Origin of the sequence: Crossiella sp. S99.2 (assembly GCF_023094165.1) — a bacterium.
Classification (GTDB): domain Bacteria; phylum Actinomycetota; class Actinomycetes; order Mycobacteriales; family Pseudonocardiaceae; genus Crossiella.
In genome coordinates this window covers 1-113882 of sequence record NZ_JALMDK010000015.1, presented here as the reverse complement: position 1 = coordinate 113882, position 113882 = coordinate 1, and the positions used below count along the sequence as shown (strand labels likewise).

The 113882-nt window shown below is 71.3% G+C and carries 107 protein-coding genes (1 of these 107 running past the window's edge); 45 read left to right on the top strand and 62 right to left on the bottom strand.

What is annotated here, in order from left to right; translation table 11 throughout:
- A protein-coding gene (locus MZC64_RS39625; protein ID WP_247764172.1) for a Tat pathway signal sequence domain protein crosses the window boundary here: on the bottom strand, positions 1-1206 show its 5' portion. It extends 1161 nt beyond the left edge of the window; only the first 1206 of its 2367 coding nucleotides appear in the window; its start codon is at positions 1204-1206; the stop codon falls past the left edge of the window.
- Positions 1207-1439: 233 nt separating this feature from the next.
- On the opposite strand from MZC64_RS39625, the gene MZC64_RS39620 reads away from it, so the two are divergent.
- The 3 genes from MZC64_RS39620 to MZC64_RS39610 all read left to right on the top strand — a co-directional run bounded on the left by MZC64_RS39620 (position 1440) and on the right by MZC64_RS39610 (position 3146).
- A complete protein-coding gene (locus tag MZC64_RS39620; protein WP_247764173.1) occupies positions 1440-2309 on the top strand; it encodes a serine protease in 870 nt (289 codons plus the stop codon).
- Positions 2310-2472: 163 nt separating this feature from the next.
- Complete coding sequence (locus MZC64_RS39615; protein WP_247764174.1) at positions 2473-2832, top strand: DUF202 domain-containing protein; 360 nt, start codon at positions 2473-2475, stop codon at positions 2830-2832.
- Positions 2829-3146, top strand: coding sequence for a DUF202 domain-containing protein (locus MZC64_RS39610; RefSeq protein ID WP_185001815.1), 318 nt, complete (start codon positions 2829-2831; stop codon positions 3144-3146). Before MZC64_RS39615 ends, MZC64_RS39610 begins: the two co-directional genes overlap by 4 nt.
- Here MZC64_RS39610 and MZC64_RS39605 read toward each other — a convergent pair.
- The 3 genes from MZC64_RS39605 to MZC64_RS39595 form a co-directional block, all read right to left on the bottom strand.
- Complete coding sequence (locus tag MZC64_RS39605) at positions 3130-4227, bottom strand: glycosyltransferase (RefSeq protein ID WP_247764175.1); 1098 nt, start codon at positions 4225-4227, stop codon at positions 3130-3132. The genes MZC64_RS39610 and MZC64_RS39605 overlap by 17 nt on opposite strands.
- Positions 4228-4241: 14 nt before the next feature.
- On the bottom strand, positions 4242-5333 hold the full coding sequence (locus MZC64_RS39600; protein ID WP_247764176.1) for a nucleotide disphospho-sugar-binding domain-containing protein: 1092 nt from the start codon (positions 5331-5333) through the stop codon (positions 4242-4244).
- A 74-nt stretch (positions 5334-5407) separates the two neighbouring features.
- Positions 5408-6550, bottom strand: coding sequence for a nucleotide disphospho-sugar-binding domain-containing protein (locus MZC64_RS39595; protein WP_247764177.1), 1143 nt, complete (start codon positions 6548-6550; stop codon positions 5408-5410).
- A gap of 683 nt (positions 6551-7233) precedes the next feature.
- On the opposite strand from MZC64_RS39595, the gene MZC64_RS39590 reads away from it, so the two are divergent.
- From MZC64_RS39590 to MZC64_RS39565, 6 genes are all read left to right on the top strand, one after another.
- Positions 7234-8118, top strand: coding sequence for a hypothetical protein (locus MZC64_RS39590; protein ID WP_247764178.1), 885 nt, complete (start codon positions 7234-7236; stop codon positions 8116-8118).
- 98 nt (positions 8119-8216) lie between these two features.
- Positions 8217-9326 carry an ABC transporter ATP-binding protein gene (locus MZC64_RS39585; protein WP_247764271.1) on the top strand — a complete coding sequence of 370 codons (1110 nt, stop codon included), beginning with the start codon at positions 8217-8219 and terminating at the stop codon, positions 9324-9326.
- Positions 9326-10156: a hypothetical protein gene (locus MZC64_RS39580; RefSeq protein WP_247764179.1), complete on the top strand. Its 831-nt coding sequence runs from the start codon at positions 9326-9328 to the stop codon at positions 10154-10156. The genes MZC64_RS39585 and MZC64_RS39580 overlap by 1 nt, the downstream gene beginning before the upstream one ends.
- A 38-nt stretch (positions 10157-10194) precedes the next feature.
- Complete coding sequence (locus MZC64_RS39575; RefSeq protein WP_247764180.1) at positions 10195-13944, top strand: ABC transporter ATP-binding protein; 3750 nt, start codon at positions 10195-10197, stop codon at positions 13942-13944.
- A gap of 261 nt (positions 13945-14205) precedes the next feature.
- The gene (locus MZC64_RS39570; protein WP_247764181.1) at positions 14206-17886 is read left to right on the top strand and encodes a multifunctional oxoglutarate decarboxylase/oxoglutarate dehydrogenase thiamine pyrophosphate-binding subunit/dihydrolipoyllysine-residue succinyltransferase subunit; all 3681 of its coding nucleotides are present in this window, start codon (positions 14206-14208) and stop codon (positions 17884-17886) included.
- 93 nt (positions 17887-17979) lie between these two features.
- Positions 17980-18162 carry a DUF6104 family protein gene (locus MZC64_RS39565; RefSeq protein WP_185001806.1) on the top strand — a complete coding sequence of 61 codons (183 nt, stop codon included), beginning with the start codon at positions 17980-17982 and terminating at the stop codon, positions 18160-18162.
- Here the strand turns inward: MZC64_RS39565 and MZC64_RS39560 are convergent.
- On the bottom strand, positions 18159-19121 hold the full coding sequence (locus tag MZC64_RS39560) for a YafY family protein (RefSeq protein ID WP_247764182.1): 963 nt from the start codon (positions 19119-19121) through the stop codon (positions 18159-18161). The two genes, MZC64_RS39565 and MZC64_RS39560, sit on opposite strands and share 4 nt — an antisense overlap.
- 62 nt (positions 19122-19183) lie before the next feature.
- Here MZC64_RS39560 and MZC64_RS39555 point away from each other — a divergent pair, with 62 nt between their 5' ends.
- Entirely contained in the window at positions 19184-20455 is a 1272-nt protein-coding gene (locus tag MZC64_RS39555) for an FAD-binding oxidoreductase (RefSeq protein ID WP_247764183.1), read from the top strand.
- Here the strand turns inward: MZC64_RS39555 and MZC64_RS39550 are convergent.
- On the bottom strand, positions 20425-21393 hold the full coding sequence (locus tag MZC64_RS39550; RefSeq protein ID WP_247764184.1) for an aldo/keto reductase: 969 nt from the start codon (positions 21391-21393) through the stop codon (positions 20425-20427). The two genes, MZC64_RS39555 and MZC64_RS39550, sit on opposite strands and share 31 nt — an antisense overlap.
- 69 nt (positions 21394-21462) lie before the next feature.
- Between MZC64_RS39550 and MZC64_RS39545 the strand changes: the two genes are divergently transcribed.
- The 3 genes from MZC64_RS39545 (at position 21463) to MZC64_RS39535 (ending at position 23956) form a co-directional block, all read left to right on the top strand.
- On the top strand, positions 21463-22014 hold the full coding sequence (locus MZC64_RS39545) for an AAA family ATPase (RefSeq protein ID WP_247764185.1): 552 nt from the start codon (positions 21463-21465) through the stop codon (positions 22012-22014).
- A gap of 68 nt (positions 22015-22082) precedes the next feature.
- Positions 22083-22751, top strand: coding sequence for a response regulator transcription factor (locus tag MZC64_RS39540; protein ID WP_247764186.1), 669 nt, complete (start codon positions 22083-22085; stop codon positions 22749-22751).
- Positions 22748-23956 carry a HAMP domain-containing sensor histidine kinase gene (locus MZC64_RS39535; protein ID WP_247764187.1) on the top strand — a complete coding sequence of 403 codons (1209 nt, stop codon included), beginning with the start codon at positions 22748-22750 and terminating at the stop codon, positions 23954-23956. Before MZC64_RS39540 ends, MZC64_RS39535 begins: the two co-directional genes overlap by 4 nt.
- A gap of 22 nt (positions 23957-23978) precedes the next feature.
- Here MZC64_RS39535 and MZC64_RS39530 read toward each other — a convergent pair whose 3' ends face one another.
- Complete coding sequence (locus MZC64_RS39530) at positions 23979-24299, bottom strand: hypothetical protein (protein WP_247764188.1); 321 nt, start codon at positions 24297-24299, stop codon at positions 23979-23981.
- 105 nt (positions 24300-24404) lie between these two features.
- On the opposite strand from MZC64_RS39530, the gene MZC64_RS39525 reads away from it, so the two are divergent.
- Complete coding sequence (locus MZC64_RS39525) at positions 24405-25466, top strand: pentapeptide repeat-containing protein (RefSeq protein WP_247764189.1); 1062 nt, start codon at positions 24405-24407, stop codon at positions 25464-25466.
- Here the strand turns inward: MZC64_RS39525 and hutI are convergent.
- The 6 genes from hutI to hutH are packed head-to-tail and all read right to left on the bottom strand — an operon-like array spanning position 25430 to position 33743.
- A complete protein-coding gene (gene hutI / locus MZC64_RS39520) occupies positions 25430-26587 on the bottom strand; it encodes an imidazolonepropionase (RefSeq protein WP_247764190.1) in 1158 nt (385 codons plus the stop codon). The two genes, MZC64_RS39525 and hutI, sit on opposite strands and share 37 nt — an antisense overlap.
- Positions 26584-27894, bottom strand: a complete 1311-nt coding sequence (locus MZC64_RS39515) for a formimidoylglutamate deiminase (RefSeq protein ID WP_247764191.1) — start codon at positions 27892-27894, stop codon at positions 26584-26586. Before MZC64_RS39515 ends, hutI begins: the two co-directional genes overlap by 4 nt.
- Positions 27891-29093 carry an allantoate amidohydrolase gene (locus MZC64_RS39510; RefSeq protein ID WP_247764192.1) on the bottom strand — a complete coding sequence of 401 codons (1203 nt, stop codon included), beginning with the start codon at positions 29091-29093 and terminating at the stop codon, positions 27891-27893. Before MZC64_RS39510 ends, MZC64_RS39515 begins: the two co-directional genes overlap by 4 nt.
- A 2-nt stretch (positions 29094-29095) precedes the next feature.
- Entirely contained in the window at positions 29096-30499 is a 1404-nt protein-coding gene (tnpB, locus tag MZC64_RS39505) for an IS607 family element RNA-guided endonuclease TnpB (protein WP_247797778.1), read from the bottom strand.
- Positions 30500-30501: 2 nt separating this feature from the next.
- On the bottom strand, positions 30502-32193 hold the full coding sequence (gene hutU / locus MZC64_RS39500) for a urocanate hydratase (protein WP_247764193.1): 1692 nt from the start codon (positions 32191-32193) through the stop codon (positions 30502-30504).
- A complete protein-coding gene (hutH, locus tag MZC64_RS39495) occupies positions 32190-33743 on the bottom strand; it encodes a histidine ammonia-lyase (RefSeq protein ID WP_247764194.1) in 1554 nt (517 codons plus the stop codon). The genes hutU and hutH overlap by 4 nt, the downstream gene beginning before the upstream one ends.
- A gap of 89 nt (positions 33744-33832) precedes the next feature.
- Here hutH and MZC64_RS39490 point away from each other — a divergent pair, with 89 nt between their 5' ends.
- Positions 33833-34615, top strand: coding sequence for an IclR family transcriptional regulator (locus MZC64_RS39490; RefSeq protein ID WP_247764195.1), 783 nt, complete (start codon positions 33833-33835; stop codon positions 34613-34615).
- Between the two features lie 77 nt (positions 34616-34692).
- Here MZC64_RS39490 and MZC64_RS39485 read toward each other — a convergent pair whose 3' ends face one another.
- From MZC64_RS39485 to MZC64_RS39470, 4 genes are read right to left on the bottom strand one after another with little or no spacing between them, the layout of a single operon-like run.
- Positions 34693-35583 carry an ABC transporter substrate-binding protein gene (locus tag MZC64_RS39485; RefSeq protein ID WP_247764196.1) on the bottom strand — a complete coding sequence of 297 codons (891 nt, stop codon included), beginning with the start codon at positions 35581-35583 and terminating at the stop codon, positions 34693-34695.
- Entirely contained in the window at positions 35580-36362 is a 783-nt protein-coding gene (locus MZC64_RS39480) for an ABC transporter permease subunit (protein ID WP_247764197.1), read from the bottom strand. Before MZC64_RS39480 ends, MZC64_RS39485 begins: the two co-directional genes overlap by 4 nt.
- Positions 36359-37036 (bottom strand): ABC transporter permease, encoded by a 678-nt coding sequence (locus MZC64_RS39475; RefSeq protein WP_374205859.1) that lies wholly within the window; start codon positions 37034-37036, stop codon positions 36359-36361. Before MZC64_RS39475 ends, MZC64_RS39480 begins: the two co-directional genes overlap by 4 nt.
- Positions 37033-38127: an ABC transporter ATP-binding protein gene (locus MZC64_RS39470; protein WP_247764198.1), complete on the bottom strand. Its 1095-nt coding sequence runs from the start codon at positions 38125-38127 to the stop codon at positions 37033-37035. Before MZC64_RS39470 ends, MZC64_RS39475 begins: the two co-directional genes overlap by 4 nt.
- Before the next feature lie 123 nt (positions 38128-38250).
- On the opposite strand from MZC64_RS39470, the gene MZC64_RS39465 reads away from it, so the two are divergent.
- A complete protein-coding gene (locus MZC64_RS39465; RefSeq protein ID WP_247764199.1) occupies positions 38251-39804 on the top strand; it encodes a bis-aminopropyl spermidine synthase family protein in 1554 nt (517 codons plus the stop codon).
- A gap of 52 nt (positions 39805-39856) precedes the next feature.
- Positions 39857-40627, top strand: a complete 771-nt coding sequence (locus tag MZC64_RS39460; RefSeq protein WP_247764200.1) for an alpha/beta fold hydrolase — start codon at positions 39857-39859, stop codon at positions 40625-40627.
- On the opposite strand, the gene MZC64_RS39455 is transcribed toward MZC64_RS39460, so the two are convergent.
- Positions 40624-43860, bottom strand: a complete 3237-nt coding sequence (locus MZC64_RS39455; RefSeq protein ID WP_282106643.1) for an EAL domain-containing protein — start codon at positions 43858-43860, stop codon at positions 40624-40626. The two genes, MZC64_RS39460 and MZC64_RS39455, sit on opposite strands and share 4 nt — an antisense overlap.
- Before the next feature lie 308 nt (positions 43861-44168).
- Positions 44169-45350 (bottom strand): NADP-dependent malic enzyme, encoded by a 1182-nt coding sequence (locus MZC64_RS39450; RefSeq protein ID WP_247764202.1) that lies wholly within the window; start codon positions 45348-45350, stop codon positions 44169-44171.
- Positions 45351-45671: 321 nt separating this feature from the next.
- Between MZC64_RS39450 and MZC64_RS39445 the strand changes: the two genes are divergently transcribed.
- On the top strand, positions 45672-46286 hold the full coding sequence (locus tag MZC64_RS39445; RefSeq protein ID WP_247764203.1) for a dTDP-4-dehydrorhamnose 3,5-epimerase family protein: 615 nt from the start codon (positions 45672-45674) through the stop codon (positions 46284-46286).
- Between the two features lie 55 nt (positions 46287-46341).
- Here MZC64_RS39445 and MZC64_RS39440 read toward each other — a convergent pair whose 3' ends face one another.
- On the bottom strand, positions 46342-46662 hold the full coding sequence (locus tag MZC64_RS39440; protein ID WP_282106642.1) for a S26 family signal peptidase: 321 nt from the start codon (positions 46660-46662) through the stop codon (positions 46342-46344).
- 87 nt (positions 46663-46749) lie between these two features.
- Here MZC64_RS39440 and sodN point away from each other — a divergent pair, with 87 nt between their 5' ends.
- Positions 46750-47154: a superoxide dismutase, Ni gene (gene sodN / locus MZC64_RS39435; RefSeq protein WP_308301121.1), complete on the top strand. Its 405-nt coding sequence runs from the start codon at positions 46750-46752 to the stop codon at positions 47152-47154.
- A gap of 60 nt (positions 47155-47214) precedes the next feature.
- Here the strand turns inward: sodN and MZC64_RS39430 are convergent, their stop codons facing one another.
- Together MZC64_RS39430 and MZC64_RS39425 are read right to left on the bottom strand one after the other, a co-directional pair.
- Positions 47215-47466, bottom strand: coding sequence for a hypothetical protein (locus tag MZC64_RS39430; RefSeq protein WP_247764205.1), 252 nt, complete (start codon positions 47464-47466; stop codon positions 47215-47217).
- Between the two features lie 94 nt (positions 47467-47560).
- Positions 47561-48751 (bottom strand): helix-turn-helix transcriptional regulator, encoded by a 1191-nt coding sequence (locus tag MZC64_RS39425; protein WP_247764206.1) that lies wholly within the window; start codon positions 48749-48751, stop codon positions 47561-47563.
- A gap of 150 nt (positions 48752-48901) precedes the next feature.
- Here MZC64_RS39425 and MZC64_RS39420 point away from each other — a divergent pair, with 150 nt between their 5' ends.
- Positions 48902-49498: an acid phosphatase gene (locus MZC64_RS39420; RefSeq protein WP_247764207.1), complete on the top strand. Its 597-nt coding sequence runs from the start codon at positions 48902-48904 to the stop codon at positions 49496-49498.
- An 18-nt stretch (positions 49499-49516) separates the two neighbouring features.
- Complete coding sequence (locus MZC64_RS39415; RefSeq protein ID WP_247764208.1) at positions 49517-50002, top strand: GNAT family N-acetyltransferase; 486 nt, start codon at positions 49517-49519, stop codon at positions 50000-50002.
- Position 50003: 1 nt separating this feature from the next.
- On the opposite strand, the gene MZC64_RS39410 is transcribed toward MZC64_RS39415, so the two are convergent.
- From MZC64_RS39410 to MZC64_RS39400, 3 genes are all read right to left on the bottom strand, one after another.
- A complete protein-coding gene (locus tag MZC64_RS39410; protein ID WP_247764275.1) occupies positions 50004-50519 on the bottom strand; it encodes a DUF664 domain-containing protein in 516 nt (171 codons plus the stop codon).
- Positions 50520-50616: 97 nt separating this feature from the next.
- Positions 50617-51327, bottom strand: a complete 711-nt coding sequence (locus MZC64_RS39405; RefSeq protein ID WP_247764209.1) for a tRNA-dependent cyclodipeptide synthase — start codon at positions 51325-51327, stop codon at positions 50617-50619.
- 53 nt (positions 51328-51380) lie between these two features.
- Positions 51381-52304: a LysR family transcriptional regulator gene (locus MZC64_RS39400; protein ID WP_247764210.1), complete on the bottom strand. Its 924-nt coding sequence runs from the start codon at positions 52302-52304 to the stop codon at positions 51381-51383.
- 72 nt (positions 52305-52376) lie between these two features.
- Here MZC64_RS39400 and MZC64_RS39395 point away from each other — a divergent pair, with 72 nt between their 5' ends.
- On the top strand, positions 52377-53351 hold the full coding sequence (locus tag MZC64_RS39395; protein WP_247764211.1) for an EamA family transporter: 975 nt from the start codon (positions 52377-52379) through the stop codon (positions 53349-53351).
- Here MZC64_RS39395 and MZC64_RS39390 read toward each other — a convergent pair.
- The gene (locus MZC64_RS39390) at positions 53252-53671 is read right to left on the bottom strand and encodes a hypothetical protein (protein ID WP_247764212.1); all 420 of its coding nucleotides are present in this window, start codon (positions 53669-53671) and stop codon (positions 53252-53254) included. The genes MZC64_RS39395 and MZC64_RS39390 overlap by 100 nt on opposite strands.
- A gap of 162 nt (positions 53672-53833) precedes the next feature.
- Here MZC64_RS39390 and MZC64_RS39385 point away from each other — a divergent pair, with 162 nt between their 5' ends.
- Positions 53834-54748 (top strand): diacylglycerol kinase family protein, encoded by a 915-nt coding sequence (locus tag MZC64_RS39385; RefSeq protein ID WP_247764213.1) that lies wholly within the window; start codon positions 53834-53836, stop codon positions 54746-54748.
- 231 nt (positions 54749-54979) lie between these two features.
- Positions 54980-55234 (top strand): WhiB family transcriptional regulator, encoded by a 255-nt coding sequence (locus tag MZC64_RS39380; RefSeq protein WP_185001773.1) that lies wholly within the window; start codon positions 54980-54982, stop codon positions 55232-55234.
- Between the two features lie 140 nt (positions 55235-55374).
- Here the strand turns inward: MZC64_RS39380 and MZC64_RS39375 are convergent, their stop codons facing one another.
- Together MZC64_RS39375 and MZC64_RS39370 are read right to left on the bottom strand one after the other, a co-directional pair.
- On the bottom strand, positions 55375-56877 hold the full coding sequence (locus MZC64_RS39375) for a PAS domain-containing sensor histidine kinase (RefSeq protein ID WP_185001772.1): 1503 nt from the start codon (positions 56875-56877) through the stop codon (positions 55375-55377).
- Positions 56865-57104, bottom strand: coding sequence for a biotin/lipoyl-binding carrier protein (locus MZC64_RS39370; protein ID WP_247764214.1), 240 nt, complete (start codon positions 57102-57104; stop codon positions 56865-56867). The genes MZC64_RS39375 and MZC64_RS39370 overlap by 13 nt, the downstream gene beginning before the upstream one ends.
- A 118-nt stretch (positions 57105-57222) precedes the next feature.
- Here MZC64_RS39370 and MZC64_RS49215 point away from each other — a divergent pair, with 118 nt between their 5' ends.
- Positions 57223-57297 carry a 50S ribosomal protein bL37 gene (locus MZC64_RS49215; protein ID WP_143174383.1) on the top strand — a complete coding sequence of 25 codons (75 nt, stop codon included), beginning with the start codon at positions 57223-57225 and terminating at the stop codon, positions 57295-57297.
- An 83-nt stretch (positions 57298-57380) separates the two neighbouring features.
- Here the strand turns inward: MZC64_RS49215 and rsrA are convergent, their stop codons facing one another.
- Both rsrA and MZC64_RS39360 read right to left on the bottom strand, forming a co-directional pair.
- Positions 57381-57740: a mycothiol system anti-sigma-R factor gene (gene rsrA / locus MZC64_RS39365; RefSeq protein WP_247764215.1), complete on the bottom strand. Its 360-nt coding sequence runs from the start codon at positions 57738-57740 to the stop codon at positions 57381-57383.
- A complete protein-coding gene (locus MZC64_RS39360) occupies positions 57737-58435 on the bottom strand; it encodes a sigma-70 family RNA polymerase sigma factor (RefSeq protein WP_247764216.1) in 699 nt (232 codons plus the stop codon). The genes rsrA and MZC64_RS39360 overlap by 4 nt, the downstream gene beginning before the upstream one ends.
- Positions 58436-58618: 183 nt before the next feature.
- Between MZC64_RS39360 and ybaK the strand changes: the two genes are divergently transcribed.
- Both ybaK and MZC64_RS39350 read left to right on the top strand, forming a co-directional pair.
- Entirely contained in the window at positions 58619-59098 is a 480-nt protein-coding gene (gene ybaK / locus MZC64_RS39355; protein WP_247764217.1) for a Cys-tRNA(Pro) deacylase, read from the top strand.
- Positions 59099-59134: 36 nt separating this feature from the next.
- Positions 59135-59965: a PPK2 family polyphosphate kinase gene (locus tag MZC64_RS39350; protein WP_247764218.1), complete on the top strand. Its 831-nt coding sequence runs from the start codon at positions 59135-59137 to the stop codon at positions 59963-59965.
- Here MZC64_RS39350 and MZC64_RS39345 read toward each other — a convergent pair.
- The 4 genes from MZC64_RS39345 to MZC64_RS39330 are packed head-to-tail and all read right to left on the bottom strand — an operon-like array spanning position 59962 to position 62928.
- Positions 59962-60573 (bottom strand): alpha/beta family hydrolase, encoded by a 612-nt coding sequence (locus MZC64_RS39345; protein ID WP_247764219.1) that lies wholly within the window; start codon positions 60571-60573, stop codon positions 59962-59964. The two genes, MZC64_RS39350 and MZC64_RS39345, sit on opposite strands and share 4 nt — an antisense overlap.
- The gene (locus MZC64_RS39340; protein WP_247764220.1) at positions 60570-61385 is read right to left on the bottom strand and encodes an SOS response-associated peptidase; all 816 of its coding nucleotides are present in this window, start codon (positions 61383-61385) and stop codon (positions 60570-60572) included. The genes MZC64_RS39345 and MZC64_RS39340 overlap by 4 nt, the downstream gene beginning before the upstream one ends.
- A 26-nt stretch (positions 61386-61411) precedes the next feature.
- The gene (locus MZC64_RS39335) at positions 61412-62563 is read right to left on the bottom strand and encodes a hypothetical protein (RefSeq protein WP_247764221.1); all 1152 of its coding nucleotides are present in this window, start codon (positions 62561-62563) and stop codon (positions 61412-61414) included.
- Positions 62564-62589: 26 nt separating this feature from the next.
- Positions 62590-62928 carry a PadR family transcriptional regulator gene (locus MZC64_RS39330; protein ID WP_247764222.1) on the bottom strand — a complete coding sequence of 113 codons (339 nt, stop codon included), beginning with the start codon at positions 62926-62928 and terminating at the stop codon, positions 62590-62592.
- Between the two features lie 94 nt (positions 62929-63022).
- Here MZC64_RS39330 and aroA point away from each other — a divergent pair, with 94 nt between their 5' ends.
- The 5 genes from aroA (at position 63023) to MZC64_RS39305 (ending at position 68225) form a co-directional block, all read left to right on the top strand.
- Positions 63023-64318: a 3-phosphoshikimate 1-carboxyvinyltransferase gene (aroA, locus tag MZC64_RS39325; protein WP_247764223.1), complete on the top strand. Its 1296-nt coding sequence runs from the start codon at positions 63023-63025 to the stop codon at positions 64316-64318.
- 13 nt (positions 64319-64331) lie between these two features.
- Positions 64332-65348 (top strand): ribosome small subunit-dependent GTPase A, encoded by a 1017-nt coding sequence (gene rsgA, locus MZC64_RS39320; RefSeq protein WP_247764224.1) that lies wholly within the window; start codon positions 64332-64334, stop codon positions 65346-65348.
- A 118-nt stretch (positions 65349-65466) separates the two neighbouring features.
- Entirely contained in the window at positions 65467-66312 is an 846-nt protein-coding gene (locus MZC64_RS39315) for a hypothetical protein (protein WP_247764225.1), read from the top strand.
- A 259-nt stretch (positions 66313-66571) separates the two neighbouring features.
- Positions 66572-67360: a hypothetical protein gene (locus MZC64_RS39310; protein ID WP_247764226.1), complete on the top strand. Its 789-nt coding sequence runs from the start codon at positions 66572-66574 to the stop codon at positions 67358-67360.
- A gap of 31 nt (positions 67361-67391) precedes the next feature.
- Positions 67392-68225 (top strand): hypothetical protein, encoded by an 834-nt coding sequence (locus MZC64_RS39305; RefSeq protein WP_247764227.1) that lies wholly within the window; start codon positions 67392-67394, stop codon positions 68223-68225.
- Between the two features lie 66 nt (positions 68226-68291).
- On the opposite strand, the gene pruA is transcribed toward MZC64_RS39305, so the two are convergent.
- From pruA to MZC64_RS39290, 3 genes are all read right to left on the bottom strand, one after another.
- On the bottom strand, positions 68292-69920 hold the full coding sequence (gene pruA / locus MZC64_RS39300) for an L-glutamate gamma-semialdehyde dehydrogenase (protein WP_247764228.1): 1629 nt from the start codon (positions 69918-69920) through the stop codon (positions 68292-68294).
- A gap of 105 nt (positions 69921-70025) precedes the next feature.
- Positions 70026-70529 (bottom strand): hypothetical protein, encoded by a 504-nt coding sequence (locus MZC64_RS39295; RefSeq protein WP_247764229.1) that lies wholly within the window; start codon positions 70527-70529, stop codon positions 70026-70028.
- The gene (locus MZC64_RS39290) at positions 70526-71938 is read right to left on the bottom strand and encodes a wax ester/triacylglycerol synthase family O-acyltransferase (protein WP_247764230.1); all 1413 of its coding nucleotides are present in this window, start codon (positions 71936-71938) and stop codon (positions 70526-70528) included. Before MZC64_RS39290 ends, MZC64_RS39295 begins: the two co-directional genes overlap by 4 nt.
- Positions 71939-72013: 75 nt before the next feature.
- Here MZC64_RS39290 and MZC64_RS39285 point away from each other — a divergent pair, with 75 nt between their 5' ends.
- Positions 72014-72772, top strand: coding sequence for an RNA methyltransferase (locus MZC64_RS39285; RefSeq protein ID WP_247764231.1), 759 nt, complete (start codon positions 72014-72016; stop codon positions 72770-72772).
- A 21-nt stretch (positions 72773-72793) separates the two neighbouring features.
- A complete protein-coding gene (locus MZC64_RS39280; RefSeq protein WP_247764232.1) occupies positions 72794-73426 on the top strand; it encodes a hypothetical protein in 633 nt (210 codons plus the stop codon).
- Here the strand turns inward: MZC64_RS39280 and MZC64_RS39275 are convergent.
- A complete protein-coding gene (locus tag MZC64_RS39275) occupies positions 73415-73834 on the bottom strand; it encodes an HAD-IA family hydrolase (RefSeq protein WP_247764233.1) in 420 nt (139 codons plus the stop codon). The genes MZC64_RS39280 and MZC64_RS39275 overlap by 12 nt on opposite strands.
- A gap of 117 nt (positions 73835-73951) precedes the next feature.
- Between MZC64_RS39275 and MZC64_RS39270 the strand changes: the two genes are divergently transcribed.
- Positions 73952-74332, top strand: a complete 381-nt coding sequence (locus MZC64_RS39270; protein WP_247797777.1) for an Rv3235 family protein — start codon at positions 73952-73954, stop codon at positions 74330-74332.
- A gap of 148 nt (positions 74333-74480) precedes the next feature.
- Here the strand turns inward: MZC64_RS39270 and secA are convergent, their stop codons facing one another.
- From secA to mtrA, 6 genes are all read right to left on the bottom strand, one after another.
- A complete protein-coding gene (gene secA, locus MZC64_RS39265) occupies positions 74481-77291 on the bottom strand; it encodes a preprotein translocase subunit SecA (RefSeq protein WP_247764235.1) in 2811 nt (936 codons plus the stop codon).
- A 241-nt stretch (positions 77292-77532) separates the two neighbouring features.
- Entirely contained in the window at positions 77533-78216 is a 684-nt protein-coding gene (hpf, locus tag MZC64_RS39260; RefSeq protein WP_247764236.1) for a ribosome hibernation-promoting factor, HPF/YfiA family, read from the bottom strand.
- A 299-nt stretch (positions 78217-78515) separates the two neighbouring features.
- Positions 78516-79337: a ComF family protein gene (locus tag MZC64_RS39255; RefSeq protein ID WP_247764237.1), complete on the bottom strand. Its 822-nt coding sequence runs from the start codon at positions 79335-79337 to the stop codon at positions 78516-78518.
- Between the two features lie 107 nt (positions 79338-79444).
- Positions 79445-81172, bottom strand: coding sequence for an LpqB family beta-propeller domain-containing protein (locus MZC64_RS39250; protein ID WP_247764238.1), 1728 nt, complete (start codon positions 81170-81172; stop codon positions 79445-79447).
- Positions 81169-82869: an MtrAB system histidine kinase MtrB gene (gene mtrB, locus MZC64_RS39245; RefSeq protein WP_374205850.1), complete on the bottom strand. Its 1701-nt coding sequence runs from the start codon at positions 82867-82869 to the stop codon at positions 81169-81171. The genes MZC64_RS39250 and mtrB overlap by 4 nt, the downstream gene beginning before the upstream one ends.
- A 34-nt stretch (positions 82870-82903) precedes the next feature.
- Positions 82904-83581 (bottom strand): MtrAB system response regulator MtrA, encoded by a 678-nt coding sequence (mtrA, locus tag MZC64_RS39240; protein ID WP_221489828.1) that lies wholly within the window; start codon positions 83579-83581, stop codon positions 82904-82906.
- Between the two features lie 312 nt (positions 83582-83893).
- On the opposite strand from mtrA, the gene MZC64_RS39235 reads away from it, so the two are divergent.
- On the top strand, positions 83894-84382 hold the full coding sequence (locus tag MZC64_RS39235; protein WP_247764239.1) for a VOC family protein: 489 nt from the start codon (positions 83894-83896) through the stop codon (positions 84380-84382).
- Here the strand turns inward: MZC64_RS39235 and MZC64_RS39230 are convergent.
- From MZC64_RS39230 to MZC64_RS39220, 3 genes are all read right to left on the bottom strand, one after another.
- Positions 84379-85026 carry a dTMP kinase gene (locus MZC64_RS39230; protein WP_247764240.1) on the bottom strand — a complete coding sequence of 216 codons (648 nt, stop codon included), beginning with the start codon at positions 85024-85026 and terminating at the stop codon, positions 84379-84381. The two genes, MZC64_RS39235 and MZC64_RS39230, sit on opposite strands and share 4 nt — an antisense overlap.
- An 85-nt stretch (positions 85027-85111) precedes the next feature.
- Positions 85112-85885, bottom strand: coding sequence for a hypothetical protein (locus tag MZC64_RS39225; RefSeq protein ID WP_247764241.1), 774 nt, complete (start codon positions 85883-85885; stop codon positions 85112-85114).
- Positions 85886-85890: 5 nt separating this feature from the next.
- Positions 85891-86484, bottom strand: a complete 594-nt coding sequence (locus MZC64_RS39220) for a papain-like cysteine protease family protein (protein WP_282106635.1) — start codon at positions 86482-86484, stop codon at positions 85891-85893.
- A gap of 332 nt (positions 86485-86816) precedes the next feature.
- On the opposite strand from MZC64_RS39220, the gene MZC64_RS39215 reads away from it, so the two are divergent.
- Complete coding sequence (locus tag MZC64_RS39215; RefSeq protein WP_247764243.1) at positions 86817-87761, top strand: hypothetical protein; 945 nt, start codon at positions 86817-86819, stop codon at positions 87759-87761.
- A gap of 64 nt (positions 87762-87825) precedes the next feature.
- On the opposite strand, the gene ahcY is transcribed toward MZC64_RS39215, so the two are convergent.
- Entirely contained in the window at positions 87826-89289 is a 1464-nt protein-coding gene (ahcY, locus tag MZC64_RS39210; protein WP_247764244.1) for an adenosylhomocysteinase, read from the bottom strand.
- Positions 89290-89462: 173 nt separating this feature from the next.
- Here ahcY and MZC64_RS39205 point away from each other — a divergent pair, with 173 nt between their 5' ends.
- Positions 89463-91775 carry a hypothetical protein gene (locus MZC64_RS39205; RefSeq protein WP_247764245.1) on the top strand — a complete coding sequence of 771 codons (2313 nt, stop codon included), beginning with the start codon at positions 89463-89465 and terminating at the stop codon, positions 91773-91775.
- Between the two features lie 10 nt (positions 91776-91785).
- Here MZC64_RS39205 and MZC64_RS39200 read toward each other — a convergent pair whose 3' ends face one another.
- Together MZC64_RS39200 and MZC64_RS39195 are read right to left on the bottom strand one after the other, a co-directional pair.
- Positions 91786-93123, bottom strand: a complete 1338-nt coding sequence (locus tag MZC64_RS39200; protein WP_247764246.1) for a glutamate mutase L — start codon at positions 93121-93123, stop codon at positions 91786-91788.
- On the bottom strand, positions 93120-94298 hold the full coding sequence (locus MZC64_RS39195) for a transposase (protein WP_247764247.1): 1179 nt from the start codon (positions 94296-94298) through the stop codon (positions 93120-93122). Before MZC64_RS39195 ends, MZC64_RS39200 begins: the two co-directional genes overlap by 4 nt.
- Before the next feature lie 83 nt (positions 94299-94381).
- Here MZC64_RS39195 and MZC64_RS39190 point away from each other — a divergent pair, with 83 nt between their 5' ends.
- Both MZC64_RS39190 and MZC64_RS39185 read left to right on the top strand, forming a co-directional pair.
- A complete protein-coding gene (locus MZC64_RS39190) occupies positions 94382-94924 on the top strand; it encodes a hypothetical protein (protein WP_247764248.1) in 543 nt (180 codons plus the stop codon).
- Positions 94921-95556: a hypothetical protein gene (locus MZC64_RS39185; protein WP_247764249.1), complete on the top strand. Its 636-nt coding sequence runs from the start codon at positions 94921-94923 to the stop codon at positions 95554-95556. Before MZC64_RS39190 ends, MZC64_RS39185 begins: the two co-directional genes overlap by 4 nt.
- Position 95557: 1 nt before the next feature.
- Here the strand turns inward: MZC64_RS39185 and MZC64_RS39180 are convergent, their stop codons facing one another.
- The 7 genes from MZC64_RS39180 to MZC64_RS39150 form a co-directional block, all read right to left on the bottom strand.
- On the bottom strand, positions 95558-97093 hold the full coding sequence (locus MZC64_RS39180) for an amino acid permease (protein ID WP_247764250.1): 1536 nt from the start codon (positions 97091-97093) through the stop codon (positions 95558-95560).
- 200 nt (positions 97094-97293) lie between these two features.
- Positions 97294-98217 carry a cation diffusion facilitator family transporter gene (locus tag MZC64_RS39175; protein WP_247764251.1) on the bottom strand — a complete coding sequence of 308 codons (924 nt, stop codon included), beginning with the start codon at positions 98215-98217 and terminating at the stop codon, positions 97294-97296.
- A gap of 58 nt (positions 98218-98275) precedes the next feature.
- Positions 98276-99511: a mannose-6-phosphate isomerase, class I gene (gene manA / locus MZC64_RS39170; RefSeq protein WP_247764252.1), complete on the bottom strand. Its 1236-nt coding sequence runs from the start codon at positions 99509-99511 to the stop codon at positions 98276-98278.
- 41 nt (positions 99512-99552) lie between these two features.
- On the bottom strand, positions 99553-100635 hold the full coding sequence (locus tag MZC64_RS39165) for an SIS domain-containing protein (RefSeq protein WP_247764253.1): 1083 nt from the start codon (positions 100633-100635) through the stop codon (positions 99553-99555).
- Positions 100636-100640: 5 nt separating this feature from the next.
- Entirely contained in the window at positions 100641-100859 is a 219-nt protein-coding gene (locus MZC64_RS39160) for a Trm112 family protein (protein WP_247764277.1), read from the bottom strand.
- A 23-nt stretch (positions 100860-100882) separates the two neighbouring features.
- Positions 100883-102232, bottom strand: a complete 1350-nt coding sequence (locus MZC64_RS39155) for a phosphomannomutase/phosphoglucomutase (protein WP_247764254.1) — start codon at positions 102230-102232, stop codon at positions 100883-100885.
- Between the two features lie 72 nt (positions 102233-102304).
- Positions 102305-102664, bottom strand: coding sequence for a DUF3499 domain-containing protein (locus MZC64_RS39150; protein WP_185001733.1), 360 nt, complete (start codon positions 102662-102664; stop codon positions 102305-102307).
- Between the two features lie 81 nt (positions 102665-102745).
- Between MZC64_RS39150 and MZC64_RS39145 the strand changes: the two genes are divergently transcribed.
- Positions 102746-103213 carry a metallopeptidase family protein gene (locus MZC64_RS39145; protein ID WP_185001732.1) on the top strand — a complete coding sequence of 156 codons (468 nt, stop codon included), beginning with the start codon at positions 102746-102748 and terminating at the stop codon, positions 103211-103213.
- A 163-nt stretch (positions 103214-103376) separates the two neighbouring features.
- Here MZC64_RS39145 and MZC64_RS39140 read toward each other — a convergent pair whose 3' ends face one another.
- Both MZC64_RS39140 and MZC64_RS39135 read right to left on the bottom strand, forming a co-directional pair.
- Complete coding sequence (locus tag MZC64_RS39140) at positions 103377-106652, bottom strand: glycosyltransferase family 2 protein (RefSeq protein WP_247764255.1); 3276 nt, start codon at positions 106650-106652, stop codon at positions 103377-103379.
- A gap of 147 nt (positions 106653-106799) precedes the next feature.
- Positions 106800-107066, bottom strand: a complete 267-nt coding sequence (locus MZC64_RS39135; RefSeq protein ID WP_185010429.1) for a WhiB family transcriptional regulator — start codon at positions 107064-107066, stop codon at positions 106800-106802.
- A 226-nt stretch (positions 107067-107292) separates the two neighbouring features.
- Between MZC64_RS39135 and MZC64_RS39130 the strand changes: the two genes are divergently transcribed.
- From MZC64_RS39130 to MZC64_RS39115, 4 genes are all read left to right on the top strand, one after another.
- On the top strand, positions 107293-108051 hold the full coding sequence (locus tag MZC64_RS39130) for a site-2 protease family protein (RefSeq protein ID WP_247764256.1): 759 nt from the start codon (positions 107293-107295) through the stop codon (positions 108049-108051).
- Between the two features lie 70 nt (positions 108052-108121).
- Complete coding sequence (gene cofD, locus MZC64_RS39125) at positions 108122-109108, top strand: 2-phospho-L-lactate transferase (RefSeq protein WP_247764257.1); 987 nt, start codon at positions 108122-108124, stop codon at positions 109106-109108.
- A complete protein-coding gene (locus MZC64_RS39120; protein WP_247764258.1) occupies positions 109101-110441 on the top strand; it encodes a coenzyme F420-0:L-glutamate ligase in 1341 nt (446 codons plus the stop codon). Before cofD ends, MZC64_RS39120 begins: the two co-directional genes overlap by 8 nt.
- Positions 110438-110980 (top strand): NUDIX hydrolase, encoded by a 543-nt coding sequence (locus MZC64_RS39115; protein WP_247764259.1) that lies wholly within the window; start codon positions 110438-110440, stop codon positions 110978-110980. The genes MZC64_RS39120 and MZC64_RS39115 overlap by 4 nt, the downstream gene beginning before the upstream one ends.
- On the opposite strand, the gene MZC64_RS39110 is transcribed toward MZC64_RS39115, so the two are convergent.
- From MZC64_RS39110 to MZC64_RS39100, 3 genes are all read right to left on the bottom strand, one after another.
- On the bottom strand, positions 110965-111888 hold the full coding sequence (locus MZC64_RS39110) for a DNA-3-methyladenine glycosylase (RefSeq protein WP_247764260.1): 924 nt from the start codon (positions 111886-111888) through the stop codon (positions 110965-110967). The genes MZC64_RS39115 and MZC64_RS39110 overlap by 16 nt on opposite strands.
- On the bottom strand, positions 111885-113006 hold the full coding sequence (locus MZC64_RS39105; RefSeq protein ID WP_247764261.1) for a sugar phosphate nucleotidyltransferase: 1122 nt from the start codon (positions 113004-113006) through the stop codon (positions 111885-111887). The genes MZC64_RS39110 and MZC64_RS39105 overlap by 4 nt, the downstream gene beginning before the upstream one ends.
- Positions 113007-113365: 359 nt before the next feature.
- The gene (locus MZC64_RS39100) at positions 113366-113734 is read right to left on the bottom strand and encodes a hypothetical protein (RefSeq protein ID WP_247764279.1); all 369 of its coding nucleotides are present in this window, start codon (positions 113732-113734) and stop codon (positions 113366-113368) included.
- Positions 113735-113882 lie beyond the last annotated feature (148 nt).

Sequence of the window (113882 nt, the reverse complement as noted above, 5' to 3'; positions counted from 1 at the left end):
GCCGTAGCTGCCGTCCCGGTAGGCCGCGTCCACCTGGTCACGCAGCGCGTCCCGGTGCCGGTCCAGGCTGCGGGTGACCGCGTCCAGTTCCAGGTGGTTGGAGCCGTGGATGAGCCAGTACTCCAGCTGCACGTTGAGGTTCCACCAGGTGGCGGGCCACGGGGTGGGTTCGAGCCAGGGCCCGGTGGTGGCCATCACCGGAGCGTCCGCGCGGGCCGCGGCGGCGATCTTGTAGAGCTGGATCCAGTAGAAGCTCTGCAGCCTGCCGTCCGGCACGGACAGGAAGCTCTTCCGGTAGTAGTCGTTCCACCAGCGCCGATGGCCGCGCGCGAAGCCGTCGAAGGACTGGGTGGCGGCGGCCCGGACCGCGTGCAGGGCCTTGGCCCGCGGCGGGGCGCCGGGGTGCGCCCAGGCCACGGTGGCGTACAGGGTGCGGCGGTCGCCGCGGGCGATCTCCCGCCAGGCGGTGACGTGCCCGCCACCGGCCAGCAGTGGCTGGGCCGCGAGCTGGGTGTCCCCGTGCTGCTCCAGTTCCGGGGCCGGGTTGGGCAGGAAACCGGGGGGCGCTGGCTTGTTGAATCGCGGGTCGGTGCGCGGGCTGATCGCGGTGGCCGGGTGGAACTTCCAGGTCAGCCCGCGCTCACCGGTGCTGGGGGTCAGCTCCACCGCGAGCACCGACCGTCCACTGTGGACGATTGCACGCAGGCCGATGGTGCCCGCGGCGGTGGTGATGGTGCCGCGTAGTTCGGCGTTGTGCAGGTCCAGCCGCCAGTCCACGCCGGTGATCGCGCCGACGGGGGTGAGCGCGAGGTGGCCGATCGGGATCCGGGCCAGGCCGAACAGCGCGCCGAACTCGGGGCGGTGATCCTGCACCTCGGAGTGCTGCACGTTGAACCGGATGCTGTTGCCACCGACCGGGGCGTAGATGCCGGAGCCGAGGAACCCGTTGCCCAGGAAGGGACCCTCCGCCCAGGTCGCCGGGAGCTTGCGCCAGATCAGGTCGCTGGAGGCCAGGAAGTCGGTCCAGCCGCGCTCGCCCAGGCCGGCAACCCAGCCGCCCCCTGCCGAGCCGCTGCCCACGGCTTCGGCGGGGACGGCCGGGTCTCCGGCGCCGGCCAGGGCCGCGGGTGCTGCCACCGCACCCGCCACTCCGGCCAGCGCGCCACCCAGTAGTCCGCGTCGGGTCAGTTCGCCCGCACCGTCCATCCCAGCACCCCTCTGTGCGATGGGTAAGCGCATTCATCCGACCTATCCGGTCGAAACTAGGAACGAAAAGGTTACCCAGTCAAGAGCAACCTGCGAATACACCGACCTTTGACCAGGTTTTTGGGTCCATTCACTGAATGCCCCCCGCCGAACGGACCCTGCCTGCCGCCCACGTGCTGCTCCTAGCGTCGGAGTCCTCATGCCCCCTGCACATGAGGTGGAAGGAACACCCGATGAAGCTCACCCGCTTGCTCGCACTCGGCGCCTGCGCCGCCGCCCTGGCCGCGATCCCGGTCGGCGCGGCCACCGCCAGTCCGACTCAGGAGGTGTCCGCGCAGCAGACCGCTGACTACTGGACACCGGAGCGGATCAAGGACGCGGTGAACAACCCGATGCCGATGCCCGGCCCGGACATGAGCAGCACCGGCGGCCTGTCCGCCGCCGCGCCGCAGGCCACCATCCAGCCGGTGCCCGGCCCGTACACCACGGAGAAGATGCGCAGCCAGGGCAGGCTGCTGTTCACCACCGGCGGCCGCAACTCCAGCTGCTCGGCGACCTCGGTGGTGGCGGCCAACAAGAACCTGGTATGGACCGCGGCGCACTGCCTGCAGTACGGCGGCAACACCTCGGCGAACGTGAGCTTCCTGCCCGCGTTCCTGAACAACGCCCGCCCGTACGGCACCTGGCCGGCCACCAAGCTGCACATCCCGGCCCGGTGGACCTCCAGCTCGCAGCGTGACTTCGCCTACGACTACGCGGCCTTCTCGGTGGCCTCGCAGGCAGGCAAGTCGCTGACCGACACCGTCGGCGCGAAGAGCATCGTGTTCAGCGACAAGCGCGCCCAGCAGTCCACCCTCTACGGCTACCCGGCCGAGTCCCCCTACACCGGTCAGCAGAGCTACAACTGCAGTGGTCAGGCCCGCGTGCAGACCTTTGACGCGACGCTGGCCTGCAACGGCATCGGCGGCCAGAGCGGTGGCGCCTGGCTGAACGCCAGCGACCAGATCTGGGCGGTCAACAGCCGCTCCGACCGGCGCACCACCACCTGGGGCACCCTGTTCGACGCCAACGCCAAGACCTTCTACACCCAGGTCCAGGCCTGAGCTGAGCAGTAGCCGGGCGGTGTGCCCGTTGCCCTGGCACACCGCCCGGCTCTTCCCCTCCTCGCGCCCCACCCGGCAATGCCACCCCGCCCCCCGGGCGGCGCGGCGAGCTTCACCATCTCGCATCCCCGCGGGCCCGAACACCTCGTTCTAGGGTGTTGCGGTGACCTCGCGACGCTGGCCCGGTTTCGTCTACGACGCCGGTGACGAGCCTGATCCGCGGTTCACCCTGGCCAATGAGCGCACCTTCCTGGCCTGGATCCGCACCGCGCTCGGCCTGATGGCCGGCGGGGTGGCGGTGGAGGCGCTCGGCTATCCCGGGCACGGCGCGCTGCGCGCCGTGCTGGCGGTGTCGCTGCTGCTCGCGGGCGTGTTGTGCGCGGGCACCGCGTTCTTCCGCTGGGCCGCCGCCGAACGCGCCATGCGGCTGGGTCAACCGTTGCCGGGACCGTTCCTGTTGCCGGTGCTCGGCGCGCTGCTGGTGCTGGCCGGACTGCTCGCGGTGCTCATGGTGCTGGTGTGATCGACCCCGGCCTGCAGCCCGAGCGGACCGTGCTGGCCTGGCGGCGCACCCTGCTGGCCTTCCTCGGCGCGGCCCTGGTGCTGTTGCGGCTGGCCGCGCACCGCAGTCCGTTGCTGGCCGCCGGGATCGTGCTCGTTGCCGGACCGGTGGCGGCGCTGGTGAGCCTGGACCTGCGGCGACGGTACCGCCGCGTCCGCGCCGACCTGCCCGGTTCGGCCAGTCGGTGGGACGGGCGGCTGCCGCTGTGGACCAGCCTGTTCGCCGGGCTGCTCGGGCTCGGCGCGCTGCTGTACGTGCTCAGCGCCCCGCGATGACCTCCAGGTTCGGCACCAGTTCGGCCGGACTCGGCTGGGCGGCGATCTCCGCCCGCACCTCGGCCACCGCGGCCTTCAGCTTCTCCTCGTGCAGCAGCCCGTGGATCTGCTCGGCGGTCACCTGCCCGCCCATCGCGGCGTAGCCGACACCCCGCTGCACCACCAGGTCGGCGTTGATGAACTGGTCCGCGCCGTAGGGCGAGAGCAGCTGCGGGATCCCGGCGACCAGCGCGGTCAGCGTGCTGCCCGAACCGCCGTGGTGGATCGCGGCCTCGCAGTAGGCCAGCAGCGAGTTCAGCGGCAGGTAGCCGATCACCCTGGCGTGCGGCGGCAACGCCAGCCCGGACAGGTCCCACGGACCGGCGGCCAGCACCAGTTCGGCGCCGCTGCCCTCGGCCGCGTCCAGGATCCGCTGCCACGGGCTCAGCTCGGCCGTGCCCTGGTCGATGGTGCCCATGGTGACCAGGATCCGCGGCCGTTCCCTCGGCTGGGCCAGCCAGTCCGGCAGCACCGCGCCGCCGTTGTAGGGCACGTACCGGGTGCTGATCCCCTTCAGTCCGCCGTGCATGCTCGGCGGGGCCAGGTCCAGCGCGGTCTCCGGGGTGGCCAGCGGCTCGGTGACGTACCGGTGGATCTCCTCGATCAGGCCGTGCCCGCCGCTGAACCCGAAACCGTGTGCCACACAGGGAATGCCGAGCCGGGCGGCGATGATCGGGCCGGTGGTGTCGCACAGCTCGTAGACCACCAGATCCGGCCGCCACTGCTCGGCGTGCGCCAGGGCTCCGGCCAGCATCAGCTCGCCCATGGTGGCGAACATCCGGCCGGCCTCGCCCACCAGGTTCGGCGGCTCGGCGCCGGGTTCGGGCTTGGTGTGGGCGTCGAAACGCAGGCCCAGCGCGGCTTTGAGGTCCACGCCGGGCGCGGCGTCGATCACGGTCAGGCCCGCGTTCGCGGCCGCGGTGGCGGCGGAGTCCGCGGTGGCCAGCCGGACCTCGTGGCCGGCCGCCCGCAGCGCCCAGGCGGTGGAGATCATCGGGAACAGGTGGCCGAGGCCGGGGGTGCTGGTGAGCAGAACGCGCATGTCCACCAACCTACTCAAGTTTGAGCAATGGCCGCCAGTGCCGGCACCAGTTCGGCCGGACTCGGCATCGCGGCCAGCTCGGCCAGCACCTCGGTCACCGCGGTCCTGATGTCCGCGTCGTGCAGCAGCCGGTGGATCTGCCCGGCGCTGACGCCTTCGTGCTCGGCGGTCAGCCCGGCGCCGCGGGCCGCGATCCGCTGGCCGTTGTAGAACTGGTCAGCGCCCTGCGGCAGCACCAGCTGCGGCACCCCGCAGGCCAGCGCGGTGAGCGTGCTGCCCGAACCGCCGTGGTGCACCAGCGCGTCGCTGACCGGCAGCAACGCGCTCAGTGGCAGGTACTCGATCACCCGGGTGTGCGGAGGCAGCTCGCCGAGCCCGGACAGGTCGATGGACCCGGCGGCCAGCAGCAGTTCGGCCCCGCTGTCCTTGGCCGCGGTCAGGATGCTCCGCCACGGCTCGTCGTCGAGGTGGGTCAGCACGGTGCCCATGGTGACCACGATCCGCGGCCGTTCCCTCGGCTGCGCCAGCCAGTCCGGCAGCACCGCGCCACCGTTGTAGGGCACGTACCGGGCACGCAGGCCGCCGAAGTCGCCGCCGAGGCTGGGCGGGGAGATGTCGATCGTGGTGGCCGGGCCGGCCAGGTCGGCGACCCCGTGCCGGTCCAGCGCGTCGCCGAGGAAATCGCGGATCCGGTCGAACAGCGGGCCGACCGAAGTGATGCCGAACCCGTGGTGCACGCAGGGAATGCCGAATTTGGCGGCCAGCAGCGGGCCGGTGGCGTCGATCAACTCGTAGATGATCAGGTCCGGCCGCCAGTGCTCGGCCTGGCGCACCGCGCCGTCGCTCATCAGGTCGGCCATCCGGGCGAACCGACGGGCGATCCTGGTCAGCAGGTCCACTTCGCCGGGCGGCGGGGTGAGTTCGGCGTCCCAATCCACCCCGGGCGCGGCCTCGACCACCGGCAGCCCGGCCCTGGCCCCGGCCGCCGCGCCGGCCGCGGTGCTGAGCAACAGCACCTCGTGCCCGGCCGCGCGCAGCGCCCAGAGGGTCGGCACCATCGGGAACAGGTGCCCCAGGCCCATCGAGCTGACCACAAGAACTCGCATGTCCGACTCCCCAGTGCTGGATCCGGGTGGACGGCGGCCCCACCGCTCGCCGTCCACCCGGACCATTCAGGGGGTCAGTGTCCCGCGATGGCTTCCAGGTGCGGGACCAGTTCGGCCGGACTCGGCTGCGCGGCCATCTCCGCCTTGACCTCGGCCACCGCGGTCTTGATGTCCTGGTCGTGCAGCAGGCGGTGGATCTGCTCGGCGGTGACGCCCTCGTGCTCGGCGCTCAGGCCCGCGCCGCGCTTGGCGATCCGCTCGGCGTTGTAGAACTGGTCCGCGCCCTGCGGCACGATCAGCTGGGTCACCCCGGCGTCGACCGCGGTGAGCGTGCTGCCCGAGCCGCCGTGGTGCACCAGCGCGTCGCAGACCCCGAGCAGCGCGCCCAGCGGCAGGTAGCCGATGGTGCGCACGTGCGGGGGCAGCTCACCCAGCTCGGACAGGTCCATCGACCCGGCGGCCAGGATCAGCTCGGCGTCGGCGTCGACGGCCACGTCCAGGATGGCCCGCCACGGGTTGAGGCCGACGTGGGTGGCCATCGCGGTGCCCATGGTGATCACGATCCGCGGGCGTTCCTTCGCCCCGGAGAGCCACTGCGGCAGCACCGCGCCGCCGTTGTAGGGCACGTACCGGGTGCTGATGCCCTTGAGTTCGCCCTCCAGGCTGGGCGGGGCCACGTCGATCGCGTTCGCCTTCTCGGCCAGGCCGTCGACGCCCAGGCGGGTGAAGGTGTCGGTGAGGTGCGGCAGCATCCCGTCGAACAGCTCCCGCGCGTCGGTCAGGCCGAAGCCGTGCTGCACACAGGGGATGCCCAGCTTGGCCGCCACGATCGGGCCTGTCGCGTCGGTCAGGTCGTAGACCACCAGGTCCGGCTGCCACAGCGCGGCCTGGCGGACGGTCTCGTCGGTGGCCATGTCGGCCATCCGCGCGAACATGACACCCGCGGCGGCCATCGAGTCGGGCCGGGGCTCGCCGGGCTTCGGCGAGGCCATGCCCTCGGTGCCGAAGTTCTGCTGGATGATCCGCTGGATCTCGGCTTCCCAGTCGATACCGGGACAGGACTCCACCACGGCGAGGCCGGCGTTGGCCGCCGCGGTGGCCGCGGGACCGGTGGTGGCCACCCGCACTTCGTGCCCGGCGGCTCGTAACGCCCAGGCGGTGGAGATCATCGGGAACAGGTGGCCGAGGCCGGCCGAGCTGGTGAACAGGACGCGCATGACTTCCTCCCAGTGGACGATCACCCTCCCCACCCATCTAACTCGCACACTGAGAATCTTGTCGAGTGAGATAAATAAGGAACACGGAACGAACCGGACGGGTCCGCGTGGGATCACCCTGTTGTGGGATTGCGCAAAGAACGACCAACGCAATGTTGATCAGACAAGAAGGGGCGACCCGCTCAACCGGCCTGGGGGTCACCGGGAGCGAGCCGCCTCCGTCAGTCTACGCGGACCGGCACCCGGCCCACGACCGGCCCTCGAATACTTTTTGCTCTCGAGAAGAGGCCAGGTGCAGGCAATCGAGTGACGGGCCAGGCATGCGAGTGATTTCGCTGGTGAGCACTCCATGACAGCCCGTGCCCGGCCGATTACTCCTCCATGCCCATGCCCAGTGCGCCGAACGCGGTCAACCCGCTGCTCGCGCCGCTGCGGCTGAGGTCAGCCGAGTGCTCCCGGGGCCGGGCCACCGCCCATGGGTGAACCACGCTGGTGGGTGGAATGCGATGACCCCTTCGGACGGGCGCGGTCGGTGACCCTGCTCGCCGAACCAGACTCAGTGTTACTCATCACACCGCCGGGAGAGACGGCCGTCCTGTCCGCCACGCAGACCCGGGCTCTGCACGCGGCACTGGACGACGCGCTGGCGGAGTCCTCCCCCGCGAGACGAGGAGACGACCAGGATGGACGACGTGCTGCGCCAGGCGGTGCTGGACCGGCTCGCCCTGCTTGACCAACTGGCCGAGGAGGGCGACGCCAACTCGCTGCTGCCGCTGGCGCGCACCGAGCTTCAGCGCCTGGCCGAGGGCTGGCGGTTGCTGCTGACCGTGCACCAGCCGGATGAGGACGGCCGCTGCAAGGCCTGCCCCGGCGGGTTCCTCGGCCGCGGCAGACGCTGGCCCTGCCAGATGTGGCTGACCGCGCACAAGCACCTGATCAACGACGGCTCCGGGCACCGGGAGCGCCGGATGGCCAAGCGGAACCCGTTCAGCCGCAAGGCCCCCCGCGCCGTGCCGCCGGTGCCGCCCGCACTGCCGAACCCGCCGCAGGGCAGCACCATCCCGCCGGACGTGCTGGCCGCGCTGGTCACCCAGGCAGGTGGTCCGCCGCAGCAACGCCAGGGCACCATGCCGCCCGGGGTGATCCCGCCGTTCACCGGCACCATCACGCCGGAGACCACGCCCCCGCTGACTGGCACCCTGCCCCCGGGCGCGGTGCTGCCGGTGCGCATCCCGCAGGCGGTGACCGGCACCCTGCCGCCCGGTCAGCTCGCGCCGCCGGTGATCGGCGCGGTCAGCGTGGTCACGGCAGACGCCCGCGTCGCCGCCGAGACGCCGCTGCCGCGGGCCGAGGTCCCGGCCGAGGGCGCGGCCGAGGTGACCACCGAGATCCCCCGGATCCGGCTCACCCTGCCCAGCGAACTCGATCCTGAACTGCTCGAACAGCTCAGCTCCACCCTCGACCCGGAACGGCCTGCCCCGCTGGAGACCACCGACCCCGGCATCCACCGGGCGGCCGTAGTCGAACGCGAGCCCACGCTGCCCCGGATCCGGCAGCGGCCCGTGTAACCCGTCACTCCAGGCGCCACGACGTCGGCAACTGTCCTACACGGAGCCGACCAATGCGGCAGTATTGCGGCCGTACCCCGTGGCACCTGGAGGAACGCGTGCACGACGGCAGCGGCCGGATCGTGGTGGGGAACCTGACGAAGCAGTTCGGGAACATCACCGCGGTGCAGGACCTCAGCTTCATCGTCGAACCCGGCACTGTGACCGGCTTCCTCGGCCCCAACGGGTCAGGCAAGACGACCACCCTGCGCATGGTGCTCGGCCTGGTCCGGCCCACCGGCGGGCAATCGACCATCAACGGGGTGCCCTACGAACGGCTCGGCACGCCGGGCCGGGTGGTCGGCTCGGTGCTGGAGGCGCAGAGCTTCCATCCCGGCCGGTCCGCGCGCAATCACCTCAAGATCTACGCCGCCGCGCTGATGGTGCCGGACGAGCGGGTGGACCAGGTGCTCCAGCTGGTCGGCCTGGCCGCCGCGGCCGACCGGCGGGCCGGCAGCTTCTCCCTCGGCATGCGGCAGCGCCTGGCGCTGGCCACCGCGTTGCTGGGCGATCCGCAGGTGCTGGTGCTGGACGAGCCCGCCAACGGGCTGGACCCGGAGGGCATCGCCTGGCTGCGCACCTTCCTGCAGTCCTTCGCCCGCAGCGGCCGCACCGTGCTGGTCTCCAGCCACCTGCTGGCCGAGGTCGAGCAGACCGTGGACCACGTGGTGATCATCAGCCGCGGCCGGACCGTCTACAACGGCGGCCTGGACACCCTGCGCCAGTCCCAGCAGAGCCGGGTCATCGTGCAGCCCGCCGACCCGCACAAGCTGGTCGAGGCGTTGCAGGCGGCCGGGCACACCATGATTGAGCCGACCCAGGACGGCAGGCTGGCCATCACCGGCGTGCACACCAAGCAGGTCGCCGACGTGGCGCTGGCCGCGGGCGTGGCCATCTACGCCATGCAGGAGGAGCAGGTCGACCTGGAGCGGCTGTTCTTCCAGCTCACCAGCGCCCAGTACACCGGGGCGGCGCCCGGCCAGTACCCACCGCCGACCCCGCCCGGCGGTGGCTGGGGACCGCCCTCCGGCGGCCTGCCCGCCCCGACCTCCTACGAACAGGCCTACCAGCAGGAACAGGCGTACCAACCGGGTTATCAGCAGCCGCAGCAGCCCGGTTATCCGCCACAGCCCGGTCAGCAGGGCAACCAGTACGGAGGTAACGCCTGATGGGCGCCCTGATCAAGAGCGAGCTGCGCAAGATCCTGACCACCAACGTCTGGTGGGCGCTGCTGATCCCGGCGGCGCTGGTCACGCTGCTGGTCACCCTCGGCGGCAGCGCGTTCGGCATGCTGCTCTCCAGCGTGGCCTCGCAGGTCCAGGACACCGAGATCAACGTGCCGCTGGCGCTGCTGGTCTTCCCCACCGGGGTGAACATCGGCACCATCTTCACCGCGATCTTCGGCGGACTGGCGGTGGCCGCGGAGTTCCAGCACCGCACGATCACCACCACCTACCTCACCGCGCCCTCGCGCACCTCGGTGCTGCTGGCCAAGCTGGCCGCCTACGGTGGTTTCGGCGTGCTCTACGGCGTGGTCATCGTACTGTTCGGCTCGATCGGCGCGCTGCTGGCGCTGGACATCGACAACTTCCCGAACCTGGGCTCCTGGCTGGTGCTCTGCCTGGTCTCGGTGCTGGCCAACGTGCTGTGGGCGGTGCTGGGCGTCGGCCTGGGCGCGCTGATGAGCAACCAGATCGCGATCGTGCTGGTGGTGCCGCTGGGCGCGCTGGTGGAACGGCTGCTCCGCGGCCTGCTGGGCGCCCAGGGCGTGGGCGAGGTCGGCAACTTCCTGCCCAACGCGGTGGGCAACGGCCTGGTCAGCGGAGTGGGCCAGGACCTGTTCATGGACAACATCGGCACCAGCATGCGCAGCATGGGTCGCGCCTTCACCGACGCCAGCGAACCGTCCTGGTGGGTCAGCGGCCTGGTGTTCCTCGGCTACCTCGCGTTGTTCCTCGGCCTGGGCAGGCTGGTCGCGCAGCGGCGGGACATCGCCTGATCGGAAAATGTGTCGGCACCCCGGGTTAGCGTGAAGGGGTGCCCGAACCGACCACCACGCAAGAACCCGCAGGCCCCGGCTGGATCCGCAAACTGAGCCGCGCCTGCTGGGCGCACCCGAAGCTCGTGGTGGCCGCGATGCTGGCCGCGGTGGTCGGGGTGGGCCTGCAGGCCGTGGCCCCGCTGCTGCTGGCCAGGGCGGTGGACGACGCGGTGGCCGGCAGCACCGCCTGGCTGGGCTGGATCGTGGCCGGCCTGAGCGCACTGGCGCTGCTGTCCTTCGGCGCCGGGTTCGTACGCCGCTACCTGGGCGGGCGGCTGGCCCTGGACGTGCAGCACGACCTGCGGCGCGCGGTGTTCGCCTCGGTGCAGCGGCTGGACGGCGGCACCCAGGACTCGCTGCGCACCGGGCAGGTGGTCTCCCGGGCGATCACCGACCTGCAGCTGGTCTACTCGCTGCTGTCGATGGTGCCGCTGGCCGCCGGGCAGGTGGTCTTCGCGGTGATCGCGCTGGCCGCGATGCTGTGGTTGTCCCCGCTGCTCACCCTGGTCGCGCTGCTGGTGGTGCCGATGGTCTTCGTGACCGTGCTGCGCAGCCGCGGTGTGCTGTTCCCGGCCACCTGGTCGGCCCAGCAACGGGCCGCGGACGTGGCCCAGCACGTGGAGGAGACGGTCACCGGGGTCCGGGTGGTCAAGGGCTTCGGGCAGGAGGCCAGGGAGACCGGCAGGCTGGAAGCGGCGGCCACCCGGCTCTTCGGCGAACGGCTGCGCGCGGCCCGGCTGACCGCCCGGCCGAACGCGACACTGGCCGCGTTACCCGCGCTCGGCCAGGTCGGCGTGCTCGGGTTCGGCGGGGTGCTCGCGCTCAACGGGCAGGTCACCCTGGGCACCTTCCTGGCCTTCGCCACCTACGTGGCCAACCTGATCGGCCCGGCCCGGATGCTGTCCAGCCTGCTGATCACCAGCCAGCTGGCCAGGGCCAGCGTGGAGCGGGTGTACGACCTGGTCGACTCCCAGCCCGAGGTCACCGACGCCCCGGACGCGGCCGATTTGCCGGACGGGCCGCTGGCGGTCTCCTTCGAGGACGTCCGGTTCGGCTACAGCCGCGGTGAGCCGGTGCTGGACGGGGTGAGCCTGCAGGTGGCGCCGGGCGAGACGCTGGCCCTGGTCGGCACCGCGGGCTCCGGCAAGTCCACCGTGTCGCTGCTGCTGCCCCGGTTCTACGACGTGCACGAGGGCGCGGTGAAGCTGGGCGGGGCGGACATCAGGGGGCTGCGGATCGCCGCGCTGCGCGGGGCGATCGGGGTGGTGTTCGAGGAGGCGTTCCTGTTCTCCGACAGCGTGCGCGCCAACATCGCCTACGGCAGGCCGGCGGCCACCGACGCCGAGGTCGAGGCGGCGGCCAAGGCCGCGGAGGCGCACGAGTTCATCGAGGCGCTGCCGCACGGCTACGACACCGTGGTCGGCGAGCGCGGACTCACTCTTTCCGGTGGCCAACGGCAGCGGGTCGCGCTGGCCCGCGCGCTGCTGTCCGACCCCAGGGTGCTGATCCTGGACGACGCCACCTCCGCGGTGGACCCGGCCACCGAGGCCGCCATCCACGCCACCCTGCACGCGGTCACCGCGAGCCGGACCACCCTGCTCATCGCGCACCGCCGGTCCACCCTGGCGCTGGCCGACCGGATCGCGGTGCTCGACGGCGGCAAGGTGGTCGACGTCGGCACCAGGGCCGAGCTGAACGAGCGCTGCGCGTTGTTCCGGGCCTTGCTGGCCGGTCCGGGCGAAGTGATCGAGGAGGCCCAGGCCGAAGCGCCGCAACGGCTGGAGCCCGGCCCGGACGGGGTCACGCCCGCGCTGTGGCCGGACCCACCGGCGGAGAGCTGGGCGCCGAGCAGCTCGGCCCGGCAGGCCGCGGCAGGCGGACGGTCCGGCCGAGGTGGTAGCCGCGGCGCCGCGCTGGGCGCGCTGGAACCGACCCCCGAACTGCTCGCCCAGGTGGACAAACTGCCGCCGGTGCGGGACGAGCCGGAGCTGCCGGGCATCGACGCCCGCGCGCCCGACCCCGGTTTCCGGTTACGCAGGCTGCTGCACCCGGTGCGGTCGCTGCTGCTGCTCGCGGTGGCCTTCGTGGCGGTGGACGCGGCCGCCTCGATCGCGCTGCCCACCCTGTTCCGGCACGGCGTGGACGCCGGGGTCGGCGGACGCTCCGGCTGGGCGCTGGCCGGACTGGTGCTGCTCGGCGTGCTGGTGGTCGGCGTGGGCTGGGCCGTGGTCAGCGCGCAGACCCTGGTCACCGCGCGGGCCGGGGAGAGCGTGCTCTACCTGCTGCGGGTGCGCAGTTTCAGCCACCTGCAACGGCTCGGCCTTGACTACTACGAGCGGGAGATGGCCGGGCGGATCATGACCAGGATGACCACCGACGTGGACGCGCTGTCCACGTTCCTGCAGACCGGCCTGGCCACCGCGGTGGTCAGTGTGCTGACCGTGGGCGGCATCGCGGTCGCCCTGCTGGTCACCGACCTGGCCCTGGCTCTGGTCGCGCTGGCCGCGCTGCCCATCCTGCTGGGCGCCACGGTGATCTTCCGGCGGTACTCCTCGCAGGCCTACGCCGAGGCGCGGGAACGGGTTTCGGTGGTCAACGCCGACCTGCAGGAGAACGTCTCCGGACTGCGCGTCTCCCAGGCCTTCACCAGGGAGGAGCACTCCGCGGCCGCCTTCGCCGAGCGCAGCGACGCCTACCGGCGGTCCCGGCTGCGCGCCCAGCGCTACATCGCGACCTACTTCCCGTTCGTCACCCTGCTCTCCGACCTGGCCCAGGCCGCGGTGCTGGGCGTGGGCGCCTACCGGGTGGCCACCGGCTCGCTGACCACCGGTGTGCTGCTGGCCTTCCTGCTCTACCTGGGCCTGTTCTTCGCCCCGATCCAGCAGCTGTCCGGGGTCTTCGACGGCTACCAGCAGGCCAAGGTCGGCCTGCGCCGGATCGGCGACCTGCTGCGCACCCCGACCTCGGTGCCGCCGGCCGGCCACCCGCGCGCGGTGCCGGCCCGGCTGCGTGGCTCGGTGGAGCTGCGCGGCGTCGGCTTCACCTATCCGGGCACGGATCGGCCCGCGTTGAGCGATATCTCGCTGACCGTGCGTCCCGGCGAGACCATCGCGCTGGTCGGCGCGACCGGCGCGGGCAAGTCCACCCTGGTCAAGCTGATCGCCCGGTTCTACGACGCCACCCAGGGCGCGGTGCTGGTGGACGGGGTGGACATCCGCGCCTACGACCTGCCCGGTTACCGCGGCAGGCTGGGCGTGGTGCCGCAGGAAGCGCACCTGTTCACCGGCGACGTGGCCGGCAACATCGGTTACGGCAGACCGGAATCCACCCCGGCTGATCTGGAGGCCGCGGCCCGCTCGGTCGGCGCGCTGCCCATGATCGCCGGCCTGCGCGCCGGGTTCCGCCAGCCGGTAGGCGAACGCGGGCAAGGACTTTCCGCCGGTCAGCGCCAGCTGGTCGCACTGGCCAGGGCCCGCCTGGTCGACCCGGACCTGCTGCTGCTGGACGAGGCCACCGCCGCCCTGGACCCGGCCACCGAGGCCGCCGTGCTGGACGCCGGCGACCGCCTCAGCGGCGAACGCACCACCTTCGTGGTCGCCCACCGGCTGGCCACCGCGGCCCGCGCGGACCGCATCGTGGTCCTCTCCGGCGGCCGGATCGAGGAGGAAGGCACCCACACCCAACTGCTCGCGATGGGCGGCGCCTACGCCCGCCTCTGGACCGCGGGCACCCTCGACGCCGCCTAGCAATCCCGAACGTCGAGTTGGCCCAACCGGTACGCCGAGTTGGGCCAAGTTGGCGTGCGAGTTGGCCCAACTCGACGGGTGGAGACCCTGCTTGAGCTGGGCTTGAGGTGCCGATTTCACACTAAAACGATCCAGTAAACGATTCTGTGACCTAGCCCTCCGCGAGCTGCCCCCGCCCTGTACCACGGCGGCGCGCGGTAGGACTAGCCTGAAACAGAGTGTGTCTTACCCCGAGCAGATGGATCGAGGCGAGTGTCGGCCGTGTCCAGCAGCAGCCCTGCGTCACAGTTCGGCCCCAATGAGTGGCTAGTCGAGGAAATGTACGAGAACTTCCTCGCTGATCCCACCTCCGTAGACCCGGCGTGGCACGACTTCTTCGCCGACTACAAGCCGACGCAGAAGTCCGCCGACACCGGCGTGACAGCGGCGCAGTCGGCCGCCGCCAGCACTGTGACAACAACCCAGGCAGCCCCCCCGAAGGCGCCTGACAACACCAACGGTCAGTCCCCGGCAGCCGCCCCCAGGGCGGTCACCCCGGCCAAGGCGAAGCCGACCCCGTCGGCCGCCGCGACCGCGACCCCGGTGAAGCAACCCGCGGGTCCCGGCGAGCGCAAGCCGCTGCGTGGCGCCGCCGCGGCGATCGCCAGGAACATGGAGCAGTCGCTGACCGTGCCGACCGCCACCTCGGTGCGCTCGGTCCCGGCCAAGCTGCTCGCGGACAACCGGATCGTGATCAACAACCACCTCAAGCGGACCCGCGGTGGGAAGGTCTCCTTCACCCACCTCATCGGTTACGCGATCGTTCGGGCGCTGGAGAGCTACCCGAACATGAACCGGTTCTTCGCCGAGACCGACGGCAAGCCGACCATCGGCACGCCCGAGCACGTCAACCTCGGCCTGGCCATCGACCTGCCAGGCAAGGACGGCGCCCGCACCCTGGTGGTTGCCTCCATCAAGAGCTGCGAGTCCATGTCCTTCCTGCAGTTCTGGCAGGCGTATGAGGACCTGATCCGCAAGGCGCGCGGCGGCAAGCTCGGCAACGACGACTTCACCGGCACCACGATCTCGCTGACCAACCCCGGCACCATCGGCACCAACCACTCGGTGCCGCGGCTGACCGCCGGTCAGGGCGCGATCATCGGCGTGGGCGCGATGGAGTACCCGGCCGAGTTCCAGGGCGCCAGCGAGAAGGCCCTGATCAAGATGGGCATCAGCAAGATCATCACGCTGACGTCCACCTACGACCACCGGATCATCCAGGGCGCCGAGTCCGGCGAGTTCCTGCGCCGGATCCACCAGCTGCTGCTGGGCGAGGACGGCTTCTACGACAGCATCTTCGCCTCGCTGCGCATCCCGTACGAGCCGATCCGCTGGGTGGCTGACATCCCGGACGGCGCGGTGGACAAGACCGCCCGCGTGCTGGAGCTGATCGACGCCTTCCGCAGCCGCGGCCACCTGATGGCCGACACCGACCCGCTGAACTACCGCCAGCGCCGCCACCCGGACCTGGACGTGCTCTCGCACGGCCTGACCCTGTGGGACCTGGACCGGGAGTTCGCCGTCGGCGGCTTCGCGGCCCAGGAGCGGATGAAGCTGCGCGACGTCCTCGGCGTGCTGCGCAACTCCTACTGCCGCACCGTGGGCATCGAGTACACCCACATCCTCGGCCCGGACGAGCGCAAGTGGCTGCAGGAGCGGATCGAGGTCCCGCACTCCAAGCCGGACCAGGCCGAGCAGATCTACATCCTGAGCAAGCTCAACGCGGCCGAGGCCTTCGAGACCTTCCTGCAGACCAAGTACGTCGGGCAGAAGCGGTTCTCCCTCGAAGGCGGCGAGACGGTCATCCCGCTGCTGGACGCGGTGCTGGACAAGGCCGCCGAGTACGACCTGGACGAGGTCGTCATCGGCATGCCGCACCGGGGCCGCCTCAACGTGCTGGCCAACATCGTGGGCAAGCCGATCTCGCAGATCTTCCGCGAGTTCGAGGGCAACCTGGACCCGGGCCAGGCACACGGCTCCGGCGACGTGAAGTACCACCTCGGCGCCGAGGGCAAGTACTTCCGGATGTTCGGCGACGGCGAGGTCAAGGTCTCGCTGACCTGTAACCCCTCGCACCTGGAAGCCGTGGACCCGGTGCTGGAAGGCATCGTCCGGGCCAAGCAGGACATCCTGGACAAGGGCGCCGAGGGCTTCACCGTGGTGCCGGTCATGCTGCACGGCGACGCGGCCTTCGCCGGTCAGGGTGTGGTGGCCGAGACGCTGAACCTGGCGCTGCTGCGCGGATACCGCACCGGCGGCACCGTGCACGTGGTGGTCAACAACCAGGTGGGCTTCACCACCGCGCCGGAGTACTCGCGCTCCAGCCAGTACTGCACCGACGTCGCCAAGATGATCGAGGCGCCGGTCTTCCACGTCAACGGCGACGACCCCGAGGCCTGTGTCTGGGTGGCGAAGCTGGCGATGGAGTACCGCCGGGCCTTCGGCAAGGACGTCGTGATCGACATGATCTGCTACCGGCGCCGTGGTCACAACGAGGGCGACGACCCGTCGATGACCCAGCCGGCCATGTACGACCTGATCGACACCAAGCGCTCGGTCCGCAAGACCTACACCGAGGCGCTGATCGGCCGGGGCGACATCTCGGTCGAGGAGGCCGAGAGCGCGCTGAAGGACTTCGGCAGCCAGCTGGAGCACGTCTTCAACGAGGTCCGCGAGCTGGAGAAGCACCCGGCCGTGGTGAGCCCGTCGGTGGAGGCCGAGCAGGTCATCCCGACCAAGCTCAAGACCGCGATCTCGCTGGAAACGCTGACCCACATCGCCGACTCGCACATCAACCTGCCGGAGGGCTTCAGCCCGCACCCGCGGGTCAAGCCGGTGCTGGAACGCCGGGCCAAGATGGCCCGCGAGGGCGGCATCGACTGGGCCTTCGCCGAGCTGCTGGCCTTCGGCTCGCTGGTGATGGAGCAGCGCCGGGTCCGGCTGGCCGGTCAGGACTCCCGCCGCGGCACCTTCGTGCAGCGGCACTCGGTGCTGATCGACCGCAAGACCGGCAAGGAATACACCCCGCTGCAGAACCTGTCCGACGACCAGGCCAAGTTCCTGGTCTACGACTCGGCGCTGTCGGAGTTCGCCGCGCTCGGCTTCGAGTACGGCTACTCGGTGGCCAACCCGGACGCGCTGGTGCTCTGGGAAGCCCAGTTCGGTGACTTCGTCAACGGCGCCCAGCCGATCATCGACGAGTTCATCTCCTCCGGCGAGGCCAAGTGGGGCCAGCGCTCCGACGTCGTGCTGCTGCTGCCGCACGGCCACGAGGGCCAGGGCCCGGACCACACCTCGGGCCGGATCGAGCGGTTCCTGCAGCTGTGCGCCGAGGGCTCGATGACCGTGGCGGTGCCCTCCACCCCGGCCAGCTACTTCCACCTGCTGCGCCGGCACGCCCTGGACGGGATCAACCGTCCGCTGGTGGTGTTCACCCCCAAGTCGATGCTGCGGCTCAAGACCGCGACCAGCCCGGTCGAGGACTTCACCGAGAGCAAGTTCCACTCGGTGCTGGCCGACCCGCTGGTGGCCGACCCGAACAAGGTCGACCGGGTGCTGCTGTGCAGCGGCAAGATCAGCTACGAACTCAACGCCGAGCGGCAGAAGCGCGGCGCGGACAACGTGGCGATCGTACGCATCGAGCAGCTCTACCCGGTGCCGCACAAGAAGCTGGCCCTGGTGCTGGACAAGTACCCCAACGCCAAGGACGTCCGCTGGGTCCAGGAGGAGCCGGCCAACCAGGGCGCCTGGCCGTTCCTGGGGCTGTCCCTGCCGGAACTGCTGCCGGAGCGGCTGGCCGGGCTCAAGCGCGTCTCGCGGCGCGCGATGGCCGCCCCGTCGGCCGGGTCCAGCAAGGTGCACGAGGTCGAGCAGGCGGCGCTGATCGCCAAGGCTTTCGATTGATAGACACAGTCTGAGTTCTGATTGACACCGTCTACACCGAGCCGCCAAGTCCACTGTGGACTTGGCGGCTCGGCCTTATCCCGGAGGAAATCCGTGTACTTCACCGACCGCGGTATCGAGGAGCTGGAGCAGCGGCGCGGCGAGGAGGAGGTCACCCTGGCCTGGGTGGCCGACAAGCTGCGCGCCTTCGTCGACGCCAACCCGGACTTCGAGACCACCATCGAGCGCCTGGCGACCTTCCTGGCCCGTGACGACGCCGACGACCTGGACGACTAGCCGCACTGACCGAGCCGGTCCCGGGCCGCGCCCAGCTCGGCCCGGACCAGCTCGTCCGCCTCGACGATCGCCAGCCCGACCCCCAGCGCGGCCAGGCTGAGCACATCCCTGGCCACCTCGCGCGGCTGATCGGCGCTCAGCAGCACCTCGCTGCCGCCTTCGACCTCGGTGACCCGCGCGGGCAGCAGCCGGAACACCCAGGCGAGCACCTCCCGCGGTGCCGCGGCGATCCGGACCACCGCGCTGTGCCGGTAGGGCGTGGTGGCCAGGACCCGGTCCAGGTAGGCGCCGGTGTCCGCGGCGGGCAGCTCACGCGGGGCGAAGCGGCGGCCGGTGGGCCGCGGGTCGGTGATCCGGTCCACCCGGAAGGTGCGCCAGCCGGCCCGTGCCGGGTCGTAGGCCAGCAGGTACCAGAGCCGGTAGGCAGTGACCAGCCGGTGCGGTTCGGCCCGCCGGTCCCCCGCCGAACCGTCCCGCCGCCGGTAGCCGAAGGTCAGCAGCTCCCCGTCCCGCACCGCCGCGCCCAGCACGGCCAGCACCGCCGGGTCGACCTGCGCGCCGCTGACCGCGGGCACCGCCTCGGTGGCCTGGGCGACCGCGGCCACCCGGTGCCGCAGCCGGGACGGCAGGATCTGGGACAGCTTGGCCAGCGCGCGCACCGCGGTCTCGGCCACCCCGCTGACCCCGCTGCCCGCGGCGGTGAGCAGTCCGGTGGCCACCGCGACCGCCTCCTCCTCGTCCAGGGCCAGCGGCGGCAGGTTCCGGCCGGAGACGAGCCGGTAGCCGCCCGCGGTGCCGGTGCTGGCGTGCACCGGATAGCCCAGTTCGCGCAGCTTCTCCACATCGCGCCGCACGGTCCGGTCGGTGACCGCCAGCCGCTGCGCCAGCTCCGCCCCGGACCACTCCCGGCGGGCCTGCAACAGCGACAGCAACCGCATGACGCGGGCGAGTGGGCTCATGCCGCCAAGACTGCCACCGTTGCGGACAGAAGCTGTCCGGAACGGCTCCTAACGTGGGCCGCATGTTGACCTTCGAACCGCACTCCCCCGGCTACGACACCGAACGCGCCGCCTTCCAGACCAACTCCAGCTACCGCCCGGCCCTGGTCGTCGGCGCCACCTCCGCCGCTGACGTACAGGCCGCGGTCCGGCTGGCCGCCGAGCGGAACCTGCCGGTCGCGGTCCAGTCCACCGGCCACGGCCTGCCGCCCGCGGGCGAGCCCGGCGTGCTGATCACCACCCACCGGATGCGCGAGCTGACCATCGACCCGGTCGCACGCACCGCCAGGGTGGCCGCCGGGGTGCGCTGGGGCGAGGTCCTGGAAGCCGCGGCTCCGCACGGCCTGGTCCCGCTGCTGGGCAGCACCCCGCACGTCGGCGTGCTCGGCTACACCGTGGGCGGCGGCCTGAGCCTGTTCGGCCGCGCCTTCGGCTGGGCCGCTGACCGGGTGCGCGCGCTGGAGGTGGTCACCGCCGACGGCGAACTCCAGCGGGCAGTCCCCGGCTCGGACCTGTTCTGGGGCCTGCTCGGTGGCGGCGCGACCCTGGGCATCGTCACCGAGTTGACCTTCGACCTGGTCCCGATGCCCGAGCTGTGGGCGGGCGGGTTGTTCTTCGACGCCGAGCTGATCCCCGAGGCCCTGCGAGTGTGGACCGAGTGGACCCCGACCCTCCCGGACACCCTGACCAGCTCGATCGCGGTCATCCCGTTCCCGGACTTCCCCGGCGTGCCCGAACTGCTCCGCGGCCGCCGGGTCGCGCACATCCGGATCATCCAGGCGGGCCCCGCCGCCGATGACCTGGTGGCCCCGCTACGCGCCCTCGGCCCATTCCTGGACACCCTCGGCCCGATGAAGCTGACCGAGGTCGGCACGATCTACAACGACCCCACCACCCCGGCCCCGTACCACTCCACCAACCGCCTGCTCCGCGACGCCGACGCCCTCACCACCCGCCGCCTGCTCGCGCACACCCCCGACGGCCCGCACATCGTCGAACTCCGCCACCTGGGCGGTGCGCTGGCCGGCCCGGGCCGCAACGCGGTCAGCGGCCGGGACGCGAAGTACCTGGCCACCATCACCACCCTGCGCCCGGAGCCGGACACGGCCGCCGCGCACGAGACGCTGTTCGCCGCGCTGACCCCGTGGACCAGCGGGGACCGCTTCCGCAACTTCCTCACCGACCCGGCCGAGGCCCGCTACCCACGCCGCCTGCACGAGCTGAAGGCGCGACTGGACCCGGCCGGGCGGTTCGGCGTGCTGCCTCAGAACCCCGACACGGCGTGCGGCGTGTAGGGCGCTTCCAACCGGGCGATCTCCTCATCAGTCAGCTCAAGCCCGACCGCGGCGACCGCGTCGTCCAGGTGCGACATCTTGGTGGCGCCCACGATGGGGGCGGTCACCGCGGGGTTGTGCAGCAGCCAGGCCAGGCCGACCTGGGCCCTGGGCACCCCGCGTTCGGCGGCCACCGCCGCCACCGCGTCCACCACGACCCGGTCGCTGTCCTGGTAGAGCGTTTTGCCGAAGGCGTCGGACTCGGCGCGGGCGGTGGCCTCGTCCCAGTCGCGGGTGAGGCGGCCGCGGGCCAGCGGGCTCCACGGGATGACGCCGATGCCCTCCTCCGCGCAGAAGGGCAGCATCTCGCGCTCTTCCTCGCGGTAGATCAGGTTGTAGTGGTTCTGCATGGAGACGAACCGGGTCCAGCCGTTGAGGTCGGCCAGGTACTGCATTTTCGCGAACTGGTAGGCGTGCATCGAGGAGGCGCCCAGGTAGCGGACCCGGCCCGACTTCACCACGTCGTGCAGGGCTTCCAGGGTCTCCTCGATCGGGGTGTGCCGGTCGAAGCGGTGGATCTGGTACAGGTCGATGTAGTCGGTGCCCAGCCGGCGCAGGCTGTTGTCCACCTCGGCGAAGATCGCCTTGCGGGACAGTCCGCGCCGGTTCGGCCCCTCCCCCATCGGCAGGTGCACCTTGGTGGCCAGCACGATCTCGTCCCGCCGCCCGTACTCGCCGAGCAGCTTGCCGACGATTTCCTCACTGGTGCCGTCGCTGTAGGCGTTCGCGGTGTCGAAGAAGTTGATCCCCAGCTCGACCGCCCGCTTGAGGAACGGCCTGCTCTGCTCCTCGGTCAGCGACCACGGGTGGGTGCCGCGCTCGGGCACGCCGTAGCTCATGCAGCCCAGGCAGATCCGGGAGACATCCAGCCCGGTGGCCCCCAGCTTCACATACTCCATGCGGCCGAACCTACGCCGCTCTCGCGCGCGCGGCAGCGCATTTCCGGTCCCTGGGCCATCATCGACGGCATGAGCGAGCCCGTGTCACCAGGACAGGTCATCGTGCTCACCGGCCCGCCGGGGGCGGGCAAGAGCACGGTGGCGCGGTTGCTGGCCGATGAGCTGTCGCCCAGCGTGCACCTGCGTACCGACGACTTCTACAGCTGCATCCGGCGCGGCCTGATCGCGCCCTACCTGCCCGAGGCCCAGCGGCAGAACGAGATCGTGGTGGACGTGCTGGCCACCGCCGCCTTCGGCTACGCCGCCGGTGGCTACGACGTGGTGGTGGACGGCGTGATCGGCCCGTGGTTCCTGGACGTCTTCCGCAAGGCGGGCGGCGGGTTCGCCGTGCACTACGTGGTGCTGCGGCCCAACGAGGCGATCACCATCGGCCGGGCGGTGGACCGCGGGCCGGGGGCGCTGACCGAGGTGGCGCCGATCCGGTCGCTGTACAAGCAGTTCAGCGGGCTGGGCGAGCTGGAGCGGCATGTGGTCGACTCCGGACCGCTGGACGCCGAGGACACCACCACCGCGGTGCTGGCCGGGATCGCCCGCGGCGCGTACCGGCTGACCGAGGGCTGAGTCCGCGGCCGAAAATCCACCGAAAGCGTGGCCGGACCCGGGTGTGCGGGCGGGATACCGTCGGCGGGGTGCGACTGCTGATCGTGGAGGACGAGGCGGACCTGGCCAGTGCGCTGCGCACCGGCCTGAGCCACGCCGGGTACGCGGTGGACACCGCGGCCACCGGCGCCGAGGCGCTGGCCAAGTTCGGGGTGCACGCCTACGACCTGGTGGTGCTGGACCTGAACCTGCCGGACGGGGACGGGCTGCTGCTGTGCCGCCGGATCCGCTCGGTCAGCGGAGTGCGCATCCTGATGCTCACCGCCCGCGCCAGCCTGGCCGACCGGGTGCGCGGCCTCGACCACGGCGCGGACGACTACCTGGTCAAGCCGTTCGCGCTGGCCGAGTTGCTGGCCCGGCTGCGCGCGCTGCTGCGCCGGGACGGGGACACCGGGGAGCCGGTGCTGCGCGCCTGCGGGCTGGAACTGGATCCGGCCAGTGGCGAGGTGTCCCGGGGCGGGGTGCCGATCACGTTGACCCGCAAGGAATTCGGCGTGCTGCGCTACCTGATGTCCAGGCCCGGCAGGCTGGTCCCGGCCGAGGAACTGCTCGAACACGTGTGGGACGAGTTCGCCAACCCGTTCACCGAGACCGTGCGGGTGACCGTGGGCACGTTGCGGCGCAAGGTGTCCAGCCCCGGTGCGGCGGCGCCGATCGAGACCGTGATCGGCCGCGGCTACCGGCTGGTGGAGCGGTGAGCGCGCGCCGCTGGCTGACCACGATCCGGTTCCGGCTCACCGTGTCCTACTCGGCCTGGGTGTTCGTGCTGGGCGCGCTGGTGATCACCTCGATCTACCTCGGCGTGCTGTACACGCTGGAGACCGCCCCGCCGGTGGAGCAGGAGAGGCTCAAGGTGTTCATCCATGACGTCGGGGGCGGCGCGACCTCCTGGACAGTGGAGAAGCAGAATGCGGTGGAGAGCTTCGAGCGCAAGATCCAGTACCAGGCGATCGCCCTGCTCGGCCGGTACTCCGCGATCGCGCTGTCCGCGCTGTTCCTGCTGAGCCTGCTCATCGGCTGGTGGCAGGCCGGGCGCGCACTGCGCCCGATCCGCCGGATCACCCAGCGCGCCAGGGAGATCGGCGCCACCGACCTGTCCCGCCGGATCGCCCTGGACGGTCCCCCTGACGAACTGCGCGGCCTGGCCGACACCATCGACGACATGCTGGCCCGGCTGGACACCGCCTTCGCCGACCAGCGCCGCCTGCTCGGCGACGCCTCGCACGAACTGCGCAACCCACTGGCGATCATCCAGGCCAACGTGGACGCGGTGCTCACCCGCCCGGACGCGACGGTGTCCGAACGCGACCAGGCGGGTGAGGTGGTGCGCCGAGCGGTGCTGCGGATGAGCGGCCTGGTCGAGGACCTGCTGGCCACCGGCCGCCGGGACGCGCCGGCCTTCGCCGAGACCGAGTCCGACCTCGCCGCGCTGGCCGAGGAATCCGCCGCCGAACACGACCAGCTCGCCACCGAGGCCGGCCTCGCCCTCACCCGCGAGCTGACCCCAGGGCTGCGGGTGATCGGCGACCGCGACGCGCTGAAACGCGCCACCGCCAACCTGTTGAGCAACGCACTGCGCTTCGCCCCCGCGGGCAGCGCGGTGCGGCTGGCCACCGGCCGCGGCGACGGCTGGTGCTGGATCGCGGTGCACGACGAGGGCCCCGGCATCCGCCCGGACGACCAGCCCCGGGTGTTCGACCGGTTCTGGCAGGCAGGCGAACACGCCGCGCACAACGGCCACAGCGGACTGGGCCTGGCGATCGTGCGGCAGATCATGGAGGGCCACGACGGCCGCGTCACCGTGCACAGCGTCCCCGGCCAGGGCTGCACCTTCGTGCTGTGGCTACCGGATCAGGCGGCCCCGCACCGCACCGCGTCCCCCCAGCCGGCCGGGCAGGGCTGACCACCCCGCCCGGCCCCGGCCCTCAGCCCTTGCGGCAGGCGGCCTTGACGTAGGCGGACCCCAGGTAGAGCGTCTCCGACTTCTTCTCCACCGAGACCAGCCCGCCCAGCTTCTTGCAGGTAGTCCCGGTCCGCTTCTCGTGCTCGGCGATACCCCGGTCCACCCCGTCCTGCGCCAGTCGGATGGCCTGGTCCGCGGTCTCCGCGAGGGCGGCGGCCCCGAACGAGATCACTCCCGGCTTGCCCGGCTTCGCGGCCTCGTCCGCCATGGCGACCGATGCGGTGCCCAACGGCAGCCCGATGGCCAGCGCGCCGACCAGGAGGATGGACTTCAGCGACCTCATGGAATTTCTCCTTGGTGTAGGTGGGAAAACCACGAGCAGTCAACCGAAACAGGGGGAAAACCAACCGAAAGCCAAGATCACCCGGCGAGCTGGGACCATCGGTGGATGACTGCTCCGCGGGTGCCGTTGACGCCGTTGCCCTGGTGGTGGGTTGCCGTGTCGGCGGCGGTGGTCGTGCTGGCGGGGCTGGGGATCGGGAGCTGGTTGTGGCGGGCGGCGGGTGGGTTGCCGGAGCCGGAGGCGACCAAGGCGCAGATCGAGGCGATCCGGACCGGGCTGACCACCTCGGCGGGGGTGGGGGCGGCGCTGGCGTTGTTGCTGGCGGTGCGGCGGCAGCGGGCGACCGAGATCGGGCTGGGGTTGCAGAACACGGATCTGGTGCAGAAGGAGCAGGTGGCGGCGGACGTCCGGCATGACGCGGCGGAGAAGCGGATCACTGAGCTGTACACGAAAGCGGCGGATCAGCTGGGGTCGGACAAGGCGCCGGTACGGCTGGCGGGGTTGTACGCGCTGGAGCGGCTGGGCGAGGGCAATCCGGATCATCGGCAGACGGTGGTGAACCTGTTCTGCGCGTACCTGCGGATGCCGTACGAGAGCGGGGAGGAAGAGCGTCAGGTCCGGCTCACCGCACAGCGGATCCTGGCCTGGCACCTGCTGCGGGCAACCGCGCAGTTCTGGCCGGACATCACCCTCGACCTCAGCGGCGCGGTCCTGCTGGACTTCACCCTGAGCCAGTGCGTGGTGGACATCGTGCACTTCCGCGACACCGAGTTCCGAGGTGTCGCGGACTTCTCGGGAACCGAGGTTCCCCTGTTCAGCGACTTCTCCGGCGCGAAGTTCACCGGCAGGGCCGAGTTCGGCGATGTCACTCTCGCCCGCGCTCTCTTCGATGAGGCGCGTTTCCTCGGGCCGGTCCACTTCGACTACGCGAAGTTCCCCGCGGTCGCCAGTTTCCTGGGGGCGGTCTTCACGGTGCCCGCGCTCTTCGACGCCCCGGTGCCGGGCCAGGTCGATCTCAACCTGGCCCGTGCTCGGGTCGGCACCGACGAACACTGGCCCGAGGGCTGGATCGTGCAGCCGCCACCCCGCGAGGTCGAAGGCCGGATCGAGGGTCTGCCGGGAACCTGGGGCTACTTGACCCGCAACCCGGACCGCCACACCGAGTGAGTCAGCGGCACCCCCGGCCGATAAGCCAGGTGCGTCGCCGACGGCGCGTTCAGCACGTGCACATCCGCCCGCGCCCCCGGCTGCAACACCCCGACCGCCCCATCCCCGCTCTCCCGCCCCAGCGCCCGCGCCCCGCCCCAGGTGGCCGCCCGCACCGCTTCCTCGACCGTGAGGCGCATCTGGAGCACCGCGGTGGTCACGCAGAAGGCCATCGAGGAGGTGTAGCTGGAGCCGGGGTTGCAGTTGGAGGCCAGCGCGATGGTGGCGCCGGCGTCCACGAGCTTGCGGGCCTCGGGCAGGGGCTGGCGAGTGGAGAGATCGCAGGCGGGGAGCAGGGTGGCGACCGTGTCGGAGTTGGCCAGGGCGTCGATGTCGCTGGGGGTGAGGTGGGTGCAGTGGTCGACGCTGGCGGCGCCGAGTTCCACCGCCAGCCGGACGCCGGGGCCGTAGCCGAGCTGGTTGCCGTGCACTCGCAGGCCCAGGCCCCTGGCGGCGGCGGCTTTCAGCACAGCGCGGGACTGGTCTTCGTCGAAGGCGCCGGTTTCGCAGAAGACGTCGGCCCAGCGGACGTGCGGGGCCACCGCGTCCAGCATCTCGCCGCAGACCAGGTCCACGTAGTCGTCGGCGTCCCAGCCCGGCGGCACCAGGTGCGCGCCCAGGAAGGTGACCTCGTCGGCCAGCTCGGCGGCGATCCGGGCGGAGCGGAGTTCGTGTTCGGTGTTGAGGCCGTAGCCGGTTTTGGTTTCCAGGTAGGTGGTGCCCTGGGCGACCGCCTCGGCGAGGTGGTGGCGCAGGCCCTCGATCAGCTCGGTGTCGGTGGCCTCGCGGGTGGCGTTGACGGTGACCGCGATACCGCCCGCTTTGTAAGGCTGACCGGCCATCCGGGCGGTGAACTCGGCGGTGCGGTCGCCGGCGAAGAGCAGGTGGGTGTGGCTGTCCACCCAGCCGGGCAGCACGGCCCGGCCCTCGACGTCGACCAGGTTGTCCGCATCCGGCGCGCGATCGGCCGGGCCTGCCCAGGCCACCCGGTCGCCGTCGAGCACCAGGGCGGCGTTGCCGAGCTGGCCCAGTTCGGGGTCGTTGGTGGTCAGCTCACCGATGCCGGTGATCAGGACGGTCATGCCCACACCTCGTTGATCGCCTTGGCCAGCAACGGTCCCACCGGGCCGAGCCGGACGTGTTCACCATGCCGGACGACCATCTGGCCGCCGTTGACCACACTGTCCACATCGGACGCGGTGGCCGCCAGCAGCACCTGGTCCGGACGGCAGCCCGCCGTGCGCACCGAGTCCAGCCGCAGCGCCACCAGATCGGCCCGCTGGCCGACCGCGAGCTGGCCCGCGTCCGGCCAGCCCAGTGCCCGGTGACCGTCCACTGTGGACGCCTTGAGCAGTTCGACCGGGGTGAACCGGCCGCGCTGGCCGGTGCGCAGGCGTTCGTGGTGCTCCAGCGCCCTGGCCTCCAGGATCGGGTCGTTGACCGCGTGCTGGTCGCTGCCCAGGGAAAGCGGGCTGCCCGCGTCGGCCAGTTCCCGGGCCGGGCCGATGCCGTCGGCGAGGTCGGCCTCGGTGGTCGGGCAGAAGCAGGAGCCGGTGCCGGTTTCGCCGAGCAGCGCGATGTCGCCGGGGGTCAGGTGGGTGGCGTGCACCGCGGTGGTGTGCGGGGACAGCGCGCCCGCCGAGTGGAGGAGTTCGGTCGGGGTCAGGCCGTGCGCGGCCTGGCAGGCCTCGTTCTCCGCGGGCTGTTCGGACAGGTGCACGTGCAGCGGACGGCCCGCCGCGCCCGCGACCACGTCGGCGAGCTGGTCGCGGGGCACCGCGCGGACCGAGTGGATGGCCGCGCCGATCCGAGTGTTGTGGTCATCCGGCATGGCGGCGACCCGGGTGGCCCAGCTCGCCGCGTCGCCGTCGCCGAAGCGGAGTTGTTCCGGGGCAAGCGGAGCGCCGAAGCCCGCGGACAGGTAGCAGGTGTCCAGCAGGGTGAGCCGGACACCGGCCTCGGCGGCGGCCTGGCGCAGGGCCTCGCCCATCGCGTTGGGGTCGCGGTAGGGCTGGCCGCCGGGGGCGTGGTGCACGTAGTGGAACTCGCCGACCGCGGTCACCCCGGACAGCGCCATCTCGGCGTACACCGCGCGGGCCAGCCGCCGGTAGTTGTCCGGGTTGAGCTTGGCGGCCAGCGCGTACATGCCCTCCCGCCAGGTCCAGAAGGTGCCGCCGTCGCCGTGCGTGCGCCCGCGCAGCGCCCGGTGGAAGGCGTGCGAGTGCGCGTTGGCGAACCCGGGCAGCACCACCCCCGGCAACCGCCGGGCACCCAGCGGCGGACTGTCCACTGTGGACACCTCGGTGAACACGCCGTCCTCGGCGCGGATCAGCACACCGCTGGTCACCCCGCCGGGCAGCCAGGCCTGTTCGCACCAGTAGGTGCTCATCGGGTCAGCTGTTCCACGACGTGGGCCAGTGCGGTGACCCCGGCCTCGCAGTCGGCCGGTTCGGCGTGTTCGGCCGGGGCGTGGCTGATGCCGGTGGGGTTGCGCACGAACAGCATCGCGGTGGGCACCTTGGCGGCCAGGATCCCGGCGTCGTGCCCGGCCCCGGTGGGCAGTGCGGGCACCCCGCCGAGCTGGGCGGCGAGCTGGTCGCGCAGCGCCGGGTCGAAGATCACCGTATCGCCGTAGGACTCCTCGGTCACCGCGACCGCGCAGCCCTCGGCCTCGGCGGCGTCCCTGGCCGCGGCGGTGATCTCGGCGACCACGTTGCGGGTGACCTCATCGGTGGCCGCCCGCGCGTCCAGCCACACGTCCACCGCGGAGGCGATCACGTTGGTGCCGCCCGGATTCGGGATGAGCTTGCCCACCGTGGCCCGAGCCCCGTCCACCGCGCGCGCCGCGGCCCGCGCGGCCAGCACCAGCTGGGCGGCGGGCAGCATCGGGTCGGTGCGGTCGCCGATCAGGGTGGCCCCGGCGTGGTTGCCCTCGCCGGTGAACCGGAACCGCCAGCGGCCGTGCGCCAGGATCGAGCTGGCCACCCCGACCGGCGCGTCCAGGTCGACCAGGCCCTTGCCCTGCTCCACATGCAGTTCGACGAAGCAGCCGATGCCGGCCAGCGCCTCCGGGTCCGGCCCGAGCCGGGCCGGGTCGAACCCGGCCGCGTCCACCGCGTCGGCCAGGGTGATCCCGTTGAGATCGGTGAGCCGCCGCGCCGCGTCCGGGTCGATGCTGCCCGCCATCAGCCGGGAGCCGAGGCAGGGCACGCCGAACCGCCCGCCCTCCTCCTCGGCGAACACGGTCACCGCGAACGGCCGCCGCGGCTGGAAACCCCTGGCCTGCAACACATCCACCGCGGCCAGCGCGGAGACCACGCCGAGCGGGCCGTCAAAGGCGCCGCCGCCGGGCACTGAGTCGAGGTGGCTGCCGGTGATGACCGCGTCCTTGCCGGGCGCACCCCACCAGGCCCACAGGTTGCCGTTGCGGTCGTTCTCCACCGTCAGGCCGCGTTTACCGGCCTCGGCGATGAACCACTCACGCAGTTCCAGTTCCACCACGTCGAACCCGTGCCGGGAGTACCCGCCGCGCTGGCGGTCGGCCCCGACGCCGCTGATGTCCGACAGCAACCCCGTCGCAGTGCTCATACCTACTCCGATACCGTTCGGGAGACGTCTGAAAACGTGTCCTGAGCCATCGCCTCGCGGCGCCGCGTTGCCCTCATGGGGCTTCCCGTGGCATTACCCGTTGCCCGCGCGATGCAGGTCTGACGTGGGTTTCCAGCGGGCCCGTTTTCCGTCGCCCTGCGACTCAGGGAGGACGTGTCAGCTGCCTGCGCGCCAGCCAACGCGGCCAGGTTCCTGGCCGCGTTGTGATCGCGGTCCATCACGACGCCGCAGTGTTCGCAATCAAAAGTACGTTCGGACAGACGAAGCTTGGTTCTCACCACGCCACAACCCGAACATGTCCTGGAGGATGGAAACCACCGGTCAGCGAGCTGCACGCGCACGCCTGACCAGGCAGCCTTGTACTCGATCTGCCGCCGGAACTCGGCCATGCCGACATCAGCGACACGCCGGGACAATCTGCGGTTGCCCAGCATCCCTGACACGTTGAGGTCCTCGATCACCACGGTGCCGAAGGTGCGCACCAACCGGGTGGTCAACTTGTGCAGCCCATCGTGCCGGATGTTGCGGATCCTGAGGTGCAGGGCTGAGATCCGGGCTCTGGCCCGGAGCCATCGCCTTGAGGGCAGTCGTCCCGTCCGCCGGTCAGGGCCGCTGCGTCGGGTCATTCTCCGCTGCAACCGGCGCAGCCGGGGCAACGCGGTCTCCAGCGGGCGAGGGTTGGGCACCATTTCCCCGGTGGACAGCACCGCCAGGTACCGCACACCGAGATCAATGCCCACCACCCCGGCTGGCCGGGTTGGTGCGAGGTCCACCCGGGTGATCTCCACCGAGAAGGACATCTGCCATCGACCGAGCCGATGTGCCACCGTGGCAGACCGAACTCGCGCAGTGCCGCGCTGGAGGTGGCGAAAGAGCTTGCGGGTGCTCTCGTGAGTTCGCACGGTGCCGATTCGGGGCAGTCGCACGTGTCGCCGATCATCTTCGACCAGGCCGAACGCACCCGTGGAGAACCGGCATGAACCAGCTGCCCGCTTGCTCTTGAACCGGGGAAACCGGACTACTCGGCCAGCACGCTTACCGGTACGTGAGTCGTTCCAGTTCCGCAGCGCATTCGCCAGGTTCGCCAGTCCTGAGCTGTATGCCTCTTTGGAGTTCTCCGACCACCACGGTGCCACCTCTTCCTTGCGCTGGTTCCAGGTCTTGCGCAGGCCGTAGGCAGACCAGTTCAGCGAAGGGGTGAGACCGGCACCGGTGATGCCGTAGGAGCGCTCGGCCGCGCGCTGATCCAGGTTCGCGCGCACCAGACGCAGTCCCCAGTTGAACGCATACCGTTGCGCACCACAGTGCGACCGCAGAGTGCGTTCCTGTTCAGGGGTCGGGTCAAGCGCGTACCGATATGCCTGGACCACCGCGCAGCCGGTCACTGTCAGCCAGCCTGCCCAGGGTGCCGGGCGTGGGAGCTTCCTTCCATGGGCACCCGCACACCGCGTTCTGCCGCAACCTCGTCGGCCCGGGAGTACCCGGCGTCGACGTGGCGGATGACGCCCATGGCGGGGTCGTTGGTCAGCACGCGTTCGAGCTTCTGCGCGGCCAGTGCGGTGCCGTCGGCGACGGTGACCTGGCCGGCGTGGATGGAGCGGCCGATGCCCACGCCGCCGCCGTGGTGGATGGACACCCAGGTGGCGCCGCTGGCGGTGTTGATCAAGGCGTTGAGCAGGGGCCAGTCCGCGATGGCGTCGGAGCCGTCGGCCATCGCCTCGGTCTCCCGGTACGGGGAGGCGACCGAGCCGCAGTCCAGGTGGTCCCGGCCGATGACGATGGGCGCGGAGAGTTCGCCGCTGGCCACCATCTCGTTGAACTTCAGGCCGGCCAGGTGGCGTTCGCCGTAGCCGAGCCAGCAGATCCGGGCGGGCAGGCCCTGGAACTCGACCCGCTCCTGGGCCATGGTGATCCACCGGTGCAGCTGCTTGTTCTCCGGGAACAGTTCCAGGATGGCGCGGTCGGTGGCCGCGATGTCCTTGGGGTCGCCGGAGAGCGCGGCCCAGCGGAACGGGCCCTTGCCCTCGCAGAACAGCGGCCGGATGTAGGCGGGCACGAAGCCGGGGAAGTCGAAGGCCCGCTCGTAGCCGCCGAGTTTGGCCTCGCCGCGGATGGAGTTGCCGTAGTCGAAGACCTCGGCGCCGCGGTCCATGAACCCGACCATGGCCTCCACCTGCTCGGCCATCGACTCCCGGGACCGGTCGGTGAACTCATCCGGCTTCTTGGCCGCGTAGTCGTGCCAGTCGGCCAGGGCCACGCCCTTGGGCAGGTAGGCCAGCGGGTCGTGCGCGGAGGTCTGGTCGGTGACCACGTCGATGTCCACGCCCCGGCGCAGCAGCTCGGGGAAGACCTCGGCGGCGTTGCCAATGACCGCCACGGACAGCGCGCGCCGCTCCCGCTTGGCGGCCAGGCAGCGCTCGACCGCGTCGTCGAGGTCGTCGGCGATCTCGTCCAGGTAGCGGTGTTCCAGGCGGCGGCGGGCGCGGTCGGGGTCGACCTCCACGCACAGCGCGACGCCCTCGTTCATGGTGACCGCCAGTGGCTGGGCGCCACCCATGCCGCCGAGGCCGCCGGTGAGGGTGAGGGTGCCGGCCAGGGTGCCGCCGAAGCGCTTGTTGGCCACCGCGGCGAAGGTCTCGTAGGTGCCCTGCAGGATGCCCTGGGTGCCGATGTAGATCCAGGAGCCCGCGGTCATCTGGCCGTACATGGTGAGCCCGAGCTGTTCCAGCCGCCGGAATTCCGGCCAGGTGGCCCAGTCGCCGACCAGGTTGGAGTTGGCGATGAGCACCCGCGGCGCCCACTCGTGCGTGCGCATCACGCCGACCGGGCGGCCGGACTGCACCAGCAGCGTCTCGTCCGGGGCCAGCGTGGTCAGCTCGCGGCTGATCGCGTCGAAGCTGTTCCAGTCCCTGGCGGCCTTGCCGGTGCCGCCGTAGACGACCAGGTCGTCCGGGCGTTCGGCGACCTCGGGGTCGAGGTTGTTGTGGAACATGCGCAGTGCGGCCTCGGTGGACCAGTCACGCGCGGTCAGTTCGGTTCCGCGCGCGGCGCGCACCGGACGGGGGCCTGCGGTACTCACTTCACCCTCCCATTGACAGCTTCGAGGTATGGCTCGACCGCGGCGTGCAGCTCGCCGGAACGCACCACGCGTTCGGCGGCGGCGATCTCCGGGGCCAGGTGGCGGTCGGGGCCCGGACCGGCGACGTGCTCGCGGAGCACGCGCAGCGCGGCGGCGGTGGCCGGGGCCGGTTCGAGCGGGGCGCGCAGGTCCAGCGCGCGGGCCGCGGTGAGCAGTTCGATGGCCAGCACGGTGGTCAGCCCGTCCACCGACTTGCGCAGCTTGCGCGCGGCGGACCAGCCCATGGACACGTGGTCCTCCTGCATGGCCGAGCTGGGGATGGAGTCGACCGAGGCCGGGTTGGCCAGCCGCTTCAGCTCGGAGACCAGCGCGGCCTGGGTGTACTGGGCGATCATGTGGCCGGAGTCCACGCCGGGGTCGTCGGCCAGGAACGGCGGCAGGCCGTGCGAGCGGGCCACGTCCAGCATCCGGTCGGTGCGGCGTTCGGCGATGCTGGCCACGTCGGCGATCGGGATGGCCAGGAAGTCCAGCGCGTAGGCCACCGGCGCGCCGTGGAAGTTGCCGTTGGACTCCACCCGGCCGTCGGCGAGCACCACCGGGTTGTCCACCGCGGCGGCCAGTTCCCGGTCGGCCACGGTCTCCACGTAGGCCAGGGTGTCCCTGGCCGCGCCGTGCACCTGCGGGGAGCAGCGCAGCGAGTAGGCGTCCTGCACCCGGGTGCAGTCCGGGCCGCGGTGGCTGGCCACGATCGGCGAGCCGGCCAGCGCGGCGAACATCCGGGCGGCCGAGCGGGCCTGACCCGGGTGCGGGCGCAGCGCCTGGAGTTCGGGTGCGAAGGGCCGGTCGGTGCCCAGCAGCGCCTCCACGCTCATCGCCGCGGTGACATCGGCCAGGTCGAGCAGCCGGTGCAGGTCGGCGGCGGCCATGACCAGCATGCCGAGCATGCCGTCGGTGCCGTTGATCAGCGCCAGGCCTTCCTTCTCGGCCAGCTGCACCGGTTCGATCCGGTGCTCGCGCATGGCCTCGGCGGTGGGGCGCAGCAGCCCGGACTCGTCCCGGACCTGCCCCTCCCCCATCAGCGCCAGCGCCACCGCGGACAGCGGCGCGAGGTCGCCGGAGCAGCCCAGCGAGCCGTACTCGTGCACCACCGGCACCAGTCCGGCGTTGAGCAGCGCGGCCATGGTGGCCGCGGTGCGCGGCCGGATGCCGGTGTGCCCGCTGGTCAGCGTGCGCAGCCGGAGCAGCATCAGCGCGCGCACCACCTCGGCCTCGACCTCCGGCCCGGTGCCCGCGGCGTGCGAGCGGACCAGCGAACGCTGCAGCTGGGCGCGTTTCTCCGGCGGGATGTGCCGGACGGCGAGCGCGCCGAAGCCGGTGGACACGCCGTAGGTGGGCGTGGTCGCCTCGGCCAGGGCCTCGATGTGCGCCCTGGTGGCCGCCATGGCCTCCTGGGCCTCCGTGGTGATCTCCACGGCCGCGCCGCCGCGGGCCACCGCGACGACCTGCTCACGGGAGAGCGGCTTCAAGCCGACGGGTACCGGTTGCTGCATGTGCCCATCAGAACCTGTGACCGGCTGGCACGGCTATCCCGGTTGGGGTGACACTGTCTGGGATCCCAGACGTCTTGAGGAGCGTGCGAGTGGGCGAGAGCAGCGACGTCCCCGCGCTGCGCCGCGGCCTGGCCGTGCTGCGGCTGCTGGCCGGGCGCGCGGGCCCGATCTCCGCGGCCGCCATCGCCCGTGAGCTGGAGCTGCCCCGCTCGACCACCTACCACCTGCTCACCGAGCTGGTCGAGGCCGGTTTTGTCACCCACTTGACCGAGGAGCGCCGCTACGGCCTCGGCGTGGCCACCTTCGAGCTGGGCTCGGCCTACCTGCGCCACGACCCCCTGGAACGGCTGGCCCGGCCCCTGCTGCGACGCCTGGTGGACCGGGTGGAGACCACCGCGCACCTGGGCGTGCTGCACGGCGCGGAAGCCCTCTACCTGCTCAAGGAACAGCCGCATCGCCCGCAGACCCTGGTCACCGACGTCGGCGTGCGGCTGCCTGCCCAGCTCACCGCCTCCGGCCGGGCCGTCCTCAGCGGCCTGCCCGCCGCCCAGGTCCGGGCGCTGTTCCCGTCCGCGCGGGCGTTCGTGGACCGCACCGGCCGCGGCCCGCGCGACCTGCCCGCGCTGCGCAGGCTGCTCACCGCCGAACGGCAGCGCGGCTGGTCGGTGGAGGACGGCCACGTCACGCCGGGCTTCGCCTCGGTCGCGGTGCCGGTCTTCGACCACAGCGGCCGGCCGGTGGCCGCGATCAGCCTGACCGTCCGGCACGAGTGCGAGCAGGAATGCGGCCAGGACTGGCCCGAACTCGCCGCCGAGGCAGTGCAAAGCGCGGCCGGGCTGACCGCCAGGATCGGCGGTCAGCCCGGCCGCTAAGCCTTGCCCGTCGAGTTGGCCCAACTGGTACGCCAAGTTGGCCCAACCGGGCGTACGAGTTGGCCCAAGTCGGCGGGTCAGGCGTTCTGCTTGACGAAGTCCGAGGCCACGTCGACCGGGTTCTCCTTGTCGACCTCGATCCGCTTGACCGCGGCGGCCAGCTTCTCGGTGGTGATCTTCTTGGAGATCTGGTTGAGCGCCAGCTTGGCGGCGTCGGTCAGCTTGCCGGACTTGAACAGCGGGATGATGTTCTGCGCCGGGTACATGTTCTTCGGGTCGGCCAGCTGCACGAAGTTGTTGGTGCCGATCGCCGATGCGGTGGTGAACAGGTTCGCCACCTGCGCCGAACCGGACTTGATCGCGTCCAGGGTGACCGGGCCACCGGCGTCGGTGGAGCGGATCTCCTTGAAGGTGCAGCCGTAGAGCTGCTTGATCTTGGCTTCCCAGCGGGTCTTCCACTCACCGGCCGCGGCCAGGGTGAGCTGCGCGCACTTCGGCCCCAGGTCGGCCATGGACTTCAGCCCGAACTGCTGGGCCGCCTGCTGGGTCACCACCAGCACGTCCTTGTCCTCGCCCGGCGCAGGCTCCAGCACCTCCAGGTCCGGGCCGACCTTGGTCTTGAGCGCGGCGAAGATGTCCTCGGACTTGGTCGCGGTGTTGCCGGAATCCAGTGCCTGCAACAGGTTTCCGCTGTAGTCGGGCACCAGGGTGAACGAGCCGTCCTTGAGGCCCTTGAGCACGACCTCACGCGCCGAGACCGGGCTGGCCACCTTGACCTCGGCCCCGGCGGCGTCGAGCACCGCGGCGTAGATCTCGGCCAGCAGCTTGTTCTCCGGGAAGTCCACCGAGCCGATGTGGATGGTCTTGTCGGTGACCGGCGCGCCGTTCTTGAGCGGGTCCGAGGGCGCCCCGCAGGCGCTCACCGCGGCCACGACCAGCACGGCCACGGCCGCCAGATTCCGCTTCATGACTTTGTCCCTCCAGCAACACCGGACTCCGAGGCCCGGGTCTCGATCTTGGCCAAGTTGTTGTGCCCGTTGGGTTTCACCCGCACCCGGGTGGCGCCGCGAGCCATTGCCGCCGCTCGCGCGGCCACCCGCAGCCCACGCGGCACCACGATCCGCTGCAGACCCGCGAGCAGCAGGTCCAGCGTCACCGCGAGCAGCGCCACCGCGAACGCGCCCGCCACCACCTTGGGATAGTCATAGATCCGCATGCCGTCCAGCAGCACCCGGCCCAGCCCGCCAAGGCCCACATAGGCCGCCACCGCCGCGGTGGCCACCACCTGCAGCATGGCGTTGCGCAGGCCGCCGAGCAGCAGCGGCAGCGCGTTGGGCACCTCGACCTGCCAGAGCCGTTGCCAGCCGGTCATGCCCATGCCACGGGCGGCGTCGACCACCCCGGCGTCGGTGTCCTGCACGCCGGCGTAGGTGCCGGCCAGGATCGGCGGCACCGCGAGCACGATCAGCGCGATCAGGGTGGAGACCTGGGAACCGCCGCCGAGCAGGAACAGGAAGGTGACCAGGCCCAGAGTGGGCAGCGCGCGCATCGCGTTGGACGCGCCGACCAGCACCAGCCCGCCGCGCCCGGTGTGCCCGACGAACAAGCCCAGCGGGATGCCGATGGCCGCGGCGCCGAAGACCGCGATCAGCGTGTAGTACAGGTGCTCGGCCAGCCGGGTCGGCAGGCCGTCGGGGCCCTGCCAGTGCGCCGGATCGGCCAGCCAGGCGAAGAGTTGCTGGATCACGGCGCGCCTCCGGTGCCCAGGCGGGTCCACGGGGTGAGCAGGCGGCGCAGCGCGACCAGGGTCAGGTCCACCAGCGCGGCCAGCAGCAGGGTGAGCACGATGCCGACGATGATCGGCGGCAGGTACTGGATGCCGAAGCCGGAGGTGAACAGCACGCCCAGCCCGCCGGTGCCGATCAGCGCGCCCACGCTGACCAGGCTGATGTTGCTCACCGCGGCCACCCGCACCCCGGCGGTGAGCACTGGGATCGACAGCGGCAGGTCGACCACGAAAAACCGGTGCGCCGGCTTGAACCCGATCGCGGTGGCCGCGGCCAGCACCGGGCTGGGCAGCGAGTCCAGCGCGTCGATCACCGGACGCACCAGCAGCGCGGTGGTGTACACGGTCAGCGCCACCACCACGTTGAGCGGATCGGTGATCCGGGTGCCCAGCAGGCCGGGGATCACCACGAACAGCGCCAGCGACGGGATGGTGTAGACGATGTTGGCGGTGCCCAGGAAAACCGTGCGCAGCCACCGGGTGCGCTGGGCCAGCCAGCCCAGCGGGATCGCCAGCAGCAGCCCGATCAGCACCGGCGCCAGCGACAGGTAGACGTGCTGGAGCAGCCCGTCCAGCACCGCGCCGACGTTGCGCGGGTTGCCGAGGTACTTGGCGAGGTCGTCGAACACCCTCAGACCCTGCCCGTCTCCTGCTCGCGGCGGTGCTCCAGCAGGTCGAGCACCTGCTGCGCGGTGACCACGCCGGTGTACCCGCCGCCCTCGTCCACCACCACGCCGAGCCCGGCCGGGGAGGACAGCGCCGCGTCCAGCGCGCCACGCAGCGCGGTGCCGCGCACGTGCAGCGAACCACCCGGTACCAGCGAGCTTTCCGCCACCTGACCGTCCGCGATGGACTCCGGCGGCAGCCAGCCGCGCGGGTGGTTGTCCGCGTCCAGGGCCAGTGTCCAACCGGTGCCGGCCTGCCGTTGCGCGCCGACCTGCACGGTGTCCACCGGCCGCAGGTCCAGCTCGCCGTCGGCCACAAAGGACAGTCCGCGGTAGCCGCGGTCCTTGCCGACGAAGTTGGCCACGAAATCGTTGGCGGGCCTGGTCAGCAGCTCCGCCGGGGTGGCGTACTGGGCGAGCACGCCGCCCTGCCGGAACACCGCGATCTTCTCGCCGATCCGGACCGCCTCGTCGATATCGTGGGTGACGAAGACGATGGTCTTGTCCAGTTCGGCCTGCAACCGCAGCAGTTCGTCCTGAAGTCCTTCGCGCACAACGGGATCCACCGCGCTGAACGGCTCGTCCATGAGCAGCACCGGCGGATCGGCGGCCAGCGCGCGGGCCACTCCGACCCGCTGCTGCTGCCCGCCGGAGAGTTGGGCCGGGTACCGCTTGCCCAGTTCCACCGGCAGTCCGACGGTCTCCAGCAGCTCGGCCGCGCGAGCGCGGGCCTTGCGCCGGGTCCAGCCGGACAGCAGTGGCACGGTGGCGATGTTGTCCAGCACGCTGCGGTGCGGGAACAGCCCGGCCTGCTGGATCACATAGCCGATGCCGCGGCGCAGCAGCGCCGGATCGGAGTCCCGGATGTCCTTCCCGTTCACCAGGATGGTGCCACCGGTGGGTTCCACCATCCGGTTGACCATCCGCAGTGAGGTGGTCTTCCCGCAGCCGGACGGCCCGACGAACACGGTGATCGTGCCCGCCTCCACGGAAAGGGTCAGCTCGTCGACGGCGACCGTGCCGTCATCGAAGCGTTTGGTCACGGCCTGGAACTCGATCACGCGAGCCCCCTTAAGGTCGTGACGGCCACTGGCCGGCCGCCGCCTGAGCAATCGACCTTAGTCCGATGGACTGACAACGGCGAGGTCAACACCCAGTGGCCAGCCCTTTACAGTAAACGTTTTGTGACCGTCGACGCGCCGCTGGACCCGCTCGCTGCCCACCTGTCCGCGGCCGGTCCGGCCGCCCGCCGGCTACGCCGCGTGCTCGCCCTGCTGGCCGGTGATTGGCACCCGCTGGCCGAGTTGATCCGCAGGCCAGCCGCCCCGCGCCGGTCGGTGGAGGAGCTGCTGGCGCTGCTTGGGCCGGACCTGGAGAGCCAGGGCGATCGGCACCGCATCCGGCCGGCCAGGGCCGCGGCCTACCGCAGCGCGTTCGAGCTGGACGAAATCCCCGGACCGGCAGATCCGCTCGCGGATGCTGTGAGCCAGCACACAGCCGCGTTGTCCACCATCCGAGCCGATATCGACGCCAACCCGCCGCCGCTGCCCGCACTGGACCACGTCCCGGCCACCCCGGAGTCGGTGCTGCGCCGCGCGCTGTGGCTGGAGCGCACCTATGACCTCTCCGGCGCGCAGGTGCTGTGCCTGGGAGATCATGACCTGACCTCGCTGGCACTGGCCGCGGTACGCCCGGACCTGCAGATCACCGTGGTCGACCTGGACGAACGCCTGCTCGCGCACATCGACGCCACCGCCCGCGCACGCGGGCACCGGATCCGCTGCCTGCACGCCGACCTGCGCTTCGGTTTCCCGCCCTCGGCCACTGGCTGGGCCGACCTGGTTTTCACCGACCCGCCCTACACCCCCGAGGGCATCGGCCTGTTCGCCACCCGCGCGGTGGAATCGTTGCGTGATCCGGCCACCGGACGGATCCACCTCGCCTACGGCTTCAGCGAGCGCAGTCCCGCCCTCGGCTGGAAGGTGCAGCAGGAACTACTGAAACTCGGCCTGGTCTTCGAGGCGCTGCTGCCCGACTTCGACCGGTACCTCGGCGCGCAGGCGGTGGGCAGCGCCAGTTCGCTCTACGTCTGCCGCCCGACCGCCAAGGCCAAGAAAACCGTTGCCAGCACCGGGATCTACACCCACGGCCCGCAGTCCATCGAGGCCGGCACGACCGACCGGATCGGCCCACTGCGCGAACTCGCCGCCAAGGACGGCCTGGAAGTCGTTGTGCGCCAACCAGGTTGGGCTGCCCCGGTGACCGCCCGCGGCGCGGTCGCGCTGGACACCACCGCCGACCCCGGCCCGTGGGCGTTGCGGCACCTGCTGGCCATCTCCGCTGACCGGGTGCTGCTGCTGGTGGACAACAACCACCCCGACATCACCAGCGAGCGCGGCCAGCGCGGACTGGCGGATCTCGTTGCCAGTAAATACAAACTGCGTTTCCTGCGTAGCAACCCGGACCCGAAGTCCGCGGTGATCGTCGCCGACCGGATCGACGAAACCCCTGAGTCGCAACAGATCCAGCGTGCCCTGGTGGACCGCGCGCACGGCAAACCCGGCAACATCTGGCGCGAGGCGCTCACCAGGACCGGCCTGACCAAGAACGAGGCCCGCGCCCGGATCACCGAACTTCTCCCGGACCTCGACCTCAGCGCCCGCCTGATCGACCTGCCCCGGCACCAGCTCGCCGAGCTGTTCACCGCACTGGGCGCCGAAGTTCTTACCGATCGCTGACAGGACCGCACAGCCTGTCCGGCGGTGCGGATTCCCGGACTAGCTTCAGGACATGATCAGTAGAAGGGCGTTCACCGTGCTGGGCGCGGGCGCGGCGCTGACCTCGATGACCGGCCTGCCCGCCGCTCAGGCCACCCCGCGCGGCGTGCGGGACGTGGTGCTGGTGCACGGCGCCTACGCCGACGGCTCCTGCTTCGCCGCGGTCATCGAGGGCCTCCAGGACGCCGGGCTGCGGGTGATCTCGGTGCAGAACCCGCTCACCTCGCTGGCCGAGGACGTGGCCGCGACCAACCGAGTGCTCGACGAGCTGCCCGGACCGGCCGTGCTGGCCGGGCATTCCTGGGGCGGCGCGGTGATCACCCAGGCCGGGCTGCACCGCAACGTGGCCGGTCTGGTCTACCTGGCGGCCCGCGCCCCCGAGGTGAACGAGGACTACGCCGCGCTCGCCGCCCGCTTCCCCACCCCGCCGGCCAACGCCGGGATCATCGAGTCCGGCGGCTTCCGGCGACTCACCGAAACGGCCTTCCTGCGCGACTTCGCGGTCGACGTGCCACACCGCCAGGCCCGCGCTCTCTACGCCGCGCAGGGCCGGGTGGCCGCCACCCTGTTCGCCAGCCGGACCAGCGTCGCGGCCTGGCGGAGCCGGCCGTCCTGGTACGCGGTGTCCCGGCGGGACCGCACCACCGCACCCGAACTCCAGCGCTTTGTGGCGCAGCGGATGGGCGCGCGCACAGTCGAACTCGACACCGGCCACCTGGCCCCGGTCTCCCGGCCGGAGGCGGTGACCAGGCTGATCCGCACCGCCGCGGCACAACTCGGCTAAACGCCGCTGGAGTCCGCCTTGGGCACGTGCAGCCGCCCCAGTGAGAGCACCGCGCGGAACTCCCGCGGCGGCACCGCCCTGGAGAACAGCCAGCCCTGGTAGGCGTCCACGCCGACCCCCTGCAGGATGTTGAACTGGGTCGCGGTCTCCACACCCTCGGCCACGCAGCTGCGGCCCATCGCGCGGGCCATGTCCACCACCGCGCGGGCCACCGCGAAGTCCGAGGGGTCCTTGCCGACCCCGGCGACGAATCGCCGGTCCACCTTGATGATCTGCGCGGGCAGGTCCTTGAGCCGGGCCAGCGAGGAGTAGCCGGTGCCGAAGTCGTCCACGGCGAAGCGGACCCCGCGCTCGACCAGCTCGGCCATCACCACCCGGGTCTTGGACGGCAGGTCGACCAGGCTGGTCTCCACCAGCTCCAGGATCACCCGGTCCCACTCGATGCCGGCCTCGGCCACCGCGGTGGCCACGATGTCCACGAAGTCCTGGTCACCTGGCAGCAGTCCGGCCAGGTTGACCGCGATGCCGGGGGCCTTGGCGCCGTTGGCCGACGGCCAGTTCGCCGCCTCCTTCAACGCGGTGCGCAGCACCCAGCGGTCCAGCTCGCGCAGCAGGTCGCCCTGTTCGGCCACCGGCAGGAACACATCCGGGGAGAGCAGGCCGCGATCCGGGTGCGGCCAGCGGACCAGCGCCTCGGCGGTGACGATCGTGCCGGAGGAGTCCACCACCGGCTGGAAGTGCAGGGCCAGGCCGTCCCTGGCCAGCGCGTCCCGCAGCTGGCCCTCCAGGTGCACCTGCCAGTCCGCCGAGGCCATCAGCGCCGCGCTGGCCAGCGAGACCCGCCCTGCGCCGCGCCGCTTGGCCTCGAACATGGCCGCGTCGGCGAAGCGCAGCAGGTCATCGCCGGTGGCGCGGGAGCCGTTGGGCACCGCGGCGCCGATCGAGGCGGAGATCCGGACCAGCTGGCCGTGCACCGGAACCACCGTGCGCAGCAGGCTGGAGACCTTGGTGGCCAGCGCGTCCACGCCGCCGACCTCGTCGATGTTCTCGCAGATGATCACGTACTCGTCGCCGGAGAGCCGGGCCGCGGTGCAGCCCTTGGGCAGGCCGCCCTCCAGCCGCCTGGCCAGCACCACCAGCAACTCGTCCCCGGCGTCGTGGCCGAGGGAGTCGTTGACCCGCTTGAAGTTGTCGATATCGCAGAACAGCACCGCGACCCCGTGCGGGTGGTCGCCGTGCAGCAGCCCGGCCAGCAGCTCCTTGACCGCGGCCCGGTTGGGCAGGCCGGTCAGGTCGTCGTGGGTGGCCTGGTGCTTGAGCGCCTCGGCGGTGCGCCTGCGTTCGGTGATGTCCTGGAAGACCACCAGGGAGAACCGGCGGCCGTCGTCCTGCACGGACAGCGCCACGTGCAGTTCGCAGTAGACCGGCTCGTTGTCCGAGCGCAGCAGCACCCGCTGCGGGATCTTGAGGTTCTTCTGGTCCTCGGCGGCCATCAGCGCGCCGACCGAGAGCTGCTCGGCGGGCTCGTCGGGGTGGGTGAGCTGTTCGGCGGTCATCCCGCGCAGCTGCTCCAGGTCGAAACCGAGCAGCTCGCACAGCGCGTCGTTGGCGTCGACCAGCCGTTCGCTGTCGTCGAAGATGCCGATGCCCACCGGGGTGACCGAGACCAGATCGGCGAAGCGCTGGCTGGAGCGCTGCATCCGGGTCTCCACCACCCGCTGCTCGGTGATGTCCTGGGCGGTGCCCACCATCACCGTGACGCCCTCTGGCGAGAGCACCGCGGCGCCGTGGCAGCGGAAGACCCGCACCGCGCCGTCCCCGCGCACCAGCCGGTGCTCACACTCCACCGGCTGCTCGTCCGCGGCGAGCTGCTGCCACAGCTCGTCCACCCACTGCCGGTCCTCGGGGTGCACCAGGTTGAGGTAGTCCTGGTAGGTGGTGCGCTGCCCCGGCGGCACGCCGTACAGCTCGAAGAGCATCTCCGACCAGGAGGTCTCCCCGGTGCCCGGGTACCACTCCCAGGTGCCCAGCCGGGACACCCGCTGCGCGTCGTCCAGCCTGCGCCGGTCACGCAGCAGCTGGCGTTCCAGCGCGCGCTGCTCGGTCACGTTCTGCACGGTGGCCTGCAACCGGGCCACCTTGCGGTCCTCGCCGTGCTCGGCGCGCACCCGCAGCATGTAGACCTTGTCGCCCAGCTCACCGCGGAACTCGGTCTCGGCGGTCTCGCCGTGCTCGGCCACCAGCAGCCGGTCTCGCAGATCGGCCAGGGCCTTGAGGTCGCCGGGGTGCACGCCGGAGAGGATGTCGTTGTCCGGCACCGAGCCGACCTCGTCGAACAGCTCGATCAGCGCCTCGCTGCGGTAGATCGTGCCCGCGGCGACCTCGTAGGTCCAGCTGCCCATCCGCGCGATCCGCTGTGCCTCCAGCAGCCGGACCCGCTCCTTGGCCAGCTCGTTCTCCACCCGCCACGCCTCGGTGATGTCCCGGATGTAGCCGGTGATCCGGACCAGTTCACCGCGCTCGTCGCAGTGCGATTTGGCCTCGCCGCGGATGCGCCGGATGTCCCCGTCCGGGCGGATCACCCGGTACTCGATGTCGATGGCGTCGCCGGAGTGCTTGTGATCGCTCCAGTAGGCCGCGATCAGGTCCCGGTCCTCGGGGTGGGCCACGTCCAGCACGGCCTGCGCGCCCGGGGTGACCGTGCCGGGGGTCAGGCCGAGGATGTCGTAGTGGTTGGCCGACCAGATGGTCTCGCCGGTGGCCGGGTCGAACTCCCAGGAGGCGATCCCGGCGACCCGCTGCACGTCGTTGAGCCGACGTTCCTCCTCGCGCAGGTCCTGCGCGGCGCTGGCCAGGTCGGAGATGTCCACCAGCAGCACGATCTGCCTGCCAAGGCCGGGCGCGGGCAGCCGGACCACCCGCACCGGCACCTCGCCACCGGCCGGGCGGCACAGCCTGGTGTCCGGGTCGGCGCCGATGAGCAGCGCGCCCAGCTCCAGGCCGACGAGTTCGTCCATGGTGGCGCCGGCCAGTTCGGCGGCGGCCTTGTTCGCCTTGAGCACGTAGGTGTTGGCGTCGCAGAGCAGCGCGGCGGCGTCCGGGAAAGCGATCTCCAGGGACTCCACCGAACCGGTGTCGGCGGCCGGGTCGATCTCCTCGGCGGTGGCCGGGGCGCCGTTGTCCGGACATGGCTGAGCGGACTCCGCGGGTTCGAGCACGTGCGGCCCCCGCATCGCCCGCTGGACCTGCTCGGTCACCATGTCCACCCTTCCGCATCGACCGCCGCGGCGCAGGGTGGCCCGGCCGGCGGCTGTCTCAGCAGTGCACCCGAGTCGAGGTGGCCACGCCAACCCCCACCCGGATGCCTACCTGAACGAGTGAAGGTAGTAGGTGGGACCCGGTTGGCCCACCCCCCAGAGTTGGCAATTCAGTGGCAACTTGACAAACGCCACAACCTGGGAGAACTACCTTCACTCGGTCAGTGTTAGCGCTGAGTAGCCGGAACGCTCGGTAACCCGGTGAACCTTGTGCCCCGACCCTTTCAGGCTACCCCGTCCCGGCGTGCCGCTTCGGCCACCGCGGCGGCGACTTCGAGCGGAACCCTCGGGTCCAGGGCGCTGGGCACGATCGCGTCCACCGACAGGTCCTCGGCGGCGACCTGGAAGATGGCCTCGGCCGCGGCCAGCTTCATGTTCTCGGTGATCCGCCGGGCGCCGCAGTCCAGCGCGCCGCGGAACACGCCGGGGAAGGCGAGCACGTTGTTGATCTGGTTCGGGAAGTCGCTGCGGCCGGTGGCCACCACCGCGGCGTGCTGGGCGGCCAGTTCCGGGTGGATCTCCGGGTTCGGGTTGGACAGCGCGAACACGATGGAGTCCGCGGCCATGAGCTGGATCTGCGCCAGCGCGACCTTGGACGAGGACAGCCCGATGAACACGTCCGCGCCCTTGAGCGCCTCGTCCAGCGAACCGGTCAGGCCACGCGGGTTGGTGATCCCGGCCAGCTCGGCCTTGATCGGGTTGAGCCCGTCCCTGCCCTGGCTGATGATGCCGCGGGAGTCGAGCACCACCACGTCCTCGACCCCGGCCGCGCGCAGGATCTTCGCGCAGGCCACACCGGCCGCGCCCGCGCCGGAGATGACCACCTTGAGCGGGGCGAACTCGCGCTTGAGCGCGGCCGCGGCGCCGCGCAGGGCCGCCAGCACGATGATCGCGGTGCCGTGCTGGTCGTCGTGCATGACCGGGCAGTCCAGGGCCTCGATCAGCCGCGCCTCCAGCTCGAAGCAGCGCGGTGCGGCCACGTCCTCCAGGTTGACCGCGCCGAAGGAGGGGCGCAGCCGGACTAGGGTCTCCACGATCTCGTCCACATCGGTGGTGTCCAGCACCAGCGGGATCGAGTCGAGTCCGCCGAAGGTCTTGAACAGCGCGGACTTGCCCTCCATCACCGGCAGCGAGGCGCGCGGGCCGATGTTGCCGAGGCCGAGCACCGCGGTGCCGTCGCTCACCACGGCCACCAGCCGGTGGGTCCAGGTGTAGCGGGCGGCGAGGCTCGGGTCGGCCGCGATGGCCTGGCTGACCCTGGCCACCCCCGGCGTGTAGGCGATGGACAGCGCACGCGGGTCGGCGAGTGAGGCGGTCGGGGCGATCGCGAGCTTGCCGGCCTCGTGCGCGGAGAAGATCTCCTCATCGGTGAGCTGACCGGTGGCCTGGTCGTCCACGGTTGTCACAGCGTCCCTCCTGGAGGGGGCGAGAGTTGTGGGCGTGCCCGAATAGGCACGTGACGCGGTCCGCCGGACGCTGTCGCACCCTGGCGTTTCGCGGGATCAACGGGTCGACCACTGGACTACGGGGTGGAGTCCGGTGATCAACACACGCTGCGGTGTCGACAGTGTGGCACCACTTCCTGATCGTGTCTGCGGCGGGGATCACAGTTACCTTTTTCCTTCCGGCGCAGGTCAGGGCCTGTTTTGCAAGACGTCCGTCCGGCTTGTTGCGGTGGCGGGCGGTCCTCCGCAGGTCGCGGGACTCGCGCCGTAAGCTCAAGCACCATGCAGGTGCGGAAAATGACGATCCCCGACGCTTACGAATTCACTCCGAAAAGTTTTCCGGACGACCGCGGACTTCTGGTGGTTCCGTTCCAGGCCGACCTGGTCACCGAGACCGTCGGATACCCGCTGCCGCTGGCCCAGAGCAACCACTCGGTGTCCCGCCGCGGGGTCATCCGCGGGGTGCACTTCGCCGACACCCCGCCAGGGCAGGCCAAGTACGTCTACTGCGCCAGTGGCGCCCTGCTCGACATCATCATCGACATCCGGCTGGGCTCGCCGACCTTCGGCAAGTGGGAGGCGGTGCGGCTGTCCTCGGAGACCTACAACTCGATCTACATCAGCGAGGGTCTCGGGCACTGCTTCCTCGCGCTGGAGGAGAACACGGTGATGAGCTACCTGTGCTCCACCCCGTTCACCCCCGCGCGCGAGCGGGCGATCAACCCGCTGGACCCGGCGCTGGGCCTGCCCTGGGCGGAGCACCTGGACGGCGCGGCGCCGGTGCTCTCGGTCAAGGACACCGAAGCGCCGAGCCTGGCCGAAGCCGAGGCCGCCGGTCTGCTGCCCAAGTACCAGGCCTGCGTGGACCACTACGCCAGCCTGCGCGCCAACGCCTGAGAAGTCCCCGTCCCCGCCAGGTCGGCCACCGTCGCCACGACCTGGCGGGCCCGTGTCAGCCCCGCCGGACCAGCCGCCCCGGCCGTGGCCACAACCGCCACCGCACCACCCCGAGCACCTCGGCCGCGCCGAGTGCCACCGAGTCGGTGGAGCCGAAGGTGTTGTCCCCCAACACCCACCAGCCGCCCGCGACCGGCCGCACGGCCCGCTTGACGGACAACTGCCCCGGCCGCGCCGCCCAGCGCACCAGCACCACATCACCGGCCCGCGGCCGGCCACCCCGCCGGACCAGCACGACGTCACCGTCGGCCAGCGTCGGCGCCATGGACGGCCCGCGCACCAACAGTCTGCGCACCGGCAGAAGCCCGAGCGCCAGGACGATCACCTCCGCCTGCCGGTCCGGTACGCCCGGAGTAGGGTCACCCGCGTCGGAGCATCCATTGTTCAGGAGGACATGATGCGACTGTTGTCGCGCATCCTCGCCCCGCGTCTGGAGGTCACCGCGCACTGCGACCTCCCGTGCGGCGTGTACGACCCAGCCCAGGCGCGGATCGAGGCCGAGTCGGTCAAGGCGATCCAGGAGAAGTTCCAGTCCAACGAGGACCCGGAGTTCCGCCAGCGCGCGATCGAGATCAAGGAACAGCGCTGCGAACTCGTCAAGCACCACCTGTGGGTGCTGTGGACGGACTACTTCAAGCCACCGCACTTCGAGAAGTACCCGGAACTGCACGAACTGTTCAACCGGGCCACCAAGGCCGCGGGCGCCGGTGGCGCCAAGGGGTCCACCGACCCCAAGACCGGCACCGAACTGCTGGACTACATCGAACAGATCTCGACCATCTTCTGGGAGACCAAGAAGGCGGCCTGATTCGCTGTGCTGGGACGCCCCAGTCACCCGGGTGGTGACTGGGGCGTCTCGCTGTCCGGGTCAGGAAGGTGATTCGAACTCGTCCGCGACCTCGGCGGACTCCCAGCCCTGCAAATGCAGCGCGAACAGCCGCTGCAGGTTGGCCAGCTGGCTCACGAACAGCAGCTCCTGGTGCTCGCTGAGCGTGACGCGAATCGGATCCCGGACCCTGGTGCTCTTGCTGACCTGACGACGGTTGATCTCCCTGGCCTTCTCCGCGATGTCATCGAGACCCATGAGGATCGCGGCGACGATGTCCGGTGTACCGCCCACAAGTGCCTCCCCACAGTCCTGATCAGCGGTGCACAGCACGCTAGGAACACCAGGGGTCAGGTTGTTGCCACCAGGACAAGGACACCTGATCGGGCTACACCGGCAGACCTGCCCGGTAGGCCATGCCGCGGAGTTCCCGGCCGACCGCGTCCCGCTTGGCCTTTACCACCAGCTCGGCCAGCACTGACCGCATGAACGGGTGCCTGCGCACGCGTGCCGGAGAGATCAGTTCCGCTCGCCGGATCGCCAGCACGGCGTCGTCCTGCCGCCTCGGCAGCCGCGCCAGCGCCCTGCCGTACTCCCGCCAGTAGGCCGCCTGCCTGGTCCGCGAAGGCAGCACCCCGGGGTTGATCGTCTCCGCGATCTTGGCCGCTTCCAGGTGCTCGCCTGCCTCCAGCGCGACCGACATCCGCCACACCCCGACGTTGCCCGGACCGAACCCGAACCACAACGCGTTGCCCTCGCCGGTGCGTTCGGCCAGCTCAGCCGCGTGCGCCAGCGCCGCGGTCCGCCCGGCCTGATCGCCACAGGCCGCCGCCACCAGTGATCGGGTCAGGGCCAGCATGCCGGACACCTGCAACTCGACCGCGCGGGCAGTGCCGATCTCAGCCTCCGCGAGCGCCCGCTCGGCCAGCGCGAACGCACCGGCGCCGAGCAGACCGAACGCGGTGCCGAAGGCGCTCAGCGCGAGGGCGAGGGGCTGGTCGAGGCGCTCGGCGGCCTGCCTGGCCAGCGTCGCGGCCTGCCAGCCGAGGTCGAGTGGCGCGCCGATGTCCATCAGCCAGGCCTGGGTGCCCTGGACATGCGTCAGGGCCAGTAGCCGCAGCACTTCGGCTTCGCCCCGGCCAGTGGCCAGGGTCGTGTGCAGGTCCCGGATGAGGTCGGGGAGTGCCGCGCCGACCTGCTCGTACTGACAGTCCCGCTGCGCTGTCAGCACTTCGTCGACCCGCGCGGAGAGCACCGCGGGCGGCACCACCTGCCCGCCTGCCTGGTTCATGCTCACCGCCAGCATGGCCAGCCGGACAGCGTTGAGGAAGCGGTCCTCGGCCAGCTCACCCGGAGCGATGGCGACCGGCGACAAGGTCAGTTCCCCTGGCGCGACCTCCAGCGCCTCGGCCAGCTTCACGATCAGGGAACGCCGGTCAAGCGCTCGCTCGCCGTTCTCCAGCCGGGACAGGTGCGCGGCCGAGATGCCGGCCATCCCCGCGATCACGGCCAGCGACTTGCCGCGGGCGTGCCGGATCTGCCGCAACCTGCGGCCGATCTCCGAATGCTCAGCTTTCACCAGGGCCACCTGACTCTTCGCCGGGTTGCACCTCCAGGTTAACCGCCGGACTGACCGGCCGGGGGCGTGGAATGCGGGCGTGACAAGCGCGGTTGACCCCGACGGCACAGAATCAGCGGTGGCACCGGCCCCGGAGGAGACGACGCGCGCATGACCCAGGACGAGCACCGGGAGCCCACCGTCTACCTGCTGCGGCACGGTGAGACCGAGTGGTCCCGCTCCGGTCAGCACACCGGCCGCACCGACATCCCGCTCACCCCCCAGGGCCGCGCCCAGGCCGAGGCCGCCGGCCGCACCCTGGCCGCGCTCGGCGTCAAGGGCCGCGTTCTGGCCAGCCCACGCGACCGCGCCCAGGTGACCGCCGAACTCGCCGGGCTCACCGTGGACGAGGTCACCGAGGACCTGTCGGAGTGGGACTACGGCGACTACGAGGGCCTGACCACGCCGCGGATCCGCGAGTCCGTGCCCGGCTGGACCGTCTGGACACACCCGGTCCCCGGTGGCGAATCCGCCGGGCAGGTCAGCGTCCGCGCCGACCGGCTGCTGGACCGGGTGCGGGCGTTGTTGCCGGAGACCGACGTGGTGCTGGTCGGGCATGGGCACTTCAGCCGGGTGCTGGTGGCGCGGTGGCTGGAGCTGCCTGCCACGGCCGGGGTGCGATTCGGGTTGGGCACGGCGGGGATCGCTGTGCTGGGATTCGAGCGGGGTGTGCCGCAACTCGTGCGGCTCAACCTGCCGACCGCCTGAGCACTGGGGAGGAACACTGTGACTGACGAACGCGTTCGCCGGGTCCGGCCGTCCGATGTGGACGCCGTGATCGGACTGATCGAGGGGCTCGCGGAGTACGAGCGCGCGCCAGAGTCCTGCACCATCACCGCCGACCAGCTGCGCACCGCCCTGTTCGGGGACAGCCCGGCGTTGTTCGGGCACGTCGCCGAAGCCGACGGAGTGGTGGTCGGCTGTGCCCTGTGGTTCCTGAACTTCTCCACCTGGGAGGGCAAGCACGGCATCTACCTGGAGGACCTGTTCGTGCTGCCCGAGCACCGGGGTTCGGGGCTGGGCAAGGCGTTGCTGGTCGAGCTGGCGCAGGAGTGCGTGCGCCGCGGGTACGCGCGGTTCGAGTGGTCGGTGCTGGACTGGAACACGCCGGCGATCGACTTCTACAAGTCCCTGGGCGCGGTGGCCTTGGACGAGTGGACGGTGTACCGGATCGACGGCGCCGCGCTGGCGGAGCTGGGCAAACCGGCCTGACTCAGGTGATCAGCGGGTCCCCGGCGGCCGCGACCAGCCCGAAGGCGGTCGCGCCGTCCAGGGACTCGCGCAGCAGGTCGGCGTGACCGGCGTGCCTGGCCAGCTCGGTAATCAGGTGCAGCAGCACCCAGCGGGCGGTGCGCACCTTGCCCGCGACCAGCGGGTGGCCCTGCAGGCCGACGTCGACCCGCTGGTCCAGGTCCAGCTCGCGCACCAGGTCCTCGGTGCGGGCGGCGACCTCGGCGAGTTCGGCCAGGGCCTGGGCCACGGTCTCGCCGGGGTTGAGCGCGTGCACCGGGCCGCGATCGCCGATGTGCTGGCCCTGCACGATGTCGATCCAGTTGCGTTCCACGCTGGCCACGTGTTTGACCAGCCCGGCCAGGGACAGCTCGCTGACCAGCGGGCGGCTGGTGGCGGTCAGCTCGGACAGGTTGAGCACGCTGCGGCGCAGCGCGGCGCGCTGTTCGGCCAGGAACGCCAGCAGCGCGTCCCGTTCGTCGGCGACTTCTCGGACCATGGCCACGGCGGGTCTCCTTCAGTGGGAACGCCGTCATGCTCGCCGCGGCGGACCGGGCTCGCGACCGGTTTCGCCACGGGTGAAACCAGCCGGGCGGCTACCGCGGCCGCGCGGTCTCGGGCAGCGGCGAGCCGGGCACCGGGTCCGGCCGCTGAGCCGGGGCCGAGTGCAGGGTCAGCGCGAGCTGGCCGGGGCGCGGGCACAGCTCGGGTGGGGCGGCGGCGAGCAGCTCGGTGAGTTCCAGCGGGCTGGGCTGGCAGCGGGTGGACTCGGGCACGCCCAGGATCCCGGCGCCGTCCAGCGCGAGGGGCAGTTCGGCCAGCAGTGAGTGCGCGGCGATCTGCACCTGGCCGCGGGAGCACAGCGCGCCCGGCACCCGGTCGGCGAGCATGGTCGCGGTGGCCCGCAGGCAGGCCGCGCGGAAGGCCGGGCTGCTCTCGTAGGCGTGCCGGACCTGGTCGTAGAGCACCTGGTAGCGGTAGCGGGCGGCCAGTTCGGCCCAGGACACCACCAGCGAGCCGGGCAGGCCGAGCACGGCCAGTGCGCGCCGGGCCCTGGTCTGCAGGCGTTTGCCCTCGCTGCGCGCCTTGTGCAGGGCGCGGTGGGTTTTGTAGCCGACGGCCCGGTAGGTGTGCACCGCGGGCAGGTCGACCAGCACCACCTGCACCGCGGTGAAGTTGCGGGCGGCCCAGCCCGCGTAGCCGAGCAGATCCTCCTCGGCGTGATCGAACAGGCCCAGGGCGAGCAGCGCGTGGCCGCCCCGGCCAACGGACGTACGCGGTCGCGGGATCTGACCGTCAGGCGTCACATCTCGATTGGAGCACGACACGCGCGGGCGCTCCCAGTCCCTTCTTTGAGTGATCAACCCATCGGAGCAGAAGCGGTGTCCCGATCGGCCCAGTGCGCACGCAGCGCGGCCACCGTCACCGAGATCGCCGGGCGCCGGGTGGCCTGCTGCCGCCACACCGCGAACAGCCGCCGGGTCGGCGTCGGGACCAGCGGCCGGACCACCACGTGCGCCGGCACCGGACCGCGGCCGAGCCGGGGCAGCAGGCACACGCCCAGGCCCTGGGCGGCCAGCGCGAGCTGGGACTGGTACTCGGTGACCTGGTGCGCGAGCACCGGTTCGACCCCGCCGCCGCGCAGGGTGCGGATCAGCCAGTCGTGGCAGATCGAGCCGGGCGGCTGGCAGATCCAGCGCGCGCCGGTGAGTTCCAGCGGGCTCAGCTCGGCCCGCGCGGCCAGCGGGTGGCTCTCGTGCAGCAGCACATCGGCCACGTCCACGCCGATGTCGGCTCTGGCCAGGCCCTCGGGCACGGCCAGCGGGGTGTTCTCCCAGTCGTGCACCACGGCCAGGTCCAGCTCACCCCTGGCGACCAGGTCCATCGACAGGTGCGGGTCCAGTTCGGTCAGCCGCACATCCAGCTCCGGGTACTCGCGGGCCAGTTCGGCCAGCGGTCCTGGCAGCAGGCCGCGGGCGGCGGTGGCGAAGGTGGCCAGGGTGAGCTGCCCGACCGGCAGGCCGCGCTGTTCCTCCAGCCGCACCTCGGCCTGTTCGACCAGGGCCAGGATCTCCTTGGCGGTGCCGGCCAGCTCAGTGGCCGCGTCGGTGAGCGCGATGCCCCGGCCCCGGCGTTCCAGCAGCGTGGTGCCGGTCTCGCGTTCCAGTTTGGCCAGCTGCTGGGACACCGCAGAGGGGGTGTAGCCGAGTGCGGCGGCGGCCGCGTTGACCGAGCCGTGCACGGCCACGGCGTGCAGCGCGCGCAGTCTGCCGATATCGAGCATGAAGCAATACTAAACGGATCCCCGTAGATAGTTTCGCTGGTGCTTAACTCTCCGCCGGGTGAGGCTGAGCGGGTGAAGCCCGCACACGTCGCCCTCGCCGTCCTGGTCGCGCTGATCTGGGGACTCAACTTCGTGGTCATCCAGGTCGGACTGGCCGAGGTCCCGCCCTTCCTGTTCTCCGCGCTGCGCTTCACCGTGGCCGCGCTGCCCGCGCTGTTCTTCGTCGGCTCGCCCCGGGTGGCCTGGCGCTGGGTGCTGCTGATGGGCCTGACCCTGGGCGTGGTGAAGTTCGGCCTGCTCTTCGGCGGCATGTACGCGGGCGCCCCGGCCGGCCTGTCCTCGCTGGTGCTGCAGAGCCAGGTGCTGTTCACCGTGCTCTTCGCCGCGCTGCTGCTCAAGGAGCGGCCCACCCCGCTGCGCCTGGCCGGGACCGGGATCGCACTGGCCGGCATGGTCCTGGTGGTGCTCGACTACGGCGCGGGCAGCCCGCTGGGCGCGTTGCTGATGGTGGTGGCCGCGGCCGCGGTGTGGAGCCTGACCAACATCATCACCCGCTACGCCGCCCCGCCGGACATGCTGCGCTTCATGGTCTGGGTCAGCGCGGTGCCGATCCTGCCGCTGTTCGCCCTCTCGGCGACCTTCGAAGGGGTGGACACCGGCCTGAACGCGTTGGCGCACCTGGACTTCGCCGGGGTCGGCGCGGTGCTCTACGTGGGCTGGGCGGCAACCCTGGCCGGCTTCGGCATCTGGGGGTTCCTGCTGCGCAGCTACCCGGCCACCGCGGTCGCGCCGTTCTCGTTGCTGGTGCCGGTGTTCGGCATGTCCTCGGCCGCGCTGCTGCTGCACGAGCAGCTGACCACGCTGCGGATGCTGGCCGCCGGACTGGTCATCATCGGCGTCGCGCTGGCCTCGGGCGTGGTCAGGACCAGGCCCCGCCGGGACCGGGGTCAGCTCGCCTTGTCCGCCGAGTCGTCGTACGGCCCGATGCCCAGCACCCAGGCCCGCGCGTGCGTGCTGAACAGCAGCACCAGCACGGCCAGGCAGTAGATCGCGGCCAGCGAGCCGATCAGCCAGCGCCCGGACGGCCCGAGGGTGTACCAGGCCACGCCCAGCAACAGGATCTCCACCACCACCGCGGGCGAACGCGCCCAGCGCTTGCCGCGCAGCAGCCCGATCGCGGCCGCGACCACCCCGGCGGTCAGCACCGCGAAGTAGGCGGCCTCACCAAAGACGTTGCCCGGCTTGGGCGCGCCGTCCAGCGCGCGCACCAGCAGGGCGAGCACCAGCACCACCCCCGCCAGGCCCTGCAACCCGACCAGGAGACCCGCCACACGCACCGCTCGCGGCGCACCCAGGGCTTGCGACATGCGGACAGGCTAGCCATCCCCTGATCGAGGCGATCTGGCAGCTCACGGACGTGACTTGCGCCGCATATCAGTGATCACCCAGGCACAACCTCGCTGCTCGGCCGCCACCATCGGGTCAGGGGCGGAGCGCGAGGCGTCACGGGCTGTCATACGCTTCAGGGCGTGCGCGCACTCCTCGTGGTCAATCCCCAGGCCACCGCCACCTCGGCGGCGGGGCGCGATGTCATTGCGCACGCACTGGCCAGCGACGTGAAACTGGACGTCGTCGAGACCAGTTACCGGGGGCACGCGGCGGATGCCGCGGCCGAGGCCGCGCACGACGGTTTTGACCTTGTGGTGGCGCACGGCGGGGATGGCACGGTCAACGAGGTCGTGAACGGACTGCTCTCTGACGGCGTCCGGGACGATGTGCCGATGCTGGGTGTGGTGCCGGGCGGATCCGCGAATGTCTTCGCACGCGCCCTGGGCCTGCCGGTTGATCCGGTGGAGGCCACGCACCGGTTGCTGCAGGCGATCGAGGCCGGCGCGAGTCGCCGGGTCGGGCTGGGCCGGGCGGATGACCGCTGGTTCACCTTCAACGCCGGGCTGGGCTGGGACGCCGACGTGGTCGCCGGGGTCGAACGGCACCGGGTCAAGAAGGCCACCCCGATGCTCTACGCGCGGATGGCCGCCACCAGCTATTTCAAGCTGGACCACGGGCACCCGAAGCTCACCGTGCACCTGCCCGACGGCGAACCGGAGACCGGGCTGCACCTGGCCTTCGTGTCCAACACCGATCCGTGGACCTACCTGGGTGAGCGGCCGCTGCGGATCAATCCGGGTTCCTCCTTCGAGGACGGATTGGGCGTGTTCGCTCTCCGTAACGTCGGGATGCCCACCGTGGTGAAGCACGTCTGGCAGATCCTGCGGCCCGGCGGAAGTCCGCAGGGCGGGAATTTGTTGCGGCGCGATGACGTTGAGTGGATTAGAGTGACCTGCGCGGAACCGGTCCGGCTCCAGGTAGACGGCGATCTTCTTGGCGAGCGGACCGATGTGCGGTTCATGTCCGTGCCGGCGGCACTGTCCGTCGCGGTGTGACCTGTGCGTGATCGGGTCGTCACCTGGGCGTGACCTTCGCCAGCGCGCGGAATGTCACCCCTTGAAACCGCCAAGCAAGTGCGTGTCGATCTTTCGGGTGAGTTGCCTCACCGGATTGGATCGGGCCTCTTGACTTTGCCGTAGTTCGTGAAAGCATTCACAAGCACCCACAAACACCCCCGAAACCACTATCGGCACTATTGCTATGTGCCTAGCGAGGAGCAAGGAACCATGGACTGGCGCCACCGCGCGACCTGCCGCGACGAGGACCCCGAGCTGTTCTTCCCCGTTGGGAACAGCGGTCCTGCGTTGCTCCAGATCGCCGAGGCGAAGACCGTCTGCCGCCGGTGCCCCGTGATGTCCGACTGCCTGACCTGGGCGCTGGAGTCTGGACAGGACGCGGGAGTCTGGGGCGGTATGAGCGAGGACGAGCGACGCGCGCTGAAGCGACGCAACGCCCGCACCCGGGCTCGCACTGGAGCCTGAGAGGGTCGCAACCTCCGAACGGCCGACTGACCGGCACTCGCGCGAACGAGTGCCGGTCAGTTGCTTTTTCTGCCTCTCCGGCGAAAACCCCGGTCCACACTGGCAGAAACATGACTAGATAAACCCGGATCTCTAATGGTCTAACGGCGGCGTTGCAGCGGAACCCGCAGTACCGCCTCGGTGCCCTTGGTCCCCTGCCTGCGGCGCAGGCTGAGCGAACCACGCAGTTCGGACTCGACCAGGGTGCGCACGATCTGCAGGCCGAGCCGGTCGGTGCGCTCCAGCGAGAAGCCCTGCGGCAGGCCGCGGCCGTCGTCGGTGATGACCACGTCCAGCCACTTCGCCGAGCGTTCCGCGTGCACCACCACCTCCCCGCGCTGGCCGGGGGTGTAGGCGTGCTCGAAGGCGTTCTGCACCAGCTCGGTCAGCACCATCACCAAAGGTGTGGCCAGTTCTGCCTGTACCACCCCGAATTTGCCCTCGCGGCGGACCACCACCCTGGTCTCGGCGGTGGCGACATCGCTCATCATCGGGATGACCTGGTCCACCACGTCGTCCAGGGACACCCGCTCGTCCACCGACATGGACAGCGTCTCGTGCACCAGTGCGATCGAGGTGACCCGGCGGACCGATTCGGCCAGCACCTGCCGCGCCTCGGTGTTGTTCGTCCGGCGGGATTGCAGGCGCAGCAGCGCGGCCACCGTCTGCAGGTTGTTCTTGACCCGGTGGTGGATCTCCCGGATGGTCGCGTCCTTGGACATCAGCGCCCGGTCTCGCCTGGTCACCTCGGTGACGTCGCGGACAAGCACCAGCGCGCCTGCCGCCTTGCCGCGCGGGCGCAGCGGCAGCGCGCGGAAGAGCACGGTGGCGCCGCGGGCCTCGGCCTCGACCCTGGTGCTGGGGTTGCCGTCCAGCGCGGTGCGCATCCGCTGCGCGACCTCGGTGGCGTCGAAGGGGTCGGAGACCAGCGAGCGGGTCAGCGGCGCGAGCGCCACCCCGACCAGATCGGCGGCGTGGCCCATCCGGTGGTAGGCCGAGAGCGCGTTCGGGCTGGCGAAGACCACCGTCCCGGCGGCATCCAGCCTGATCAGGCCGTCGCCGACGCGCGGACTGGTGTGCGCGCCCGGCGAGGGCTCCGGCGCGGGGAAGGTGCCGTCGGCGATCATCTGGCAGAGATCGGCCGCGCTACCCAGGTAGGCGATCTCCAGTGGGCTGGGCACCCTGGGCACGGCCAGGTTGATGTCCCGGCTGAGCACCGCGACCACCTTGCCGCCGAAGCGGACCGGGATGGTCTCCCGGCGCACCGGCACGCCGAGGTGCCAGCGCGGGTCCTCCTCCCGGCAGATCCGCTCCTCGACCACGGCCCGGCGCAGCTGCGGGTGGTCCGGCGCGGCGACCACCGTGCTGACCATGTCCTCGGGGTGCGCGGTGGGCGCGGTCTGTGGGCGGGCCTGGGCCACGCACAGGAACCGCTCCTCGGCGACCCCCTCCGCGGTGGCGGCTTCTAGGGGTACCCACATCAGGAAGTCGGCGAAGGACAGGTCGGAGAGCAGCTGCCACTCCCCCACCACCAGTTGCAGGTGGTCGACGGCGGCCCCGGGCAGGCGGGTGTGTTCGGCGAGCAACTCACTCAGGGTGGACACGGTGGTCCATTGTGCTCGACCACCGCGAGCAGATCGCCCGCGCGCACCAGCGCGCCGGGTTCGACCGCGAGTCTGGTGACCGTGCCGTCCTGCTCGGTGAGCACCGGGATCTCCATTTTCATCGACTCCAGCACCACCAGCGTGTCGCCGGGCGCCACCACGTCACCCTCGCCGACGACCACCTCACCCACGGTCGCCACCAGTTCCGCCCTGATCTCCTCGGCCATCCAGCGATGCAAGCACGAAGCGGCCCCCCGCCGCTGTCGGCCATCGGGCGTGACACACTGGGGGGAAGCAAGACACGGCTGGCTCTGCCGGCCGACACCCCGGACCAAGGAGAACGCGATGTCCAAGCGCGCCCGCAAGAAGCGCGACCGCAAGAAGCGCGGCGCCAACCACGGCAAGCGTCCCAACGCCTGATCGTGGTCACGCCGGACCAACCGGCAGAACAAAGCCCCCGGGACCGTTAGGTCTTCCGGGGGCTTCGTGCTTCTGGGGCCGGTTCAGTCGTCCTGGCGGACTGCCTCGTGCAGTTCGATCCGCTCGGCGCGCAGCGAGACCTCGACGGTCTTGCCGTCCGGGCCGCATTCCACGGTCACCTCGGCCTGTTCCAGCACAGTCCGGCGGATGGAGGCGCGCAACCGCTGTTTCAGCGTGTCCGGGGCGGCCTCACCACCGCATTTCCGGGCCAGCAGGGCCTTGAGGTACTCGTCGATGCCGTACTGCTCCAGGCACGGGCTGCACTCGTCCAGGTGCTGGCGCAGCAGGTCGCGGCGGGTCTTGTCGCACTCCTGGTCCAGGAACATCCAGACCTCGGCGAGCACGTCCTTGCAGTTGGTCTCGGCGGATTCGTCGCAGCTCATGACCCGGCCACCTCCTGGGCGGCACGGCCACGCAGGAAACCGCGGTCCTTGGCCACGTCGGTGAGCAGTTCCTTGAGCTGGCGCCGGCCGCGGTGCAGCCGGGACATGACGGTGCCGATGGGCGTGCCCATGATGTCGGCGATCTCCTTGTACGCGAACCCCTCGACGTCGGCGAGGTAGACCGCCATCCGGAAGTCCTCCGGCAGCTGCTGCAGCGCGGCCTTGACATCGCTGTCCGGCAGCCGGTCCAGCGCCTCCACCTCGGCCGAGCGCAGACCGGTGCTGCTGTGCCGTTCGGCCTGGGCCAGCTGCCAGTCGGCGATCTCGTCGGTCGGCGACTGCTGCGGCTGCCGCTGCTTGCGCCGGTACCCGTTGATGTAGGTGTTGGTCAGGATGCGGTACAGCCAGGCCTTGAGATTGGTGCCCTCGGCGAAGGAGGAGAAGGCCGAGTACGCCTTCAGGAAGGTCTCCTGCACAAGGTCTTCGGCGTCGGCCGGGTTGCGGGTCATCCGCAGCGCGGCCGCGTAGAGCTGGTCGAGCAACGGCATCGCGTCCCGCTCGAAGCGGGCCGCGCGGTCATCCGTTGTCTCGTCCCCGGTTCTGGTCTCTGGTGCGGTGCCTGGCACCTGGCTCCCTTCCCGCACGCCGGAGCGTGGGCTTGGGCTTGTGGTAACAACCGCAGGCAGCTCCACCATCGGAAATGCCGGCGATGGTGCTGAGGATACGCCGCGCAGCGCGCCTCGGCCGGGCCGCGCGGCGGCCGGGCGGAGCGGGCAGGTCATCTCGGTTCCCACGATTCGCACAACGCGGCGCGGTGCGCGCGCATTCCGGGATAGCGGGCGGTGTGCGCCACAAACCTGGTTCTAAGCTCCCCGGTCATGGCGGGACGAGGCACTCCGGCGACAGCGCTGCTGGTCAAGCAGCGGATCGCGCACACACTGCACTCCTACGAGCATGATCCACGGCACGACTCCTACGGGCTGGAAGCGGCCGAGGCGCTGGGCATCGAGCCGGAGCGGGTGTTCAAGACCCTGGTGGCCGAGGTGGACGGCGCACTCGCGGTGGGTGTGGTGCCGGTCACCGCGCAGCTGGACCTCAAGGCGCTGGCCGCGGCGCTGGGCGGCAAGAAGGCGAAGATGGCCGCGGTCCCCGACGCGGAGCGGGCCACCGGCTATGTGGCGGGCGGGATCTCACCGCTGGGGCAGAAGAAGCGGCTGCCGCTGGTGCTCGACGACTCCGCGCGGGGCTTCGAGACGATCTTCTGCAGTGCCGGGCGGCGCGGGCTGGAAGTGGAACTCGCCGCTGCCGACCTGGCCACCCTGACCAAGGCGGTGCTGGCGCCGATCGCGGCCGCCTGACCAGCGGGATCGACCAGGGCTGGCTACGCTGCGCGGATGGCCAGGAAGTCGGTTCGGGACGTGCTGCGGCTGGACTCGGTGGACCTCGCGGCGCTGGATCCCGCGAGCCGCCCGATCGGTCCGAAGACCAAGCGGGAGGCCGCGGCCGACCTGCTCACGACCGGCGCCGAACTGGAGGACCTGCAGGAGGCGCTCTACGCCGAGAACGCCCGCGCGGTGCTGCTGGTGTTGCAGGGCATGGACACCTCCGGCAAGGGCGGCACCATCCGGCACGTGCTCGGGCTGGTGAACCCGCAGGGCGTGCACATCGCCTCGTTCAAGAAGCCGACCCGCGCCGAGGCCCGGCACCACTTCCTGTGGCGGGTGCGCAAGCTGCTGCCGGAGCCGGGGCGGATCGGCGTGTTCGACCGCTCGCACTACGAGGACGTGCTGGTGCCCAAGGTCGAGGGCCTGCGCAGCGCGGCCGAGCTGCGCACCCGGTACCGGGAGATCAACGAGTTCGAGCGCGAGCTGGCCGGGGCGGGCGTGGCGGTGCTCAAGTGCTTCCTGCACATCTCGCCGGAGGTGCAGCGGGAACGGCTGCTGGCCCGGCTGGACGATCCGCGCAAGCACTGGAAGTACACCCCGGCCGATATCGACGCCCGGTCGAAGTGGTCGAAGTACCAGCAGGCCTACACCGCCGCGCTGCAGAACTGCTCGGCCACGCCCTGGTACGCGGTGCCCGCGGACCGGAAGTGGTACCGGAACTGGGCGGTGAGCAGGCTGCTGCTGGAGACCCTGCGCGAGCTGGATCCGAAGTTCCCGCCCGCCGCCTATGACATCGAGGCGGAGCAGGCCAGGCTGCGCACCGCGGATCCGCTGGCCTAATCCAGCGGGCGCAGCACCCGGGGCAGCCAGTCGGCGACCGCGCGGTAGACGCCCTCGACGTCGGCCTTGAGGCTGTGGTCCCCGGCCAGCGTGACCAGTTCGCGGTGGTGCCCGGCGGCAGGCATGCCGAAGGGGTCGTTCTCGCCCTGCACGACCAGCGCGGGCACCTCGATGCCGTCCAGCTCGGGCATCCGGGACTTCTCCGGCTTGCCCGGCGGGTGCACCGGGAAGGCCAGGCACAGCACGGCCGCCGCCTGACCCGGCGCCGCGGTGCGGCAGGCCACCCTGGCCCCGGAGGACCGGCCGCCGAAGATCATCGGCAGGCCGTCGCACCAGCTGCCCGCGAGTTCGCCGACCACGGCCAGCCAGGCCGCGTCGAGTTGCTTGGCCGGGGCGGGCGCGCGGCGGCCCGCGACCCGGTAGGGCTGTTCGACCAGCACCACGTGCACCCCGGCGGCGGTGGCGGCCCTGGTCGCGGCGACCAGGTCGGGCGCGTCGATGCCGCCGCCCGCGCCGTGGCCGAGCAGCAATGCGGCCCTGCCTTCGGTGGCGCAGTGCAGTTCGGCCCTGGCCGGGCCGTGCGGGGTGGCCAGTTCCATCCTGGTCATGGCAGCTCGAAGAGGGCCTGGCCGTCCTGGGCAGGCTGCTTCTTCTTCGCCGGCGCCTTGCGCTTGGGCGCGGGGTCGAGCTGGACCGCGCCGGGTTCGACCCGGTCCATCAGCTCGGCGTTGTTGTTGCGGACGTTGTTGACCGCGGTGGACACCGGCCGCAGTTCCAGGGCCTCGATCAGTTCCGGCGCGGGCGGGGCGAGCAGGTCGGCGACCTCGCCGCGGTCCGGGTCCAGCCAGTCGGCCCACTTCTCCGGCGGCAGCAGCAGCGGCATCCGGTGGTGGATGCCGGCCAGTGGGCCGAAGGCGTCGGTGGTGAGCACCGCGCAGGTGACCAGCGGGGCCTCATCGGGCGCGCCCGGCCGGCGCCAGGTGGCCCACAGCGCGGCCATGGCCAGGCTGGAGCCGTCCGGGTTGGTCACGTAGAAGGGCTGCTTGGTGCCGCCCTCCTGCTGCCACTCGTACCAGCCGTCGGCGGGCATCAGGCAGCGGTAGTGCTTGACCGAGGTGCGGTAGGCGGGTTTCTCGGCCGCGGTCTCGGACCTGGCGTTGATCATCTTCGCCGCGATGCCGGGATCCTTGGCCCACTTGGGCACCAGCCCCCAGCGCATGACGCGCAGGGTGCGTTCGGTGGTGTCCGGATCGGGGTTGCCCTCGGCGTCGCGCGGGTGCCGTTGCACCACGGCGAGCACCGGTTTGGTCGGCGCGACGTTGTAGTCCGGCCCGTTGATCAGGCCGCCGGTCGCGTCCGCCGCGCCGAACTCCTCCACCAGCCGAGCCGGGTCCTTCACCGCCGAGTACCGCCCGCACATGGTGCACACGGTACGCCGCGGGGCCGTCACCGCCTGGCGACGCCGGTGCGCCAGGCCGCCAGCAGCGGCAGTGCCACCACGAACAGCAGGCCGAGGCCCAGCCGCAGGTTCCGGTCGGCGGGCACCCAGGCCGGGCCGGGCGCGTAGGCGGCGGCCGGGATGGTCTGGGCCTGGCCCTCGTCGTACCAGGCGGAGGCCACCCGGCGGCGCTCCGCGGCGTCGGCGGGCAGCGGGTGCAGCGCGGTCTGCCGGATGATGCCGTTGTTGCCGGTGTTGTGCTGCGCCAGGAGCACCACCCCGATCGGCGCGGTGACCACGGCCAGCGCGATGAGCGCCTTGGCGGTCAGGGCCAGGCCGGGCCTGGTCACCAGCAGCGCGCCCACGGCCAGCAGCAGCACTCCGACCACCGCGGCCAGCACGATCAGCGGGGTGCTCACCAGCGTGCCGACCTCGCCGCCGCGCCGGGCGCCAGAGAGCAGCAGCGCGGTGGCCAGGCCGACCGGCGCGGTGAGCAGCAGCGCCAGCGTGCCCAGGAACAGCCGGGAGTCGGCGGCGGCCGGGCGGCGCAGCCGCAGTCCGGCCAGCACCGGCAGGCCGAGGCCGAGTGCCAGCAACGCGATCTGCCCGAGCCCGGCCAGCCACGGATCGGTGTGCCAGGACACGGACAGTTCCTTGCCCGGCCCCAGCGGCAGGTTCACCCCGGGATTGACGCCGGCCTGGAAGACCTTGTCCAGGATGCCGCCCAGTCCGGCCAGCGGCGGGGCGAGCGCGCCGAGCACACCCAGTGCCCTGGCCGCGGCCGTCGCGCCGGAACGCAGCACCAGGGTGAGCACGGTGATCGAGGCGAGCAGGATCACCGCCATGGTCAGCAGGCCCGGCGGCAGGGCCGGGACCAGGAAGAGCAGGCCGGTCAACGGCAACAGCAGCAGACCGGTGGCCGCGCGGGACTGGGCCGGGGACACCGAGGGCGCGCCCTCGGCGGCCACGATCTCGGCCGGATCGCCCAGCCGGGCCACCGCGGCCGCCAGGTCCGGCTCGCCCTCGGCGAGCAACGCGTCCAGGTGTTCGACCAGCTCCGCGCGCAGTTCGGCGCGGCGGGGCTGGGGCAGTGCGGCGGCGGCGCGGTCGAAGCGCGCCAGCCAGTCCTCGGCGATCGGATGCCTCAGGGCAGGAACCATGCTCGATCCTGCAAGCAGATCTTCGTTCATTCTTCTCCCTCAAGAACTTGGTCCACCGCGGCGCTGAAACTGCGCCAGTGGCGGTGGAATCCCGCCAGTGCGGTCCGGCCCGGCTCGGTCAGCTCGTAGTAGCGACGCGGCGGGCCCTGGTCCGAGGGCTGCCAGCTGGTTTCCAGCAGCCCGTCCTTCCGCAGCCGGGACAGCAGCGGGTAAATCGTGCCCTCGGTGGTGCCCAGGCCCTCGACCGCGGCCAGCTCGCGCACCAGGTCGAAGCCGTAGCGGGGACCACGGGACAACAGGGCCAGCACACAGTGCTCGATCACGCCCCGGCGGAGCTGGGCGAGCAACTGCGGATCTTGCGTCATGACCGCAAGGTACCTTGCTCAACAAGGTAGCTGCAAACCGGAACGAATCGAGGCTGTTCAGAGGCTGTTCAGCGGGATAGGGGACGATGTGCGGGTGAACGCCACCGTCAGCACCCCGTGGTCCGCACCGGTCGCCGAGGGTCCAGTGCGCGCGACCGTCCCGGTCCCCGGCTCGAAGTCGATCACCAACCGGGCCCTGGTCATCGCCGCGCTGGCCGAGGACGTCAGCACCCTGCACGCGCCACTGCGCAGCCGGGACACCCTGCTGATGGCCCAGGCCCTGCGCGCGCTGGGTGCCGGGGTGGCTGACAACCCGGCCGACGGCTCCTGGACGATCACCCCGGCCCCGCTGGCCGGTCCGGCCGAGGTGGACTGCGGGCTGGCCGGCACGGTCATGCGCTTCCTGCCGCCGGTCTCGGCGCTGGCCGACGGCGAGATCCGCTTCGACGGCGACCCGCACGCCCGGCTGCGCCCGATGGGCACCGTGCTGGACGCGCTGCGCGCGCTCGGCGCGGAGATCACCGGCGACGCGCTGCCGTTCACCGTGCACGGCCAGGGCGGTCTAGGTGGCGGCGAGGTCACCATCGACGCCTCCGGCTCCTCCCAGTTCGTCTCCGGGCTGCTGCTCTCCGGCGCCCGCTACGACCGCGGCGTGATCGTCCGGCACGACGGCAAGCCGGTGCCCTCGCTGCCGCACATCGAGATGACCGTGGCGATGCTGCGCGCGGCCGGGGTCATCGTGGACACCGCGCAGGCCAACACCTGGACCGTGCTGCCCGGCCCGATCGCCGCGCACGACGTGGTGATCGAGCCGGACCTGTCCAACGCCACCCCGTTCCTGGCCGCGGCCGCGGTCACCGGCGGCGAGGTCACCGTGCCGCACTGGCCCGCCGAGACCACCCAGGCCGGGGACGGCATCCGCGAGCTGCTGACCCGGATGGGCTGCCAGGTCGAACTGACCGCCGACGGCCTGACCGTGCGCGGACCGGACCGGTTGCGGGGCATTGACGCCGACCTGCGCGACGTCTCCGAGCTGACCCCGACCGTGGCCGCGCTGTGCGCGCTGGCCGAGGGGCCATCGCAGCTGCGCGGGGTGGCGCACATCCGCGGCCACGAGACCGACCGGCTGGCCGCGTTGCGCACCGAGCTGGGCAACCTGGGCGCCGGGGTCGAGGAGACCGAGGACGGCCTGCGCATCCAGCCACGCCCGCTCACCGGCGGCCCGTGGCAGGCCTACGCCGACCACCGGATAGCCACCGCGGGCGCCATCCTCGGCCTGCGGGTGCCGGATGTGGTGGTCGACGACATTCTCAGCACCACCAAGACCATCCCGGACTTCCGCGGGATGTGGACCGCCATGCTCGGCCAGCCGGTCGGGGTCGCCGGGTGATCGGGGTTCCGCGGTGAAGCAAGGCTGGCGCAACCTGGACGAGTCCGATGTGCGGGTGCGCCCCACCAAGGGCACCCGGCCCCGCAGCAAGCAGCGACCCAAGCACGCCGACGCCGAGCAGGCCATGGTGATCACCGTGGACCGCGGCCGGTGGACCTGCGCGGTCGGCGACGACCCGGACCGCAAGGTCACCGCGATGCGCGCCCGCGAACTGGGTCGCACGCCGATCGTGGTCGGCGACCGGGTCGACCTGGTCGGCGACATCTCGGGACAGACCGACACCCTGGCCAGGATCGTGCGGGTGGCCGAGCGCAGCAGCGTGTTGCGCCGCACCGCCGATGACACCGACGCGTTCGAGCGGGTGGTGGTGGCCAACGCCAGTCAGCTGGTGATCGTGGTCGCGCTGGCCGATCCGCCGCCCCGGCCGGGCTTCATCGACCGTTGCCTGGTCGCGGCCTACGCGGGTGGCCTGGCCCCGGTGCTGTGCCTGACCAAGGCCGACCTGGCAGGCGCCGAGGCCCTGCTCGCCGCCTACTCCGGCCTGGACTTCAACGTGGTGGTGACCCGCTTCGACGAGGAGCCCGCCGAGCTGCGCAGGTTGCTGGCCGGACAGGTCTCCGCGCTGGTCGGGCACTCCGGCGTGGGCAAGTCCACCCTGGTCAACAAGCTGCTGCCGGGCGTGGACCGGGCCACCGGCGCGGTCAGCGGGGTGGGCAAGGGCAGGCACACCTCCACCTCCACGCTGGCCCTGCCCCTGCCGGTGGAGGTGGGCGGCTGGGTGATCGACACCCCCGGCATCCGCTCCTTCGGCCTAGCGCACGTGAAGCCGGACGACCTGGTCAAGCACTTCGACGACCTGGCCGAGACCGCCGAGGAATGCCCGGTCAACTGCGGCCACCTCGGCCCGCCCGCCGACCCGGACTGCGCGCTGGAAACCCTGCTCGCCAAGGGCGGCCCGACCGCGGACCGGATCATCTCGCTGCGCAGGCTGCTGGTTTCCCGCTCCGGCAAGGAAGAGCTGATCGACTGAGCTGACCGGCAGAAACCCGGGCATACCGGGCCGGGCGCGCGTACGGTGGCGAACACGACGTCGACGGTGACCACTGGGGGAGGCCGGACGTCGTGATGCGCATTCACTGGGGGACACATTGCGTAGAACGCTGCCCGCTGTCTCGGGCCTGCTACTGCTGACCGCGCTGGCCGCCTGCACCTCCGGCACGACCACGCCACCACCGGCGCCCGCGCCGTCCAGCACCGCGGCGGCCACCTCGGCCGCGCCACCGGTGGCCAAGCCCGCCGACGCCACCGCGCTGGCCACCGCCATCACCACCGCGATCCGCGGCAAGAAGACCGCCGCCGCCAGCACCACCGTGGACACCCAGATCGTGAACGCGCCGACCAAGGCGACCGCGGCGGTGCGCTTCGAGGACGAGCAGGTGTCGTTCACGGTGACCGGCGAGAACCCCAAGCGCGCCGACGTCGCCCTCAGCGCGGTGGTGCTGGGCGAGACCACCTACGCCAAGAGCCAGGAGTCGGCCAAGAAGGACCCGGCCAAGCCGTGGCGGCTGCTCAGCGAGAAGTCCGGCCGGGACCGCCAGACCAGCGGCGAACTGCTCGAGGTGAGCAGCCTGGCCGACACCGCGCTGCCCAGCCAGCAGCTGGCCTGGTTCCGCCAGGGCGGCAAGCTGGAGGCCACCGCAGAGGAGAAGGTCGACGGCACCGCCGCCACCCGCTACACGGTCACCATCGACCTGGCCAAGGTCGCCGCGGCCACCACCGACATCCAGCAGCAGGTCCAGCTGGAGTCCGATGTGAAGTCCGGCATCACCAGCATCAAGCACGAGATCTGGCTGACCGCGGACAACCTGCCACTGCGCTGGCAGCGCACCAGGCCCACGCCTGGTGGCAAGCCCACCGTCGGGGACACCCGGTTCACCGACTGGGGCAAGCCGGTGGAGATCGCCGCGCCGCCCGCCGCGCAGCTCCAGAAGTGACCCGATCCCCCAGCTAACCGGCCCGCTGTCGCCGCGGCTAGTGCGGCGACAGCGAGGCGTCAGCGGGTTTGTTTAGGTTCTTTTCCAGGGGGGAACACCAGCAGGCTCGCCGGCCTTGACCGGTCGGCTGCTGGGGGGAGGGCAGCGGTACGACGCCTGCGGCGACCAGGGGGGACGTCGTGGCGTCGTACTGCGCGCCCGGGTTGGTTCTCAGGGGGGTTCCACAGGGGGGATCTCTCGCGCAGCGCGAGGAAACATCATGCGTCGACTGCTGCTCGCCACGGCGAGCGCACTGCTCCTGACCGGGTGCGCGAGCACCCCGGCCGCCCCGGTGGTGCCGGAGCTGCCCAAGTTCGGCAACCCGGCGGAGTTCATCAGCAAGGTCACCGCCGCGATGCGGGAGAAGAAGACGGCCAGCCTCTCCGGCGCGATCAGCGACCCGGACAGCGGGTTCGAGTACTCCGTCCGCCCTCGGATGCTGCTCCGCCACGAGCCGGGTGATCGGCTGTCGACCCGCTACGACGATACGGCCACCAGCAGCAACCCCATGATCATCGTCAGCGTGCCAGAGGGAACCTACGCCAAGTCCAAGGGCTCCGAGGAGGACCACCCGGCCAAGCCGTGGAAGCGGATCCGCGTTGATGACGACCCGGAACTCAAGTACATCTCCTTGGTCATCAAGGGCGGAGTGTCCTGGCTGGCCGAGCCGAGCAGGCACATCGACCTGCTGGCTCAGGCCAAGCTGGACAGCGCGACCCAGGACGAACTGAACAACGTCAAGGCGGTCAAGTACGTCTTCTTCGTCTACCTGGACAAGGCCGTCACCGCCGACATCGACAAGGCGACGAAGGACTGGCTGAAGAAGCGGATCGCCGCGGGCCGGACCTTTACCCAGCACGAGATCTGGCTCAGCGCGGACCATCTGCCGCTGCGCTGGTCGACGCTGGAGCTGCGCCCCAACGGCCAGCCCGCCAGCACCGACATGGTCTACCAGGACTGGGGAAAACCGGTCGAGATCGCCGCGCCGCCAGCCAAACAGGTCCGCTGATCCGGTCACGGAAACAACAAAGGGAAACATCATGCGTCGACCCCTGCTCGCCACGACCAGCGTCCTGCTGCTGACCGCGCTGGGCGCCTGCTCCGGCGGCGCCGCACCGTCCACCGCTCCCCCGGCCACCTCTTCGGCGGCGTCCTCGGCTGCGGCGGCCAAGCTGACCAGCGCCACCGAGTTCGTCACCGCGGTCAACGCGGCCATGCTGGCGAAGAAGACGGTGCACCTGAGCACCGCCGCCTCCGACTCGCGCAAGCCCGGCGAGGCCGCCACGACCAAGACCCAGCTCCGGTTCGAGGAGGGGGGCAAGGTCTCCTCGCTGATGGTCGCCGAGGGCGGCGCGGACAAGACCACTGTCCTGCAGCTGCCCACGGAGTCCTTCCTGAAGGACGCCGACAACGAGAAGGAGACCCCCGGCAAGCCGTGGCGGCAGGTCAAGACCGGCGGCGATGACCTCTTCTCGAAGGTGATGACGCCGCTGGTAGTGCGCATGACCGAGGCGAGTGACCCGAGCCGGGGCATCGCGCACTTCGGCACTGCCGGGCAGCTCGACGCCCCGGTCCCCGAGCAGGTCGACGGCGTGGCCGCGACCAGGTACACGATCACCGTCGACTACGCCAAGGTCGTGGCGGCCACCACCGACAAGCTGGTCAAGGGCAACTTCGAGTCGAAGATCAAGCTCAATCGCAGTGCGCTCAAGCACGAGATCTGGCTGGACGCGGGCAACCTGCCGCTGCGCTGGCGGTCCACCGAATCCGGCAAGGTCGAGTTCACCACCACGGTGGACGCCAAGTTCCAGGACTGGGGCAAGCCGGTGGAGATCGCCGCACCCCCGGCCGCGCAGATCGGCCAGCCCAGCTGAACCAACGGAAAACGGCCCCGCCGCGAGTGGATCGCGACGGGGCCGTTTCGCGTGGTGCCAGGAACCTCAGCCCATGTGCGGGTAGCCGGTCGAGGTCGGCGGCACGAAGGTCTCCTTGATGGAGCGCGGACTGGTCCAGCGCAGCAGGTTCAGCACCGAACCGGCCTTGTCGTTGGTGCCGGAGCCGCGGCTGCCGCCGAAGGGCTGCTGGCCGACGACCGCTCCGGTCGGCTTGTCGTTGACGTAGAAGTTGCCCGCGCTGAACCGCAGCGCCTGGTGCGCCTGCTCGATCGCGACCCGGTCGGTGGCGAAGATCGCGCCGGTGAGCGCGTACGGGGTGCTGTTGTCGGCGAGTTCGAGCACCTTGGCGTAGTCGGCGTCCTCGTAGACGTGCACCGCGATGATCGGCCCGAAGTACTCGGTGGTGAACACCTCGTTGAGCGGGTCGGTGCCCACCAGCACGGTCGGCTGCACGAAGTAGCCCACCGAGTCATCGCAGGTGCCACCGGCGAGGATCTCGATGCTCGGGTCGGCGGCGGCCTTGGTCAGCGCGGCCTTGTGCTTGGCGAAGGCGCGGGCGTCGATCACCGCGCCGCCGAAGAAGCCGAAGTCGGTGACATCGCCATAGCTGATCTGCTTGGTCAGGTCGGCGATCTGCTCGCGCAGGCCGTTGTCCCACAGCGAACGCGGCAGGTAGGCGCGGCTGGCCGCCGAGCACTTCTGGCCCTGGTACTCGAACGCGCCGCGGACCACGCCGACGGCCACCGCGGTCGGGTCGGCCGAGGGGTGCGCGACGATGAAGTCCTTGCCGCCGGTCTCACCGACCAGGCGCGGGTAGCTGCGGTAGTTGTCCAGGTTGCCCGCGATGTTCTTCCACAGCGCCTTGAAGGTCGCGGTGGAGCCGGTGAAGTGCAGCCCGGCCAGCTCGGGGTCGGTCAGCGCGACCTCGCTCACCGCGTGCCCGTCGCCGGTGACCAGGTTGATCACGCCGGCGGGCAGGCCGGCGGCCTCCAGCAGCCGCATGGTGTGGTGCGCGGCCAGCTGCTGGGTCGGCGAGGGCTTCCACACCACGGTGTTGCCCATCAGCGCCGGGGACAGCGGCAGGTTGCCGGCGATGGCGGTGAAGTTGAACGGGGTGATGGCCACCGTGAAGCCGTCCAGCGGCCGGTGGTCGAACCGGTTCCACATGCCCGGCGCGGAGATCGGCTGCTCGGCGATGAGCTGGCGGCCGAACTGCACGTTGAAGCGCAGGAAGTCGATGAACTCGCAGGCGGCGTCGATCTCGGCCTGCTGGGCCGACTTGGACTGGCCGAGCATGGTGGCCGCGTTGATCGTGTCCCGCCACGGTCCGGCCAGCAGGTCGGCGGCGCGCAGCAGCACCGCGGCCCGCTCGTCGAAGGGCAGGTCCCGCCAGGCCGGGGCGGCGTCCTTGGCCGCGGCGACCGCCTGCGCGACATCGTCGTTGGTGGCCTGGCCGGTCACGCCCAGCACGTGCTGGTGGTCGTGCGGCTGGACCACGTTGATCCGGTCGCCACCGGCCATCCGCTGCTGACCGCCGATGGTCATGGTCAGCTCGAGCTGCTCGGCCTCCAGCTCGGCGATCCGCCGCTGGAGCGAGGCCCGCTCGGGAGAGCCGGGCGCGTAGCCGCGCACAGGCTCGTTGACCGGGGCCGGGACGGACGTGATGGCGTCCATGGTGAGGCGCCTCCTTGCGCGAGACATGGGACGGGTCGGTACGGCCCATCCTCGCATCCGTACCGGCAGGTAGCCGACCAGCGCGCAGTGAGATTGGCCGCCCGGCTACATCAGCTCCAGCAGGAACGGCAGCTCCTGGGTGGCGTACCACTGCAGCTCGTGGTCCTCGGCCTCGCCGAGCAGGAACTCGGCGTCCGGATCACCCAGATCGGCCGCGTCCACCACCCCGGAGGCGTCCCGGACCGCGTCCTCGGCGTCCGGGCCGTCCACGTGCACCGCGGCCACCGCCGAAAGCGGCACCACGCCGGGCAGCTTCACCACCGCGTAGTCCAGGTCGGGCCGCAGCGTGACGCCCTCGATGTCGGCGGAGATCACCGCACGGCGCAGCGGCGGCTTGTCCCCGTTCTCCAACTCGGCCGCGATCAGGCGCAGCGAGGCACGGGAGGCCTCGGTCATCGCCGCGTACTCCAGCTCCTCGGTGTCCCCGGCCGCGTAGGACTCCCGCAGCATCGGGGTGAGCGCGAAGGCCGTGCCGCCGATCGCGGTGATCTCGCCGCTGTCGACCAGCTTGCGCAACATCGGCACTGTCGCCGGAAGGTAGACCCTCATGCCGAGACCGCTCCCACAAGTTCCTCCAAGGACTCCTCGACCATGCTGGCGAGCACGTCCACATCCGACATCGCGTCCCGATCGGCGTTGAGTCCGAAGTAGACACCGCCGTCGTAGGAGGTGACCCCGATGGACAGTGCCTGGTTCATCGCCAACGGGACGACCGGGAACATCTCCATCATCCTCGCTCCAGCGGCATACAGCGGTAACTGCGGCCCCGGCACGTTGGTGACCACCAGGTTGAAGATCCGCCGGGAGAAGGAACTGGCCGCGCGGGCGCCCAGCGCGTGCAGGGTGGGCGGGGCGAACCCGGACAGCCGGACGATCGCGTCGGCCGCCACGGACTGGCCGGATTCCTGGTGCGCGCGCATGGCGTGGCTGACGTGGTGCAGCCGGACCACCGCGTTCGGCTCGCCCACCGGCAGGTCGACCAGGTACGAGGAGACCGCGTTGCCGCCGACGCCGCTGCCCGCGCCGTTGACGCCGCCCTCGGTCTCCCGGACCGAGAGCGGGACCATGGCCCGGATGGTGGTCGAGGAGGTCACCGCCTCGCCGCGGGAGAGCAGCCAGGTGCGCAGCGCGCCGGTGAGCACGGTGAGGATCACGTCGTTGACCGTGCCGCCGTGCCGGCGCCGGACCGCGCGGTAGTCCTCCAGCTGGGTGCGGGCCACCGCGTACCGGCGCTGGGTGCCGATCCGGGCGTTGAGCGGGCTGCCTGGGGCGGGCCGGTAGGCGGTGCCGACCGCGGAGGCCAGGCCGCCGACCGCGTCGGTGACCTTGCGCACGGTGGCCGCGGCGTCCAGCGCGGCCGCCCGCATGTTCTCCACCAGTTCGCCGGGGCGCTGCACGATCTCGGCCATCGCGTCCAGCACCAGCTGGGCGGTGCTCGGCTCGGGCTGCGGCATCCACAGCTCCTCGCCGGCCTGCCGGGGCGAGGGCGAGACGTCCAGGATCACCTGGGTCAGGTCGATCGCGGCCGCGCCGTCGACCATGGCCTGGTGCGTCTTGGTGATCACCGCGGCCCGGTTCTTGGCCAGGCCCTCGACCAGGTAGACCTCCCACAGCGGACGGGTGTGGTCCAGCGGCCGGGACATCAGCCGGGCGACCAGCTCGTGCAGCTGGGCCTCGCTGCCCGGTTTGGGCAGCGCGGAGCGGCGCACGTGGTAGGTGATGTCGAATTCCGGATCGTCGGTCCACACCGGGCGGGCCAGCCTGCCCGGCACCTGGGTGACCCGCTGCCGGTACCGCGGCACCAGGCCGAGTCGCTGCTCGATCAGACCGACCAGCCGGTCGTAGTCGAAGCCCGAACGGGGGCGGCGGAAGACCGCGACACCACCGACGTGCATGGGCGTCGTCGAGTCCTCCAGGTAGAGGAAGGACGCGTCCAGGGCAGACAACCGGTCCGGCATGTCAGCGATCCTGGCACACCAACGGGCGGGTGCGGACCGGTGATCAGATCTGCGCAACGCGTAACCTGTGCCTTCGTGCAGGAAGCTGTGTCCCCGAAAGATCGGTTCGTCACCGTCTACGGCCGCAAACCGGTGCTGGAGGCGCTGGCCGACGACCGGCTAGAGGTCGACAAGGTCATGCTCGCCGACAACGCCCGCGGCCCGGCCGCCCAGGAGATCCTCAACGCCGCGGCCCGGCGCGGGGTCCCGGTGCAGCGGGCCAGCGGGCAGCGGGTCAAGGTGCTGGCGGGCAACGGCAAGCAGGACCAGGGTGTGCTGGCCGATGTGGTGGCCACCCGGATGCGCACGCTGACCTCGGCGCTGAACACCGGCAGGCTGCCCGACTCGGTGCTGCTGCTGGACGGGATCACCACCCCGGCGAACGTGGGCATGATCCTGCGCGCCGCGACCGCGGCAGGCATCGGCGGCATCGTGGTGCCGCGCCGGGGCGTGGCCAGCATCGATCCGCTGGTGGTCAAGGCATCGGCCGGGGTGGCCTTCCACGCGCCGATCCTCAAGGCGGTCACCGCCGGCGAGGCAGCCGGTGATCTGCGCTCGGCCGGATACCGGCTCTTCGGCATGGACGCCGGGGCCAGGGACACCCTGTTCACCGCGAACTTCCCGCGCCGGGTCGCCTTCGTCATGGGCGGGGAGACCGCGGGCCTGTCCCCCGAGGTCGCCAAACAGGTGCACGGCTGGGTGTCGATCCCGATGGCCGGCGGGGTGGAATCGCTCAACGTGGCCACCGCGGCGGCGGTGCTGTGTTTCGAGCTGGTCAGACGGGGATCTCACTGAACCTCGCCTACCGTGGGTGGCGTGCGTGCGAGCCGTGAACTGCTGACCGCCCTGGTACCGCTGGCGGTGGCCGGTGTGGTCCTCGCGGGATGCATGAACGTCATCCCGGGCACCGCCGAGCTGCCGGACAACATGGCGCTGGGCTCGACCAGGAGCACCGGCACCGTGCCGCCGGACACCGCGCCGCCGGGTTCGGTCTCCCCGCAGACGCTGAGTTCGGTCCCGCTGGTGACCGGGGTGGTGGCGGATGAGTGCCTGCTCACCGCCGAGGAATTCACCACCATGATCGACAAGCCGACCCGGACCGGCCGCAACGCCCTGGTCGAGCTGGAGGGCCAGGGCCCGGCGCGCAGCTGCTACTACGACGCCGCCGACGGCGACCGGTACAGCGGCTGGATCAACATCTACGGCTCGGCGGGCCCCAGCACCCCGGACCTGATCACCCGGATCAACCAGAACGTGCTGATCAGCCGCAAGCTGGAGGGCGTGGGTCTGTCCGCCGTCTACCACCCGGCCGCGCAGATCGTCGACGGCGGCACGATCTACGTGGCCACCCAGAAGTACCTGGTGGAGATCAGGCTGAAGACGGTGATCGCGGACGACCAGAAGCTGGTGGACGCGGCCAGGGCGGCAATCGCCCGGCTACCCGCCTAGCTTGCGCTCGAACAGCGTCTCCAGCTCCTCGACCGTGCGGGCCACGCTGGTGTGGTGCACGCCGACCATCCCGGTGGCCGCGGCCGCCCGGACGTTGCCCGGCAGGTCGTCGACGAACACGCACTGGCCGGGCGCCAGCCCCAGCCGGTCCGCGGTCAGCAGGTAGACCCGCTCGTCGGGTTTCGCGATACCCACCTCGCCGGAGAGCACCATCGTGTCGAACAGCGCGCCGAACGGGCTGTCCGGATCCGGCCCCGGCCCCTCGGCGTTGGAGAGCAGCGCGGTGCGCAGTCCGGCGGCTCTGGCCCGGCGGAGCACCGCGAGCAAGGGTGGTTCGGACGCGGCGGGGTCATCGCCCCAGTCGGTGAGCACGCCGCCGTAGTCGACCAGCAGTGCGACAAGGTCCACGGCACCAGCTTAGGTCGATCACCTCATCGGGTGCTCCGGGTATCAGCGAGGTCGCTCGCGGCTCTGTTCGGCATGCGCTGTGAGGAACTGCCCCGCCCCCGCCTGCACAAGCTGAGCATGATCATCCCAGTCCCACGCGCCCACGACCCGGCCCAGCTCACCCTGGACCTGTGGCGCAAGCCATCGGCTCCGCCCCCGGATCCGCGGCGGGAGATGGTCTGGCGGTTGTTCGTGGTCGCGCTGGAGGTGCTGGGCGGGCACCGGCCGCTGTGGCAGTTGCGCCCGCTGGTCACCAGACGGGTGTTCGACTCGTTCCTGGCCCGGCGGCCGGGCGGGCCGGTGAGTTACCGGCTGCGCACGGTGCACGTGCACTCGCCGAAGTGGCGGGTGATCGAGGCCAATGGCACGGCCACCCGCGCCGGCCGGGTGCGGGCGATCGCGGGTCGGCTGGAGTGCCGGGACGAGGACTGGGTGGCCACCGCCCTGGCGTTGCTGTGAGCGGCGCGGCGCGGCGCGAGTCGCGCCTGGCGCGCCGGGCTGCGCGGGCGAGGCCGGACATGACGAACGCGGCGCCCGGTCCGTGCTGGACCGGGCGCCGCGTTCGGATGCGCTGTTGTTCAGGTGCCCTGCGTTCGGGCGCCCTGGATCAGCGGCGGCGCTTCTTGTTGGCGGCGCGGGCTGCGGCGCGGCGTTCGCGGCGGGTGCCGCCTGCCTCGTCGTCCTCGGCGTCGCCGTGGGACTCCACGCCACCGTCCTCGGTCGGACCCGAGTAGGTCAGGTGCTGCTGGCCCGGACCGCCGAGACCCTTGCCACGCAGGGCGGGCGGGATCTGGGTGCCGGCGTCCAGCTGGCTCATGGCCGGGCCCGCGGGGGCCTCCATGGGCTGGATGATCGGCAGGATGGTGGTCGGCGGGCCGTTGTCGATCTCCGGCTCCGGCTCGGGCTCCGGCGCGTCCTCCGGCTCCACCGCCTCGACCTGCAGGTTGAACAGGAAGCCGACCGACTCCTCCTTCAACGCCTCCAGCATGGCGTTGAACATGTCGAAGCCCTCGCGCTGGTACTCGATCAGCGGGTCGCGCTGGGCCATCGCGCGCAGGCCGATGCCCTCCTTGAGGTAGTCCATCTCGTAGAGGTGCTCGCGCCACTTGCGGTCCAGCACGGACATCAGCACCCGGCGCTCCAGCTCGCGCATGGCGCCCTCGCCGACCCGGCTCTCGATCTCGGTCTCGCGGTCCCGGTAGGCCTGGACGATGTCGTCGACGACAAGCTGGGTCAGCTTCTCCTTGTCGACGTCCTCCTCCTCTTCCAGGATCTTCTTCCAGTCCAGCGTGATCGGGTACAGGGTGCGCAGCGCGGTCCAGAGCTGCTCCAGGTCCCAGTCCTCGGAGTAGCCGCCGGCGGTGGCGCCCTCGACGTAGGCGGTGGCCGTGTCGGTGATCATGTTCGAGATCTGCTCCTGGAGGTCCTCGCCCTCCAGCACCCGGCGGCGCTCGGCGTAGATCACCGTGCGCTGCTTGTTCATGACCTCGTCGTACTTGAGGACGTTCTTGCGGATCTCGAAGTTCTGCTGCTCGACCTGGGTCTGCGCGCTCTGGATGGCCTTGCTGACCATCTTGGCCTCGATCGGCACGTCCTCCGGCACCTTCAGCCGGGTCATCACCATCTCGACCATGCTGGCGTTGAACCGCCGCATCAGCTCATCGCCGAGGGAGAGGTAGAACCGGGACTCGCCGGGGTCGCCCTGCCGGCCGGAGCGGCCACGCAGCTGGTTGTCGATCCGGCGGGACTCGTGCCGTTCGGTGCCCAGCACGTACAGGCCACCGGCGTCGATGACCTCCTCGGCCTCGGCCTTGACCGCGGCCTTGGCCTCCTCGACGGCCTTCGGGTAGAGCTTGTCGTACTCCTCGGCCGTGGTCACCGGGTCCAGGCCGCGGGCGCGCAGCTCCATGTCGGCCATGAACTCGGGGTTGCCGCCGAGCATGATGTCGGTGCCTCGGCCTGCCATGTTGGTGGCCACCGTGACCGCGCCCTTGTGCCCGGCCAGCGCGATGATCGCCGCTTCCCGCTCGTGGTGCTTGGCGTTGAGCACCTCGTGCGGGATGCCCTTCTTCACCAGCAGCTTGGACAGGTACTCCGAGCGCTCCACGCTGGTGGTGCCGACCAGTACCGGCTGGCCGTTCTCGTGCCGCTCGGCGATGTCCTCGGCGACCGCCTCGAACTTGGCAGGCTCGGTCTTGTAGATCAGGTCGCCCTGGTCCTTGCGCAGCATCGGCCGGTTGGTCGGGATGGGCACCACGCCGAGCTTGTAGATCTGGTGCAGCTCGGCCGCTTCGGTCTGCGCGGTGCCGGTCATGCCGGAGAGCTTGTCGTAGAGCCGGAAGTAGTTCTGCAGGGTGATCGTGGCCAGGGTCTGGTTCTCGGCCTTGATCTCCACCTTCTCCTTGGCCTCGATGGCCTGGTGCATGCCCTCGTTGTAGCGACGGCCGGCCAGCACGCGGCCGGTGAACTCATCGACGATGAGCACCTCGCCGTCGCGGACGATGTAGTCCTTGTCCCGGAGGAACAGCTCCCTGGCCTTGATCGCGTTGTTGAGGTAGCCCACCAGCGGGGTGTTGGCCGCCTCGTACAGGTTCTCGATGCCGAGCTGGTCCTCGACGAAGGTGACGCCCTCCTCCGAGACGCCGACGGTGCGCTTGCGCTCGTCGACCTCGTAGTGGGTGTCCTTCTTCATCAGCGGGATGATCCGGGCGAACTCCTGGTACCAGCGCGAGGACTGGTCGGCCGGACCCGAGATGATCAGCGGCGTCCTGGCCTCGTCGACCAGGATCGAGTCCACCTCGTCGACGATGGCGAAGTTGTGGCCGCGCTGGACGCACTCGTCCAGGCTCCAGGCCATGTTGTCGCGCAGGTAGTCGAAGCCGAACTCGTTGTTCGTGCCGTAGGTGATGTCCGCGTGGTAGGCGGTGCGGCGCTGGTCCGGGGTCATCGAGGACAGGATCGCCCCGACCTCCAGGCCCAGGAAGCGGTGCACCCGGCCCATCCACTCCGCGTCGCGCTTGGCCAGGTAGTCGTTGACCGTGACCACGTGCACGCCGTCGCCGGAGAGCGCGTTGAGGTAGGCGGGCGGAACACAGGTCAGGGTCTTGCCCTCACCGGTCTTCATCTCCGAGATCTGGCCGAGGTGCAGCGCGGCGCCGCCCATGAGCTGGACGGTGTAGTGCCGCTGGCCGAGCACCCGCTTCGCTGCTTCCCTGGCGACCGCGAAGGCCTCCGGGAGCAGCTGGTCCAGTGTCTCGCCGTCGGTGTACCGCTTCTTGAACTCCTCGGTTTTCCCGCGCAGCTCAGCGTCGGACAACTCGACCACATCGTCCTCAAGGGAGTCGATGTGCGTCGCGATCGAGCGGAGTCGCTTGAGCGTCTTGCCTTCTCCGGCGCGGAGCAGTCGGGACAGGACCATCCGAGGTCGACCTCACTAGCTGATCGGATGCGCCCCTGGACAGGACGCCTTGACGTCATCGTAGGCAACCAGCCAACACCGGCCGCCATGAACTCCAGAAAACCAGAAACCCGGCAGCCTGCCCAGAGTGCGGCAATACGGTGTTCGACAACCTCCGCCCGGGGGTGGACAGCGGACGGCCCCCGTGCGGCATTCAGCCGAACGGGGGCCATCGGGTGGCTAGGGGAGGTTGGGAGGGAGGTCAGGCGAGGCGGATGACGCCATAGTCGAAGCCGCGACGGCGGTAGACGACGCTGGGTCGTCCGCTGTCGGCGCAGGCGAACAGGTAGAAGTCGTGTCCGACCAGTTCCATCTCGTAGAGGGCCTGGTCAACAGTCATGGGCTTGGCCGGGTGCTCCTTCTCCCTGACCACTCGGCCAGGCAGGTAGTCCTCGTACTGGTCGCTGTCCCAGCGCTGTTCAGGCACCTGGGCGTCACCGGAGGGGAGGTCGGTGGCTTCGAGCAGCGCGGTCCGAGACCGCTGCGGCTGGCCGTTTCCGGCGGAGTGGTCGATCTCGTGCACGAGGTTGGCGGCGGTGGCCGCGGTCGCCTCGGCAACGGACTTAGGGGCATGCCGGCCGTGGTGCACACGGCGTCGGTCATGCGCCTTGCGGAGTCGGCCCTCCAGCTTGCTGACGGCCGCGTCGAGGGCGGCGTAGAAGTCGCCTGCGCATGCTTCGGCCCGGATGACGGGGCCTCGACCCTTTCCGGTAATCTCCACTCGCTGGCAGTTCTTCATCTGCCTGCGGTTGGGTTCGTGGAAGAGTTCGACGTCGAAGCTGATGACTTTCCTGTCGTAACGTCCAAGTCGGGAGAGCTTGTCGGTGACGTGCTCCCGGTAGTGATCAGGCACCTCGACGTTACGGCCCTTGACGACGATGTCCATACACGACCTCCCTTGCGTCGCGCGGTGTTGCCAGAAAAGTGGTCATTGCGGCGCCGATAACTGACGGAGGTAGTCAGCTCCCTGCCGGCGCCAGGTCCATGGGCTGTTCGCCTCCTCCCCAAAGCCCGGAGTCGCTGATAGCGGAGCACGTTAGCCCGGCTTCTCCGAAGGCAACAGCCCCCTGTACGGAGGACGTCAATCCCCCGCACGCCGTGACTGTGCGCGACCGAACAGGGGCCAGAGCTGGCCTGCGGCTCTCCTCGAAGATCACCCAAGTGATCGTCAAACCCTCCTCACCATCACTCGATCGGGGGATGGGATCGCAGACCGTTGTCTGAAGTCCCGATACTCCGAACGGGGGTTTGCGCGGGCTCATACTCGGCGAACGGCTCACGCCGTCCAGACGTTCCCCGACCCGCCGACCTGCGGGTTTTTCTCAGGGTTTTCTTGGTGTCCAGCTCTGGTTCAAGCCGTCCGGCCGGTCCGGTCAGGGCCAGCATCCCGGTCACCCGCAGCCCCGCGGCACGCAGCACCGAGCTGCAGACAGCCGCGGTGGCGCCGGTGGTGACAACGTCGTCAACCAGCAGCACCGGCGTGCCCGGCGGGAGCTGCCATCGCCCGCTCAGGTGTACCCGGCCCCGCAGGTTGTCCAACCTCTCGCCAGGTCCGAGCCCAACAGAGTCTGTGGCCGTTCTGTCGAGCCCCAGGATGGGGATGCTGCTCGCTCGTTCGAGGTGCGCGGCAATGCTCGCGGTGAGCCTGAGCGTGTGCGAGCCACCCCTGGCGCGGGCCGCGATGCGCCGTGAGGGGGCGGGCACCAGCCACCAGCGCCCCGCCGGATCCGGACTGCCGCGCGGCAACCGGGGGATCGCGGCGGCCAGCGCCCGCCCGAGTCCGGCGGCCAGATCGCGGCGGCGGCGTTCCTTGTAGGCCAGCACGGTCGCCCGCGCTGCCCCGGAATATTCCGTCAGCACGTGCACCGGCGGCAGCCTGGGCAAACCGAGCCGGACCCGGTAGAGAGAGTCGAAGCGGGCGCGGCACGGCACACACCAGGGCGTGCCTGCCCGGGAACAGCCGGCGCACAGCCGTGGGAGCAGGAGGTCGAGCAGGGCGGTCAGCACCCGTTCAGCCTGCCGCGGATCGGCGGCTCACCCCAGCCGGTCATCCACAGGCGCCGAGTTGTCCACAGATCCCAGGACAGCACCCCGGGCTGTCCACAAAAGCCAGGTCAGCCGGGATAGAACGGAACCACGCCCGAAGGCAGTGTCGGGGAGACCTGGTTCCACAGCTCTTCCGGGCCCTGGGTGGTCCAGAGTCCGCGCCGGTCCGCGACCAGGATGGCCCGGCCGGGGGCCGCGGTGATCGCGGTGAACTCGGGCGAGAGGTTGGTGGACTGGAACCGCTGCCAGCTCTGCCCGTCCGCCTGCACCCGGACGATCTGGCCGGAGGAGCCGGCGGTGGCCACCACCAGCTGGTCGGACTGCGCCCAGTCCACCCCGATCACGGTGGCCAGCGCCCCGGCCGCGAGCTGGCGCACCGAGCGGATGCTGGCCGCCTCGCCGCCCTCCCGGACCACCGAGCCGACCATCAGCTTGCCGCCGACCACCGCCGCGACCCGGATGCCGTCCCTGGACAGCCGCAGGTCGGTGATGGGCTCGCCGAGTTTGGCCAGCTCCTCCGCATTGACCCGCAGTGCCTTCCAGGCGCCGCCCTGGTCCACCACCTGCATGACCGTGCCGTGATCGGCCACCGTCCACAGTTCGGCCCCGTCCGGCCGCCAGGTCGGCCGGGTCAGCTCGTCCGCGGCCAAGTTCACCAGCTTCAGGTTGCCCGGCGGACCCACCCGCAGTGTCACCTTGCTGCCCGAGCGGGACACCACCGCGATCCGGTCGCCCTTGATCGCCTGGGCCGCGGTCACCACGGACAGCGCGCCGTCGCCTGCCTGCCCTGGGAAGGGCTCCCCGCCGGGCAGGTACCGGAGCACGCCGTTGACCACGGCCAGGTCCTTGGCCTCGGGGCTGAGCGCGAAGGTGTTCTCGTACCGGGACACATCGCCCGGCCGCCACTCGTGCTTCTCCGGGAACATCGGCACGCCGTCGGTCTTGAGCCGGATCCGGCTGTTGGACACCGCCTGCAGCGAGATCACCACCTGCGCGGCCACCAGCTGCCGGTCCTCCTTGGACAGCTCGTTGAGCCCGGAGAGGTTGACCTCCATCGCGCCGACGTTGTCCTCGGTGACGTTGGTGACCAGGTTCGCCCCGCCGGGCAGCGCGGTGCGCACCGCGTTGCGCAGGGCGGCGGCCGGCCCGAGGATGAGCAGCTCCATCGTGCGCTGCGGCATGGAACTGTTGGGGCGCAACGGGATGTACCGGGTGTCCCGGACGATCGCGGGCCCGCCCGGGTCGAGGAAGGCCAGCCGGACCTGCTTGTAGTTGGCGTCCAGGTCCTCGCGGGCGACCAGGATCTCCGCCGGCGGCTCCTGGATCCGCCACTGGCCGTCCTTCTGCTTGGCCACCTTCACGGTCAGTTCGAGGTCGAGCGAGTCGGCGATGGCGGTGAACACGCTGTCCGTGCCGAGCTGGCCGATCCGGCGGCCCCGGACGGTCACCAGCTGGCTGTCCCCGCTGCCCGCGTCGGCCAGCACCTGGGTGCTGAAGTTGTCCTCGATCACCGTCAGCGCCCGGTTGCCGTCCCAGGAGTTGTTCAGCGGCGGCACCAGGTACTGCCGGGCCTCGGCCCGTTTGCCCTCGGGCTTGGCCGAGGCGCCGATGAAGTTGCGGACCAGGGCGGCCGCGTCGTCCGCGCCCTTGGGACCGGCGGGTTCGGGGGTGCGCGCGGTGTCCCCGGTGGTGGCGTTGATCGGCTTGGGGTTGCCGGACTCCGGGATGGCGGCGCAGCCGGTGAACAGCAGCACACCGCCGATGGCGCAGGCCGCCAACAGCACTCGCCGGGTCATTCGCGCTGGTCCTCGTCTCCTCCGGGTCCCGCGGTCACCGCGACCGCGGCCGGCGGGCGGTCCGCGTTCGGGATCGGCGGGGGCAGCGGCAGCGGAGAGCCACCGTGCAGCTCGACGTCCTGGGTGCGAGGCAGGGTCAGCCGGAAGCAGGCGCCCTCCCCCAGCTCGCCCCACGCGTCCAGTCTGCCACCGTGCAGGTGCGCGTCCTCGATGCTGATCGAGAGTCCGAGTCCGGTTCCGCCGGTCTGCCGGTCCCTGGAGGGGTCGGCCCGCCAGAACCGGGTGAAGACCAGCTCGGCCTCGCCGGGCCGCAGCCCGACGCCGAAGTCCCGGACGGTGAAGGCCACCGCGTGCCGGTCGGCGGCCAGCTGGAGCTGGACCGGGCGGCCCTCGCCGTGGTCGATCGCGTTGGCCAGCAGGTTGCGCAGGATGCGTTCCAGCCTGCGCGCGTCCACCTCGGCGGTGACCTCGGTCGGCGGCAGGTACAGCTCGACCGGGACCCCTGCCTTGCCGGAGATCACCCGGACCGAGTCGACCGCGCGCTGCACGATGCTGCGCACGTCCATCGCGTCCACGGACAGGTCGGCCACGCCCGCGTCCAGCCTGCTGATCTCCAGCAGGTCGCCCAGCAGCGCCTCGAACCGGTCCAGTTCGGCCACCAGCAACTCGGTGGAGCGGGCCAGGCCCTGCGGGAACTGCTCCCGGGAGGCGTGCAGCACGTCGGCGGCCATCCGGACCGTGGTCAGCGGGGTGCGCAGCTCGTGCGAGACGTCGGAGGTGAACCGGCGCTGGAGCTGGCCGAACTCCTCCAGCTGCTGGATCTGGCGTTGCAGGCTGGCGGCCATCTCGTTGAAGGAGTCGGCCAGCCTGGCCACGTCGTCCTCGCCGACGACGTCCATCCGCTCGTCCAGCTTGCCGTCGGCGAAGCGCTCGGCGACCTCGGCGGCGTGCCGCACCGGGCGGACCACCTGCCTGGTCACCAGGTTGGTGATGCCGGCCAGCAGGAACAGCAGCACCAGGCCGCCGATGCCCAGGGTGGACTGCACCACCCCGACGGTGCGCTGCTCGGCGGTGAGCGGGAAGAGCAGGTAGAGCTGCAGCGCGCGGCCCGCGCTGGCCACCGGCAGGCCGACCACGAGCAGGGTGACCTTGCCGGAATCCCTGGTCACCGTGGCGATCTGGGTGGCCTTCTTGTCCTGCTGGACGTCGTTGCGGAGCTGGAGGGGCACGTCGTTGTAGGGACCGGCGAAGGCCGGGCGGGCGCCAGGGGTGACCGGGGTGGCCGCGCCGTCGACCAGCACCGGCTCGAACGCGCCCGCGGCCGGGTTGGCCACGTCGCGTTCCAGGTTCGGGCTGGTCAGCTTGGCCAGCGCGCCGGCCAGCCGGGCCGAGATGGCCTCCGTGCTGGCCGGGTCGATGGCCAGCAGCTCCCGCTGCACCACGTCGGCGCTGCGGAAGGCCTGCGCGATGGCCGCGGCCTCCTTGGCGTTCATCAGCCGGTCGGTGACCTGTGTCTGCAGCACGATGCCCAGCACGAAGACCACGGCCGAGGACAGCGCGAGGGTGCTCACCACGACCCGCAGCTGCAGCGATCGGCGCCACAGCGCGGCGAAGGCCAGCCAGCGTCGCCGACCCTGGTACACCAGCCGCTTGCACCGGCGGACCAGGGTCGGGAACCGACGTTGGAGGGCCGTCACGACCGTCCACTCAGGACAGTCACGGCGGCGCGCCTCACGGCGGACCGGCCTTGTACCCCACGCCGCGGACGGTCAGCACGACCTCCGGACGTTCCGGGTCCTTCTCCACCTTCGAGCGCAGTCGCTGGACGTGCACGTTCACCAGCCGGGTGTCCGCCGCGTGCCGATAGCCCCACACCTGTTCCAGGAGCACCTCGCGGGTGAACACCTGGCGTGGCTTGCGGGCCAGCGCGACCAGGAGGTCGAATTCCAGGGGGGTCAGCTGGATCGCCTTCCCCTCCCTGGTGACCTCGTGACCTGGCACGTCGATGGTCAGATCGCCGATAGCGAGCACCTCGGCCGGTTCGGCCTCGGTGCGGCGGAGCCGGGCCCGGATGCGGGCGACCAGCTCCTTCGGCTTGAACGGCTTCACCACGTAGTCGTCGGCCCCGGACTCCAGGCCGAGCACGATGTCCACGGTGTCGCTCTTGGCTGTGAGCATGACGATGGGGATGCCTGATTCGGACCTGATGGCCTTGCAGACGTCGATGCCGTTCATTCCTGGCAGCATCAGGTCCAGCAGGACAAGGTCCGGTTTGAGCTCGCGGAGTGCGGGCAATGCCCGCGTCCCGTCCCCGACGACGGCGGTGTCGAAGCCTTCCCCGCGGAGCACGATGGTCAACATCTCCGCCAGCGCAGGGTCGTCATCCACCACGAGTACGCGCGCCTTCATTGGCCACATGTTTCCACTGCCCGCTACCCGGGTGCGAACCACCCGTTGACCATTGCCGCCGTTTGCAGACCCGTTCGTTATCGATTGAGCCCCCGGCGGGCTCATCGACTGCCCGATCGGGCGGTTACCCAGAGTTATTCGCGTGTGCCTGTCCATCACGACCTCCCGCCCGACGGCCCCGGCAACGTTGCCGTTCACCGCCTACAGCGCTCGCCCATTGCCCCGCGTTACCGATTTGCGACCAATCGAGTCAACTTTGTCAACCTATCCGGCGGTAAGTTGAACATTGAACTACCAGTGGAGGGAACCTCGATGGCCATCCGGCGTCTCAACCACGCTGTCCTCTACGTCCGCGACGTGACCCGCAGCCTGGCCTTCTACCAGGACATTCTCGGTTTCCGGGTGGTGCACCAGTTCCCCGGCGCGGCCTTCCTGCAGGCCGAGGGATCCGACAACGACCACGATCTCGGCCTGTTCCAGATCGGCGACCACGCGGGCCCCTCCACCGCGGGCCGGGACAGCGTGGGGCTCTACCACCTGGCCTGGTCGGTGGGCACGCTGCGCGAGCTGGCCGAGTACGCCAACCGATTGCGCACGGCCGGCGCGCTGGTGGGGGCTTCGGACCACATCACCACCAAGGCGCTCTACGCCAAGGACCCGGACGGGCTGGAATTCGAGGTTTCCTGGCTGGTTCCGTTGCCCAAGGTGACACCGGAGATGCGGGCCAACCCCAAGACGTTGCCACTGGACCTGGACGCAGAAATCACCCGATGGGGTGGAGATTTGGTAGGCGCGCTCTAGCCCGCGCCGAGCGCGCGGGCGGCCAGGCGGGTGAAGTCGACCTCGGTGACGCCGTCCACCACGTGCCAGTCGGCCAGCCAGTGCTCGGCGGCCAGCTGCTGGTAGACCTTGGCGCAGCGGGCCTGCAGGCCGGCGTCGGTCTCATAGGAGTCGCGGGCCCGGTCGGCCTCCACCGCCTCCCGGTGCACCGCGCGGGCCGCGGCCACCTCGACCGGGACCTGCAGCAGCAGGTGCAGGTCGGGCACTGGCAGGCCGAAGCGGCGGATCTCCAGCTCGTAGGCCCAGCCGACGAACTCGCCGTGCGCGTCCTGGTGCAGCCGGGCCGCGCAGTAGGCGGCGTTGGAGGCGATGTAGCGGTCCAGCAGGACCACGTCGTGCGCGGCCAGGTCGGCGCGCAGTGAGTCGGCGGCGCCGCGCCGGTCCAGCGCGTAGAGCACGGCCATCGCGTAGACCGAGTCCACGGTGTCGCCAAGGCGGCCCTGCAGCGCGTCCCGGACCAGGTCGGCGTGCACGTCCTCGCCGTAGCGGGGGAAGGCCCGCCGGGCCACCGTCTTGCCGAGCCTGGTCAGCTCCGCGGTGAGCGCGTCGGCGAGCGTGCGCTTGCCCGCGCCGTCCAGACCCTCGATGACCACCAGTCGACCCACGCCGTCATCTAACCCGACGCGGGGATGAGTCCCACGGGGCGGGGGCTTCCGGGCAACGCCCGCCCCGTGGGACCCCTGGTGTCCGCTACGCCTTGCGGCGCAGGAACACCGAGCCGAACCCGATCACCAGCAGGGAGCCCAGCAACACCAGGACCAGCGGCAGGGAGCTGCCCTCGGCGGTGGGAGCGGCGTAGCCGTAACCGCCGGCCTTGCCGCGCTGGGCGTAGTTCGAGTCGGCCTGCTTGTCGCCGTACTTGGCGGCGACGGCCCGCTGGTAATCCGCGACGGAGGCACTCGCGCCGTCGCCGTCGAGGCGGCGGACGGTGTCGCCGTGCACGGCGTACCAGGCGTCGATCTGCGGTTCCTGCAACAGGTACGCGCCCTGCGGCAGCTTGTCGGCGAACTGGCGTTCCCGGTCACCGGAGGCGATGTTGCCGACCTGCCAGCTCCCGCGTTCGTCCCGCACCGTCCACAGCGTCGCGCTCGCACCGCAGGCGCCGCAGTTGGCCGGCACCGCGACGTAGGCCAGCGCGCCGGGCGCCTGGCTCTTGCCGGCCACGAAGTCCTTGGCCAGCTGGTAGACCGGCACCGGCCGCGGCGCGACCGCGATCTCCGCGTCCAGGCCGGGCGCGCCACCGGTGGAGGACAGACCGCCGGTGGAGGAGCTGTTCGGGTCGGCCTGGAAGAACTTGCCGAGGGTGGCCCGCACCGACGGGGTGTCCGCGACCTGGGCCGCCGCGGCCAGGTCCTGCGCCGAGGGTTCGTTGGCCGCCGGCGCCGCACTGGCGCCCCAGCCGTTGGCCAGCAGCAGGCCCGCGCCCAGTGCCGCGGTCACGAGCGTCCTGGTGATCCCGCGCATCGCGCTCACCTCCTGATCCCGGTCAGCGTGTGCGTCCAGGTGAAGCTCGAGTTGCTGCGGTAGTAGTTGTAGGTGGCCCAGTTGTAGCGATTGCTGGACTGCCACGGGTCGCCCCAGTACACCCAGCTCTTGGTGGTGTCGTAGCCGTAGAGCACGTGCATGTGGCCACCGCCGGACTGCCAGCCGATGCGGGTCTCCACCGGCTGGTTGGCCGCGGTCTGCTGCTGGATGGTGGCGTAGCTGAGCGTGTTGCTCAGGTACTGACCGGGGTTGGTGAAGTTCAGCCTGCGCAGCGCGTTCTGCACCTCGCCGAGGTGGGCCTGGTCGTTGGGGCAGGCCGAGCTGGTGGACCGGTTCTTGGCCAGCGCGCAGAAGTGGTTCTGGCTGACCGAGAGGCCGTGCCAGGCGGCGATGGTGTTGCCCGCGGCGGCCCAGCACCAGTTGGTCTTCTCCTGGGCCTGCATGGTGATGTTCACCCGGTATGCGGCGGGCAGGGCCGCGCTGCTCTGGGCGAACGCCACCTGTTCGATGGCCGGTGCCTCGGCGGCGAAGGCTCCGGGAACGGGGATGAGCAACCAGCTGGCGAGAACCGCGGCCATCCCGGCCACAGCTCTGCGTAGTTCGGACCTCCGTGACACGGTGGTCTCTCCTCTCGCCGGTCCGCCCGGTGACCGCACGCCGCAGGGGGTGGCGTGGGCAGGTCGGGCGGTGGTTGCGGAAGATTCGGGCGCAAACGGTTGAGCGGCAACCGACCTTGGTTGGTGTCCTTGGTCACGCAGGACCGTTCCGGGGTGGGCGATGTCCCGCGAACGCGTGAATGGCACGCCTGACCAGCCTTGTTTACTCTTGGATCAACCACGTCCGGGTGGTTACCGTGAACGTTCACACCCCGTTCACAGGCCGTGAAAATCGCGGCTGGAAGGTAAGTGGCATGGTGTCCGAACTTCCCGACGGCCTGGTGGACGCACTGCGCTACGGCCCGTTCCACCGTGCCCTGCGCGAGGCCATCAGCTGCCGCGGCCTGTCCCTGGCCCGCATCACCGCGCATCTGGGCCGCCTGGGCATCAACACCGGCCAGTCCACCCTGAGCTACTGGCAACGCGGCATGCGCCACCCCGAGATGCCCGCCTCGCTGCCCACGGTGCGCGCGCTGGAGACGGTGCTCCGGCTGCCCTCGGACTCCCTGGTGGTGCTGGTGGGCCCGCAGCACCGGCCACCGGGCTTCGACCGGGAGAAGGCGACCTCCTTCGCCGACCTGGTGGAGGTCGGCAAGATCACCGCGGACCTGCTGGAGGAACTGGACGCCGCGCCCGAGGTGCACCGGTGCAACACCTCGATGCGGGTCCGGATGGTGCAGGAGGTGGTGACCTTCGGCGCGGACCGGGTACAGCGCAGTGTGCGGTCGAAACTGGTGGTCAAAGCGGTGCAGCCGGGGCCGTATCGGTATCTGGCGGTATATCACGGAGATGACGGCGCGGACATGACGCGGGTGGTGGTCCGGGCCGAGGAGGGCTGCCGGCTGGGCCGGGTCCGGTGGCGGGACGGCGGGCCGGGGGCGCTGGCGATCGAGCTGCTGTTCGACCGGCGGCTGGCTGAGGGGGAGACGCACGTCTTCGAGTACTCGGTGACGGACGGGACCGGGGTGGAATCGCCGGGGTACCACCGGATGTTGCGCACGCACTGCGCGTCGTACCTGCTGCAGCTGCGGTTCAACCGGAAGGCGCTGCCCGCCCGGTGCACGCGACGGGTGCTCGCGCGGGAGGACGCCTTGCCCGCGGAGTCGGAGGAACTGGTGTGCACGGCCGACGCCCTGGTCAGCGCGTACTTCCCGGACGCGGGGCCGGGACTGGCCGGGATCGCGGTGGACTGGCGCTGAAACGAACGGCGGGCCCGTCCCGAAGGACGAGCCCGCCGCGAAAAGTCCGAACTGACCGGCAGGATCAGTAGCGGTAGTGGTCCAGCTTGTACGGACCCTCGACGTCCACGTTGATGTACTCGGCCTGCTCCTTGGTGAGCTTGGTCAGCTCGCCGCCGAGGGCCTCAAGGTGGATCTTGGCGACCTTCTCGTCCAGTGCCTTCGGCAGACGGAAGACCTCCTTGTCGTACTCCTCGTACTTGGTGAACAGCTCGATCTGCGCGATCACCTGGTTGGAGAAGGAGTTCGACATGACGAAGCTGGGGTGCCCGGTGGCGTTGCCCAGGTTCATCAGGCGGCCCTCGGAGAGCACGATCACGGTGCGGCCGGTGGGGAAGACCCACTCGTCGACCTGCGGCTTGATGTTGTTGCGCTTGATGCCCGGGTAGCGCTGCAGACCGGCCATGTCGATCTCGTTGTCGAAGTGGCCGATGTTGGCGACGATGGCCTGGTGCTTCATCCGGGCCATGTGCTCGACGAGCAGCACGTCCTTGTTGCCGGTGGCGGTGATGATGATGTCCGCCTGGTCGATCAGCTTGTCGATGGTGCCGACCTGGTACCCGTCCATGGCCGCCTGCAGCGCGCAGATCGGGTCGATCTCGGCCACGATCACGCGGGCGCCCTGGCCACGCAGGGACTCGGCGCAACCCTTGCCGACGTCGCCGTAACCGGCCACGAGCGCGACCTTGCCGCCGATCAGCACGTCGGTGGCCCGGTTCAGGCCGTCGATCAGCGAGTGGCGGCAGCCGTAGCGGTTGTCGAACTTGGACTTGGTGACCGAGTCGTTCACGTTGATCGCGGGGAAGAGCAGCTCACCCGCGGCCGCCAGCTGGTACAGGCGGAGCACGCCGGTGGTGGTCTCCTCGGTGACGCCGAGGATGTCCGCACCGATCTTGGTCCAGCGGGTGTCGGACTCCTTGAGGGACTGGCGCAGCAGCTCCAGGAAGACCTGGTGCTCCTCCGAGTCGTCCGCCTCGGTGTTCGGCACGACGCCGGCCTTCTCGAACTCAGTGCCCTTGTGCACCAGCATGGTGGCGTCGCCACCGTCGTCCAGGATCATGTTCGGGCCCTGGCCGTCGGCGAAGTCGAAGAGCTGGCGGGTGCACCACCAGTACTCCTCCAGGGTCTCGCCCTTCCACGCGAACACCGGGACGCCCTTGGGCTCCTCCTCGGTGCCGTAGGGGCCGACGACGACCGCGGCGGCGGCGTGGTCCTGGGTGGAGAAGATGTTGCAGGAGACCCAGCGGACGTCCGCGCCAAGGGACACCAGGGTCTCGATGAGCACGGCGGTCTGCACGGTCATGTGCAGCGAGCCGGCGACCCGCGCGCCGCGCAGCGGATAGACCTCCGCGTACTCACGACGCAGTGCCATCAGGCCCGGCATCTCGTGCTCGGCCAGTCGGATCTCCTTGCGACCGAACTCGGCCAGCGAAAGATCGGCAACGGCAAAGTCGATGCCATTGAGGGTCTGCAGCCTTTCGGCGGTCATGAACCGGCTCCATCCAAGTCTTGGGAATCCGCTGGCCACCCTACAACCAGCCACGCCGGGAACGGCATATGACGTAATTCAACAGCTCGATGTCCGAAGATGACCCCTCGGCTGGATTTCACCGGTTCCGCTGTGAGCCGGGACACCACAAGATCACATGTTCGGAGTTGACTGTGCTTCTCCCCGGTCCCGACACCCGTGTCGTCGAGCTGCGTGTGCCGGGGGTGCTGGGCGCGACTCCGGAGTCGGTCACCGGCTCTGCCAGCGCCGTAGACGTGGCAGGGGACGGACTGGGCCGGGTGGTCCGGCCCGCGGACCGGATGGACCGGCCGGTCGCCGGGCCCTCGCTGTCACTGGGCGGGCGACCGATCTCCCGGGTCATCGAGGGCTACGTCTGGGGCGCGATGACCTCCGGCGGTGTGGCCAAGGCCACCTGGGCGCTGCTGTTCCCGTTCACCCTGGCCAACGTCGCGCACTGGATGCTGCCGCCCGCGCCGCCGGGTTCCCGGCTGGCCAGGGGGCTGGGCACGGTGCTGCGGGCGTTGCTGCGGCTGGCCGCGCTCGGGCTGACCATGCTGTTCATCGGGCAGTTCGCGGTGGTCTCGCTGGACCTGATCGCGGCGCAGTGCCTCTCCCCAAGGCTGGAGTGCGCCGGCGGGCTGACGCCGACCTGGCTGCGCGACTCCCCGACGTTGCGGATGATCTCCGGGCTGCTGCCGGTGCTGCTCGCGATCGGGGTGCTGTTCCGGGTCTCCGGGGTGGACTGGGAGCTGTCCGTGCCGCAGCCGGCCGCGGACCCGCCTGGACACGCGATGTCGAGCCTGCCGGGTGCGGGCGTGGCCGCCGATCCGGACACCCCGGCGCTGCGTGGCCTGCACACCACGGCCGCGCTGGCCACGGTGGCCTGGCTGCTGCTGGGCGGTCCGCTGGGTCCCCTTCGGGCAGACCTGGCCGCCCTGTGGGGCACCACGATGCTGATCCTGGGGCTGTGCGCACTGGGCGTGCTGCTGCTGGACGACCCCAACGGCAGCCACCCGGACCGGGCCGGGCGCTGGCTGCGGGCCGCGCTGGCGCCCGCGCCGCGACGGATGCTGGTGCTGGCCGCGCTGGTGCTGCTGGGCGCGTCGGCGGCGTTCGCGCCGGAGCTGTCCGGGCCGCTGGCCGCCTCCGACGCCACCGTGCAGGGCATCGCGGTCGGACTCGGGCTGTGCTGCGTGCTGTTCGGGCTGCTGCTGATCCCGGCCGCGCTGCTGGCCCGCTCGACCTGGCGGAAGCTGCCCCGTGGACTGCGGCCGTGGGCAGGCGGCTGGATGGCCGCGCCGGTGCTGGGACTGGCCGGGTTGCTCGGCGGCGGGTTCGGCGCCGGGATCGCGATCACCTTCGAGCAGGTGCTCACCCCGGTGCGGCTGGTGCTGCCCTCCGGCTACCGCTGGGTGACCCTGGTGTGGGGCACCGCGGCCGGGGTGGCGCTGACCACGCTGGTGCTGTGTGCGCCGGTGCTGGTGCTGCTGGGGCGGATCCGCAAGCGGCGCGGCACCTTCACCCCGCCCGAGGTGGCCCTGCTGCACAAGGACCGGCCACAGGACGAGGCCCGCGCGGCCAGGGCCTGGCGGCGGGCGGAGTGGCAGCGCAAGCACGCGCACCAGGTGCTGATCTGCTTCGCCGGACTGCTCGGCGTGGGCGCGGCGGCCTCGGTGACCGGGCAGGCGCTGGGCGCGCCGCTGCCGACCGGGCTGGCCCCGCTCTCCGGGGTGGGTGTGGTGGCGCTGGCGCTGCTGGGCGGCGGGCTGCTGTACCTGGTGTGGCTGGCCGCGCGGCATCCGGAGCGGGCCAAGCAGGTGGGTGTGCTGGCGGACCTGGCCGCGTTCTGGCCGCGGGAGGCGCATCCGACCGTGCCGCCGTGTTACGCGATGAAGGTGGTGCCGGAGCTGGTGGCCCGCGCCGAGGAGCACCTGAAGGCGCCGGGCAACCGGGTGGTGCTGGTCGGGCACAGCCAGGGCAGCTTACTGGCCGCGGTGGCCGTGTCCCGGCTGCTGGAGACCTGCTCGGCGCATGATCGGGAGCGGATCGGCCTGGTCACCGCGGGCTCGCAGTTGCAGTGGGCGTACCCGAGGGCGTTCCCTGCGGTGGTGCCGCACAGCTCGCTGGCCAAGCTGCACGGCGAACTGGGCGGCCGGTGGCGGTCGCTGTGCCGGGGCACCGATCCGCTCGGCGGCGCGGTGACCACCTGGGCGCGGCAGGTCTACGACGGCCGGATGCTGGGTGTGGGCTTCCGCGCGGACGGCTCCACCGGTCCGCTGCCCGCGGCCAAGGTCGGCCCGCATGGCGCGCTGGTGCTGGGCGGGGACCACTGGCTGCCGGACCCGATGCGTGGCCCGTTCCCGTTGCGCCGCTGGGCGCCCGGGGTGCTGGGGCACGTGGAGTACCAGCCGGATCCGGAGTGGGACCGGGCGGTGAGCATCGCGGCCGGGCTGGAGAAGCCCTAGCCGGGTTGTCCTAGCCGGCCAGGGTCGAGGTGAGCAGGGTGCGGGCGGCCGCGGTGTGCCCGGCCTCGGCCAGCAGACCCGCCGGGGCGAGCACGTAGCGCTGGTCCACCACGGCCCTGGCGTTGCGCAGCACCGGTCGCAGCACCGAGTCGGCGCGCAACGCGGCCACGGTGGCGGCCACCCGCTCGGGCCCGGCGTGCCGGAAGACGCCGCCGGAGAGCACCAGCAGTCCGACGCCCTGGGGTCCCAGCCGCCCGGCGACCAGCCGCAGGTGACGGCGCAGCGCGATCACCGCGGCCAGCTCGGCGATCCGGCTGTCCACGGCGGTGTCCTCGGCGTCCGTGGGCACCCAGTCCACCGCCGCGGCCCGGAACTCCGCTTTCGGGGCCAGTTCCGCCGCCTCGGCCGGTTCGATCAGCCGTTCCGCGGTGGCCTCGGCGAGCACGCCGGGGGCGGACCAGCGCATGCCCAGATCGCCCTCCACGGTGCGCCGGTCCGGCGGCAGCTCGACCGTGCTGCGCCCGGCCAGTTCGTCCACAGTGGACACCGCGGAGTAGACGTCCGTGGTCGCCCCGCCCACGTCCACCACCAGCACCGCGCCCGGGGACTCGGAGTCGGCCAGCACCGCGGCCAGCTCGGCCACCCCGCGCAGCACCGCGTCCGGGGTGACCGCCCGGACCAGTCGCCGGAACCGCGGCCCTCGGGAGAGACCCTTGCCGCCGATGACGTGGGTCAGGAACATCTCCCGGATCGCCGCTCTGGCCGGTCCGGGAGCCAGTTCGCCCACGTCGGGCAGCACGTTGTCGGTGGCGATCACGGTCCGCCCGGCGGCGGTCAGCGTGTCGGTGGCCGCGGCCCGCACGTCCTGGTTGCCTGCCAGCACCACCGGCGCCCGCAACCGGTTCGCCGCCACCCGCGCCACGTTGTGCGCCAGTACCCGGGTCTCCCCGCCGTCGGTGCCGCCGACCAGCAGCAGCACATCCGGCGCACTGGCCCGCAACGCCCTGATGCCAGCCCCGTCCAGCTCGCCTGCCGCCACGTGCACGATCTTCGCCCCGGCGGAGAGCGCGACCCGGTAGGCCGCCTCCGCGCTGACCAGCCGTTCCTGCCCCACCACGGCCAGCCGCAGCCCGCCACCGGCGGAGGAGCAGGCCAGCACCTCGGCCCCGGCGGCGTCCAGGGCGGCGGTGACCGCGTCGATGCCGGTGAGCACCTCGGGCGGGGTGGTGGGGTGCTGGGCGGTGCCGAGCAGCGCGCCGTCCGGGCCGAGCAGCGCGGCCTTGGTCCAGGTCGAGCCGACGTCCAGGCAAAGGATGTTGACGTGCCTGACGGCTTCCTGCTTCGTCACCGACTGCCTCCCGAGATGGGCGGTCTGACACCGGCTCCACAGGCGGTTAGCCTCTCCGCACGTCCTGCGGCGAGGATGTTGATCGCGGCGTTGTGGTCGCGGTCGTGCCGCGCACCGCAGGCCGGGCAGGTCCACTCCCGGATCTCCAGCGGCAGCTCGGCCGCCACCTGCCCACACCCGCTGCAGGTCTTGGACGACGGGAACCACCGGCTGACCTGGTGCACCGTCCGCCCGTACTTCACGGCCTTCTCGCGGAGCAGCCGCACGAACTGCCCCCAGCCAGCGTCGAGGATGGACCGCGCCAGCCACCGGTTGCCGACCATGCCCACGATGTTGAGGCTCTCGACGTGGATCGCTTGGTTATCGCGGACCAGTTCGAGTGCCTGCTTGTGGTGGTGGTCACGCCGGGCACGCATGACCTTGCCGTGCTGGATGGCGATCTTGCGCCGGGTCTTGGCCCGGTTGACGCTGCCTTTGGCGTGACGCGCCTTCTCCCGCTCCAGCCGGGCGAGTCTCCGTTGTCCGCGGGCCAGGTGCCTGGGGTTGACCACGTCCAGCCGCCCTCCGGCGGTGTCCGCCACGGTCGCCAACCGGAGGATGCCGAGGTCCACCCCGGCCTCCTGGTCAACCGGCGGCAGCGGTTCCGGAGCGAGTTCGACGACGAACGAGGCGTAGTAGTGCCCATCCGGTTCGAGGATGACGGTGACCGAACTGGGTGGGGACGGCAACTCCCGGGAGTAGCGCACCTTCACCTCGCCGACCTTGGCCAGGTACAGCCTGCCGTCGGGCCGGATGGCGAATCCGTTGCGAGTCAGCCGGAACGACTGCCGGTTGTCCTTGCGGGACTTGAACCTGGGCCTGCCGACTGCTCGCCCCTTGCGGCGACGGGCCACCGAGTCGAAGAAGTTCTGGTAGGCGCGGTGCGCGTCTCGCACCGCCTGCACCAGTGCCACCGACGCGACCTCAGCGAGCCATCCCCGGTCCTCGCGCGTCTTGGCCTGGGTGATCACGCGGCGCTGCACCTGCGTGGGCGACAGCTTCTCGCCGGCCCGGTAGGCGGCGTCGCGGCACCGGAGCGAATCGTTGAACACCACCCGGCAACACCCGAACGTCCGGGCCAGCATCTCCCGCTGAGCCCAGGTCGGCTCGATCCGGTAGCGGTACCTGGCCTGCACAAGGTCAATATCGCACGCTTATCGATGGATGCCGAACCGGACTACCTGGTCACGGCGGCACGCTACCTGCACACTGGATCGTGATGCGTGAACACGGACAGCCCTCGTGGACCGTCTCCATCAGCGAGGACAGTGCGCTCAGTGGCGCACTGTTCGTTCGGGACGCGCTGGCCCTGAGCGCTCCCGAAGATCCCTTCCCCCTGGTCGAGCCGTCGGTGCCGGTGATCGGGGCGAACCGGATCGACCGGGCCGCCGCCGAGCGGGAGTGGGTGGCCTGGCTGGATGAGTTGCTCTATGGGCAGCGGCGCAACGCCAGGGACCGGCCGGTGCTCACCGAGGCCGCGCTGGACCTGCTGGAACCGTTGCGGGAGTGGGAACGCACCCGGCGAGGTGGCCTTGAGGGGCCGCGCTACGGCGGGTTGTTCATCACCGAGTTCGTCAACTCCTTCGAGGATCGCCTTGGCCGGCCGGTGCGGCCGTTCGGGCTGACCATCACGGTGGCGCCGGTGCGGGGGCGGTTCTTCTGGCAGCGGGGGTCGGCGGATCTGCTGGCCTCGCGGGCGCTGCTGGAGGACCCGAAGGCCTTCGAGATCGAGTTCGACCCGGTTGTGCGGGCGCTGGCATGACGCCGCCACCGAAGCTCGCGCCCAAGCTGATCCTGGAGGGCACCCGGCTCACCGGGAAGACCGAGCTGGCCTTCGCGCTCAACGAGCACCCTCGGCTGGTCGGGCCGCGCAAGTACCGGTACCACTCGCCGTTGATCTCCGCGGAGTGGTGCGGGTTCACCAACCGGCCCTGGGGGCATGGGCTGATCAACTTCGACGAGTCCGAGGCGGAGCTGGCCAGGGAGACCTACTCGACCTGGCTGCGGATGTTCGAGTTGCAGCGGTACTACTCGTGGCTGGTGGACCGGTTTCACCTGTCCACCGCGGCCTTCCAGCACCGGGCCGGACGCCCGTTCGACTTCGGCTGGATCGAGGACCGGCTGCGGCCCTTGGGTTTTGGGCTGGTGCTCTGCCTGCGGGAGCCGTCGACCTTCCCTGCGGCGCGGGCGGAACGGCTGCTGGTGTCCGGGAATCCGGCGCAGTACGACGATCTGTCGGTGTTCGTCCGTGAGCAGGAGCAGTTGCGGGAGCTGGCCGCGCGCTCGGTGCTGCCGGTGCTCGAACTCCAGGTCGCGGGGCGCAGCGAGGCCGAACTGGCCGAGGAGGTCGCCGACTGGTGTGCGGCGGGCGACCTCCTCGGCCTGCGGGACTGAGCTATTCCTTGCTGACCGGTGCGGCCGCGGCTTCGCGCTCGCGCCTGCCGAGCACGGACTTGTGCTTGCCGTAGACGAAGTACACGACCACGCCGAGCAGCATCCAGACGCCGAACCGGACCCAGGTCAGGGCGGTGAGGTTCAGCATCAGCCACAGGCAGGCCACGATGGCCACGATCGGCACGAACGGCACCCACGGGGTGCGGAAACCGCGCTTGAGGTCGGGCCGGGTCTTGCGCAGCACCAGCACACCGGCGGAGACCAGCGCGAAGGCGAACAGCGTGCCGACGTTGACCATCTCCTCCAGTCGGCCCGCGTCGAAGAAGCCGGCCGCGATGGCGACCACGCCACCGACGAAGAGGGTGGCGCGCACCGGAGTGCCGTGCTTGCCGGTCTTGGCCAGACCCTGCGGGACCAGGCCGTCCCTGGACATGGCGAAGAGCACCCGGCTCTGGCCGAGCAGCAGCACCATGACCACGGTGGTCAGACCGGCCAGCGCGCCGATGGCGATGATGCTGGCCGCCCAGGTCACCCCGACGTCGGAGAAGGCCGAGGCCAGGGTGGAGCGGATCGGTTTGCCGTCCGGGCCGGTCTTGGTGGCCAGCGCGGTGTACGGGCGCATGCCGGTGACCACCAGGGACACCGCGATGTAGAGCACCGTCACCACGGCCAGCGAGCCGAGGATGCCGCGCGGCACGTCCCGCTGCGGGTTGCGGGTCTCCTCCGCGGTGGTGGCCACGATGTCGAAGCCGATGAAGGCGAAGAAGACGATGCTGGCCGCGGCGAAGACGCCGTAGAGGCCGTAGGTGCTGCTGGTGCCGCCGAAGATCAGCGAGAACAACGACTGGTCCAGCCCGCCCGCGGCGTGCGCCACGGACCCGGCCTCGGCGGCCGGCGGGATGAACGGGGTGTAGTTGGCGGTGTTGATGTAGAAGAAGCCGACCAGGATCACCAGCAGCACCACCGCGACCTTGATCGCGGTGATCACCAGGCTGACCCTGGAGGACAGCTTGGTGCCCACGGCCAGCAGCACGGTCAGCGCCGTGACCACGAGCACCGCGCCCCAGTCGAAGTCCAGCCCGAACAGCGACACCGTGGTGGCCGCCTTGATCCCGGCGATCTCCAGCACGTTCTGCAGGTAGGACGACCAGCCCTTGCCGACCACCGCGGCGGCCAGCGCGAACTCCAGGATCAGGTCCCAGCCGAGGATCCAGGCGATGAACTCGCCGAAGGTGGCGTAGGAGAAGGTGTACGCGCTGCCGGCCACCGGCACGGTGGAGGCGAACTCGGCGTAACACAGCGCGGCCAGGCCGCAGGTGATCGCGGCGAGCACGAAGGAGATCGTCACACCGGGGCCGGCGATGTCACCGGAGGTTCGCGCGGCCAGGGTGAAGATGCCCGCGCCGATCACCACCGCGACACCGAAGACCGTGAGGTCCCAGGCGTTCAGATCCTTCCTGAGCTTGGTGTCCGGCTCATCGGTGTCGGCGATCGACTGCTCGACGCCCTTAGTGCGCCACAAGCCACTGCCTGGCACGCCCAACCTCCTGAAAAAGTTCTCCCGCCTGTGCCCATGAGGGCAGCCCGGACAACACTGTCGTGGGCGGCGCTCACCCTACCGGCGGACGTGTGACGGTTTCCGCCAGTCATCTACAAAATCGAAATGCCCGGATGGGTGACTGCCGGAAACGACGCATCGCCCCAGGTGAACCCCGGGGCGATGCGGATGTGCGGTGGTCAGGCCTTGGTCTTGACCGAGTGGTCGAGATCGGGCTCCAGGTAGATGAGCCGGGCCTCGGGGACCTTGGCCCGCACCCTGGACTCGGCATCGTTGATCGCCTGGGCGACCTCGGCCACGGTGAGGTTGGGCAGCAGCGCGATCTTGGCCGCGACCAGCAGTTCGTCCGGGCCGATGTACTGGGTGCGGACGTGGATGACGTGGTCCACGGTGGCGGTGGCCAGCTCGTCCACGATCACCGCGAGCACGTCCGGGTTGGCGCCCTCGCCAATGAGCAGGCTCTTGGTCTCGATGATCAGGGTGATCGCGATCACGCCGAGCAGCACGCCGATGCACAGGGTGCCAATGGCGTCCCAGATCGGGTCGCCGGTGAGCACGGTCATGCCCACGCCGCCGAGCGCGAGCACCAGGCCGACCAGCGCGCCGAGGTCCTCCAGCAGCACCACCGGCAGTTCCGGGGTCTTGGCGTTGCGGATGAACTGCCACCAGGTGGCGTCACCCTTGATCTTCTTGGACTCCTGGATCGCGGTGTAGAAGCTCCAGCTCTCCAGCACGATCGCCACCACCAGGATGCCCACCGCGACCAGCGGCGAGGTCAGTCCTTCCGGGGCCTCCAGCTTGTGGATGCCCTCGTACAGCGCGAAGGCCGAGCCGAGGGTGAACAGCAGCAGCGCGACCACGAACGAGTAGAAGTACCGGTCCCGGCCGTAGCCGAACGGGTGCGATTCGGTGGGCTTGCGCGCCGCCGTCTTCTGCCCGACCAGCAGCAGCGCCTGGTTGGAGGTGTCGGCCACCGAGTGCACGCCTTCGGCGAGCATCGAGGACGAGCCGGTGATGGCGAAGCCGACGAACTTCGCTACCGCGATCCCCGCGTTGGCGACCAATGCCGCCACGATCGCCTTGGTGCCGCCCCCTGCTGCCACAAGAACTCCTCATGCGTACGTGTCCGGATTGTCCTGCCCCGGATGGTCGGGAGGGAGACTAGCCGTCCAGTCCGGCGGTCGCGCGGAAGACCTGTAGATCGGCGTCCCCGGCACTGGAGATCCGGGTTTTCGGGTCACCGGCGGCCAGCCAGGCCGACTGGCCGCGGGACAGTTCCAGCCGGGTGCCGTCCTCGGCGGTGAGCAGGGCTTTCCCGCTGGTGCAGAGCAGGATCTGCGGACCGTCGCTGGGCAGCAGCACCTCCTCGGTCGCCTCGGCGCCCGCCGGGATGTCCACTCTGGACAACTCGAACTCGGGCGCCGGGGTCGGGTACGCGGTGAGGTGGCGGCTGACCTGCTCGCCGCGCAGCACCGGCATGTCCCCGCAGGAGAAGTCCAGCACCCGCAGCAGTTCGGGCACGTCCACGTGCTTGGGGGTGAGGCCGCCGCGCAGGATGTTGTCGGAGTTGGCCAGGATCTCCACGCCGGTGCCGTGCAGGTAGGCATGCAGGTTGCCGGCGGGCAGGTGGATGGCCTCGCCGGGTTGCAGCACCAGCCGGTTCATCAGCAGCGCGGCCAGCACGCCGGCGTCCCCGGGGTGGCGTTCACCCAGTTCCAGCACGGTGCGGCATTCCAGGCTGAACTCGCCGTGCGCGCGCAGGTGCCGGACGCAGGCGTCCAGCAGCGGCGGCAGCAGGCCTTCCAGGGCGACCTGGGGCAGGGTGATCCAGGTGGTGAACAACGCGCGCAGGCCGTCCTGGCCGGGGTCGGCGGCCAGCAGCTGGGCATGTCCGGCCAGCTCGGGCACGTCCAGCGCGGCCAGCAGCGCCACGGTCTTCTCGGCGGCCCGGAACCCGGCCAGCGCGTGGAACTCCGAGAGCGCGCAGATCAGCTCGGGTTTGGCGGTCGGGTCGGGGTAGTTGCGGTTGCCCGCGTCCCTGGCGATGCCCGCCGCCTCCTCCTTGGCGTAGCCCTCGGCGGCCTGGGCGGCCGAGGGGTGCGCCTGGATGCTCAGTGGTTCCTCCGCGGCGAGCACCTTGAGCAGGAAGGGCAATCGGTCGTCCCAGCGCCGGGCGCAGGCCGGGCCAAGGTGGAACTCGGGTTCGGCGTTGATCGCGGCCAGCAGCGAGGTCTCCGCGCCGTCCGCGCCCAGGAGTGTGGACGGGTCGCCGGGGTGGGCGCCCATCCACAGCTCGGCTTCCGGGTGCGGGGCCGGGACCTCGCGCCCGAGCAGTTCGGCGATCACGGTGCGCGAGCCCCACGCGTAGGGCCGCACCGCGTTGCGCAGCAGGTCCACTGTTCCTTCTCGCTTCCTGGTTTTGGTCTCGCGGCTCGCACTCAGGCGATGACCGGCGACACCACTCCCGGCCCGCCCAGCGTGCCGGCGGCCAGCCCCAGGTACAGGGCGGCCAGATCGAAGCGCACCGCGAGCAGCGCGGCGCACAAGGCTTCATCGCCGGTGACCTCGTCCGCCGGGGCGACCAGGTCGGCGCCGGGGAGGGTGTCCTCGGCGGCCCGGCGGGTGGCTTCGGCGATCGGGCCGCGGCGCACCGCGAGCAGCAGCACCCGCGGGGTCGGCCCGGCGGTCAGGTCGTCCGGGTCGGCGAACAGGTCGTGTCCGGAGGTGGCCTGCACGGCCGCGCGGTGCAGCGCGGGCCGGAGCACGGCCTGGGGGTACCCGGCCACATCGGAGACCACCCCGGAGAAGGTGGCCAGGGACTGCGCGGCGTGCGCGGCGACCGCGGTGGCGGCGTGGTCCAGGCCCCACAGCAGCGGGGTCCGGCCGGCCAGCCGCAGCGCGAGCGCCTTGGCCGGGTTGACGAAGGACTCGTGCATCGGGTGGTCGCGTTCGGCCTCCCGGTCCAGCTCGTCGGCGATCTGGCCGACGTCGGTGCGCAGCAGGCCGAGCCGGTTGACCGCGAGCAGTCCGGCGGCCAGCGCGCGGGCCAGGCCGAGGCCGTGCGGCACGTGCACCCGCGGTGGCAGCAGCAGCGCCTGGCCGGCGGCGGCCGCGGCCACCGGGCCGTCCTCGGGCGCGGTGAGCACGATGCGCGCGCCGCGGCGGGCGGCGCGGTCGAGGGACTCGGCCAGCACCGGGTCGCCGGGATCGTCGGCGTGCGCGATCACCACGTCGAGCGCGCCGATCCAGGTGGGCACCACGTCGGTGACCACCACCGGCACCGGGCAGGCCGGGCCGAGCAGCGCGGCCAGCAGCGCCGCCGCGGCCGGACCGACCCCGGGCCTGGTGACCAGCACCAGCGCCCTCGGCCGGTCTTCGGCGAGGCGGTCAAGGCCGAATTCGCGCGCGGCCTCCACGGTCGAGCGCATCTGGGCGCCCGCCGAGGCGGCCGCCCGCAGCAGCCCTTCGGTGTCGGCCTCGGCGAGCCGGGCCGGATCGTCGAGCAGGACGTCGTCGAGCACCAGGGTCACCCGGCGGCGGACGGCCCGTCGGCGGCGGGGCCGCCCTCGGCTTCGTCGAGCAGGAGCACCGGGATGCCGTCGCGCACCGGGAACCGGCGGGCGCAGGCGGTGCAGGTCAGGTAGTCGGCCTCGGCGTCGTCGGGCGTGCCGGGAGTCAGCTTGCCGTGCGCGGGGCACGGGCAGGCCAGGATCTCCAGCAGGTCCGGGTCAAGCTGCACGGACACGGTGCTCACCTCTGTTTCCCTCCTCAGCCGCGGACGATCGCCAGGACCTCGTCGCGCAACGCGGCGACGGCCTCGGCATCCTTGGCCTCGATGTTCAGTCGCAGCAGCGGCTCGGTGTTGGAGGCCCGCAGGTTGAACCAGGCCCCGTCCGGCAGCTCGATGGTCAGCCCGTCCAGCTCGTCCAGGGTCACCCCGTCGCGGCCGCCGTACGCGGCCTTGATCGCGGCCAGCCTGCCCGCCTGGTCGTCCACGGTGGAGTTGATCTCCCCGGACGCGGCGTAGCGGGCGAACTCCCTGGTGATCTCGGCGAGCGGCTTGTCCTGCTCACCGAGTGCGGCCAGCACGTGCATGGCTGCCAGCATGCCGGTGTCGGCACGCCAGAAATCCCTGAAGTAGTAGTGCGCGGAGTGCTCGCCGCCGAAGATGGCGCCGGTCTCGGCCATCGTCTGCTTGATGAAGGAGTGCCCGACCCTGGTCCGCACCGGCTTGCCGCCGTGCTCGGACACGATCTCCGGCACGCCCTTGGAAGTGATCAGGTTGTGGATGATGGTGCCGCCGGGCTCCTTGGCCAGCTCGCGCACGGCGACCAGCGCGGTGATCGCGCTCGGGGACACCGGGTCGCCGTTGGCGTCGACCACGAAGCAGCGGTCCGCGTCGCCGTCGAAGGCGATGCCGGCGTCCGCGCCGATCTCGCGCACCTTGGCCTGCAGGTCCACGATGTTCTTCGGGTCCAGCGGGTTGGCCTCGTGGTTGGGGAAGTTGCCGTCCAGCTCGAAGTACATCGGCACCACCTCGATGGGCAGGCCGTTGAACACCTCGGGCACGGTGTAGCCGCCCATGCCGTTGCCCGCGTCCACCGCGATCTTCAGCGGCCGGATGCCGGAGAGGTCGACGAGGTCGCGCAGGTAGGCGGCGTACTCGACGAGCAGGGTGCGCTCGGAGACGGAGCCGCGGGCGCCGAGGAACTCGGGCACGCCCTGCTCGACCATCTCGCGGATCTCGGTCAGCCCGCTGTCCTGGCCCACCGGCGCGGCGCCCGCGCGGCAGAGCTTGATGCCGTTGTAGGCGGCCGGGTTGTGGCTGGCGGTGAACATCGCGCCGGGCAGGTTGAGCTTGCCGGAGGCGAAGTAGAGCATGTCCGTGCTGGCCAGGCCGATGGAGACGGCGTCGACGCCCTGGGCGGTGACGCCCTCGGCGAAGGCCGCGGCGAAGCCGGGGGACGAGTCGCGCATGTCGTGGCCGATGACCACGGCCGGGCCGCCGACGAGCCGGGCGAATGCCGCGCCGAGGTCGCGGACCACGTCGGTGTCGAGCTGTTCGCCCACCAACCCGCGAACGTCGTACGCCTTGACGATGCCGGACAGGTCTCGCACGCCTTACTCCTGACTTCGGCTCACTTGGACAGCTAGCCCGAAGCCTACCGGCGGGCGATGCGCGCCTGTGGCTCAGTCCTCATGGGGGTCTGGCAGGACCCGGAGATGGCCGCGCCTGCCCGCGCCGAACACCGGCTCGCTCGCCTCGATCGGGCGGTCCGCCCGGCCTGCCTCACGCACTGCCTCGGCCAGCGCGGTCAGGTCGTCCACCGTAGGTTGGGGAACGGCGAACTCGCCCTCGTGCCGGACGACCTCCCACCCGCGGGGGGCGGTGAGCCGCATCGCGTGCTGTTCACACAGGTCGTAGCTGTGCGGCTCGGAGTAGGTGGCCAGCGGCCCGACGACCGCGGTGGAGTCGGCGTAGGCGTAGGTCAGCGTCGCAACGGCCGGGTTCGTGCACCCGGTCCGCGAGCACCTTCTTACGCTCCGCACGATTGGGGACGATAGCGCCTTCGGTCCACCCTGTGCGGCAGGCACGCTGACAACATCCGCGTACCCTCAGTGGCCGTGGTGATGGCGAGGGGTACCCGACGGGGGATCAGGCAGCGTCGGGACCGGCATGGGCGAGGTATGCGAGGGCAGTTGTACCCCTCGACGATGCCTGCTGCCCGTAGCCGCTCGGAGCGGTTCGACGCGGTGGTGCTGGAGGCCCTGGAGCCGATCGAGCAGCGCTGGCGCAACGAGCTGACCCAGCTGGACGTGGCCGTGGACGATGTCCCTGAGCTGCCCTCGGCCGATGCCGAGGAGCTGACCTGGGGCGATGACGTGGTCGAGGACGGCAACGTGCCGCTGGCCCGGCTGGTGCCCGCCGGGGTGGACCGGCGCGGGCTGCCCACCAGGGCGCGCATCGTGCTCTACCGGCGGCCGCTGGAGGCTCGGGCCAAGGACGGCGCGGACCTGTCCGATCTGGTGCACGACGTGCTGGTGGAGCAGGTCGCCACCTACCTGGGCCTGGACCCGGAAGTCATCGACGGCGACTGACCCGAGTGTTGGCCGTTGTCGTACGCCGTCTTGGCCGTTACGGCACGGCCCTCGGCCGCCGGCCCACGCCCATCCGCCCACTTGGCCCAACTCGGCGTACGACTTTGGCCAACTGGGCGTACGAGTTTGGCCAACTCGGCGTACCAGAGCGGCCAACACTCGGTCAGGGGCGGCGGGTGGGGAGTGCGGTGAGGGCGGTGAAGAGGGCGGCCGCGGCTTGGGCGAGCAGGAGCAGGGCGGCCAGGCCTGCTGGAACTGTGACGCGGATCTCGCTGGCTGATTCCGGCAGGGCGACCGCGACCAGGTGGCCGTAGGCCCTGGCCAGCGGCACTTCGCGGCCGTCGACGGTGGCCAGCCAGCCGCGTTCGTCCTCGGCGGCGAGCACCAGCACCCGGCCGAGTCCGCCCGCGCTGACCGCGACGGCGATCTCCGGCGGCCGGGCCTCGACGGTGGTGGCCTCGATCTGTCCGGCGGGGGTGCCACCGGTGCGGGCGCGCAGCGCGGCTTCGCCGGCCAGCAGGGTGACCGGGCCGCGGGACTGGGTCAGCCGGTGCACCGGGCGGCCGTCGGTGGCGGTGGCGTCGGCCACGACCAGGTCGGGGGCGGCGGCGCGGATCTTGGTGGCGGTGGCCGGGTCGGGCAGCAGCAGGAACCGGACGCCACTGGCGCCGGCGGAGAGCAGGGCGCCGCGGACGGCTTCGGTGGTGCCCGCGCGCAGGGCGGTGGCGATGTCCTGGATGCGTTGCGCGGCGGCGGGCACGGCGAGCACGTCGTCATCGCCGAAGCGGGGCAGGCGGCCCGCGGTCTGGCGGCTGGGCTGCCCGGCGGAGCCGACCTCCAGCACGCCGGTCCCGGTGCCGGCGAGTTCGGCGAGCTGGCTGTTGACCAGCAGCGGCGGGGCGGATTTCACCGGGCCATCCCGGCCGAGCAGCAGGGCGCTGACGGCGAGCGCGGCCAGCACGGTCGCGCCCGCGCCCGCGAGCGCCCGGGCGGGCAGGGTGATGGGTGCGCCGGGCAGGGCGGCGGCGAGCACGATCCAGGCCAGGCCGCAGCCGGTGAGCAGCAGCGGGGCGCCGGTCCAGCCGGTGCTGGGCAGGCCGCCGTTGGCCGGGGTGACCTCGATCAGGCCGACCGCGATGGCCGCGGCGGCGCCCAGCAGCGCGAGGCCGAGTCCGGGCAGCATGGCCGGGCGCGGGCGGCAGGCGGCCGCGGTCAGGGCGGCCAGCACGGCGATCAGGCCCAGCCAGGGCAGTGCGCCGGGGCCGCCGGGGTAGAGCGCGAGCAGGTCGAGGGGGTTGGCCTTGGCCTCGCGCAGCGGGGCGCCGGTGCCGTGCAGCAGCACCGCGGGGTGCCGCAGGACCAGTGCCGGCCAGGGCAGCTGGAGCGCCAGTGGCAGCAGCACCAGGGTGAACAGCGCGGCCACCCGTCGGCGGCCGGAGCCGGGCACCAGCACGAAGGCGATCAGCGCGGCCAGCAGCACCAGCAGGTGCGGCAGTGGATGGAAGGCGCCGAGCACGGCCAGGGCGAGCGCGGTGGCGCAGGTGATGGAGAGCCAGCCGATGTCCGGTCTGCGCGGCCACAGGATCGCGGCCACCCCGGCCAGCACCGGCGGCAGCAGGAGGTGCGCCACGACCACGTCGAGGCGGCCCTGGGCGGTGGCGGCGGTGGCGATGGGCAGCAGCGCGTACCCGGCGGCCACCGCGGCGCGGATGGTGCGGGGCGCGCGCAGGCGGCGGGTGGCCAGGTAGGCGGTCAGCCCGGCCAGGGGCAGGTCGCCGAGCAGCAGCACGGTGATCGCGATCGAGGGTCCGCCGAGCAGGGTGCCGAGCACGGCGAGCACCCCGGTGGCGGCGGGCGCGGGTGCGATGCTGCCGCCGGCGACGGGTTGCCAGGCGGCCACATAACCGGCCCAGGTGTCACCGAGGTCCCCGGCCGGCAGCAACCGGCCACCGGCGAGGTCGCCGCCGAGCCGGGCCCAGTGGGTGGCCAGGGCGAGCGCGGCCAGGCCGAGCACCAGAAACAGCACCGGGCTAAGCAGCAGTTCGCGCAGCACCCGGCCGCGGTCGATCTCCACCAGCACCAGTTCGGCCGGTCGCGGGGTCCCGCGGGGCACGGGTGAGGGCCGGGGGCGCGGGCTGGGGCGGCGGTACAGCTCGCCGGCCGCCACCTCGACCACCACCCCTCCGGCGGGCCTGCGCAGTCCGGCCGGGCCCAACCGGCGGGCCGCGCCGCGACGGCGGCTGGGGCCGAGTGCGCCGGCGGGCAGTGCGGGTGGGCCGGGTTGGCGTTGCGGGGCACCGGGTTCGGTCCACTCCGGCACCGGGCTGGCCGGCAGCCTGCCGAGGCTGGCGTCGGCGCGCACCCGGCTGCGCAGCAGGTGCAGCAGGCCGCTGTGCACCGCGTTGCGCAGCCGGGTCAGCCGCGAGGTGAACAGGCCGCGGATCTCCCTGGCTGACACGGTCCTGGTGGCGGCGCGGGATCGGCGGGCGGCCAGCAGTCCGGCCCGGCCGCTGACGAGGTAACCCAGCGCGGCCAGTTCGTCACCGGCCCGCCGTCCGCGGCGCAGCAGCAGGAATCCCAGTGCCCGCAACAGGCACAGCAGCGCGAGCCGGGGCAGGCCGATCAGGTAGGAGGGCGCGCTGGTGTTGACCAGGAAGGTGCGCAGGCCGTGCGCGCGCCGGGCGCGGGCGAGTCCGGGCACCGCGTGCACCGGGCGCTGATCCCGTTCGGCGGCGCGGGCGTGCCGGATCCGGGCCGAGGGCACCAGCAGCACCAGGTGCCCGGCCAGGTTGGCCCGCCAGCCCAGGTCGATGTCGTCGCCGCCCAGGGGCAGCGCGGGATCGAGTCCGCCGAGCTGTTCCCACACCTCGCGCCGGATCAGCGCGCCCGCGCTGCCGACCGCGAGCACGTCCCGGCTCTGCTCGAAGCCGCCGCCGTAGGCCAGTTCCGCGCCGGAGATGCCGGTCTGGGTGTGGCCGGAGGCGTCCAGGGACAGCCCGCCCTGCACCACCAGCCTGGGGTCGGACCAGTCCACCGCGAGCGGGCCGAGGATGGCCGCGGACGGCGCGAGTTCGGCGGTGCTCAGCAGTGCGGGCAGGCAGTCGGGTTCGGGTGCGGAGTCGTCGTGCAGCAACCAGATCCACCGGCCGGGGTCGCCCCAGCGTTCGGTCGCGGCGGCCACGGCTTTGCCGACGGCGGCGCCGAAGCCGGTGTCGGGGGCTTCGGTGAGCACGCCGTCGAGCAACTGGTCCGGACCGGTGGCCGCGGCGGCCAGCACCCGGGCGGTGGCGTCGGTGGATCCGGTGTCCACGGCCAGGATGTGCCGCGGTCGCACGGATTGGCGGCGCAGCGCGGAGAGCAGTGGTCGCAACCATTCCGCGCCGTCGTGGCAGACGATCACGGCGAGCACCGGCGCGGTGCTCAGCGTCGGGTGCGGCAAGCTGGTCCCTCGGCTCGGCGGTGACAGGTCCCCCGTGCGGGGTTCGCGAGCGCCCCCACCACGTGCCGGTGGAATCCACTGGCACGTGGTGGAAAACGCTACGGGGTGCGACCGGGCGAACTCACCCGGCCACACCGAACCGTTATGTCACACCGCTCGTCGTTTGAGCTTGCGGCGCTCTCGCTCGGACAGACCACCCCAGATGCCGAAGCGCTCATCGTGCGCAAGGGCATACTCCAGGCACTCTGGCCGAACCTCGCAACCGGCACAGATCCGCTTGGCCTCCCTGGTGGATCCACCCTTCTCAGGGAAGAACGCCTCCGGGTCGGTCTGCGCGCACAGTGCCCGTTCCTGCCAGTCGTGCTCCTCGTCCGCCTCGAGGGCGGGGTCGAAGAGATCGACCAGCACTCCCACGCCAGTGGGTGCGGTGTCCCGCTCTCCCACTCGGCTCTCTTCGTTCTCTTCCACTGTCCGCTCCTCCCGCACTCCCCGGTGGCGGACCCCATTCGCCGTCCCACCCGACGAATGACACCAATGTGATTAGACCTGTGGGATGCAAGAGGGTCAAGCCAAGTACACACGACGGGGGACGAAACTGCCCCACTGGCAAGGAACTTCACCGGCAGGGCAGAGTGTTGCTGTGACGAGATCCTCGGTTGCCCCGAGTCCGCTGTTCCTAATCCTGCTGGCCGTCACGGTCGGCGGCGGCGTGCTGTCCACGGTGGACCAGAATGTGGCACGCACTGCCGGAATCGTCCTGCTGGTGCTCGGCGGCTGGGCCGTCTCGCTCTGCCTGCACGAGTTCGGGCACGCCTACCTAGCCCTGCGTGGCGGCGATTATTCGGTGCGGCACAAGGGATATCTCACCCTGGACATCCGCAGGTACACCGATCCGGTGCTGAGCATCCTGATGCCGCTGCTGTTGCTGGCCGTCGGTGGCATCCCGCTGCCCGGCGGGGCGGTGTGGATCGATCGACACGCGTTGCGGACCAAGCGCGCGGAGTCGTTGGTGTCGTTGGCCGGGCCAATCGCGAACCTGGTGATCGGCCTGTTGCTCATTGCGACGGTGGCACTGACAAATCCACCCGTTGGGCTGGCAGCCGGACTGTCCTATCTGGCCTACCTGCAAATGCTCGCGTTTGTGCTGAACATCCTGCCGATTCCGGGTCTCGACGGTTTCGGCGTGATCGAGCCGTACCTGTCGTACCAGGCGCGGGAGTTCGGCGCGAAGGCCCGGCCGTGGGCGCCGTTCGTACTGTTCGCCCTGCTGATCGGGGTGCCGGTGGTCGGCCAGTTGTTCAGCACGGTGGTGCTGTGGGTCTTCGAGACCTTCGGCGGGAACGTGCGCGACGTCTTCTTCGGGCAGCGCTGGTTCCGGTTCTGGGAGGGCGGTTTCTGATGGTGACCTTGGTTACGGAGCGCGGCCCCCAAGTTCGCCCGTTCGGGCAAGACGGGGAGGATGGCCCCCTGTGAAGGTCGTTGTGCTGGTAGGTGGCGTCGGTGGCGCCCGTTTCCTGCAAGGGGTGAAGGCCGCGCTCGGTCTTCCCGCCGTCGGTCCTGGCGAGTCGCCGCACGAGATCACCGCGGTGGTCAACAACGGTGACGACGTGTGGCTGCACGGGCTGCGGGTGTGTCCGGACCTGGACACCTGCATGTACACCCTGGGCGGTGGCATCGACACCGAACGCGGCTGGGGCCGCGATGGCGAGAGCTGGACGGTCAAGGAGGAGCTGGCGGCCTACGGCGCCGAGCCGACCTGGTTCGGGCTCGGCGACAAGGACATCGCCACCCACCTGGTGCGGTCCCGGATGCTGCGCGCCGGTTACCCGCTCTCCGCGGTGACCGAGGCACTGTGCGCCCGGTGGCAGCCGGGGGTCCGGTTGCTGCCCGCCAGTGATGACCGGGTGGAGACCCATGTCTCCGTCGACGATCCGGAGACCGGCGAGCGCAAGGCGATCCACTTCCAGGAGTGGTGGGTCCGGCACCGGGCGCAGTTGCCCGCACACGCGATCGTGTCGGTCGGGGCCGAGCAGGCCAAGCCGGGTCCGGGGGTGGCCGAGGCCATCGCGAACGCCGACATCGTGCTGTTCGCACCGTCGAACCCGGTGGTCAGCGTGGGCACCATCCTTGCCGTGCCGGGCATCCGGGCGGCGATCACCGCCACCGAGGCGCCGGTGATCGGCCTGTCCCCCATCATCGACGGCAAACCGTTGCGTGGGATGGCCGATGCCTGCCTGAGCGCGATCGGGGTGGACTCGACCGCGGAGGCGGTGGCGCGGCACTACGGATCGCGCAAGGCCGGTGGCGTCCTGGACGGCTGGCTGATCCACACCGGGGACTCCGCGCTGGTCGAGGGCGTGGAAGTGCGCGCAGTGCCGCTGCTCATGTCCACTGTGGACGCGAGTGCGCGGATGGCGCTGGACGCCTTCGAGCTGGGCGGGGTGCGCGTTGGCTGACCACGCCGCGGCCTCGCTGGAGATCCTGCCGGTCACCGGACTGCCCGAGTTCCGGCCCGGCGACGACCTGGCCGGCGTGCTGGCCACCGCCGCGCCCTGGCTGCGCGAGGGCGATGTGCTGGTGGTGACCAGCAAGGTTCTGTCCAAAGTGGAGGGCAGGCTGGTCACCGCGCCCACCGATCCGGAGGCGCGGGACGCGCTGCGCCGGGAGCTGGTGGACGCCGAGGCGGTCCGGGTGGTGGCGCGGAAGTTCCGCACGCTGATCACCGAGAACCGGCTCGGCATCGTGCAGGCCGCCTCGGGTGTGGACGGCTCGAACGTGGCCGGGGACGAACTGGCGCTGCTGCCGGAGGATCCGGACGGTTCGGCCGCGGCACTGCGGGATCGGCTGCGTGAGCTGCTCGGCGTCACGGTCGCGGTGGTGGTCACCGACACCATGGGCCGGGCCTGGCGGGTCGGCCAGACCGACGCGGCCATTGGCGCGGCCGGGCTCACCGTGCTGCACCGCTACGCCGGATCCGTCGACCCGCAGGGCAACGAACTGCACGTCACCGAGGTCGCGGTGGCCGATGAGCTGGCCGCGGCGGCGGATCTGGTGAAGGGCAAGCTGGGCGGGCTGCCGGTGGCGGTGGTCCGCGGAATGTCCATTGTGGAGGACGGCTCCACCGCGCGGGACCTCGTTCGGCCGTGGGCGGAGGACCTGTTCCGGCTGGGCACGGACCTGGCGATCGAGCAGGGCCGCCGGGAGGCGGTGCTGACCCGGCGCTCGATCCGCGTCTTCAGCCAGGAGGAAGTCCCGGAAGACCTGGTGCGCCGCGCGGTCGGGGTCGCGCTGACCGCGCCCGCCCCGCACCACACCCACCCGGTGCGGTTCGTGTGGCTGCGCGACCGGGCGCTGCGGGCCAAGCTCCTGGACGGCATGCGCGAGCAGTGGCGGACGGATCTGCGCGCGGACGGCTGGTCCGCGGAGCGGATCGAACGCCGGCTCAAGCGCGGCGACCTGCTGTACGGGGCGCCGGAGATCGTGTTGCCGTTCGGGGTTCCCGACGGCGCGCACGACTACCCGGACCAGCGCCGCGCGGCGGCCGAAAAGACCATGTTCACCGTGGCCGGCGGCGCGGCCGTGCAAGGTCTGCTGGTGGCCCTGGCCGCCGAGGGACTCGGCTCCTGCTGGGTCTCCTCCACCATCTTCTGCCCGGACACCGTGCGCTCGATCCTGGACCTGCCTGCCGATTTCGCGCCACTGGGCGCGGTCGCGGTGGGCTATCCGGCGGACGGGCCGCTGGCGCCGCGGGAACCACGGGACTTCGCCGGGGAGTTGATCGAGCTGTGAGCCTGCACGCTGAGGCGGTCGCTGAGCTGTCGGCCTGGCGGCCGGAGGACCCGTGCCAGGAGAGCCAGCGGCACGCGTTCTTGAGCTTCCTGGCGGCGCGCGCGGACGCTTGTCAGCGTTCCTGCGAACCCGGCCACCTGACCGCGTCCGCGATCGTGCTGGACGCGACTGGGGAGCACGTGCTGCTGACCCTGCACCCCAGGGTGGGGCGCTGGTTGCAGCTGGGCGGGCACTGCGAACCGGAGGATCCGACGCTGCTCGCGGCGGCGCTGCGGGAGGCCACCGAGGAGTCCGGCATCGACGGCCTGGTGATCGAACCGGGGCCGTTGCAGCTGGAGGTGCACCCGATCACCTGCTCGCTGGGCCTGCCCACCCGGCACCTGGACGTGCGGTACCTGGTGCGCGCGCCCGCGGGCGCCCGGCCGGTGCGCAGCGCGGAGTCGGTGGATCTGCAGTGGTGGCCGGTGCGCGCGCTGCCGTCCAATGTGGACAGTGTGCCGAAGCTGGTGGAGCTGGCGCTGCGTCAGATCGCGCGGTAGTCCCTGCCTTCGAACCGGGGTCCGCGGCGAGGTTTGCGGGCCCCGGTCAGCTCCAGGTAGCGGATCGCGCGCTGGCGGTGCGGGGCGTAGGGGGCGAGCAGGGCCAGCATTTCCTCGTCGGTGGCGTCCCGGCCGGTCAGCGCCCAGCCGACCACGTCGTGCAGGTGGTAGTCGCCGACGCTGACCGCGTCCGGATCACCCCAGGCCCGTTGCGCGATCTCGGCCGCGGTCCAGACACCGATGCCGGGGACCTTGCACAGCAGGTCGCGGCCTGCCTGGCCGCCCAGTTCGACGGCGCGTTCCAGGCGGGTGGCCACGGTGGCGGCGGCGAGCAGGGCCCGGCGGCGGGCGCCGTCGACGCCCGCGCGGTGCCAGTCCCAGTCGGGGATGGCGAGCAGGGCCTTCGGGGTTGGCGGCGCGAAAAGCAGGTCGGGCGCGGCCGGTCCGGGGGCCGGGGCGCCGAACCGGCGGCACAGTTCGCGCCAGGAACGCCATGCCTCCTTGCCGGTGACCTTCTGCTCCAGCACCGCCGGGATCAGCACGTCCCACACCTGCCCGGTCCGCCCGAGCCGCAGTCCGGGCGCCCGCCGCCGCGCCTGCGCGATCAACTCGTGGTGCGCGACGAAGCCGGTGTCGTCATCCCGCGCGCCGAGCAGGTCCGGCAGCCCGGCCAGGGCCAGGTCCGCACCCGGTCCCCAGGCACTGGCCCGGATCTCGCCGTGCGCCCGGCGCAGCGCGATGGTGGCGACCCCGGCCGCGGTGGTGCTCGCCCGCCACGCGGTCCCGTCCGGCCCGATCCGCAGGCACGGGTCGGCCGGGCCGCGGCGCAGCGGCCCGAGCACGGCGGCCAGGTCGAGCGGGAACGGCGGCGTCCAGGCCCGTTCCGCGGCCGGGGCGGCCAGGGTCATGCGTCGTGGGAAAAGCGGACCGAACCGTCGGCGAGGGAGGCTCCCGGCCACAACCGCAGGCCTTCCAGGAGTTCACAGCGGGCGCCGACCACGGCGCCGTCGCCGATGACCGCGCCCCGCAACACCGCGCCGTCGCCGATCCGCGCGTTCGCGCCGATCACCGAGCCCTGCACGATCGCGTTCGCGCCGATCACCGCGCCGTCGAAGACCACCGAGCCGTCCACGGTGGCGCCGGGTCCGACCTGGGCGCCCGCGCCGATGGTGCTGCCGTTGACCAGCTTGGCGTCCTCCCGGACCAGCGCGCCGTCCAGCACGATGGCCTCGCCGGTGGGCGCGGGCAACGCGTCGGAGGGCGCCAGCCCGCGCACCAGATCCGCCGAACCCTTGACGAAGGCCGCCGGGGTGCCCAGGTCCAGCCAGTAGGAGGCGTCCACGTGGCCTTGCAGCCGCGCGCCGCGCTCCAGCAGGCCGGGGAAGGTCTCGCGTTCCACCGACACCGGGCGATCGGCCGGGATCCCTTCCAGCACCGAGCGCTTGAAGACGTAGCAACCGGCGTTGATCTGGTCCGCGGGCGGGTTCTCGGTCTTCTCCAGGAAAGCGAGCACCCGGCCGTCGGCGTCGGTGGGCACGCAGCCGAAGGCACGCGGGTCGGCGACCTTCACCAGGTGCAGGGTGACGTCGGCGTCGTTGGCCAGGTGGCTGTGCGCGACGGCGCCGAGATCGACGCCGGAGAGGATGTCGCCGTTGAAGACCATGATGTGCTCGGCGCGCAGGCGGCTGGCCGCGTTGCGAATGCCGCCGCCGGTGCCCAGCGGGGTGTCCTCGACCACGTACTCCAGTTCCAGGCCCAGCCGGGACCCGTCACCGAAGTACTCCTCGAAGACCGAGGCCTTGTAGGAGGTGCCCAGCACCACGTGGGTGATGCCCGCGGCCCGGATCCGGGACAGCAGGTGGGTGAGAAACGGAACACCGGCGGTGGGCAGCATCGGTTTGGGCGCGGACAGCGTCAGCGGACGCAGCCGGGTGCCCTGGCCGCCGACCAGCACCACCGCGTCGACCCCGGACAGTTTTTCCACGCGTTCCCCCTGCTTCTCGACTGGTGCCGGACTGGCCGACATGCCGTTACTCCTCCTTCACCCTGACGAGACCGCCTGGAACGGAATACTCTTGCAGAGAACCCGGACCAGGCGACCGGCGGCTCCGGAGAGCGACCACCACAGCGTGAGGGATGATCTCCGTATCCGCCTGCCGGCAAATCCGCCCCAGGCGACGAGGCAACGCAGGAGAGGCCAGCGCGATGGATCCCCGCGAACGGGCCGATGAGCTGCTAGCCCGTGCCAGGGCGCGTGGCTCCTTCGTCGTCACACCAGACGACGCAACCTCGCCGATGGATGCGGCCAACACGGTACAGATACCGCGCATCGTGGTCGCGGCGAACGATCCGCACCACGCGGACCCGGACTCAACCGTGATCCTGTCACCGGAGGCGGTCCAGGCCATGCAGGCAGGGTACGGCCCGCAACACGGGCAATCCCCACACCTGCACCAGGGTGCCCAAGGTCACGGACCCCAGACCATGCCGCCGATGCCGCGGCCGCCGCACGGGCACCAGCCGACGCAGCCCATGCAGCACGCGCAACCAACGCAACCGATGGGTCACCCGCATCCGGCCCAGCCGATGCAGCAGCACCCACAGCCGACCCAGCCCATGCAGCAGCAGCCGGGCGGCCCGCAGAACGGCGGCCACCCGCAACAGCAGCCGCCGCAACAGGGCCAGCAGTCCGGGCAGCCACAACAGAGCCAGCCCCCGCAGCAGCACCCGCAGGGCCAGCCGCAACCTCCGCAATGGCCGGACCGCCGCTCCTGACCCACCCATAACGGCCAACACGCCGGGTGCGGGCTTAAGACCTCCCACGCGTGTTGGCCGTTGTCGTACGACTCTGTTGGCGAATTGGTGGGGTGGTCAGGCGGCGGTGCGCAGGGCCTGGAACCGG

Excerpts from the sequence above, each read along its gene's own strand:
- MZC64_RS39620 (WP_247764173.1), top strand. The coding sequence starts at position 1,440 with ATGAAGCTCACCCGCTTGCTCGCACTCGGCGCCTGCGCCGCCGCCCTG.
- MZC64_RS39605 (WP_247764175.1), bottom strand. The coding sequence starts at position 4,227 with ATGCGCGTTCTGCTCACCAGCACCCCCGGCCTCGGCCACCTGTTCCCG.
- MZC64_RS39600 (WP_247764176.1), bottom strand. The coding sequence starts at position 5,333 with ATGCGAGTTCTTGTGGTCAGCTCGATGGGCCTGGGGCACCTGTTCCCG.
- MZC64_RS39595 (WP_247764177.1), bottom strand. The coding sequence starts at position 6,550 with ATGCGCGTCCTGTTCACCAGCTCGGCCGGCCTCGGCCACCTGTTCCCG.
- MZC64_RS39590 (WP_247764178.1), top strand. The coding sequence starts at position 7,234 with ATGGACGACGTGCTGCGCCAGGCGGTGCTGGACCGGCTCGCCCTGCTT.
- MZC64_RS39580 (WP_247764179.1), top strand. The coding sequence starts at position 9,326 with ATGGGCGCCCTGATCAAGAGCGAGCTGCGCAAGATCCTGACCACCAAC.
- MZC64_RS39560 (WP_247764182.1), bottom strand. The coding sequence starts at position 19,121 with ATGAGCCCACTCGCCCGCGTCATGCGGTTGCTGTCGCTGTTGCAGGCC.
- MZC64_RS39555 (WP_247764183.1), top strand. The coding sequence starts at position 19,184 with ATGTTGACCTTCGAACCGCACTCCCCCGGCTACGACACCGAACGCGCC.
- MZC64_RS39550 (WP_247764184.1), bottom strand. The coding sequence starts at position 21,393 with ATGGAGTATGTGAAGCTGGGGGCCACCGGGCTGGATGTCTCCCGGATC.
- MZC64_RS39545 (WP_247764185.1), top strand. The coding sequence starts at position 21,463 with ATGAGCGAGCCCGTGTCACCAGGACAGGTCATCGTGCTCACCGGCCCG.
- MZC64_RS39530 (WP_247764188.1), bottom strand. The coding sequence starts at position 24,299 with ATGAGGTCGCTGAAGTCCATCCTCCTGGTCGGCGCGCTGGCCATCGGG.
- MZC64_RS39525 (WP_247764189.1), top strand. The coding sequence starts at position 24,405 with ATGACTGCTCCGCGGGTGCCGTTGACGCCGTTGCCCTGGTGGTGGGTT.
- hutI (WP_247764190.1), bottom strand. The coding sequence starts at position 26,587 with ATGACCGTCCTGATCACCGGCATCGGTGAGCTGACCACCAACGACCCC.
- MZC64_RS39515 (WP_247764191.1), bottom strand. The coding sequence starts at position 27,894 with ATGAGCACCTACTGGTGCGAACAGGCCTGGCTGCCCGGCGGGGTGACC.
- MZC64_RS39510 (WP_247764192.1), bottom strand. The coding sequence starts at position 29,093 with ATGAGCACTGCGACGGGGTTGCTGTCGGACATCAGCGGCGTCGGGGCC.
- hutH (WP_247764194.1), bottom strand. The coding sequence starts at position 33,743 with ATGCAGCAACCGGTACCCGTCGGCTTGAAGCCGCTCTCCCGTGAGCAG.
- MZC64_RS39485 (WP_247764196.1), bottom strand. The coding sequence starts at position 35,583 with ATGAAGCGGAATCTGGCGGCCGTGGCCGTGCTGGTCGTGGCCGCGGTG.
- MZC64_RS39460 (WP_247764200.1), top strand. The coding sequence starts at position 39,857 with ATGATCAGTAGAAGGGCGTTCACCGTGCTGGGCGCGGGCGCGGCGCTG.
- MZC64_RS39455 (WP_282106643.1), bottom strand. The coding sequence starts at position 43,860 with ATGCGGGGGCCGCACGTGCTCGAACCCGCGGAGTCCGCTCAGCCATGT.
- MZC64_RS39445 (WP_247764203.1), top strand. The coding sequence starts at position 45,672 with ATGCAGGTGCGGAAAATGACGATCCCCGACGCTTACGAATTCACTCCG.
- MZC64_RS39420 (WP_247764207.1), top strand. The coding sequence starts at position 48,902 with ATGACCCAGGACGAGCACCGGGAGCCCACCGTCTACCTGCTGCGGCAC.
- MZC64_RS39410 (WP_247764275.1), bottom strand. The coding sequence starts at position 50,519 with ATGGTCCGAGAAGTCGCCGACGAACGGGACGCGCTGCTGGCGTTCCTG.
- MZC64_RS39400 (WP_247764210.1), bottom strand. The coding sequence starts at position 52,304 with ATGCTCGATATCGGCAGACTGCGCGCGCTGCACGCCGTGGCCGTGCAC.
- MZC64_RS39390 (WP_247764212.1), bottom strand. The coding sequence starts at position 53,671 with ATGTCGCAAGCCCTGGGTGCGCCGCGAGCGGTGCGTGTGGCGGGTCTC.
- MZC64_RS39380 (WP_185001773.1), top strand. The coding sequence starts at position 54,980 with ATGGACTGGCGCCACCGCGCGACCTGCCGCGACGAGGACCCCGAGCTG.
- MZC64_RS39370 (WP_247764214.1), bottom strand. The coding sequence starts at position 57,104 with ATGGCCGAGGAGATCAGGGCGGAACTGGTGGCGACCGTGGGTGAGGTG.
- rsrA (WP_247764215.1), bottom strand. The coding sequence starts at position 57,740 with ATGAGCTGCGACGAATCCGCCGAGACCAACTGCAAGGACGTGCTCGCC.
- MZC64_RS39360 (WP_247764216.1), bottom strand. The coding sequence starts at position 58,435 with ATGGTGGAGCTGCCTGCGGTTGTTACCACAAGCCCAAGCCCACGCTCC.
- ybaK (WP_247764217.1), top strand. The coding sequence starts at position 58,619 with ATGGCGGGACGAGGCACTCCGGCGACAGCGCTGCTGGTCAAGCAGCGG.
- MZC64_RS39350 (WP_247764218.1), top strand. The coding sequence starts at position 59,135 with ATGGCCAGGAAGTCGGTTCGGGACGTGCTGCGGCTGGACTCGGTGGAC.
- MZC64_RS39345 (WP_247764219.1), bottom strand. The coding sequence starts at position 60,573 with ATGACCAGGATGGAACTGGCCACCCCGCACGGCCCGGCCAGGGCCGAA.
- MZC64_RS39340 (WP_247764220.1), bottom strand. The coding sequence starts at position 61,385 with ATGTGCGGGCGGTACTCGGCGGTGAAGGACCCGGCTCGGCTGGTGGAG.
- MZC64_RS39335 (WP_247764221.1), bottom strand. The coding sequence starts at position 62,563 with ATGGTTCCTGCCCTGAGGCATCCGATCGCCGAGGACTGGCTGGCGCGC.
- MZC64_RS39330 (WP_247764222.1), bottom strand. The coding sequence starts at position 62,928 with ATGACGCAAGATCCGCAGTTGCTCGCCCAGCTCCGCCGGGGCGTGATC.
- MZC64_RS39310 (WP_247764226.1), top strand. The coding sequence starts at position 66,572 with ATGCGTCGACTGCTGCTCGCCACGGCGAGCGCACTGCTCCTGACCGGG.
- MZC64_RS39305 (WP_247764227.1), top strand. The coding sequence starts at position 67,392 with ATGCGTCGACCCCTGCTCGCCACGACCAGCGTCCTGCTGCTGACCGCG.
- pruA (WP_247764228.1), bottom strand. The coding sequence starts at position 69,920 with ATGGACGCCATCACGTCCGTCCCGGCCCCGGTCAACGAGCCTGTGCGC.
- MZC64_RS39295 (WP_247764229.1), bottom strand. The coding sequence starts at position 70,529 with ATGAGGGTCTACCTTCCGGCGACAGTGCCGATGTTGCGCAAGCTGGTC.
- MZC64_RS39290 (WP_247764230.1), bottom strand. The coding sequence starts at position 71,938 with ATGCCGGACCGGTTGTCTGCCCTGGACGCGTCCTTCCTCTACCTGGAG.
- MZC64_RS39270 (WP_247797777.1), top strand. The coding sequence starts at position 73,952 with ATGATCATCCCAGTCCCACGCGCCCACGACCCGGCCCAGCTCACCCTG.
- secA (WP_247764235.1), bottom strand. The coding sequence starts at position 77,291 with ATGGTCCTGTCCCGACTGCTCCGCGCCGGAGAAGGCAAGACGCTCAAG.
- hpf (WP_247764236.1), bottom strand. The coding sequence starts at position 78,216 with ATGGACATCGTCGTCAAGGGCCGTAACGTCGAGGTGCCTGATCACTAC.
- MZC64_RS39250 (WP_247764238.1), bottom strand. The coding sequence starts at position 81,172 with ATGACCCGGCGAGTGCTGTTGGCGGCCTGCGCCATCGGCGGTGTGCTG.
- mtrA (WP_221489828.1), bottom strand. The coding sequence starts at position 83,581 with ATGAAGGCGCGCGTACTCGTGGTGGATGACGACCCTGCGCTGGCGGAG.
- MZC64_RS39235 (WP_247764239.1), top strand. The coding sequence starts at position 83,894 with ATGGCCATCCGGCGTCTCAACCACGCTGTCCTCTACGTCCGCGACGTG.
- MZC64_RS39225 (WP_247764241.1), bottom strand. The coding sequence starts at position 85,885 with ATGCGCGGGATCACCAGGACGCTCGTGACCGCGGCACTGGGCGCGGGC.
- MZC64_RS39220 (WP_282106635.1), bottom strand. The coding sequence starts at position 86,484 with ATGGCCGCGGTTCTCGCCAGCTGGTTGCTCATCCCCGTTCCCGGAGCC.
- MZC64_RS39215 (WP_247764243.1), top strand. The coding sequence starts at position 86,817 with ATGGTGTCCGAACTTCCCGACGGCCTGGTGGACGCACTGCGCTACGGC.
- ahcY (WP_247764244.1), bottom strand. The coding sequence starts at position 89,289 with ATGACCGCCGAAAGGCTGCAGACCCTCAATGGCATCGACTTTGCCGTT.
- MZC64_RS39190 (WP_247764248.1), top strand. The coding sequence starts at position 94,382 with ATGCGTGAACACGGACAGCCCTCGTGGACCGTCTCCATCAGCGAGGAC.
- MZC64_RS39185 (WP_247764249.1), top strand. The coding sequence starts at position 94,921 with ATGACGCCGCCACCGAAGCTCGCGCCCAAGCTGATCCTGGAGGGCACC.
- MZC64_RS39145 (WP_185001732.1), top strand. The coding sequence starts at position 102,746 with ATGGCGAGGGGTACCCGACGGGGGATCAGGCAGCGTCGGGACCGGCAT.
- MZC64_RS39110 (WP_247764260.1), bottom strand. The coding sequence starts at position 111,888 with ATGACCCTGGCCGCCCCGGCCGCGGAACGGGCCTGGACGCCGCCGTTC.
- MZC64_RS39105 (WP_247764261.1), bottom strand. The coding sequence starts at position 113,006 with ATGTCGGCCAGTCCGGCACCAGTCGAGAAGCAGGGGGAACGCGTGGAA.